The sequence below is a fragment of the Streptomyces sp. Inha503 genome, assembly GCF_047215865.1.
Lineage (GTDB): Bacteria > Actinomycetota > Actinomycetes > Streptomycetales > Streptomycetaceae > Streptomyces > Streptomyces lycopersici.
In genome coordinates, this window is the sequence record NZ_CP178360.1 from 11237751 (window position 1) to 11352620 (window position 114870).

98 protein-coding genes and 5 pseudogenes (2 of these 103 running past the window's edge) are annotated in these 114870 nt (G+C 70.9%); 52 read left to right on the forward strand and 51 right to left on the reverse strand.

The features are described from left to right. From ACJX2R_RS46485 to ACJX2R_RS46500, 4 genes are all read left to right on the forward strand, one after another. Positions 1-781: the 3' portion of an aldo/keto reductase gene (locus ACJX2R_RS46485; protein ID WP_413105046.1), read on the forward strand. The gene continues 227 nt to the left of window position 1, outside the view; only the last 781 of its 1008 coding nucleotides appear in the window; the start codon falls outside the window, past its left edge; the stop codon is at positions 779-781. Between the two features lie 149 nt (positions 782-930). Further along, positions 931-2007: a CobW family GTP-binding protein gene (locus ACJX2R_RS46490; protein ID WP_413105047.1), complete on the forward strand. Its 1077-nt coding sequence runs from the start codon at positions 931-933 to the stop codon at positions 2005-2007. Between the two features lie 96 nt (positions 2008-2103). Continuing rightward, the gene (locus ACJX2R_RS46495; protein WP_413105048.1) at positions 2104-3555 is read left to right on the forward strand and encodes an FG-GAP-like repeat-containing protein; all 1452 of its coding nucleotides are present in this window, start codon (positions 2104-2106) and stop codon (positions 3553-3555) included. Positions 3556-3632: 77 nt separating this feature from the next. Further along, positions 3633-5579 carry a cellulase family glycosylhydrolase gene (locus tag ACJX2R_RS46500; protein ID WP_413105049.1) on the forward strand — a complete coding sequence of 649 codons (1947 nt, stop codon included), beginning with the start codon at positions 3633-3635 and terminating at the stop codon, positions 5577-5579. Between the two features lie 16 nt (positions 5580-5595). Here the strand turns inward: ACJX2R_RS46500 and ACJX2R_RS46505 are convergent, their stop codons facing one another. Then, complete coding sequence (locus tag ACJX2R_RS46505; RefSeq protein ID WP_413105050.1) at positions 5596-6579, reverse strand: aldo/keto reductase; 984 nt, start codon at positions 6577-6579, stop codon at positions 5596-5598. Between the two features lie 45 nt (positions 6580-6624). After that, complete coding sequence (gene manD, locus ACJX2R_RS46510) at positions 6625-7866, reverse strand: D-mannonate dehydratase ManD (protein WP_413105051.1); 1242 nt, start codon at positions 7864-7866, stop codon at positions 6625-6627. Between the two features lie 114 nt (positions 7867-7980). On the opposite strand from manD, the gene ACJX2R_RS46515 reads away from it, so the two are divergent. From ACJX2R_RS46515 to ACJX2R_RS46525, 3 genes are all read left to right on the forward strand, one after another. Continuing rightward, on the forward strand, positions 7981-8955 hold the full coding sequence (locus ACJX2R_RS46515; protein ID WP_413105052.1) for a carbon-nitrogen hydrolase family protein: 975 nt from the start codon (positions 7981-7983) through the stop codon (positions 8953-8955). Positions 8956-9044: 89 nt separating this feature from the next. Further along, positions 9045-9284 (forward strand): hypothetical protein, encoded by a 240-nt coding sequence (locus ACJX2R_RS46520; RefSeq protein ID WP_020865818.1) that lies wholly within the window; start codon positions 9045-9047, stop codon positions 9282-9284. Positions 9285-9286: 2 nt separating this feature from the next. Continuing rightward, positions 9287-9664 carry a toxin Doc gene (locus tag ACJX2R_RS46525; protein WP_262697380.1) on the forward strand — a complete coding sequence of 126 codons (378 nt, stop codon included), beginning with the start codon at positions 9287-9289 and terminating at the stop codon, positions 9662-9664. A 115-nt stretch (positions 9665-9779) separates the two neighbouring features. Here ACJX2R_RS46525 and ACJX2R_RS46530 read toward each other — a convergent pair whose 3' ends face one another. The 3 genes from ACJX2R_RS46530 to ACJX2R_RS46540 form a co-directional block, all read right to left on the reverse strand. Beyond that, complete coding sequence (locus ACJX2R_RS46530) at positions 9780-11051, reverse strand: MFS transporter (protein ID WP_413105053.1); 1272 nt, start codon at positions 11049-11051, stop codon at positions 9780-9782. A gap of 71 nt (positions 11052-11122) precedes the next feature. Then, positions 11123-11626 carry a MarR family winged helix-turn-helix transcriptional regulator gene (locus ACJX2R_RS46535; protein WP_413105054.1) on the reverse strand — a complete coding sequence of 168 codons (504 nt, stop codon included), beginning with the start codon at positions 11624-11626 and terminating at the stop codon, positions 11123-11125. Positions 11627-11716: 90 nt separating this feature from the next. Next, on the reverse strand, positions 11717-13024 hold the full coding sequence (locus ACJX2R_RS46540) for a beta-propeller fold lactonase family protein (protein WP_413105055.1): 1308 nt from the start codon (positions 13022-13024) through the stop codon (positions 11717-11719). A 171-nt stretch (positions 13025-13195) separates the two neighbouring features. On the opposite strand from ACJX2R_RS46540, the gene ACJX2R_RS46545 reads away from it, so the two are divergent. From ACJX2R_RS46545 to ACJX2R_RS46560, 4 genes are all read left to right on the forward strand, one after another. Beyond that, positions 13196-14095 carry a Gfo/Idh/MocA family protein gene (locus tag ACJX2R_RS46545; protein WP_413105056.1) on the forward strand — a complete coding sequence of 300 codons (900 nt, stop codon included), beginning with the start codon at positions 13196-13198 and terminating at the stop codon, positions 14093-14095. Between the two features lie 94 nt (positions 14096-14189). Next, complete coding sequence (locus ACJX2R_RS46550; protein WP_413105057.1) at positions 14190-14933, forward strand: HAD family hydrolase; 744 nt, start codon at positions 14190-14192, stop codon at positions 14931-14933. Continuing rightward, positions 14930-17275 (forward strand): glycoside hydrolase family 65 protein, encoded by a 2346-nt coding sequence (locus tag ACJX2R_RS46555; RefSeq protein ID WP_413105058.1) that lies wholly within the window; start codon positions 14930-14932, stop codon positions 17273-17275. Before ACJX2R_RS46550 ends, ACJX2R_RS46555 begins: the two co-directional genes overlap by 4 nt. Before the next feature lie 79 nt (positions 17276-17354). Next, positions 17355-18401 carry a PHP domain-containing protein gene (locus ACJX2R_RS46560; protein WP_413105059.1) on the forward strand — a complete coding sequence of 349 codons (1047 nt, stop codon included), beginning with the start codon at positions 17355-17357 and terminating at the stop codon, positions 18399-18401. Between the two features lie 96 nt (positions 18402-18497). On the opposite strand, the gene ACJX2R_RS46565 is transcribed toward ACJX2R_RS46560, so the two are convergent. Next, positions 18498-20399, reverse strand: coding sequence for a glycoside hydrolase family 97 catalytic domain-containing protein (locus ACJX2R_RS46565; protein ID WP_413105060.1), 1902 nt, complete (start codon positions 20397-20399; stop codon positions 18498-18500). A 192-nt stretch (positions 20400-20591) separates the two neighbouring features. Here ACJX2R_RS46565 and ACJX2R_RS46570 point away from each other — a divergent pair, with 192 nt between their 5' ends. The 3 genes and pseudogenes from ACJX2R_RS46570 to ACJX2R_RS46580 all read left to right on the forward strand — a co-directional run bounded on the left by ACJX2R_RS46570 (position 20592) and on the right by ACJX2R_RS46580 (position 22733). Beyond that, positions 20592-20813, forward strand: coding sequence for a hypothetical protein (locus ACJX2R_RS46570; protein WP_413105061.1), 222 nt, complete (start codon positions 20592-20594; stop codon positions 20811-20813). A gap of 160 nt (positions 20814-20973) precedes the next feature. Continuing rightward, positions 20974-22261, forward strand: a pseudogene (locus ACJX2R_RS46575) (FAD-binding protein). A gap of 121 nt (positions 22262-22382) precedes the next feature. Continuing rightward, a complete protein-coding gene (locus tag ACJX2R_RS46580; RefSeq protein ID WP_413105062.1) occupies positions 22383-22733 on the forward strand; it encodes a hypothetical protein in 351 nt (116 codons plus the stop codon). Between the two features lie 43 nt (positions 22734-22776). Here ACJX2R_RS46580 and ACJX2R_RS46585 read toward each other — a convergent pair whose 3' ends face one another. The 3 genes from ACJX2R_RS46585 to ACJX2R_RS46595 are packed head-to-tail and all read right to left on the reverse strand — an operon-like array spanning position 22777 to position 25603. After that, positions 22777-23754 (reverse strand): DMT family transporter, encoded by a 978-nt coding sequence (locus ACJX2R_RS46585; RefSeq protein WP_413106123.1) that lies wholly within the window; start codon positions 23752-23754, stop codon positions 22777-22779. Between the two features lie 47 nt (positions 23755-23801). Continuing rightward, positions 23802-24407 (reverse strand): TetR/AcrR family transcriptional regulator, encoded by a 606-nt coding sequence (locus ACJX2R_RS46590; protein ID WP_413105063.1) that lies wholly within the window; start codon positions 24405-24407, stop codon positions 23802-23804. A gap of 32 nt (positions 24408-24439) precedes the next feature. Continuing rightward, the gene (locus tag ACJX2R_RS46595; protein ID WP_413105064.1) at positions 24440-25603 is read right to left on the reverse strand and encodes an MFS transporter; all 1164 of its coding nucleotides are present in this window, start codon (positions 25601-25603) and stop codon (positions 24440-24442) included. Between the two features lie 103 nt (positions 25604-25706). Between ACJX2R_RS46595 and ACJX2R_RS46600 the strand changes: the two genes are divergently transcribed. Then, on the forward strand, positions 25707-26693 hold the full coding sequence (locus ACJX2R_RS46600) for an ArsR/SmtB family transcription factor (protein ID WP_413105065.1): 987 nt from the start codon (positions 25707-25709) through the stop codon (positions 26691-26693). Between the two features lie 4 nt (positions 26694-26697). On the opposite strand, the gene ACJX2R_RS46605 is transcribed toward ACJX2R_RS46600, so the two are convergent. Continuing rightward, a complete protein-coding gene (locus ACJX2R_RS46605; protein ID WP_413105066.1) occupies positions 26698-28089 on the reverse strand; it encodes a cytochrome P450 in 1392 nt (463 codons plus the stop codon). Between the two features lie 401 nt (positions 28090-28490). On the opposite strand from ACJX2R_RS46605, the gene ACJX2R_RS46610 reads away from it, so the two are divergent. The 11 genes from ACJX2R_RS46610 (at position 28491) to ACJX2R_RS46660 (ending at position 41879) form a co-directional block, all read left to right on the forward strand. Further along, positions 28491-31250: a phosphoenolpyruvate synthase gene (locus ACJX2R_RS46610; RefSeq protein WP_413105067.1), complete on the forward strand. Its 2760-nt coding sequence runs from the start codon at positions 28491-28493 to the stop codon at positions 31248-31250. Further along, positions 31243-32964, forward strand: coding sequence for an AMP-binding protein (locus ACJX2R_RS46615; RefSeq protein WP_413105068.1), 1722 nt, complete (start codon positions 31243-31245; stop codon positions 32962-32964). Before ACJX2R_RS46610 ends, ACJX2R_RS46615 begins: the two co-directional genes overlap by 8 nt. After that, positions 32961-34616: a hypothetical protein gene (locus tag ACJX2R_RS46620; protein ID WP_413105069.1), complete on the forward strand. Its 1656-nt coding sequence runs from the start codon at positions 32961-32963 to the stop codon at positions 34614-34616. The genes ACJX2R_RS46615 and ACJX2R_RS46620 overlap by 4 nt, the downstream gene beginning before the upstream one ends. 16 nt (positions 34617-34632) lie before the next feature. Then, entirely contained in the window at positions 34633-34974 is a 342-nt protein-coding gene (locus tag ACJX2R_RS46625) for a hypothetical protein (RefSeq protein ID WP_413105070.1), read from the forward strand. Beyond that, entirely contained in the window at positions 34971-36125 is a 1155-nt protein-coding gene (locus ACJX2R_RS46630) for an SDR family oxidoreductase (protein WP_413105071.1), read from the forward strand. Before ACJX2R_RS46625 ends, ACJX2R_RS46630 begins: the two co-directional genes overlap by 4 nt. Then, the gene (locus ACJX2R_RS46635; protein ID WP_413105072.1) at positions 36122-37126 is read left to right on the forward strand and encodes a nucleoside-diphosphate kinase; all 1005 of its coding nucleotides are present in this window, start codon (positions 36122-36124) and stop codon (positions 37124-37126) included. The genes ACJX2R_RS46630 and ACJX2R_RS46635 overlap by 4 nt, the downstream gene beginning before the upstream one ends. 15 nt (positions 37127-37141) lie before the next feature. Then, the gene (locus tag ACJX2R_RS46640; RefSeq protein ID WP_413105073.1) at positions 37142-38131 is read left to right on the forward strand and encodes a ScbA/BarX family gamma-butyrolactone biosynthesis protein; all 990 of its coding nucleotides are present in this window, start codon (positions 37142-37144) and stop codon (positions 38129-38131) included. A gap of 61 nt (positions 38132-38192) precedes the next feature. Beyond that, on the forward strand, positions 38193-39092 hold the full coding sequence (locus ACJX2R_RS46645) for a UbiA family prenyltransferase (protein ID WP_413106124.1): 900 nt from the start codon (positions 38193-38195) through the stop codon (positions 39090-39092). A gap of 5 nt (positions 39093-39097) precedes the next feature. Beyond that, positions 39098-40363: an amidohydrolase family protein gene (locus ACJX2R_RS46650; RefSeq protein ID WP_413106125.1), complete on the forward strand. Its 1266-nt coding sequence runs from the start codon at positions 39098-39100 to the stop codon at positions 40361-40363. Between the two features lie 88 nt (positions 40364-40451). Continuing rightward, positions 40452-41315 carry an SAM-dependent methyltransferase gene (locus tag ACJX2R_RS46655; protein ID WP_413105074.1) on the forward strand — a complete coding sequence of 288 codons (864 nt, stop codon included), beginning with the start codon at positions 40452-40454 and terminating at the stop codon, positions 41313-41315. Between the two features lie 105 nt (positions 41316-41420). Then, a complete protein-coding gene (locus tag ACJX2R_RS46660; protein ID WP_413106126.1) occupies positions 41421-41879 on the forward strand; it encodes a MarR family winged helix-turn-helix transcriptional regulator in 459 nt (152 codons plus the stop codon). A 44-nt stretch (positions 41880-41923) separates the two neighbouring features. On the opposite strand, the gene ACJX2R_RS46665 is transcribed toward ACJX2R_RS46660, so the two are convergent. From ACJX2R_RS46665 to fae, 5 genes are all read right to left on the reverse strand, one after another. Beyond that, positions 41924-43093, reverse strand: coding sequence for an iron-containing alcohol dehydrogenase family protein (locus ACJX2R_RS46665; protein WP_413105075.1), 1170 nt, complete (start codon positions 43091-43093; stop codon positions 41924-41926). Between the two features lie 46 nt (positions 43094-43139). Next, positions 43140-44075, reverse strand: coding sequence for an NAD(P)-dependent oxidoreductase (locus tag ACJX2R_RS46670; protein WP_262703413.1), 936 nt, complete (start codon positions 44073-44075; stop codon positions 43140-43142). Positions 44076-44156: 81 nt separating this feature from the next. Beyond that, positions 44157-45677 carry an aldehyde dehydrogenase gene (locus ACJX2R_RS46675; protein WP_413105076.1) on the reverse strand — a complete coding sequence of 507 codons (1521 nt, stop codon included), beginning with the start codon at positions 45675-45677 and terminating at the stop codon, positions 44157-44159. Then, positions 45674-46786 (reverse strand): mandelate racemase/muconate lactonizing enzyme family protein, encoded by a 1113-nt coding sequence (locus ACJX2R_RS46680; RefSeq protein WP_413105077.1) that lies wholly within the window; start codon positions 46784-46786, stop codon positions 45674-45676. Before ACJX2R_RS46680 ends, ACJX2R_RS46675 begins: the two co-directional genes overlap by 4 nt. Further along, positions 46783-47322: a formaldehyde-activating enzyme gene (gene fae, locus ACJX2R_RS46685; protein ID WP_413105078.1), complete on the reverse strand. Its 540-nt coding sequence runs from the start codon at positions 47320-47322 to the stop codon at positions 46783-46785. Before fae ends, ACJX2R_RS46680 begins: the two co-directional genes overlap by 4 nt. A gap of 201 nt (positions 47323-47523) precedes the next feature. Between fae and ACJX2R_RS46690 the strand changes: the two genes are divergently transcribed. The 3 genes from ACJX2R_RS46690 to ACJX2R_RS46700 all read left to right on the forward strand — a co-directional run bounded on the left by ACJX2R_RS46690 (position 47524) and on the right by ACJX2R_RS46700 (position 51435). Further along, positions 47524-48351 (forward strand): IclR family transcriptional regulator, encoded by an 828-nt coding sequence (locus ACJX2R_RS46690; RefSeq protein ID WP_413105079.1) that lies wholly within the window; start codon positions 47524-47526, stop codon positions 48349-48351. 173 nt (positions 48352-48524) lie between these two features. Next, positions 48525-50003, forward strand: a complete 1479-nt coding sequence (locus tag ACJX2R_RS46695) for an NAD-dependent succinate-semialdehyde dehydrogenase (RefSeq protein ID WP_413105080.1) — start codon at positions 48525-48527, stop codon at positions 50001-50003. 67 nt (positions 50004-50070) lie between these two features. Then, complete coding sequence (locus tag ACJX2R_RS46700; protein ID WP_413105081.1) at positions 50071-51435, forward strand: MFS transporter; 1365 nt, start codon at positions 50071-50073, stop codon at positions 51433-51435. A gap of 80 nt (positions 51436-51515) precedes the next feature. On the opposite strand, the pseudogene ACJX2R_RS46705 reads toward ACJX2R_RS46700, so the two are convergent. The 6 genes and pseudogenes from ACJX2R_RS46705 to ACJX2R_RS46730 form a co-directional block, all read right to left on the reverse strand. Then, positions 51516-52208 (reverse strand): annotated as a pseudogene (locus ACJX2R_RS46705) (TauD/TfdA dioxygenase family protein); the annotation flags it as partial. A gap of 233 nt (positions 52209-52441) precedes the next feature. Beyond that, entirely contained in the window at positions 52442-53440 is a 999-nt protein-coding gene (gene speB, locus ACJX2R_RS46710; RefSeq protein WP_413105082.1) for an agmatinase, read from the reverse strand. 198 nt (positions 53441-53638) lie between these two features. Beyond that, on the reverse strand, positions 53639-54448 hold the full coding sequence (locus ACJX2R_RS46715) for an IclR family transcriptional regulator (protein ID WP_413105083.1): 810 nt from the start codon (positions 54446-54448) through the stop codon (positions 53639-53641). A gap of 198 nt (positions 54449-54646) precedes the next feature. Beyond that, complete coding sequence (locus tag ACJX2R_RS46720; protein WP_413105084.1) at positions 54647-55138, reverse strand: DUF5709 domain-containing protein; 492 nt, start codon at positions 55136-55138, stop codon at positions 54647-54649. A gap of 96 nt (positions 55139-55234) precedes the next feature. Continuing rightward, the gene (locus tag ACJX2R_RS46725) at positions 55235-56212 is read right to left on the reverse strand and encodes a hypothetical protein (protein ID WP_413105085.1); all 978 of its coding nucleotides are present in this window, start codon (positions 56210-56212) and stop codon (positions 55235-55237) included. Between the two features lie 87 nt (positions 56213-56299). Further along, positions 56300-56683 (reverse strand): DoxX family protein, encoded by a 384-nt coding sequence (locus ACJX2R_RS46730; RefSeq protein ID WP_413105086.1) that lies wholly within the window; start codon positions 56681-56683, stop codon positions 56300-56302. Positions 56684-56763: 80 nt separating this feature from the next. On the opposite strand from ACJX2R_RS46730, the gene ACJX2R_RS46735 reads away from it, so the two are divergent. After that, on the forward strand, positions 56764-57648 hold the full coding sequence (locus ACJX2R_RS46735; RefSeq protein WP_413105087.1) for a LysR family transcriptional regulator: 885 nt from the start codon (positions 56764-56766) through the stop codon (positions 57646-57648). On the opposite strand, the gene ACJX2R_RS46740 is transcribed toward ACJX2R_RS46735, so the two are convergent. After that, positions 57635-58036 (reverse strand): GH36 C-terminal domain-containing protein, encoded by a 402-nt coding sequence (locus ACJX2R_RS46740; RefSeq protein ID WP_413105088.1) that lies wholly within the window; start codon positions 58034-58036, stop codon positions 57635-57637. The genes ACJX2R_RS46735 and ACJX2R_RS46740 overlap by 14 nt on opposite strands. A gap of 11 nt (positions 58037-58047) precedes the next feature. Between ACJX2R_RS46740 and ACJX2R_RS46745 the strand changes: the two are divergent. Beyond that, positions 58048-59018 (forward strand): annotated as a pseudogene (locus ACJX2R_RS46745) (glycosyl hydrolase family 95 catalytic domain-containing protein); the annotation flags it as partial. Between the two features lie 111 nt (positions 59019-59129). On the opposite strand, the gene ACJX2R_RS46750 reads toward ACJX2R_RS46745, so the two are convergent. From ACJX2R_RS46750 to ACJX2R_RS46790, 9 genes are all read right to left on the reverse strand, one after another. Next, entirely contained in the window at positions 59130-60287 is a 1158-nt protein-coding gene (locus tag ACJX2R_RS46750; protein ID WP_413105089.1) for an NAD(P)/FAD-dependent oxidoreductase, read from the reverse strand. 23 nt (positions 60288-60310) lie between these two features. Then, positions 60311-61213 (reverse strand): ABC transporter permease, encoded by a 903-nt coding sequence (locus ACJX2R_RS46755; protein WP_413105090.1) that lies wholly within the window; start codon positions 61211-61213, stop codon positions 60311-60313. Next, the gene (locus tag ACJX2R_RS46760; protein WP_262703388.1) at positions 61210-62133 is read right to left on the reverse strand and encodes an ABC transporter permease; all 924 of its coding nucleotides are present in this window, start codon (positions 62131-62133) and stop codon (positions 61210-61212) included. The genes ACJX2R_RS46755 and ACJX2R_RS46760 overlap by 4 nt, the downstream gene beginning before the upstream one ends. After that, positions 62094-63287, reverse strand: coding sequence for an ABC transporter ATP-binding protein (locus tag ACJX2R_RS46765; protein ID WP_413105091.1), 1194 nt, complete (start codon positions 63285-63287; stop codon positions 62094-62096). The genes ACJX2R_RS46760 and ACJX2R_RS46765 overlap by 40 nt, the downstream gene beginning before the upstream one ends. After that, the gene (locus ACJX2R_RS46770) at positions 63284-64324 is read right to left on the reverse strand and encodes an ABC transporter substrate-binding protein (protein ID WP_413105092.1); all 1041 of its coding nucleotides are present in this window, start codon (positions 64322-64324) and stop codon (positions 63284-63286) included. Before ACJX2R_RS46770 ends, ACJX2R_RS46765 begins: the two co-directional genes overlap by 4 nt. Before the next feature lie 60 nt (positions 64325-64384). Continuing rightward, positions 64385-65110, reverse strand: coding sequence for a GntR family transcriptional regulator (locus ACJX2R_RS46775; RefSeq protein ID WP_413105093.1), 726 nt, complete (start codon positions 65108-65110; stop codon positions 64385-64387). A 73-nt stretch (positions 65111-65183) separates the two neighbouring features. After that, complete coding sequence (locus ACJX2R_RS46780) at positions 65184-66578, reverse strand: FAD-binding protein (RefSeq protein WP_413105094.1); 1395 nt, start codon at positions 66576-66578, stop codon at positions 65184-65186. A gap of 48 nt (positions 66579-66626) precedes the next feature. Beyond that, positions 66627-67094, reverse strand: coding sequence for a DUF6924 domain-containing protein (locus tag ACJX2R_RS46785; RefSeq protein WP_413105095.1), 468 nt, complete (start codon positions 67092-67094; stop codon positions 66627-66629). A 114-nt stretch (positions 67095-67208) separates the two neighbouring features. Next, entirely contained in the window at positions 67209-68612 is a 1404-nt protein-coding gene (locus ACJX2R_RS46790) for a sulfatase-like hydrolase/transferase (RefSeq protein ID WP_413105096.1), read from the reverse strand. Positions 68613-68875: 263 nt separating this feature from the next. On the opposite strand from ACJX2R_RS46790, the gene ACJX2R_RS46795 reads away from it, so the two are divergent. From ACJX2R_RS46795 to ACJX2R_RS46810, 4 genes are all read left to right on the forward strand, one after another. Continuing rightward, positions 68876-70132 carry an ROK family transcriptional regulator gene (locus ACJX2R_RS46795; RefSeq protein ID WP_413105097.1) on the forward strand — a complete coding sequence of 419 codons (1257 nt, stop codon included), beginning with the start codon at positions 68876-68878 and terminating at the stop codon, positions 70130-70132. Between the two features lie 112 nt (positions 70133-70244). Further along, entirely contained in the window at positions 70245-71807 is a 1563-nt protein-coding gene (locus ACJX2R_RS46800; RefSeq protein ID WP_413105098.1) for an ABC transporter substrate-binding protein, read from the forward strand. Between the two features lie 10 nt (positions 71808-71817). Beyond that, positions 71818-72762 carry an ABC transporter permease gene (locus tag ACJX2R_RS46805; RefSeq protein WP_413105099.1) on the forward strand — a complete coding sequence of 315 codons (945 nt, stop codon included), beginning with the start codon at positions 71818-71820 and terminating at the stop codon, positions 72760-72762. Between the two features lie 2 nt (positions 72763-72764). Further along, entirely contained in the window at positions 72765-73640 is an 876-nt protein-coding gene (locus ACJX2R_RS46810; protein ID WP_413105100.1) for an ABC transporter permease, read from the forward strand. A gap of 207 nt (positions 73641-73847) precedes the next feature. On the opposite strand, the gene ACJX2R_RS46815 is transcribed toward ACJX2R_RS46810, so the two are convergent. After that, positions 73848-75839 carry an alpha-L-arabinofuranosidase C-terminal domain-containing protein gene (locus ACJX2R_RS46815; protein ID WP_413105101.1) on the reverse strand — a complete coding sequence of 664 codons (1992 nt, stop codon included), beginning with the start codon at positions 75837-75839 and terminating at the stop codon, positions 73848-73850. 147 nt (positions 75840-75986) lie between these two features. Between ACJX2R_RS46815 and ACJX2R_RS46820 the strand changes: the two genes are divergently transcribed. Genes ACJX2R_RS46820 through ACJX2R_RS46830 form a run of 3 tightly spaced genes read left to right on the forward strand, consistent with a single transcriptional unit; the run spans position 75987 to position 78122 of the window. Further along, positions 75987-76442: a MarR family winged helix-turn-helix transcriptional regulator gene (locus ACJX2R_RS46820; RefSeq protein WP_413105102.1), complete on the forward strand. Its 456-nt coding sequence runs from the start codon at positions 75987-75989 to the stop codon at positions 76440-76442. Then, positions 76439-77293, forward strand: a complete 855-nt coding sequence (locus ACJX2R_RS46825; RefSeq protein WP_413105103.1) for an ABC transporter ATP-binding protein — start codon at positions 76439-76441, stop codon at positions 77291-77293. The genes ACJX2R_RS46820 and ACJX2R_RS46825 overlap by 4 nt, the downstream gene beginning before the upstream one ends. Continuing rightward, positions 77253-78122 carry an ABC transporter permease gene (locus ACJX2R_RS46830; RefSeq protein WP_413105104.1) on the forward strand — a complete coding sequence of 290 codons (870 nt, stop codon included), beginning with the start codon at positions 77253-77255 and terminating at the stop codon, positions 78120-78122. The genes ACJX2R_RS46825 and ACJX2R_RS46830 overlap by 41 nt, the downstream gene beginning before the upstream one ends. Before the next feature lie 104 nt (positions 78123-78226). Here ACJX2R_RS46830 and ACJX2R_RS46835 read toward each other — a convergent pair whose 3' ends face one another. From ACJX2R_RS46835 to ACJX2R_RS46850, 4 genes are all read right to left on the reverse strand, one after another. Next, positions 78227-79504 carry an MFS transporter gene (locus ACJX2R_RS46835; RefSeq protein WP_413105105.1) on the reverse strand — a complete coding sequence of 426 codons (1278 nt, stop codon included), beginning with the start codon at positions 79502-79504 and terminating at the stop codon, positions 78227-78229. Between the two features lie 98 nt (positions 79505-79602). After that, positions 79603-80004, reverse strand: a complete 402-nt coding sequence (locus tag ACJX2R_RS46840; RefSeq protein ID WP_413105106.1) for a hypothetical protein — start codon at positions 80002-80004, stop codon at positions 79603-79605. Positions 80005-80011: 7 nt separating this feature from the next. Beyond that, positions 80012-80842 carry an FAD-binding oxidoreductase gene (locus ACJX2R_RS46845; RefSeq protein ID WP_413105107.1) on the reverse strand — a complete coding sequence of 277 codons (831 nt, stop codon included), beginning with the start codon at positions 80840-80842 and terminating at the stop codon, positions 80012-80014. 46 nt (positions 80843-80888) lie between these two features. Further along, positions 80889-83966, reverse strand: a complete 3078-nt coding sequence (locus ACJX2R_RS46850) for an AfsR/SARP family transcriptional regulator (protein ID WP_413105108.1) — start codon at positions 83964-83966, stop codon at positions 80889-80891. Between the two features lie 255 nt (positions 83967-84221). Between ACJX2R_RS46850 and ACJX2R_RS46855 the strand changes: the two genes are divergently transcribed. Next, complete coding sequence (locus ACJX2R_RS46855; protein WP_413105109.1) at positions 84222-84761, forward strand: GNAT family N-acetyltransferase; 540 nt, start codon at positions 84222-84224, stop codon at positions 84759-84761. 44 nt (positions 84762-84805) lie between these two features. Here ACJX2R_RS46855 and ACJX2R_RS46860 read toward each other — a convergent pair whose 3' ends face one another. From ACJX2R_RS46860 to ACJX2R_RS46880, 5 genes are all read right to left on the reverse strand, one after another. Then, positions 84806-85216, reverse strand: coding sequence for a VOC family protein (locus ACJX2R_RS46860; protein ID WP_413105110.1), 411 nt, complete (start codon positions 85214-85216; stop codon positions 84806-84808). Between the two features lie 84 nt (positions 85217-85300). Beyond that, complete coding sequence (locus ACJX2R_RS46865) at positions 85301-85846, reverse strand: hypothetical protein (RefSeq protein WP_413105111.1); 546 nt, start codon at positions 85844-85846, stop codon at positions 85301-85303. A 251-nt stretch (positions 85847-86097) separates the two neighbouring features. Further along, entirely contained in the window at positions 86098-87621 is a 1524-nt protein-coding gene (locus ACJX2R_RS46870) for an aldehyde dehydrogenase family protein (RefSeq protein WP_413105112.1), read from the reverse strand. A gap of 24 nt (positions 87622-87645) precedes the next feature. Continuing rightward, positions 87646-89043 carry a 2-oxoadipate dioxygenase/decarboxylase family protein gene (locus tag ACJX2R_RS46875; RefSeq protein ID WP_413105113.1) on the reverse strand — a complete coding sequence of 466 codons (1398 nt, stop codon included), beginning with the start codon at positions 89041-89043 and terminating at the stop codon, positions 87646-87648. Positions 89044-89072: 29 nt separating this feature from the next. Further along, positions 89073-90245: an NAD(P)/FAD-dependent oxidoreductase gene (locus tag ACJX2R_RS46880; RefSeq protein ID WP_413105114.1), complete on the reverse strand. Its 1173-nt coding sequence runs from the start codon at positions 90243-90245 to the stop codon at positions 89073-89075. A gap of 173 nt (positions 90246-90418) precedes the next feature. Here ACJX2R_RS46880 and ACJX2R_RS46885 point away from each other — a divergent pair, with 173 nt between their 5' ends. Both ACJX2R_RS46885 and ACJX2R_RS46890 read left to right on the forward strand, forming a co-directional pair. After that, positions 90419-91444 (forward strand): LysR substrate-binding domain-containing protein, encoded by a 1026-nt coding sequence (locus tag ACJX2R_RS46885; RefSeq protein WP_413105115.1) that lies wholly within the window; start codon positions 90419-90421, stop codon positions 91442-91444. A 273-nt stretch (positions 91445-91717) separates the two neighbouring features. Next, positions 91718-93127 carry an amino acid permease gene (locus ACJX2R_RS46890; protein WP_413106127.1) on the forward strand — a complete coding sequence of 470 codons (1410 nt, stop codon included), beginning with the start codon at positions 91718-91720 and terminating at the stop codon, positions 93125-93127. On the opposite strand, the gene ACJX2R_RS46895 is transcribed toward ACJX2R_RS46890, so the two are convergent. From ACJX2R_RS46895 to ACJX2R_RS46910, 4 genes and pseudogenes are all read right to left on the reverse strand, one after another. Further along, entirely contained in the window at positions 93124-93441 is a 318-nt protein-coding gene (locus ACJX2R_RS46895; RefSeq protein WP_413105116.1) for a thioesterase II family protein, read from the reverse strand. The genes ACJX2R_RS46890 and ACJX2R_RS46895 overlap by 4 nt on opposite strands. Positions 93442-93917: 476 nt before the next feature. Continuing rightward, positions 93918-94361: pseudogene (locus tag ACJX2R_RS46900) on the reverse strand (polyketide synthase dehydratase domain-containing protein); the annotation flags it as partial. Beyond that, positions 94328-95212: pseudogene (locus ACJX2R_RS46905) on the reverse strand (polyketide synthase); the annotation flags it as partial. The pseudogenes ACJX2R_RS46900 and ACJX2R_RS46905, both read right to left, overlap by 34 nt. 52 nt (positions 95213-95264) lie before the next feature. Beyond that, on the reverse strand, positions 95265-96221 hold the full coding sequence (locus ACJX2R_RS46910; protein ID WP_413105117.1) for a LysR family transcriptional regulator: 957 nt from the start codon (positions 96219-96221) through the stop codon (positions 95265-95267). 218 nt (positions 96222-96439) lie between these two features. On the opposite strand from ACJX2R_RS46910, the gene ACJX2R_RS46915 reads away from it, so the two are divergent. Continuing rightward, positions 96440-97585, forward strand: coding sequence for a Glu/Leu/Phe/Val family dehydrogenase (locus ACJX2R_RS46915; protein WP_413105118.1), 1146 nt, complete (start codon positions 96440-96442; stop codon positions 97583-97585). Between the two features lie 25 nt (positions 97586-97610). Here the strand turns inward: ACJX2R_RS46915 and ACJX2R_RS46920 are convergent, their stop codons facing one another. After that, positions 97611-97961 (reverse strand): hypothetical protein, encoded by a 351-nt coding sequence (locus ACJX2R_RS46920; RefSeq protein ID WP_413105119.1) that lies wholly within the window; start codon positions 97959-97961, stop codon positions 97611-97613. 131 nt (positions 97962-98092) lie between these two features. On the opposite strand from ACJX2R_RS46920, the gene ACJX2R_RS46925 reads away from it, so the two are divergent. The 3 genes from ACJX2R_RS46925 to ACJX2R_RS46935 all read left to right on the forward strand — a co-directional run bounded on the left by ACJX2R_RS46925 (position 98093) and on the right by ACJX2R_RS46935 (position 100662). Further along, the gene (locus ACJX2R_RS46925; protein ID WP_413105120.1) at positions 98093-98650 is read left to right on the forward strand and encodes a TetR/AcrR family transcriptional regulator; all 558 of its coding nucleotides are present in this window, start codon (positions 98093-98095) and stop codon (positions 98648-98650) included. After that, on the forward strand, positions 98647-99540 hold the full coding sequence (locus ACJX2R_RS46930; RefSeq protein ID WP_413105121.1) for an aldo/keto reductase: 894 nt from the start codon (positions 98647-98649) through the stop codon (positions 99538-99540). Before ACJX2R_RS46925 ends, ACJX2R_RS46930 begins: the two co-directional genes overlap by 4 nt. 102 nt (positions 99541-99642) lie before the next feature. After that, complete coding sequence (locus tag ACJX2R_RS46935) at positions 99643-100662, forward strand: NADPH:quinone reductase (RefSeq protein WP_413105122.1); 1020 nt, start codon at positions 99643-99645, stop codon at positions 100660-100662. Between the two features lie 28 nt (positions 100663-100690). On the opposite strand, the gene ACJX2R_RS46940 is transcribed toward ACJX2R_RS46935, so the two are convergent. Further along, the gene (locus tag ACJX2R_RS46940; RefSeq protein ID WP_413105123.1) at positions 100691-101308 is read right to left on the reverse strand and encodes a TOPRIM nucleotidyl transferase/hydrolase domain-containing protein; all 618 of its coding nucleotides are present in this window, start codon (positions 101306-101308) and stop codon (positions 100691-100693) included. Between the two features lie 500 nt (positions 101309-101808). Between ACJX2R_RS46940 and ACJX2R_RS46945 the strand changes: the two genes are divergently transcribed. Next, positions 101809-102615 carry an IPT/TIG domain-containing protein gene (locus ACJX2R_RS46945; RefSeq protein WP_413105124.1) on the forward strand — a complete coding sequence of 269 codons (807 nt, stop codon included), beginning with the start codon at positions 101809-101811 and terminating at the stop codon, positions 102613-102615. A 19-nt stretch (positions 102616-102634) separates the two neighbouring features. On the opposite strand, the gene ACJX2R_RS46950 is transcribed toward ACJX2R_RS46945, so the two are convergent. Beyond that, entirely contained in the window at positions 102635-104455 is a 1821-nt protein-coding gene (locus ACJX2R_RS46950) for a SpoIIE family protein phosphatase (protein WP_413105125.1), read from the reverse strand. 277 nt (positions 104456-104732) lie between these two features. On the opposite strand from ACJX2R_RS46950, the gene ACJX2R_RS46955 reads away from it, so the two are divergent. The 3 genes from ACJX2R_RS46955 to ACJX2R_RS46965 are packed head-to-tail and all read left to right on the forward strand — an operon-like array spanning position 104733 to position 105464. After that, on the forward strand, positions 104733-104927 hold the full coding sequence (locus ACJX2R_RS46955; RefSeq protein WP_413105126.1) for a hypothetical protein: 195 nt from the start codon (positions 104733-104735) through the stop codon (positions 104925-104927). Positions 104928-104932: 5 nt separating this feature from the next. Next, positions 104933-105271 (forward strand): ArsR/SmtB family transcription factor, encoded by a 339-nt coding sequence (locus tag ACJX2R_RS46960; RefSeq protein WP_413105127.1) that lies wholly within the window; start codon positions 104933-104935, stop codon positions 105269-105271. 40 nt (positions 105272-105311) lie between these two features. Then, entirely contained in the window at positions 105312-105464 is a 153-nt protein-coding gene (locus ACJX2R_RS46965; protein WP_413105128.1) for a DUF6126 family protein, read from the forward strand. Between the two features lie 94 nt (positions 105465-105558). Here the strand turns inward: ACJX2R_RS46965 and ACJX2R_RS46970 are convergent, their stop codons facing one another. Both ACJX2R_RS46970 and ACJX2R_RS46975 read right to left on the reverse strand, forming a co-directional pair. Further along, on the reverse strand, positions 105559-106350 hold the full coding sequence (locus tag ACJX2R_RS46970) for a class I SAM-dependent methyltransferase (protein WP_413105129.1): 792 nt from the start codon (positions 106348-106350) through the stop codon (positions 105559-105561). A 110-nt stretch (positions 106351-106460) separates the two neighbouring features. Next, entirely contained in the window at positions 106461-107237 is a 777-nt protein-coding gene (locus ACJX2R_RS46975) for an alpha/beta fold hydrolase (RefSeq protein ID WP_413105130.1), read from the reverse strand. Positions 107238-107445: 208 nt separating this feature from the next. Between ACJX2R_RS46975 and ACJX2R_RS46980 the strand changes: the two genes are divergently transcribed. Continuing rightward, positions 107446-108717 (forward strand): cytochrome P450, encoded by a 1272-nt coding sequence (locus tag ACJX2R_RS46980; RefSeq protein WP_413105131.1) that lies wholly within the window; start codon positions 107446-107448, stop codon positions 108715-108717. Positions 108718-108724: 7 nt separating this feature from the next. Here the strand turns inward: ACJX2R_RS46980 and ACJX2R_RS46985 are convergent, their stop codons facing one another. Beyond that, positions 108725-110128 carry an MmgE/PrpD family protein gene (locus tag ACJX2R_RS46985; protein WP_413105132.1) on the reverse strand — a complete coding sequence of 468 codons (1404 nt, stop codon included), beginning with the start codon at positions 110126-110128 and terminating at the stop codon, positions 108725-108727. A gap of 241 nt (positions 110129-110369) precedes the next feature. Here ACJX2R_RS46985 and ACJX2R_RS46990 point away from each other — a divergent pair, with 241 nt between their 5' ends. Both ACJX2R_RS46990 and ACJX2R_RS46995 read left to right on the forward strand, forming a co-directional pair. After that, positions 110370-110657, forward strand: a complete 288-nt coding sequence (locus tag ACJX2R_RS46990) for an acyl carrier protein (protein WP_262703344.1) — start codon at positions 110370-110372, stop codon at positions 110655-110657. A gap of 456 nt (positions 110658-111113) precedes the next feature. Further along, on the forward strand, positions 111114-114870 hold the 5' portion of the coding sequence (locus tag ACJX2R_RS46995; protein WP_413105133.1) for an SDR family NAD(P)-dependent oxidoreductase. The gene runs 26693 nt beyond the window's last position; only the first 3757 of its 30450 coding nucleotides appear in the window; the start codon lies at positions 111114-111116; the stop codon falls past the right edge of the window.

The following is a 114870-nucleotide window of genomic DNA, read 5'->3' on the forward strand; positions in this document are numbered from 1 at the left end:
CTTCGGCTCGATCTTCGCCCAGGACTTCCGCCGGTACCGCGATGAGCTCTTCATCGCCAGCAAGGCCGGATATCTGATGTGGCCGGGGCCGTACGGCGAATGGGGCTCGCGCAAGTACGTCCTCGCCAGCCTCGATCAGTCGCTGTCCCGAATGGGGTTGGACTACGTCGATGTCTTCTACTCCCACCGTTTCGACCCGGACACTCCGCTGGAAGAGACGATGGGTGCGCTCGACAGCGCGGTGCGGCAGGGCAAGGCGCTCTACGCGGGGCTGTCCAACTACCCGCCGGAGGCGATCGCCGAGGCGGCCGCGATCCTGAAGGAGCTGCGCACCCCGTACCTGATCAACCAGCATCCGTACTCGATCCTCCAGCGCGGGGTCGAGGGCGGGGTGCTCCAGGCGTCCGCCGAGGCGGGCGCCGGGGTGATCGCCTTCTCGCCGCTGGCGCAGGGGCAGCTCACCGACCGCTATCTGCACGGGGTGCCCGCCGACTCGCGCATGGCGCTCGGCCACTTCCTCAAGCGCGAGACGCTCACCGAGGAGCGGCTGGCCCTGCTGCACGCCCTCAACAAGCTCGCGGAGGGGCGCGGCCAGACCCTCGCCCAGCTGGCGCTCGCATGGGTGCTGCGCGACCCCCGGGTGGTCTCGGTGCTGATCGGCGCGAGCAGCGTCGCCCAGCTGGAGCAGAACGTCGCGGTGCTGGACTCGCCCGGTTTCAGCGACGCCGAGCTGGCCGAGATCGACCGGCTCTCGGCCGAGGCGGGGATCGAGATCCCCTGACGGGCCCCGCCCCGGGAGCATGAAGGACCCGAGGCCTGCCGCGCCCGGCGTGGCGGGCCACGGCCATGTGCGCGACATGGTCATCGGCGGCCGGATAGCATGAGCGGTCCGCCCGAGATCACCACGGACCGCAGCACGGAGACACAGCCTTGGCCACACAACGGATTCCGGTCATTCTCGTCACGGGTTTTCTGGGCTCCGGCAAGACGACGATGCTCAACCATCTGATGCGGGACAGCGCGGACACCCGGATCGGCGTCATCGTCAATGACTTCGGATCGATCAACATCGACGCCCTGGCCGTCGCCGGGCAGGTCGATTCGATGATCCCGATCGAGAACGGCTGTCTGTGCTGTGCGGCGGACGCCTCAGAGATGGACGGGATGCTCGAGCGGCTCACCGATCCCGAGCTGCGCATCGATGTCGTGGTGATCGAGGCCAGCGGCCTCGCCGAACCGCAGAGCATGATCCGCGCGCTGCTGTCCAGCGGCAATGAGCGGATCGTCTACGGCGGCCTGGTGGAGGTCGTGGACGCCGCGGAGTTCCCGGACACCCGCGTCCGTCACCCCGAGCTCGACCGCCATGTCCGCGCCGCGGACCTCGTCGTGCTCAACAAGACCGACCGCGTCGCCGAGGACGAGCGGCGGGATCTGCTGGAGACCCTCCAGGAGATCGCCCCCGGGGTGCCGGTGGTGACCGCCGCGCACGGGCGTGTGGACCCCGCTCTCCTCTTCGACCACCGGCCGCGCGAGACCGCCGAGGAAGGCTTCCGGCAGCTCTCGTTCGCCGATGTCTGGGCCGACGACGCATCCGGCGACGGGTGCGGGGACGACGGCTGCGGCCACGGCCATGACCACGGCGACCACCTCCACGCCGCCTACGAGAGCGTGGAGTTCTCCGTCGCCGAACCGCTCCATCCGCGCCGGCTGATGGACTTCCTCGACAGCCGCCCGGTGGGCCTCTACCGCGCCAAGGGGTTCCTCCACTTCGCGGGCGCGGGCCGGGAGTCGAAGTTCGGGCTGCACGCGGTCGGCTCGTACCTCCGCTTCCAGCTCTCGCCCTGGGAGCCCGGAGAGCCCCGCACCACCCAGCTGGTGATGATCGGCACCGGGATCGACGCCGACACCCTCACCAAACGGCTGGCCGAGTGCGTGGCGGCACCCGAGGAAGAGATCGACGAGACCCATATGATGAGCGTGTTCCGCTATGTGAACGGGACGGACTGAGGAAATCCCTGGAATCGGCCGTGCAACCCTGAGGCGGTGTCACGGGTCCTGCTGGGTGTACATGAGGTAAACGCTCATCAACGAGCAGGAGGAAGTGTGCGCCCCCGTTCCCTCACCACCGTCGTGCGCTGCGCGACGGTGGCCGCACTTGTGACCACCCCCGCCTTACTCGCCGTACCCTCCGCGGGCGCCGCCGAGGCCCGCCCCGCGGCGGCCGCGGCCCCGAAGGTCGACTTCAACAAGGACGGACGCGCCGACCTCGCCGTCTCCGCCCCCGCCGGCACGGTGGGCGGCAAGGCCAAGGCGGGCTATGTCGCCGTCGTCTACGGCTCCGCCTCCGGCGCGGACACCACCCACCGCCAGGTCGTCAGCCAGGCGACCGAGGGCGTTCCCGGCGACCCCGCCGCGTCGGCGTTCTTCGGGGCCCACACCGTCGCCCGCGACCTGGACGGCGACGGCTATACCGATCTGGCGATCCAGACCGGCAAGTCCCCGGCCATCACGGTCCTGTGGGGCTCGCCGAACGGGCTGACCGGCGGCACTCAGTTGCCCGCCGGGAACGGCGACCACTGGGGCGACAGCGTCATCGCGGGCGGTGACTTCAACGGCGACGGCCAGGCCGACCTGGTCGACCTGGTCACCACCGGCGAGGGCCCGGACGACGAGAAGACCGGAGTGCGGGTCCGCCTCGGCCCGTTCACCCGCGACGGCAAGGACGCGGGCAGCTCCTTCTCCGACACCGGCCGGTTCGACGCGCCGACCAGTCTGACCGCGGGCGACATCACCGGCGACGGCAAGGACGACCTCGTCTCCACCCACGCCTTCGAGGAGATGTCCCAGTCCAGCCTGTTCTTCAAGGGCGATGACAAGGGCCTGTCGCAGAAGGCCGCCGACCTCACCGACGCCGCCTCCGCGACCATCGGCGATGTCGACAAGGACGGCCACGGCGATCTGGTCCTGCGCACCGTACCCGGTGACGTGATCGAGAACCTGCCGTACGACCACGGCACGCTCAAGGTCCTCTACGGCACCGCGTCGGGGCCGAGCACCACCCGCACCACGACCATCGACCAGAACACCGCCGGCGTCCCCGGCGTCAACGAGGACGGCGACCAGTTCGGCTACTCGCTGAGCTCGGGCGACGTCAACGGCGACGGCTACGCGGACATCGCCGTCGGCATCCCGTACGAGGGCCTGGACTCGGTCAAGGAGGCGGGCAGCGTCGTCCAGCTCTACGGCGGCCGGGGCGGGCTGTCCGGCACCGGGGCCCAGGCGTTCACCCAGGACACCGCCGGTGTCCCCGGTGTCGCGGAGGCGGGCGACCACTTCGCCATGGCGACCGGGCTCGCCGACACCGACGGTGACGGCAAGGACGACCTGGCCGTGGGCGCGCCCGACGAGGACGGTGCCCAGTCCACCAGCGGTGCGGCCTGGGCGCTGCGCGGCCAGGCGAGCGGCCTGACCACGGACGGTGTCGTCTCCTTCGGGCCGGACTCCCTCGGGGCACCGGAGGCCGGTGCGGCCCTGGGCCACGGTTTCCAGCGGTAACCACATCGCCTCGCAGCCGAACTTCTCTTCGAACGCGAAGAGTTGACGAGCCCTCAGGTTTACTGGACGGTAGGTCCATGCCGACTCATGAGACACGAGGGATACGGATCGGCCGCCCCGGACCGGGTCGCACCCGGCTGCTCGGGGTGGCCGTCCTGCTGCTGGCGGCGGCCGCGGCCCCGGGCACTCCGGCGGCCGCGGCCGAGGCGCCCTGGTTCGACGGCCGGGCGGCCGACCAGGTGACCGTGGACGGCACCCGGTTCGCCGACGGCCACGGCCGCGAGGTCGTGCTGCGCGGCTTCAACGTGTCCGGCGAGACCAAACTGGAGGAGAACGGCGGGCTCCCGTTCGCCACCACCGCCGACGCGAGGAAATCGGCCGCCGCCATGCGCCACCTGACCGGCGCCAACGCGGTGCGGTTCCTGCTCTCCTGGGCCCATGCCGAGCCCGAGCCGGGCCAGGTGGACACCGGCTACCTTGAGAACGCCACCGCACAGATGAAGGCGTTCCTCGACGCCGGAATCCGGGTCTTCCCCGACTTCCACCAGGACCTCTACTCCCGCCATCTCTTCGACAAGGACAGCTGGTACAGCGGCGACGGCGCCCCGAAATGGGTCATCGACGCGGGCGGCTACCCCAAGGAGTCCTGCGGCATCTGCGTCCACTGGGGCCAGAACATCACCCAGAACCAAGCGGTCATGAACTCCACCCGCGACTTCTGGCGCAACCGTGCCCTGACCACCGGCGCGGGCACCGTCCGCGTCCAGGACGCCTTCCTGGCCACCGCCGAGAAGACCATGACCTACCTCGCCCGGCAGCTCACCGACGACCAGTTCACCCGCGTCGTCGGCTTCGACCCGCTGAACGAGCCGTACGCGGGCGCGTACGACGACGGCCAGAACAGCCGCACCTGGGAGAAGAGCGTGCTGTGGCCGTTCTACGAGAAGTTCCGCGCCCGCATGGACGCCGCGGGCTGGCAGGACAAGCCCGCCTTCGTGGAGCCCAATATGTTCTGGAACTCCAACCTGGACTTCCAGCGCCAGGAGGGCGGACTCCTCGACGCCGGAAAACCCGGCCCCGACTACGTCTTCAACACCCACTACTACGACCAGAAGGCCATCTCCGGGATCTTCATGCCCGGCAAGGCGGCCGACGGCCAGTACGCGGGCGACTTCGGCGCCCTGCGCGACCGCTCCACCGCCCTCGACCTGCCCGCCGTCATGAGCGAGTTCGGCCATCCGCTGGCCGGTTTCACCTCCGACAAGGCCCCCACCGTCGTCAAGGGCATGTACCAGGCGCTGGACTCCCGCCTCCCCGGCGCCTCCTGGTGGACCAGGCCGGCCGCCTCCGGCGCCGTGCTCTCCTCCACCCAGTGGCAGTGGGACATCTACAACGGCCGCCACCACGAGGCCATGAACGGCAACACCGGGAAGGTCCTCACCGAGGGCGACGCCTGGAACGACGAGGATCTCTCGGCCGTGCGCCTCGACGACTCCGGCAATGCCGCCCTGCGCCAGGACGCCCGGCTGCTCGACCGGATCTATCCGCGCGCCGTCGCGGGCCGCACCCTCGCCTTCACCTTCGAGGACCGTGCGCGTGACGGCTCCACCACGCTCAGCTGGGACCGCATCCCCGGCAGCCTGCCGAACGTCGCCAAGGTCACCGGCTCCGGCCGCTACGGCATGCTGGTGTGGCGCTCGGACGGCGCCACCGACGCACCCACCGAACTCCGGCTGCCCGGTGACTTCGACCCCGCACGGACCACCGTCGTCTCCGATCTGGGCACCCTCACCGGCCCGCCCGCGTACACCGCACACGGCCACACCGCCGACCACCCCGTCGCCACCGCGGCGGAGCCCGGCGACAGCGGGGGGAACCGGCTGGTGCTCTCCGCCCCGGCCGGCGAGTCCACCGGCACCCTGCACTACGCGCTGATCGCCGACGGCACCGCCGCCCCCTCGGCGGAGCAGCGCGCCGCCGCCCAGCGCGAACTCGCGCAATGGGCGGCGGACGCCGGCTTCTGAGCCCGGTGTGCCACCGTTACCAGCGATGGTGAACCTGGGCCCGGATCCGCCGGTCGTACAGGTCGCCGACGGCCTCCAGCGTGGCGCCCGGCAGCGGGGGCAGCCCCGCCGCGGCCGCGTTCGCCCGAGCCTGCTCGGGCGAACGCGCCCCCGGGATGACCGAGGTCACGCCCGGCTGCTGGATGATCCACCGCAGCGCCGTCTGCGCCGGGGTGGCGCCCGCCGGGGCCAGCCCGGCGAACTCCACCGCCGCCTCGACGCCCTCCTCGAAGCCCACGCCGGAGAACGTCTCGCCCTGGTCGAACATCTCGCCGTGCCGGTTGAACGTGCGGTGGTCGTTCTCCGCGAAGACGGTGTCCTTGGTGTACTTCCCCGACAGCAGACCGGACGCCAGCGGAACCCGCGCGATGATCCCCACACCGGCCTCCCGCGCCGCCGGGACCACCTCCTCCAGCGGCTTGAGCCGGAACGGGTTGAGGATGATCTGCACACTCGCCGTGCCCGGACGCGCGATCGCCGCCAGCGCCTCCGCACACGTCTCGACGCTCACCCCGTACGCCGCCACCCGCTCCTCGGCCACCAGCGTGTCCAGCGCGTCGAAGACCGCGGCCGAGGAGTGCACCGAGGACGGCGGGCAGTGCAGCTGGACCAGATCCAGGGTGTCCACGCCCAGATTGGCCCGCGAACGGTCGGTCCACGCGCGGAAGTTGTCCAGCGTGTAGTTCTCCGCGAGCTGCGGCAGCCGCCGCCCCATCTTGGTGGCCACGAAGATCCCGGCGTCCGGGCGCGACCTCAGATACCGCCCGATGAACTGCTCGCTGCGCCCGTCCCCGTACACATCGGCGGTGTCGAAGAACGTCACGCCCGCTTCGACGGCCGCATCCAGCACGGTCAGGGCGTCGTTCTCGCCGACCTCGCCCCAGTCCGCGCCCAGCTGCCAGGTGCCCAGGCCCACCACCGAGACCTTCCGGCCGAGCCGGCCGAACTCACGCTGCTCCATGCTCCCTCTTCTCACTTACGGCGACGCGGCTCACCGTACCTCCGTTCACCAGTCGTGCACCGTGCCGTCCGCCAGCCGGTTCACCGGCAGATACGCGGGCTGGTACGGGAACCGCCCGGCGGCCTGCGCGTCCAGCTCGACGCCCAGGCCCGGGGCGTCGGAGGGGTGCAGCAGCCCGTCCTCGAAGCGGAAGGAGGTGCGGAATACCTCCAGCGTGTCGTCGGTGTGCGGCATGTACTCCTGTATGCCGAAGTTGTGGACGGCCAGATCCAGGTGGAGCGCCGCGGCCATGCCCACGGGGGAGATGTCGGTCGGGCCGTGCATACCGGACTTGATCCCGTAGACCGCGGCCAGGTCCAGCAGTTTGCGCATGGCGGTGACCCCGCCGGTGTGGGTCACCGCCGAACGCACGTAGTCGATCAGCCGCTCGCTCAGCAGGGTGGTGTAGTCGTGGACGTGGTTGAAGACCTCGCCGATGGCCAGGGGGGTGGTGGTGTGCTGCCGGATGAGCCGCAGCGCGGCCTGGTCCTCGCCGGGCGTGGCGTCCTCCAGCCAGAACAGGTCGTACGGCTCCAGCGCCTTGCCGAGCCGGGCCGCCTGGATCGGGGTCATCCGGTGGTGGCCGTCGTGCAGCAGCGGCAGCTCCGGGCCGAACTCCGCCCGGACGGCCTCGAACACGGTCGGCAGATGACGCAGATAGGCCCTGGTGTCCCAGCTCTCCTCGGCGGGCAGCACCCGGGGTCCCGACCCCCGGCGCGCCGGTTCGTAGTCGTAGCGCTCCCCGCCGCCCGCGCTCGAGGAGGCCACGCCGTAGACCGAGGCCAGCCCGGGGATGCCGGTCTGGACGCGGATCGCGCGATAGCCCCGCTCCAGATGGGCGCGGATGGAGTCGAGCAGTTCGGGGACGTCCCGGCCGGAGGCGTGCCCGTAGGCCAGCGCCCCGCTGCGCGACGCCCCGCCCAGCAGCTGGTACAGCGGCATCCCGGCGGCCTTGGCCTTGATGTCCCACAGCGCGGTGTCGACGGCCGCGATGGCGGCCATGGTCACCGGCCCGCGCCGCCAGTACGCCCCGCGGTACAGATACTGCCAGGTGTCCTCGATGCGCGAGGCGTCCCGGTCGAGCAGCAGTGGCACCACGTGGTCCCGCAGATACGAGGCGACGGCCAGCTCACGGCCGTTGAGCGTGGCGTCCCCCAGACCCGTGACCCCGTCCTCGGTGATGATGCGCAGGGTGGTGAAATTGCGTCCCGGACTGGTGACGACGACCTCGGCCGACTCGATCCTCACCGCATACCCCATTCCTTGTGGCCGGTCCCTTCGGCGATCACGCCGTACGGGCAGCCCTACCCGCTTCCCGCCGCCGGGATCCGGAGGCGTCGGGTACCGAAGGAGGCATCCGCCATGACCACCCTCACCGTCGCCCTGCTCCAACTCGCCCCGCCGGGGCCCGATCTGCCGGTGAACCTCGCCCTCGGCGAGGCGGCCTGCCGCCGGGCCCGGGCGCTCGGCGCCGATATCGCGCTCTTCCCCGAGATGTGGAGCAACGGCTACAGCTGCGCCGTCCCCGAAGGCTCCGCCGAGGGCGACGTCTACCGCCACCCCTCGCTGTGGGACGGCGCCCGCACTCCGGCCGGGCCGTGGCCCGAGTCCGTCTGGCTCGGCGAACCCATTACCCGTGACTCGCCCTTCGTCACCCACTTCCGCGAGCTGGCCGCCGAGTTGGAGATGGCCATCGCGCTCACCTATCTGGAGCGCTGGGACGGACCGCCGCGCAACACCCTCTCCCTCATCGACCGGCACGGCCGCCTGGTGCTGACCTACGCCAAGGTGCACACCTGCGTCTTCGACCTGCCGGAGGCCGGTCTGACGCCGGGGGAGGGGTTCGAGGTGTGCGCCCTGGACACGGCGGTGGGCGAGGTGATGACCGGGGCGATGATCTGTTACGACCGGGAGTTCCCGGAGAGTGCCCGCGCCCTGATGCTCGCCGGGGCGGAGATCGTCCTCACCCCGAACGCCTGCGAGCTGGAGATCAACCGGCTCTCCCAGTTCCGCTCCCGCGCCGTGGAGAACATGACCGGCATGGCCATGGCCAACTACGCCGGCCCCGGCTGGGGCCACTCCGTCGCCCACGACGGCATCGCCTTCGTGGACGGGCGGTCGCGGGACACCCTGGTGGTCGAGGCGGGCGAGGCCGAGGGGGTCTATCCGGCGGTCTTCGACCTCGACGCGCTGCGCGCCAACCGGCACCGGGAGACCTGGGGAGACGCCTTCCGCCGCCCCGCCGCGTACCGGAGCCTGCTGGACCGTGAGGTGCGCGAGCCGTTCGTCAGGGTCGGGCCAGACGGTGGTCCCGTCCCCGGCCGCAGCCGTCCCTGATGGCCGAAAAGGTTTGTCAAGTACCTACAAAAACATGATCTGAGCTGGGGCGATTGCTGACGGGGTACCCGGTGAGTAGGGTGTCCCGCATGTCAGCTCTCAACGTGGAATTCAGCGATCGGGAACTTGAGGACCTCCGCCAGATCGCCAAGGAGCGCGGTACCACCATGAAAGCCCTCGTCCGCGAGGCGACCGTGGCCGACATCGCGCGTCACCGCGCTCTACAGGAGGGCGCCGAGGTCTTCCGGCGGTTCTTCGCGGACAACGCCGACGCCTTCGCGGACGCGTTCCCCGACGATGAGCACCGCCAGCCCGGGCAGGCCGCCTGACCATGGCCCCGCTGCTGCATATCGACGTCCCCTGGCTGCTCCAGCGCCATGAGGAGGTCATGCCGGAACAGCCGGCCATCTCGGACTTCTCGGGCCTGGTCGCGGCCGTCGCCCGCCATCGCGTCGACCCGCCCCGCCTGGGCGTCGATCCCGACCCGGCGTGGCGGGCCGCGGCCCTGCTGCACACCATCGCGCTGCTCAGGCCGCTCCCGGCGAGCAACGCGCGGTTCGCCGCCGCGACCGCGGTCGCCTATATGCACGCTTCCGGCGAGGGCATCGACCCGCCGTACGGGGCGCTGATCGACCTGGTCCGCGACATCCTCTCCAGCAAGGCGGATGTCTTCGACGCGGCCAGCCACATCCGCTCCTGGCGGATCTGAGGCTCCCGGCGGATCCGAGGGGGACGGGCGGGGCCCGTGGGAGACCGGGGCCCTCATGGGCGGGTCCTCAGGGACGGGCCCTCATGGACGGGGCCCGCCGGGGCCCCGTCCCGCGTCAGCCCGCCGAGCCGAGCTCCTCGGCCAGCGCCTGCTTCTCCAGCGTCTCGCGCCGCTCCTCGGCCGGGGTGTGTCCGGCCGCCTCCGCCGCCTGGACGCGCTCGGCCTCGGCGAGCAGCGAGTGCCCGGTGGCCAGGACGCCGATGCCCAGCGCGACCGCCGCCGCCCCGATGTAGAAGGGCAGATGCACACCGCTGTGCTCGGCGATCTTCCCCGCCGCGTACGGGGCCAGACCGCCGCCGATGAAGCGGACGAAACCGTAGGCGGCGGAGGCGACGGGCCGTTCGACGGGGGCGACGGTCATCACCGCCTGGGTGGTGATGGTGTTGTTGATCCCGATGAAGGCGCCGGCCACGATCACCGCCACGATCAGCGTCGTCTTGGAGTCGGTGAACAGGCCGATGACGAGGATGTCGAGGGCGAACAGCGCCAGATTGAGATACAGGGAGCGGGCTATGCCGAGCCGCGCCTGGAGCCAGGGGGCGCCGAAGACCGAGAAGAGGGCGACGAGCACACCCCAGCCGGTGAAGACATAGCCGAGCTCATGGGTGCCCAGGTCCATCGGGAACGGGGCGTAGCCCAGCACCGTGAAGAAGCCCCAGTTGTAGCAGAGCGCGGTCAGCCCCATGATGAGCAGCCCGCGGTGGCGCAGCGCCTTGAGCGGGTCGGCGATCGAGGCCCGGCGCGCCGGGGTCGGGGTCGGCTGGACCAGCACGATGGTCGCGATCAGCGCGATGGCCATCAGGACCGCCACGCCGAAGAACGGCCCGCGCCAGCTGATAGCGCCGAGCTCGCCGCCCAGCAGCGGCCCGATCGCGATGCCGATGCCCAGCGCGGTCTCGTAGAGGATGATCGCGCCGGCGAAGCCACCGCTGGCCGAGCCCACGATGACGGCCAGCGAGGTGGCGATGAACAGGGCGTTGCCCAGCCCCCATCCGGCGCGGAAACCGACGATCCCGTCGATGCTGCCGGAGGCCCCGGCCGCCGCGCTGAAGAGCACGATGAGCACCAGACCGGCCACCAGGGTGCGCTTGGCGCCGATACGGCTGGAGACGAACCCGGTGACCAGCATCGCGACGGCGGTGACCACCAGATAGCTGGTGAACAGCAGCGACACCTGACTCGGCGTGGCATGCAGCTTGGCGGAGAGGGAGGGCAGGATCGGATCCACGAGGCCGATGCCCATGAAGGAGATCACACAGGCGAAGGCGACCGCCCATACGGCCTTCGGCTGCTTGAAGGGGTTGGGGGCGCTGGGATGAGCGGACAAAGGATGCTCCGTCGTTCAGGGCCCGAGCCGTGACGACATGGCGAGCCGTGGCGCGGCAGGGTGCCGGTTGATCAGGAAGCGGTGCTTCCCGGGGACTTCCGCGCCCGTGCCGCGTTCTCGACGAGCCGCTGGAAGGCGGGGGTGGCGGCGCGGACGGCGGTGGCGAGTGCCTGTTCGTCCTCGGGGGAGAGGGTGGCCAGCAGTTCGGCGAGCCGGTTCGTACGGTCGCGGCGCCGCTCGGCGAGCAGCTCCCGCCCGGCGTCGGTGATCGCCACCAGGACCACCCGGCCGTCGTGCGGATCGTCGACCCGGGTCACCAGGTCCTGCCGCTCCAGCCGCTGGATGAGCTGGGTCATCGAGGGCTGGGTGACGCCCTCGTCGGCGGCCAGGGCCGTGAGGCGGGACGGGCCCTCCCGGCTGAGCCGGCCGAGGGTCGAGGCGGCGGTGAAGCTGATGTCCCGGTTGGTCAGATGGCGCACCGCGAGGAACGCCAGCCGCTCCAGCGCCTCCGCGACCTCCTCACGGGTGGCGGGGGCGTCGGATTCCCGGGCGCCGGACTGCTGTGTGTATTCCACATCTAGTTTTATATCATGCCTCTATATAGGCAGGCTATGCAGATGGTCACAGGTCATAGGCCCCGGACCGGCCCCCGCGGGAATGCCGACTCAGCGGAAGATTCCGGTGTGGCCGAGGGAGTAGCGGCCGGGCTGGGGGTAGACCGCGAGCCCGTGCGGGCCGCCGCCGACCGGGATCCGGGCGCGCAGCCGCCCGGTGCGGGTATCGATCGCGTAGACCTCGGCGTTGTAGCGGCCCGAGAGCCACAGCACCTTGCCGTCGGTGGACACCCCGCCCATGTCGGGGCTGCCGCCGCCGGGCAGCCGCCACCGCCGCACCAGCTTGCCGCTCTTGAAGGACAGCACCGAGATGGTGCCCTCGCCGCGGTTGGAGACGTACATGGAGCGGGAGTCGCGGCTGACGTAGAGGCCGTGGGTGCCCTTTCCGGTGGGCAGCAGCCGCGGCTTGCCGAAGGTGTCGCCGTTGAGCACCCACAGGCCGTTCGCCACCATGTCGGCGATGTACCAGGTCTTGCCGTTGGGCGAGATCTTGACGTCCTGTGGCATCGCCCCGGCGATCGGCAGCCGCTGCTTGGCGATCACCTTCTTCTTCGCCGTGTCCACCTTCAGCAGCTCACCGGAGAACTCGCACGAGACGATGAAGTAGCGGCCGTCGGGCGAGAAGTCCGCGTGGTTCACGCCGTAGCAGTCCACCGGCACCGACTTGATCACCTTCATGGTGTGCGCGTCCCGGAAGACCAGCGCCCGGTCCATGGAGGCCATCACCACGGCGTACTTCCCGTCCGGGGTGAAGTAGAGGTTGTATGGGTCGTGGACGTCCACCGGGCGCCCCACCCGGCCGTTGGCGGGGTTGATGGGGGTGAGGGTGTTGCCCAGGTCGTTGTTGACCCACAGCGTTTTCAGATCCCACGAGGGCACCACGTGCTGCGGCTGGTGGCCCACCTGGATGGTGCGGACGACCTTGAACTTCTTCGGGTCGATGACGCTCACCGTGTCCGAGAGCGTGTTGGGTACGTACACCCGCGATGGATAGTCCTTCACCGTCCGGGACAGCTTCCCCGGCCCGTCGGCCGCGTAGAGGTCATGCGGGTCCAGCGGGGGCGGCATCCCCGGCAGCAGCCGGGCGAGCTCGGCCTTCTTCTCCGCCTTCTTCTTCGCCGCGGCCGACGCCTGGAGCGCGCTCTGCCGCGCCGATGCCGACGCCGCCCGGTCCGGCCGGTGCTCGCTGGAGGAGGCGCAGGCCGGAACCGCCGCCCCGCACAGCAGCAGGGCCGCCGCGGCTCGGACCGTGGCACGCCGCCGGTGTGCGCGGGAGAGGGAGCGCGACGAGCCACGGGCCACGGGTTCCTCCAGCGGTGAGGGTGGGCTTCGGCCGTCCCCCGCACCGTGGCCGGCCATGGCCTCACCCTGGCACCGCCACCGGCCACCGGCATCCGCCTACGGCCAAGCGGGGGAGCGGCGTACCGCCCTCGGCGTACCGCCTCCGCCGAAGCGGCCGGGCGGCACGGGCGTAGGATCGCGGCCGACGCCCGGGGAGACTCCGGGGCCTCGCGCGGAGGGGGACGGACAGTGCGGTTCGGAGTGCTGGGCACCGGACACTGGGCGGCCGAGACCCACGCGGCGGCGCTCGCCGCGCACCCCGTGGCCGAACTGGCCGGGATCTGGGGACGCGACCCGGCGAAGGCGAAGGCGCTGGCGGACCGCTGGGGCACCCGCGCCCACCCGGACGCCGACGCCCTGATCGCCGACGTGGACGCCGTGGCCATCGCCCTTCCGCCGGACATCCAGAGCGGCCTCGCCGAGCGGGCCGCGCTGGCCGGATGCCATCTGCTCCTGGACAAGCCGCTGGCCTTCAGCACCGAGGAAGCCGACCGGATCGTGCGGGCCGTGGACGAGCGCGGGCTGGCCTCGGTCGTGTTCTTCACCAACCGCTTCGCGGCGCCCGTCGAGACCTTCCTCCGGCAGGCCGCGGCGGACGGCGGCTGGGACGGCGGCCGGGCCACCGCCTTCGCCTCGATCTTCCAGCCCGGCGGCTACTACGGCGACTCCCACTGGCGGCGGGAGCGCGGCGGGCTGTGGGACGTCGGCCCGCATTCGCTGTCCGTCCTGCTGCCGGTCCTCGGCCCGGTGGCCGAGGTCACCGCGCTGGAGGGGCCGCGCGGCGCCGCGCATGTGCTGCTGCGCCACCACTCCGGAGCCATCGGCACCCTCGCGCTCACCCTGGACGCCCGGCCCGCCGCGCGGGGCTTCTCCTGCGACTTCTACGGCGAGCGGGGGATCGCCGTGGTGCCCGAGGCGGGGACCACCGCCTTGGACGCCTTCGCCACGGCCGTCGACCGGCTGCTGAGCGGTGCCCGCGACGGCGGCGCGGCCGACCCCTGCGACGTACGGTTCGGCCGCGAGGTCGTCGCCGTCCTGGAGGCCGCCGACCGCTCAGGCCGCGAGGGGCGCACCGTCGTGCCGCGCTGAGCCGTCCCGCGCCGAGGGCGCGCCGTGCTCCGCCGAGCGGGGGAAGGCTTCGCCTTTCCCGCATATTCCGGCGTTCCCGGGGGAACCGGGGGCCATGACCAAGCTCTGCCTGCCCGATGGCATCCGGGCCTGCCTGTTCGACCTCGACGGCGTGCTGACCCGGACCGCGGTGGTGCACGCGGCGGCGTGGAAACAGATGTTCGACGAGTATCTGCGGCGGCGCGACGGCCCCTCGTTCCGCCCCTTCGACTCGGGCCGTGACTACGACGAGTACGTGGACGGCCGTCCACGCGCCGACGGGGTGCGCACCTTCCTTGCCTCCCGGGGCATCGAGCTCCCCGACGGCGAGCCGGACGACCCGCCCGACCGGGACACCGTGCACGGCCTCGGCAACCGCAAGAACATCCTCGTCCTCGAGAAGATCCGCGAGGAGGGAGTGGAGGCGTACCCGGGCTCGGTGCGCTTCGTGGCGGCCGTGCGCGCCGAGGGCCTGCGGACCGCGGTCGTCTCCTCCAGCGCCAACTGCCGCGATGTGCTGGTCGCCGCCGGTATCGAGCACCTCTTCGAGGTACGGATCGACGGTGTGGTGGCCGCCGAGCGCAAGCTGCCCGGCAAACCGCACCCCGACACCTTCCTGGAGGCCGGAAAGGAGCTGGCCGTCGGGCCCGAGGCGGCCGCCGTCTTCGAGGACGCCCTGGCGGGCATGGAGGCCGGGCACTCCGGGCACTTCGGCTGTGTCGTCGGCGTGGACCGAGTGGGCCAGGCCGACGCGCTGCGCGCACACGGCGCCGACATCGTGGTCAAGGATCTCGCCGAGCTGCTGGAGGACGACTCGTGATCACCGATTCCTCGTACGCCGTCGACCCCTGGGTGCTGCGGGAGACCGACCTGCGGCTCGATCTGCTGCCCCAGAGCGAATCGGTCTTCGCGCTCTCCAACGGCCATGTGGGCTGGCGCGCCAACCTCGACGAGGGGGAGCCCCACGGCCTCCCCGGCTCCTACCTCAACGGGGTGTACGAACGGCGTCCCCTGCCCTACGCCGAGGCCGGATACGGCTATCCCGAGGCCGGCCAGACCATGATCAACGTCACCAATGGCAAGATCATCCGGCTGCTGGTGGACGACGAGCCCTTCGATCTGCGCTACGGACGGCTGCGCTCCCATGAGCGGGTGCTCGATCTGCGCGGCGGGCTGCTCCACCGCACCTGCGAATGGACCTCCCCCTCCGGCATCAGCGTGCGGGTCCGCTCCACCCGGCTGGTCTCCCTCACCCAGCGGGCCATCGCCGCCGTCGCCTACGAGGTGGAGGCCGTCGACGCCCAGATCCGCGTCGTCGTCCAGTCCGAACTGGTCGCCAACGAGCAGCTCCCCGAGCGCGGCGGCGACCCCCGGGTGGCCGAGGCCCTGGAGTCCCCGCTCAAGCCCGAGGAGAACGCCGCCGACGACAAGCGGCTGCGGCTGATCCACTGCACCGACGCCAGTTGTCTGCGGGTCGCGACCGCCGCCGACCACCTGATCACCGGGCCGCCGCCCACCCGCCACTCCAGCGAGAGCGCCGACGACGTCGCCCGGCTGACCGTGACCTCGGTGCTGGAGCCGGGCCAGGTGCTGCGGCTGGAGAAGCTGGTGGCCTACGGCTGGTCCGGAGCCCGTTCGCTGCCCGCCGTACGGGACCAGGTCGAGGCCGCGCTGGCCGGGGCCGCCAGCACCGGCTGGCGCGGCCTGGTGGACCAGCAGCGCGCCTGGCTGGAGGACTTCTGGTCCCGCGCCGACGTCGAGGTCGAGGGGGACGCCGAGATCCAGCAGGCCGTGCGGTTCGCCCTCTTCCACGTCCTCCAGGCCGGCGCCCGCGCCGAGGAACGGGCCATCCCCGCCAAGGGCCTCACCGGCTCCGGCTACGACGGCCACTCCTTCTGGGACACCGACACCTTCGTCCTGCCCCTGCTCACGTACACCTTCCCGGAGTCCGTGGCCGAGGCGTTGCGCTGGCGGCAGTCCATCCTGCCCGCCGCCCGGGACCGGGCCCGGCAGCTGGGCCACGAGGGCGCCGCCTTCCCCTGGCGCACCATCGACGGCTCCGAATGCTCCGCCTACTGGCCGGCCGGCACCGCGGCCTTCCACGTCAACGCCGATGTGGCGGACGCGGTGGTGCGCTATGTGGCGGCCACCGGCGACGACGAGTTCGAGCGCGAGACCGCCGTGGAACTGCTGGTGGAGACCGCCCGGCTGTGGCGCTCCCTCGGCCACCACGACCACCACGGCCGCTTCCACATCGACGGGGTGACCGGCCCGGACGAATACAGCGCCGTCGCGGACGACAACGTCTACACCAACCTCATGGCCCAGTCGAATCTGCGGGCCGCCGCGGACATCGTCGAACGCCACCCGGACAAGGGCACCGAACTGGGCGTCGACGACGAGGAGGCCGCCGCCTGGCGGGACGCCGCCGAGTCCATCTCCATCCCGTACAACAAGGCCCTGGGCGTCCATGAGCAGTCCGCGGACTTCACCAACCACCAGGAGTGGGACTTCCAGGGCACCCGCCCCGACCAGTACCCGCTGATGCTCCACTTCCCGTACTTCGACATGTACCGCAAACAGGTGGTCAAACAGGCCGACCTGGTGCTGGCGATGTATCTGCGCGGCGAGTGCTTCACCGAGGAGGAGAAGGCACGCAACTTCGACTACTACGAGCGGCTGACGGTCCGGGACTCCTCGCTCTCCGCGTGTGCCCAGGCCGTCATGGCCGCCGAGGTCGGCCATCTGCGGCTCGCCTACGACTATCTGGGCGAGGCGGCCCTGATGGACCTGAAGGACCTGGAGCACAACACCCGCGACGGTCTGCACATCGCCTCGCTCGCCGGCACCTGGATCGCCCTGGTCGCCGGGTTCGGCGGGATGCGGCACCGCGACGGCAGGCTGGAGTTCTCGCCCAAGCTGCCCGAGAAGCTGGCCCGGCTCGCCTTCACCATGCAGGTGCTGGGCCGGAGGCTGCGTGTGGAGATCACCAACCGCTCCGTCACCTACTCCCTGGCCGAGGGCGCCCCCCTGGAGATCCGGCACTACGGCCGGCCCATCACCGTCTCCGAGAAGACCCCCAGGACCTGCGACATCGACGAGCTGACGGCGCGTCCCGAACCCCATCAGCCCCCCGGCCGCCGCCCGAACCGCCGCGCCTGAGGCACCGACGCCCCACGTCACGCCGCCGCGCGGGTCACAACACCCCGCACACCACGCCACCCACAGCGAGGAGCGCTCGATGGACCCCCTGGAGGCCCTGGACCGGATCGCGTTTCTCCTGGAGCGCGCCCAGGCGCCGACCTACCGGGTGCGTGCCTTCCGCACGGCCCAGTCGGTGCTCGCCGACCTGGACCCCCAGGAGGTGGAGCGGCGGGCCGCGAACGGCACCCTCCGGTCGCTCAAGGGGCTCGGCCCCAAGACCTCGCAGGTGGTCCAGGAGGCGCTGAAGGACCAGGTGCCCGGGTATCTGGCGAAGCTGGAGAGCGAGGGCGCCGAGGCCGGGGGCGAGCCCGACGAGGACGCGGCGAAGCTGCGCGCCGCGCTGCGCGGGGACTGCCATATGCACTCGGACTGGTCCGACGGCGGTTCCCCGATCGAGCTGATGGCCCGCACGGCGGCGCGGCTGGGGCACAAGTGGGCGGTGCTCACCGACCATTCCCCGCGGCTGACGGTGGCCCGCGGCCTCTCGGCGGACCGGCTGCGCGCCCAGCTGGACGTGGTCGCGGAGCTGCGCGCGAAGCTCGCCCCGTTCCAGCTGCTCACCGGGATCGAGGTCGACATCCTCCCCGACGGCTCCCTGGACCAGGAGCCGGAGCTGCTGGACCAGTTGGACGTGGTGGTGGCCTCGGTCCACTCCAAGCTGAGGATGGACGGGCGCCCCATGACTCGCCGGATGGTCGCCGCCGTCAGCGATCCGCTGGTCGATGTGCTGGGCCACTGCACCGGACGGCTGCTCGGCGGCAAGCGCCCCGAGTCGGCCTTCGACCATGAGGAGGTCTTCGGCGCCTGCGCCGAGGCGGGCACCGCCGTGGAGATCAACTGCCGCCCGGAGCGGCTGGATCCACCGCGCAGACTGCTGCGGGAGGCCGTGCGGGCAGGGACGTTCTTCTCCATCGACACCGACGCCCACGCACCCGGCCAGCTCGACTGGCAGCCCCACGGATGCGCACGGGCCGTGGAATGCGGGGTGCCGGCGGAACGTGTCATCACCACTTGGACCGCACGGCAGTTGGTGGACTGGACCCGCACGCGCAGGCCCCCGCGCCGCAAGGGGCGCGGGGGTTGACGGCGGCGATCGGCATTTGGACGGGCGTCCCGGACGGGGTGTATGCGTGACGGGGTGTCCGCGTAACGGGTGGTCAGCGCGGGGCGTGGCGGAGGGTCAGGAGCGGTCGCAGGTGGACAGGCCGGGTCGCCAGCGGCAGGCGATGGCGGCGAACCCGCCGTCCGCCGCGACCGGCACGGACAGGGTCTGCCCGCCGCGTACCACGGTGGGCGTGCGGACCAGACCGTCCGGGCCGTCCAGGATCAGATCGACGAGCCAGCGGCCCGGCTCCAGCCGCAGCGGCACCTCGGCGGTGTGCGCGGGGCCGGTGAACGTGCCGCCGATGAACCACCGTGAGCCGCTGGCACGGGCGAGCACGGCGCTCTCACCCGGCCGTCCCGCCAGCAGCCGGGTGCGGTCCCAGGCGGCCGGGATCTGCTCCAGGAACCGGCGGGCGACCGGCCGGGCGTCGTAGGACTCCGGGGTGCCCGCCAGGTTCTGGATACCGGATTCGTAGAGCACCGACAGGCCGACTTCGCCCGCGTCCGACGCCGCGTTGGGCCGCTCGGGCCGGTGGAAGGCCCCGGGGGTGAAGTCCATCGAGCCGATGACATTGCGGGTGAAGGGCAGCGTCGCCAGGTGCTGCGGGGTGTTGGTCCGCTTCTCCTCGCCGTTCACGCCCTCCATCGACATCACCTGCGGCCAGGTGCGCTGAATGCCCTTGGGGATCGTCGAGCCATGGAAGTTGACGAGCAGATGGTGGGCCGCGGTGGCCTTGAGGATCTCGTCGTACCAGCGCAGTGTCTCCTGGGACTCGGAGTCCATGAAGTCGATCTTGACGCCCTTCACCCCCCACCGCTCCAGCGTGGGCAGCCACTGCTCGCGCTCCTCGGCGGTGTCGAGGTCACGGTGGTGGATCCAGACCTGGATGCCCACGTGCCGCTCGCGGGCGTAGTCCACGAGCTGTGGGATCCAGCTGTTCCGTTGCCAGTCGGGATCGGTGACGTCCCACTGGTCGGGGTCGAAGTACCAGCCCGCGTCCACCACCACGTACGGCCATCCGCGCTGGGCCGCGTAGTCCACGTATCCCTTCTGCATCGACAGGCTCTGCCCGGCCGGCTTGCCGCCCGCGAGCCAGGTCCACAGGGCGGGGCCGGGCCGGATCCACGAGGTGTCGGCGACGCGTGACGCCGGTGCCAGATCGTCGGTGAAGGTGGACTGGGTGACGGTCGGCAGGTCGCCCACGATGAGGGCGCGCCAGGGTGTGCTCAGCGGCCCGTCGGACTCGACCCGCTCGTCCCACAGGCCGATGCGGTAGGTGGGCAGCCCCTGCTGGTGGGTCAGCCGGGCGGCGGAGTAGCGGCCGGTGAGATCCGACTCCGCGATCAGGGCGTAGCCGCCACCCGTTTCGAAGAGCGCCTGTGCCATGTACTCACCGGTGGGCGCGGTCGCCGCGGTGTACTCCTTGAACAGGTTCTCGTTGTCCTTGCGGTAGTCGCCCAGCCACGCGGCCGCGTCCGGGGGCAGGGTGAAGGCCGAGGTCTCGCCCAGGACATCGCCGCTGCCGGACGGCAGGTCGTAGCGATAGGCGACCCCGTCGCCCGAGACCCGCACCACCAGGTCCAGCCGGGCGTTCCCGCCGCCCCGGAACCGGAAGCGGGTCTCGGTCATCCGCGCCGTGCGCGAGCGCTGCTTGCCGGCCGTCGACCGGTAGCGCTCCACGACGGTGCGGTCGTGGCGCCCCAGATAGCGCAGCCCGTGCGACAGATCCGCCCGCTCGGTGACGATGCCCACGGGCGAGGGCTCGACCACCGTACGTCCGCCCCGGGACACCTGGAGCGTCAGCGCTCCCGAGGCGCCGTCGAGCCGCAGCTGGGCGAGGGGACCGGAGTGGGGCGAGGGGCCGCGCACGGTCCAGGCGGAGTCCTTCGCCTGTGCGGGCCCGGTGACGAAGAGCGTCATGGCCAGGACGCCGCAGAGCACAAATGCCACTGCGGAGCGTCGGTAAGATCTCGGCATCGTTGCCTCCCGAGGCGGATACGTTACCGAGTCATCCGATAACTGGGGAGGGGTTGAACATTATTACGGCCCATCAAGGGTCGCGTGAGGGTGAGAGATCGGATCTATGGCTTGGCTGCTTCCGGATGCGGCGCCAGGGGTAGAGGGTCGGCCAGTGGGCCCGCGCACGGTCCGGACGAGGAGGCGTACACGATGAGCGGCACGGCTCAGCCCGGCGACCCGGGCCCGGAGGCGGCGGACCGGGAGGCGGCGGACCGCGGGAGGGTGGACCCGGAGACCGCGGGCCCGGTGCCCGCCGAGCCCGGGGGCGGGGACCCCGCCTGCTGGCTGGAGCGGGTCTGCGCCGACTGCGGCGCGATCCAGGACACGGCCCACTTCGCTCGCTGTGCGCGCTGCGGAGCCCCGAGGGAGTGAGCGGGCCAACGCCATCGCCGGGCGGTCGCTGAACGCCCGAAGTCCCCTGCCGGGTACGTGAGTTGCCCTTGCGAGCAGAACTCTGGCGGCCTCGCACCCTGTGGGCTACCGTCGGTAACACGTTGCCGGCCGGTAACACGATTCCGTCGGGGCCAACGGGATCAGCCGCCGCCGCGCCCTGACGGCGGCGGGCGGGTGTGCTCGCCGGTGCCGCGCTCGCCCAGGCGGCGGCTCCGGCCTTCGCCGCCTCCGGGGCGTCCTCGGACGCGGACGCCATCGTGGTCGGCCATGGGCTCGCAGGACTGGTGGCCACGGCGGAACTGGCCGCCGCCGGGCGCAAGGTGCTCCTCCTCGACCAGGAGCCCGAGAGCAAGCTCGGCGGTCAGGCGTTCTGGTCCTTCGGCGGCCTGTTCTTCGTCGACTCCGAGGAGCAGCGGCTGATGGGGATCAAGGACTCCCCCGAACTGGCCTGGCAGGACTGGCTCGGCACGGCCGGCTTCGACCGCGGGGTCACCGACCCCGGCGGCCAGGACTACTGGGCCCACAAGTGGGCCGAGGCGTATGTGGACTTCGCCTCCGGGGAGAAACGCTCCTGGCTGCACGGGCTCGGTGTGCGATGGTTCCCGATCGTCGGCTGGGCCGAGCGCGGCGGCGGTCTCGCGGACGGCCACGGCAACTCGGTGCCGCGTTTCCATGTCACCTGGGGCACCGGCCCGGCGGTGGTCGAGCCGTTCGAGAAGAAGGTGCGGGCCGCCGCGAGGGACGGCCGGGTGACGTTCAAGTTCCGTCACCGGGTGGACGAGCTGATCGTCACCGGTGGCGCCGTGACCGGGGTGAGCGGCTCGATCCTGGAGCCGAGCGACGCCGCCCGCGGCAAGCAGACCTCGCGCACCGCGGTGGGTGACTTCGAGCTCAACGCCCCGGTGGTGATCGTCACTTCCGGCGGTACCGGCGCCAATCACGACCTCGTACGCCGGAACTGGCCCGACCGGCACCCTGCACACCCTCGGGTCGATCACCGCCACCGGCCATGACTGCTCGTGGTTCGTCACCACCCAGACGATCTTGGCCAAGGAGTTCGCGCTCTCGGGCTCGGAGCAGCACCCGGACCTGACCAACAAGGACATCCTCCAGCTCCTCTCCCGCATCTGGCAGACCCCCGAGCCGATCCAGCGGTTCCGGGACAAGGGCGAGGACTTCGTCGTCGCCGCGTCCCTGCCCCAACTGGTCGCGGACATGAACAAGTTGACCTCCAGACCGACCTCTCCGGCCGCGTCCTGGACGCCTCCGGCCACCCGATCAGCGGCCTCTACGCGGCCGGTGAGGTGGCGGGCTTCGGCGGGGGAGGAGCGCACGGCTACCGCTCCCTGGAGGGCACCTTCCTCGGCGGCTATCTCTTCTCGGGCCGCACCGCGGGCCGCGCGGCGGCGTCCGCGACCGCGACCTGACCCGGCGGGCGCCGGCCGGACGGGCGGGCCGGCGAGCGCGGACGTGGGAGACTCGTCCCGCACTCCGCGGTCGGCCGGGAGCACTCCCGGCCGGCCACGGTGCCGTGGCGAGGAGGACCCATTGGGCGAGGACGATCCACACATCCATGTCGAGTCGAAGGTCGTCCGTGGCGTGGCCGCCGTCCGCGAGATGATGGCATCCACGTTCGGCCTGGCCGGTGATCTGCCGAGCCTCGTCGATACCGGATGCGGACTGCGGACGCCGTACGCGATGACCTCGCCGCGCCCGGAGAACGTCACCTGCCTCGCCTGCCGTGAGCACGCGCGACAGGAGCATCTGCGCTTCGCGGACGAGGTCGAACGTCTGGGAGGGATGGCCGGATCGACCATCGGCACGGCCGAGGCCAAGCTGGCCGCCGACAGGCATCGCCAGCTCGCGGAGAGGTTTTCCGGCCCGCGGCGGGCCGAATGACATCACCGCACGGCGGACGCCCTGCCGTCGGGCCGGACTCTCGCTACGGCGCCGGGTCCGACTGGGCAAGGGGGTGCTCCACCGCCGTGCGCCGCGGCAGTGTCACGCCGTCTCGCCCCTGTCGCCGCTGTCCGGGCTGTCGGCGCCGCCCGGAGACGCCCGCCGGGGCCGTGAGGACGGTCAGACAGGCGAGGACCAGTGCGATACCGCCCCAGCCCACGGCGGGGAGGCGTTCGCCGATGACCAGCACGGCGAGTACGGCAGCGACGGCCGGTTCCAGCAGGGAGAGCGTGGTGGCCGTGCTGGCGGGCACATGCGCCAGCCCCCAGCCGAACAGGACGTAACCCGCGAACATGGGCACCAGCGCCATATACGCCCCGACGGCCATGTTGGACCCGGAGTCGAGCAGCGGGGCGCCGGTGACCAGGAGGACCGGCACCAGGAGCAGTCCGCCCACGCCGAAGACCGCGCCCATCGCCGCGCGTGCGGTGACCCCCTGGGTGATCAGGCGGTGAGCCGCCCAGGAGTAGAGGGCGTAGGTCGTGGCCGCGACGAGGCCCAGCCCGACACCGAGCACCGTGGCGGCCGTGGACGTCCGCTCCGCGCCGCCGGGGGCCCCGGCGGCTTGGCCCGCGCACAGCATGAGGGTGCCCAACAGGCCCAGGGTGGCGCCGAGTTTCCAGCGGCGCGTCAGCCGTCGCCGGTCCATGACGCGTTCGATCACGGCCGAGGCCAGTGGGGCCATGCCGATGGACACCACTGTGCCCACGGCCACTCCGGCCAGGTGCATCGCGCTGTAGAACGCCAAGGGGTAGGCCGCCACCGCGACCGCGCCGAGCAGTACGGTGCCGCGCCGGACACGCAGTCGAGGGGCCTGGCGGGCGATGCGGCCGGCGGCGACCAGGGCCTGGAGCAGTCCACCCAGGCCCATGGCGACGGCGCCGATGGCGAGCGGGCCGACGTCCGGTGCGAAGGTGGCCGCCGTGCCGGTGGTGCCCCACAGTACGGACGCGGCGAGCACGCACAACGATCCGGCGCCCGCCGGGCGGGCGCCGGGTCCTGGGGCCGTCACAGCCGGTCCAGCAGGGTGGCCGCCATCGCGCGGGCGTGCCGCAGACGGCTGTCGTCCCCTTCCAGACCGGCGCGCGCCATCGCGCCCTCCAGCAGGAACGCCAGGTGCTCCGCCATCGTCCGGGCGTCGTCGGGGCGCTCGGGCAGCAGCTCCTGGAGATGACAGGAGATCAGCCGCTCGACCTCCTCCTTGTGGCGGCGTACGACGGTCCGCCCCTCGTCCCCGGCGGGCAGCTCGGCGGCCGCGTTCAGCAGGCCGCAGCCGCGAAAGCCGCGCTCGTAGGCGAACGCCGCGTGGTCGGCGTAGGCGTCGAAGACCGCGAGGACGCCGTCGCGGGGGCTTTCGGCCCGCTCCAGCCGTGACCGGTACATCGCCAGCCACTCCTCGTGGCGGGCGTCGAGGTAGGCCCTGACGAGATCGGCCTTGGAGGAGAAGTTGTTGTACAGGCTCATCTTCGCCACGCCCGCTTCGGCGGTGATCGTGTCGATCCCGGTCGCCGTCACGCCGTCGGCGTAGAAGCGGCGCGCGGCGGCCGCCAGCAGACGCTCCCGCGCCGGCCGCCGCCTCCCGGGCTCCGTCGTCCTCACACCGGTCTCACTCATCGCATGCGTCCTGACAGATTAGGTAGGTAGGTCTACCTACTATAGGGGGCCGGCAGGTGGCGGACCAGGGCGAGGACGGCGAGAACCGCGACGAGTGCGCACACGCCCCACCAGCCGGCCCGGCCCCAGGCGCGTACCCCGAGCCAGGAACCCGCGCTGCCGCCCAGATAGGCGCAGGTCATATAGGCGGTGTTGAGCCTGGAGCGGGCATCCGGGCGCAGGGCGTAGACACGGGCCTGGTTGGCCACCATGCCGGACTGCATCGCCACGTCCAGCAGCAGCGTGCCGACCGTCAGGGCGGCCAGGCCCGGCGTCCCGCCCAGGGCGCCCAGGGCGAGGACCGCGGCGGAGAGGAGCACCCCGAGCAGGCACACGAGGTTCACCGGATCGGGCCCTCGGCGGTCCACCAGGCGCCCGGCGAGCGGAGTGCACAGCATGGTCGCCCCGCCGACCAGGGCGAGCATGCCGACGGCCTGGGCGCCGAGCCCGTAGACGGGACCGGTGAGGAGCAGCGCCAGGCACGTCCAGACGGCCGAGAATCCGGCGAAGACGGTCGCCTGGTACCAGCAGGAGCGGCGCAGCTCCGGCTCGGTGCGCAGCAGACGCAGCGGTTCGGCCAGGAGCGCGGGGTAGGACTGCCGGGAGGCAGGGGCCGTGGCGGGGACGGCGAACGCCAGGACGGTGGCGAGCAGCAGGGCCAGGAGCGCGGCCACGAGATACGGGGCCCGCCAGCCCAGCCACTCGCCGAGGGTGCCGCTGAAGGTGCGGGCCAGCAGCATGCCGCCGGTCGATCCGCTCAGCAGGGTGCCGATCACCGCTCCCCGGCGGTCGGCGGCCACCAGACCGGCCGCCAGCGGGCCGACGATCTGCGCCGCCACGGTGGTCAGCCCGACGAGAGCGCTGGCGGCGACGAGGGGCGGCAGGGCCGGTGCGCACCCGGCGGCGAGCAGCGCCAGGCCGGTGAGGCCGAGCAGGACGACGAGGAACGTACGGTGCGGAATCCGGTCGCCGAGCGGCACCAGCAGGACGATTCCGGCCGTGTAGCCGACCTGGGTGGCGGTCACCACCACGGCGGCCGAGCCGGCGGACACCCGCAGCCCGTCGGCCACCAGCGGGCCGATGGCCTGCGGGAAGTAGATGTTGCCCACCGCCACCGCGCAGGTGATGGCGAGGAGCAGGACCATACGGCGGCTCATCCGGCCGTGGTCCGCACGGGCAGGGGCTCTCTCACGGGATGTGTCATGGGCCGAAGTCCATGGCACCGGAGCTCCGCTGCCAATCGATGTAGCGTATGGCTTAATGATCAGCTTTGTGCTCGATGTCGAGGACCTGGCGGACACGCGGTTCGCCGTATCGCCCTTGAACGAGACGGTGTTCAGCCTGCGGGTGCTGCACGATCCGAGCCTGTCCGCGGTGCATCTGCCGTGGCGCAGATCCGTGCTGGGCCGACTCGGCGGCCTGGACACCGACCTGCTGATGTCCTTGGTGGCGCGGCGACGCACCCTTCCGGACTTCCTGACCCCACGGCCCGCGAGCTTCGCCCCGGCCTTCGAGGACGAACTCGCCGTCGTCCGTCAGACCCCTCCCGGCCTGGTCCGCCGCGATCTGCTGGCCACACACGCGCCGGACCCGCCGCCCCCGGCGCTACGCGATGCCACCGCCGCCGACGACGCGTCCGTCGCCGCGCTCCGCGACACCATCTGCGCTCTCCTGCGCCAGTACTGGGAGATCGCCGTCAAGCCGACGTGGCCGCGGATGCGGCTCGTCGTGGAGGCGGACATGACCTACCGTGCGCGCCAACTGGCCATGGGAGGCGCCCGCTCGCTCTTCGCCGATATGCATCCCCATCTGCGCTGGCACGACGGGGTGCTGCACATCGCCAAGATGATCAGCCGGCACCGGGTCGTGGCATCCGGCCGAGGGCTGCTCCTCCTGCCCTCCGTCTTCGCGCACAAGCCCGCGCCCCCGGTGAGCCCGGAAGAACCTCCGTCGCTGGTCTACCCGAGCCGTGGCGTGGCGACGCTGTGGGCCCCGGCGCCCGGCCACGACGCGTCCGCGCTCGTGTCGCTCATCGGCGCGCCCCGGGCGAGGCTCCTCGGCCTTCTCGAGGAGCCTCTGCCCACGGTTGAGCTCGCCCGCCGCCTGAGGGTGACGCCGAGCGCGGTGTCCCAGCACCTGCGCGTCCTGCACGCCACGGGGCTGGTCACCCGGGCGCGCCACGGGCGGCAGGTGTTGTACCGGCGAAGCCCCCTCGGCGACCGACTCGCCGCCGCGCCGCGCGAGTGAGGGACTATTCGGAGGGGGCCGGGTGCACGGGGCACCTCGGCTCCTCGCTTAACCGCGCCGGGTTGAGGGGCTGTTCGCGGGCCACCGCGACGGCGCGCTTCCCCGGGACCAGGGTGACGTGCCACATGCGCTGGGCCTCCGGCGCGGGGTCGGCGGCGGTCAGCTCCACCCTCCGCAGCACCTCCCGAATGATCACCTTCATCTCCATCATGGCGAGTTGCGCGCCGACGCAGTAGCGTCGGCCGCCGCCGAACGGCAGGAAGGACTTCTGTGCCGCCTGGGCGTCCTCGCCGAGGAACCGCTCCGGCCGGAACTCCTCGGGGTCCGGATACGCCTCGCTGTCCTGGTGGATGAGCGAGAACATGGGGATGGCCACCCACCCGGCCGGGATCTCGTATCCGCCGAGCCGCAGCGGCTTGTCCAGCAGACGCCCCGAGCCGGTGATCACCGGGCGCAGCCGCAGCACCTCCTTGACGACCGCTTCGAGGTAGCTGTCGTCCTCGCCCCGCGCCAACTCCTCCCGCAGCCGCCGAGTTACGTCCGGGGAGCGCATCAACCGTTCGAAGGCCCAGGAGAGGCCGGTCGCCGTGGTCTCGAGTCCGGCCTCCAGCAGGGTGAGCAGCTCATCGCGGATCTCCTGGTCGCTCATCGAGCGGCCCTGGTCGTCCCGCGCCCGGAGCAACCGCCCCAGCACATCGGTGGCGCCGCTGTCCTCCTCGTCCCTGCGCCGGGCGATCTCGGCGAAGAGGATCTCGTCCACCGCCGCGCTGGCCTTCATGGTGCGGGTCGTGGGCAGGACCGGTACGCGCATCGCCAGCGGTGACTTCTCCGCCCATGCCCGCAGTCGCGCGGGCATCAGGAACAGCAGCGGGGAGCCACTGGCCTTGGACAGGGTGAGGAGCAGCGCCCGCAGCCGGGCCAGCTGGGTGACGTCGCGGATCCCGAAGACCAGCCGCAGGGTGACCTCCAGGGTGATGGCCTGCATATGCTCCTGGAGCGCGAACGGCCTGCCGAGCGGCCACGTCCGGATGTCCTCCGCGGCGATCTCGGCGATGAGGTCCGGGTAGCTCGCGATGGACCGGCCGTGCAGGGCCGGGCTGAGCAGCTTGCGGTGCCGCCACCACGGCTCGCCGTCATTCGTGAACAGCGAATACTCGCCGAGCCACGGCACGTATCCCGCGCGCAGCGCCCCGGCCCGGTTGCCGTCGCCGTCCGTGCCGTAGATCTCCGCGGCGAGTTCCGCGGTGGACACCACCACCTGGGGCGGGAAGCCGATCAGCTGCATGCGGAACACCGGACCGTAGCGCCGCCGAAGTGACGCGAAGTAGTGGACCGGGTCGCGCATGCGCATGGTTTGCAGAAGGGCGGGCTGCCGGGAGCCGGGAGGGAGGGACATCGGTTTTCTCCAGTTGTCCAGCGTCCGCTCAGTTCTCCGGCGTCCACGAGGCAGTGGCCACTGGTGGCCACTGTGCGGCCCACCAGGGATTCGCCACCGGCCGGGGAGAACAAAGGGCGTGGGAGCAGGAAACGGGGCGTGAGCAATGGCAGGATCCTAGCGTTACCAGCTCACTACTACCCCCGGCGAACGCCGAGCACCAGGGGTGGTTGGCCGGCAATCACCAGGGAAATGCGCAGCAACCGGCCAAGGTGTCAGGGCGTCTTGAATCAAGACGTCATGAAGTGGCCTTGTATAAAGAGGGGGATCGCAATCGCCAGACCCGTGGGGTACGGTGAAACTTCCTCGTGATCAAGCGGGGTGTGTTTCGCGACATGCGTGCCCGGAGGTCAAGGAAACCGATGCGAGCCATAGTCGACGACAGCCTCCCAGGTGAGGCTGCGAAGCTGGCGGGCGGGAAGGGGAAGAATCTCCATGAGCTCTCCAGGAACGGGCTCGCCGTCCCCCGGTGGGCAGTCGTCGGGCTCGATGTGTTCCAGGAATTCATCGCGGCACTGGACGAGGCGGGACGCATCGAGGCTCTGCTGGCCGAGGTCACCCAGGACAATGTGAGCCGAATCTCCCGGCAGTTGGCCGAAATCATCGAGTCGGGGGAGTTGAGCGACGAGGCCGCGTCGGTCGTCGAAGAAGCGTATGCGCATGTGGGGCGCCCCCGGGTCGCGGTGCGCTCTTCCGGTGTCGAGGAGGACGGCTCGGAGCTCTCCTTCGCCGGGCAGTTCGCCACCTTCCTCAATGTGTCCGGGCTCCCGGAAGTGATAGTGCACGTCAAGAAGTGCTGGGCCTCGGCGTTCTCCGAGCGGTCGCTGCACTATCGGCTGCGCCACGGGCTGCCGCCGCGCGACGCGGGCATCGCCGTCGTGGTGCAGGACATGGTGGACGCCGAGCGCAGCGGCGTCATGTTCACCGCCAACCCGGTGACCGGCAACCGGCGGCAGTATGTGATCAGTTCCGTGTACGGACTGGGCGAGGGCCTGGTCTCGGGCGCGGTGGACGCCGACACCGTCGTCCTCGACGGCGCCACGGGCGCGGTGGACGACACCGTGCTCGGCGAGAAGCAGCAGCGGTATCACCTGGATCCGGCGGGTTCCGGATATCTGGTCGCCGAAGTGGAGCGGGCCGACCGGGAGAAGCTGTCGCTGGAGCCGAAGGACATGGCGCGGCTGCACGAGGCCGGGGCACACATCGCGACGGTCTTCGACACTCCGCAGGACATCGAGTGGGCGCTCGCGGACGACGCCCTGTGGATTTTGCAGGCCCGCCCGATCACCGCGCTGCCGGATGCGATCCAGCCATCGGAGGATGAGTTAGGGCCGAGCGAAGGCGAACTCCGGATCTGGGACAACGCCAACATCATCGAGAGCTTTTCCGGAATCGTTTCACCGCTGACCTACAGCTTCGCGGCCAATGTCTACGGCAGGGTCTACGAATACTACGCCCGAGGTCTCCGGGTCCCGCCCGCCGCACTGCGCGAGATCGAGGAATGGGCTCCCCATATGCTCGGCTATTTCCATGGCCGGGTGTACTACAACCTGCTCCACTGGTACCGGATGGTACGAATCGCGCCACTGTACAAACTCAACAGGAAAGTACTGGAGGTCGCGATCGGCGTCGAGGAGCCACTCGACGACGAAATGGCCGAGACCATCTACCCGTACACCTTCTCCTCCTCCTTGCGCGGCCGGCTGTCCCGCGCGAGGACAGCGGCCGCTTTCGTACGCCGCTTCCTCACCATGAACCGCTCTGTCGAACGATTCATGGCCTACTTCTACAAGGCGTATGAGGAGTTCGACAACGTCGACTACGACGCGATGGAGGGCCAGGAGGTCTACCGGCGATTCCGCGCCCTGGAGAAGGATTTGCTGGAGAAGTGGGGTCCGATGCAGACCCTGGACGCGACGATTCTCTGGTCCATCGGCGCACTCGCCCTGCTGAACAGAGGCTGGCTGCCCGACGCCCCCGAGTGGCTCACCTGGAGCGCCGCCAGCCCCGGCTCCCGGGTGGAGTCCATCGAACCCGCCCGTGCGCTGTCGGCCCTCGCCGCCACCGTCCGTGACGACGCCGAACTGAGCCGTCTCATCCAGGAGACCCCGGCCGCGGACACCTATCAGGCGCTGCGCGACGGCGGCCACACCGCGTTCCTCGCCTCGGTGGACGAGTACGTCGCCGCGTACGGCTACCGCAGCCTCGACGAACTCAAGCTCGAAGTGCCCGATCTGCGGGAGGACCCGTCGACCCTGTTCGCCATGGTGCGTGCCGCGCTGCCCGAGGTGGACACCAACTCCGGTGAGAAGGCCGACGCCTATCTGGACGAGCATCTGCGCGGACCGCGCCGGATGCTCTACAACGTGGTGCGCCGCAAGGCGCAGACCTCCCTCTACAACCGGGAGCGGCTGAGGTTCTGCCGCACCCGCGCCTTCGGCTCGGCGAAGCGGATGCTGCGCGCCATGGGCCGCGATCTGGCCAGGATGCGGGCGATCGACCACTGGAACGATGTCTTCTTTCTGCGTCTCGAGGAGCTGCGGGGCGCCTACGAGGGCACGACGGCGCACACCGATCTGCGCGGCCTCGTGGAGCTGCGCAAGCGTCAGCGGGCCGAGGACGAGCAGCTGTCCGCGCCGTCCCGGTTCACCACCCGTGGGGCCGCCTACTGGCGGGGCAATCTGGAGCGGGCCGGCTTTGTGAAGGGCGGCGTGGCGCGCACCGGCGTCCGGGAGCTGCGCGGCACCCCGTCCTGCCCCGGCGTGGTCGAGGCCCGCGCCGTCGTCACGGACACTCCGGTGGACGTGGACGGCGGAGTCCTGGTGACCTATCGCACGGATCCGGGCTGGGTGGCGGCGCTGCCGTCCGCCTCGGCGCTCATCATCGAGCGGGGCAGCCCGCTGACGCATGTGGCGATCGTCGCCCGTGAGCTCGGCATTCCCACGGTCGTCCAGGTCAAGGGCGCGGTCAGGGAGATGGAGACCGGTATGCGGCTGAGGGTGGACGGAGGTACGGGGGCGATCACGTTCCTGGACGACGACACCCCCGCCGAAACCGGCGCCGGGTCGGGAGCGGAAGGCGAGGCCGGGGCCGGGAAGGCGAAGGACGCGAAGAGTGAGTGACGCACTGCTCTCCTGGCTGACGGATCCTCCTCGGACGGCTGCCGGAGACCTTCACGGCCGAGACCTTCACGGTCGAGGCATCCACCTCGCCGACGACCGAGGTGGCTGGGAGTTCCACGGATACCCCGAACTCGCCGCCTCCGCACGGCGGGTGGCCGGATCGCTGGCGGCCCAAGGGGTGCACCCCGGCGATGTGGTGTGTCTCCTCCTGCCCACCGGATTCCCGTGTCTGTCCTCGCTCTTCGGGGTCTGGGCCGCGGGCGCCACGGTCTGCCTCATCCCCCCGCCGTCGTTCGCCGCCGAGGCCGAGTACGTGGAGCACGCGGCCGGGATCCTGCGGCAGACCGAGGCCGCCGTCACCATCACCGCCGAGGGCCTGGCCCCCCTGGCCGACCGGGTACTGGCCGCCGCGGGCTCCGACCGGGAGCCATGGATCTGGCGCGATGACGGCGATGAGATCCAGCCCCGCGAACCCGGCGAACTCGCCCTCCTCCAGTTCACCTCGGGCTCCAGCAGCCGGCCCCGAGGGGTCCGGGTCACCTGGGCGAACCTCGAGGCCAACCTCGCGCTGATCCGGAGCACACTCGGCTGGCGCGCGGGCGACGCCGGGGCCTCCTGGCTGCCGCTCCACCACGACATGGGACTCATCGGCTGTCTGCTCACCCCCGTGAGCGTCCAAGACGATCTGTGGCTCATGCGCCCCGAACAGTTCATCCGTGATCCGGCCCGCTGGCTGCGGTGCTTCGCCGTCGCCGCGCACACCGCCGCCCCGCCCTTCGCGTTCGAGTACGCGGCCCGGCGGCTCGGTGACCGGCTCGCGGACCTGGACCTGTCCGCGTGGCGCAACGCCATCGTCGGCGCCGAACCCATCAACCCCCGTGCGCTGGAGCACTTCGCCAGGCTCGCCGCACCCGCCGGATTCTCCCCCTCCGTCTACCTGCCGTCGTACGGGCTCGCCGAGGCGACACTCGCGGTGACCGTCCGTACCTCCGACGCCCCCGCGCCGACCGTGCGCGTGGACACCGGCACGCTGCGCTTCGCAAGCCCCGTCACCATCGACGAGGAGGGCGAGTTCGCAGGCTCCGCGAAGACGCCATCCGACGTCGAGGACGGCTGGCTGATCGGCTGCGGCGGAGCGGGCGACGGGGTGGGCGCCACGGTGGTCGACGACGAGGGACGGCCCCTGCCCGACGGCCACCTCGGCGAGATCGAGGTGACCGGCCCCTCGGTGACGAGCGGCTACCACGCCGGGCGCACCGGCTCCACGCGGTTCGTCGACGGCGGTATCAGGACCGGGGACGCCGGGTTCTTCCACCGCGGCGAGCTGTTCGTGCTCGGCCGCATGGGCGACAGCCTCAAGGCGCGTGGACGCAGCGTCTACATGGAGGACTTGGAGGCGAAGGTGGTCTCCGCGACCGGGATCGCCCGGGAGAAGTGCGCGGTCGTCGGCGTCGAGGGCACCGGCGGCGCCTCGGTGACGCTGTTCGCGGAGAAGGCCGAGGGCACATGGGTGGAGGATGCCACGCTCGTCCTGCGCAGCGCACTCGGCGACGACGTCGCCATCACCGTCGTCACCGGCCGCAGCGGGCTGATCAGAAAGACGTCCAGCGGCAAGCCGAGACGTCGCCACATGTGGGAAGAGCTGCGAGCGGGCCGCCTCAAGGACGCGCGTGTCCTGGAGACGGCCCATGTCACGACCGGGAGGCCCGTGTGATCCTCAGCGAGGACTATCTTCAGAACCTGCTCGACAAGACCATTCCGCGGATCCACTCCGTCGCCAACTGCGCCGTGGTCCTGGAGGGTTCGATCGCCGAGGGCTTCGGCAATTCCTCGTCGGACATCGACTTCCTGCTCATCGCGGACAGCGAAGCCGATCTGCCCACCATGCCCTCGCTCCTGTTCCTGGACGGGCGGCGGGTCGAGGTCAGGACCCGCTCCGTGCGGCAGCTCGCCGAGCAGTTCTCCGCGATCACGACCGACGCGCGCGACCACGTGGGCGCCGTCCCCGAGGATCTGCTGAACCGCTGTCAGCGCCTGTTGCGCAGCTTCCCGCTGCGCAATCCGGACCTGGTGGCGAAGGTCAAGGGGCTGATGTCCTTCGACGACTTCCAGGACACGATGCGGGAGTGGTGGGCACACCACGCACGCCAGTCGATCCGCTACGCGCTCGCCCTGCGGGAGCTCGGCCAGGAGGAAGAGGCCGCGGCATGGACCGAAGCCGGACTGCTCCAGGCGGTGAAGTCCTGGGCGGCGGGGCGGGGAGAGACCTATCTGGAGCCGAAGTGGCTGCCCATGCAGCTGGACCGCCTCGGTGACCAGCCGCTGGGTGACCGGTACCGGACGCTCGCCGCGCTGGACGCGTCGGGCCTCGACCCCGCCGCGTACATCACCGCGGGCGTCCGGCTCACGGCCGATCTGGGGGTGGCGGGCGCCGAACCCGACGCCGAGCGGATCACCGTGGCCAGGGCCGCCGGGGTGACCACCTGGCAGACCGGCGACCGTGTGCATGTCGTACGCGACAAGCAGGATGTGTTCGTCCTCGGCGACCGCGCCGCGCGGGCCTGGCGTTCGGTCGTCTTCGGCCGGCCCCTGGGGAGCGTAGTGGCGGTGGCGGACGCGTCAGGAGCACCACAGGCGGGCCCGCAGATCGCCCAGTTCCTCCGCTTCGGCCTGGTGAAGGTGGCCTGGAAGGGCGAGGGCCCGATCGTCCCCGCCATGCCGCTGGCCGCCCCGTCCGGCCCCGTCACACCGCCACCGGGTATCGCGCGGCCCATCGTCACCGTGGGCGGGGCGGCGGTCGGCGGTGCGGAGGGCATCGATCTCGTGCCCATGCCCGCCCGCCGGTTCAGCGCCGCCGCGATGGCCCTCGTATGGTCCAACGTGCTGGTGGAGAACGCCCGCGAGGACCTCACCGGCGCCCTGGACCGCGAGCAGTGGAGCGTCGCGGAACTCAGCGCCCGGAGGATCCTGCGGGCCGCGCTGCGCGGTGTGCTCAGCGCCTACGGAGTCAACCCGCTGCCCCCGGACTCCGAGGTCGTCCGCAGACTGTCCCTCCTTCCGGCGGGGGCGGACACCGATGAGATCCGGGCGAAGGCCCGGCACCTCGCAACGCTCACGATCGCGTCCACGGCCCAGGGCGGCGCGGCGCTCACCGCACTGGACGACTTCGTCGCCCTGGTCCGGCACACGATCGGCGCGCACGGCTTCCCGTCCTCCTTCGACTCCTCGGACGGATGGCGGCAGACCCTGGAGATCGGCTACGACTGGCTGCGCCTCGGCGCCCACCTCGACGCGGACCTGCCCATCGACGAGGCGAGCGATCTGCTGTCCAGCGGTGGCGCGCAGCCGCATCTCGCCACCACCTGACGCTGAGGGAGGAACGTTGACGTCAAGCACCAGCACACCAGCGCTGAACGAGGACGAGACGCGGAGCAAGGTGTACGCGATCGTCGGCGCGATGGCGCCCGCGGGGGGCGCCACCCTGGCCGACGACACCGCGCTCGTCGCGGATCTGGCCTATGACTCGCTCCGGCTCATCGAATTGACGCTGGCGCTGGAGGAGGGCTTCGGGCTCGGGGAGCTCGCTCAGGAGAGGACCGCCACGGTCACCACGCTCGGCGACATCGTCCGCCTGGTGACCGAGGCACGGCAAGAGACCGAGGCACGGCGGGAGACCGAGACACGGCGGGAGACCGAGACACGGCAGGCGGAGGCGGGCCGATGACGGAGCGCTCGAGGATTCTGGTGACCGGCGCGGCCGGGCTGGTCGGCGCGGAGGTCACCGCCCGGCTGGTGGCGGCCGGGCACCAGGTCACCGCCCTGGTCCACAACCAGCCGGCGGTCATACGCAACGACGGCACCCCGCTGGAGCCGGACGCCGTCACCCGCCTGCCGGGCGATGTCACCAGGCCCCGGCTCGGCCTGCCCGAGGCCGCGTACCAGGCGCTGGTCGCGGACGGCCTCGACCGGATCGTGCACTGCGCCGCGATCACCGACTTCGGCCTCCCCGACGAGGTCTACCAGGCGGTGAACGTGGACGGCACCGCCCATGTCCTGGAGCTGGCCCGCGCCGGGGGCGTGCCCCTCGTACACGTGGGAACCGCCTATGTGTGCGGTGAGCGCGACGGGCTGATCCGCGAGACGGAGCTGGACGAGGGCCAGCGCCTCGCCAACGCCTACGAGGACAGCAAGTTCCGGGCCGAGACCCTGGTGCACAAGGCCCAGGCCGACGGGGTGCGGGCCGCGATCGTCCGCCCCAGCATCGTCGTCGGCGACGAGCACACCGGCGTGGTGCGCGACTACAAGAACATCTACGTCGTGCTCAAGCTGGCCACCGAGGGCAAGGTGCGCTCCATCCCCGGCCAGTACGAGGCGCGCCTCGACCTGGTGCCCGTGGACTATGTGGCGGACATCATCACCGAGGTCACTCACCGGTTCGAGGAGGCGGCGGGCCGGACCTTCCACGCGGTGGGCGCACCGCTGACGCTGCGGGACTTCTCCGATGTGATGGCCGAGTACCCGCCGTTCCACGTGCCGAGGTTCGTCCCGCCGACGAGCTTCGACGCCCAGCGGCTGCCCCGGCGGGAGCGGGCGTACTACGAGCGGGTCATGACGCTCTACGAGAGCTACTTCCGCCGCCGGATGCGCTTCGACGACTCCCACACGGCGGGCCTGGCCACCCGCAGGCCACCGGCGGACGGGCAGGACTTCCTGCGGGCGCTGATCGACCACTGCCTGGAGACGGGCTATCTGGGCGCACCGCCCGCCGATGCCACCGAGGTGCTCGCCCGGCTGAACATGACGGGCCCGGACGCGACCCCCGCGGCGAACGGGACCAGCCCGGCCGCGAGCGATGTGAACGGAGCCGGCCGATGAACGACCACACGACGAACGGCCGGCCCTTCGGCGACGACATATCCCCGGCCCTCAGCTGCGATCCGCGCAAGCGCGTCCTGTTCGGCTCGGACACCTACTTCCTGGAGAGCGTCGAACAGCTCGCCACCCTCACCGCCGACGTCGACGGCTTCCTCCACCGGCACGCCGCACTGCTGCTCAAGCCCGACGCCGTGGTCAGCAGGCAGTTGCCGACGACCGTCGACTGGCTGGCCCGGGAGGGCTTCCGGATCGTGGCCGCGGAACGAACCCGCCTCACCCCCAACACCGTGCGGGCGCTGTGGTACTTCCAGTGGAACCTGGCCACACCGGAGCGCCGCCGTCTCGCCGATCTGTTCACCGACACCTGCGACTCGGTGGTGCTCGTGGTGCGCCGGGACGCCGACGGGGCCGAGGCCCCGCCGAGCGCACCCGCGTCGGTCGTCCTGACCGAGCGGAAGGGCCCGACCGACCCGCTGGCCCGGGTTCCCGGCCAGCTCCGCTACGCGACCGGCCGCTACAGCTATCTGCTGAACCTCGTCCACACCCCCGACGAACCCGCCGACGTGGCACGAGAGTTGGGCATCCACTTCGGCGCGGCGCTCCGGCAGCGGGTCTACGCCTCCGCGCTTGCGGGTGAGGACCAGTCGGCCCGCGCGCGTGAGCTCGGCGAGCGGTTGCACGCCGAGGTGCCCGAGCGGGATCTCTCCTTCGAACCGGCCGCGGAACGGCTCAAGCGGGCCGTGGAGGAGGCGGAGGAGTCCCTGGCCCCCGGCGCCGTCCGGGACGAACTGTGCGCGGCCCGGCTCGCCGCCCAGGACCAGACGGGCCACCGGCGGCTGATCGAAGCCGTCTCGCGGGCCGGGCTGCCGCTCGACGCCTGGGACACGGTGATCGTCGGCTCCCAAGTCCTGCCCATGAAGCGCAAGGGGCTGGCCCCCGTGCTCGGTGGAGTCAGCGTGTCCGACTGGCAGCACCACCTGGCGCGGTCGGCGGTTCGGTAACACAGAGGGGTAATCATGGACACGGTGGAATTCAGCCAGACGGTGCCGCGTGAGCTCGTCCACCGGCTGAGCCTGGCCGAGGTGTTCCTGACCGGCGTGCTCGCCCGGGACGAGGACACCCTCGACATCGGGGTGCAGATACCCCGCTCACACGCCTTCTACCGGGACACGGCGGGCTGCCGCCATGTCTACGACCCGATGGTCCTGGTGGAGGCCGTCCGGCAGTCGCTCCTCATGCTGGGCCACGATCTGTTCGAGAACCCCTTCGGCACCAAGTTCATCCTGCGGGACATCGCCCTGCGCGACACGGACATCACCGCGCTCGCGGTGGGCGACGTCCCCACCGAGGTGGTGCTGCGCTGCCGCATCGTGCGCCGCTTCCGCGGCCGCGAGGGCCTGAGGGGGGCGCGGCTGTCGTACACCGCGCTGATCGGCGACCGCGTCGTGGCCACGCTGGAGGGCTCCATGTCCTGGCTGACGCCCACCCAGTGGCGAGCGACGCGTGAGGATGTGCGTGCCACGCTGGGGCTGCCACTCCAGGCCCCGTTCACGGCCGGTGAGCCGGGGGAGCGGATCGGGGAGGCGCTGGTCGACCGCAGGGACGCGGCGAACGTGGTCATCTCCCCACTGGAGCCCCAACTCGCGCCCGACGGCGCGGAGATGGCGACGGCGGGGGTGCTCGTGGACACGGGTCACCCCGTGCTGTTCGACCACCCCCTGGACCATGTCCCCGGCATGCTGACCCTCGAGGCGTTCCGGCAGCTGAGCCTCGCCACCGCCGTGGAAACCGGGGCGCTGCCGTCGGCGTCGGCCGTCCTCACGGGGCTGAAGGCGCGCTTCACCGGCTTCGGCGAGCTCGACCTGCCGATCACCTGCGAGAGCGTCCGGGTGGAGGGCGACGGGACGAGCGCCGTTCTGCGCTGTGTCATGAAGCAGGCCGGGCACACCATCGCCGATGGCGAACTGCGCCTCACCCCGGCATCCGCGGAAGCGCGGCCGATATGACCGCCGCCCCCGGCACGCCCGACCGTCCCCTGTCCGGGAGACGGTGGCGGCGTTGAGCGATGTGCTGACCGCTACCCGCGTGCCGGCCCGGCTGGGCCGTTTCGTACTGCGGATGTTCCGCCCGCAGATCTACGTCACCTACGGTGTGCTGTGGACCCTGACCCTGGAAGGCTCGGCCGAGGCACTCTCCGGGCCCTCCTCGCACTGGACACCCACCGGGGCGACCGTCGTGCGCGCGGTGAGTGTGGTGCTGGCCCTGCTGTTCGCCCGCATGGTCGATGAGCAGAAGGACCTGGAGTACGATCGTCGGCACAACCCGGACCGGCCGCTGGTGACGGGCGCCATCACGGTGGCGGAGCTGCGCGGCGCGATGGCGCTGATCACAGTGGTCGTCGTGGTGCTGAACGCATTCGTCTCGGCCCTCTCCGTGCTGCTGATCCTGCTCGCCCTCGGATACACCCTGTTCCTGGTCGCGCTGGAGCGCTGGTCGCCGCGGATCGGCGAGGCGCTCATCGCCAATCTCCTCGTCAGCTACCCGGTGCAGCTGCTGCTCTCCGGCTACCTCTACGTCTCGCTGCTGACCGGCGACGCCATCGACGGTGACGGGCGGGCCGTCCCGCTGATGGCCATGTTCGCCTGCGCCTTCCTCCAGTTCGAGTTCGCCCGGAAGACCGAGTGGCGGCGGGACCCGGAGGCACGGCTGTACTCGGAGGTGCTCGGCCCGCGCGGCAGCGCGGCGGTGTGTCTCGCCCTCGCCGTGGGCGCGGTGGCACTCGGGCTCCTGCTCTTCGGGACGCGGGGCCTGCTGCCGGCGCTGAGCGTCGTCTTCCCCGCCCTCGGTGCCTGGCGCTTCCTCGTGCGCAGAAAGCCATCCGGGCTGATGCTCCCGGCGATGGGCTTTGTGCTCTTCTTCAACCTGCTGTGTTTCTACGGCTCCACAGCGATCGCGATCGGACGGTGAGAGAGGTGCGGCCGGTGATCATCGACAAGGTGCGGATCTTCGACGGGACAGCGCTGCTGGGCCCCGGGGCGGTGGAGTTCGCCGACGGGGTCATCACACGCGTCCAGTCGGAGCCCGCGGCGGCTTCGGACGCGTCGGCGTCGGCCGATGTGATCGACGGAACGGGCCTGACGCTGCTGCCGGGGCTGATCGACGCGCATACGCATGTGTTCGGCGCCGAGAGCAATCTCGAACTGGCGCTGGCCTTCGGTGTGACGACCGAGCTGGATATGTTCATGGGCCCGCCGGAGCTCACCCAGGCCCTGTGCACGGCGGCGGGCGAGCGTGCCGACCTCGCCGATATGCGCAGCTCGGGGCTGGTGGCAAGCGCGCCCGGAGGGCACCCCGGACATGCCATGCCGCTGCTGCCGACGGTGGCCGGGCCGGATGAGGCCGACGCCTTCGTGGCCGCGCGACAGGCGGAGGGCGCGCACTTCATCAAGATCATCGTGGATGACGGCGCGAACCACGGGATGTCGCTGCCCGCCCTGGACCGTGCGACCGTGACGGCGCTCGCCGACGCGGCGCGCCGCCGTGGCCTGCTCACCGTGGCCCATGTGTCCGCCGGGTGGTCCGCGCGGCTCGCCCTGGACAGCGGGGTGGACACGCTGACGCACCTTCCGCTGGAAGCGGCGCTGGACGACGCGTTCGTCAGCCGGACCGCGGACGGGAAGCGGGCCGCCATCCCCACCCTGGCCATGCTGGAGGCGTCCGCCCCGGAGACCTCCTCCCGGCCCCGTACGGGACGATCGCTGGCGCACGACCCGCGCTTCGTCGCCTACCTCCCGGACCACGCCCGTGCCGCGATCGCGGAAGGCCACGAGGGCCTCTGCGTGGAGAAGGAGTCCTCCGAGCACCACTTCACCCACGCCCTGGCGAGCGTGGCCCGTCTGCACCGGGCGGGTGTGCCCGTACTGGCGGGGACCGACACCAACTACCGGCCGGACCGCGCCTGCCCGGTCGTCCACGGCGCCAGTCTCCACACCGAGCTGGCCCTGCTCGTGGAGGCCGGGCTGACTCCGGCGGAGGCGCTCACGGCGGCGACCTCGGCGCCCGCCACGCACTTCGGCCTCTCCGACCGCGGGGTGATCGCGCCGGGCCGGCGCGCGGATCTCGTCCTCGTCGAGGGCGATCCCACGCGGGACATCACCCGCACCCGGTCGATCGAGGCGATCTGGCGCGGTGGCATCCGCTTCGACCGCGAGGCGTACCGCGAGCGCATCGCCTCATGAGCGGGCGCGACACGCGCGTGAGCGGAAGCGGCACGCTCATGAGCGAGGGAGAAGACATGAGGGACAACCACACGAAGCGGAGGACCACGTGACCGACGGACACGAGCGTCTGGCGGGGGTCAGCAGCACCGCGCTGTTCGTGGGCATCACCCGCGCGGACGAGAGCCGGCGCCCGGACCGGCTGTTCGAGGACACCCTGGCCACGCGTTTCGTCGACGCCGCGGGTCCCGAGCAGCGGGCGGTCTGGACCGAGGGGCAGGGAAAGCCGTTCACCGAGGCCATGGGCGACTACTTCGCCCTGCGCACCCGGTACTTCGACGACTACTTCATCCAGGCGTGCGCCGCGGGCTGCCGTCAGGCGGTCCTGCTCGCGGCGGGTCTGGACACCCGTGCCTTCCGTCTGCACTGGCCGGACGGGACACGACTGTTCGAACTGGACCAGCCCGATGTGGTCGACTTCAAGGAACACGTCCTCCAGGGCGAGGAGCCGCGCTGTGAGCGCGAGGTGATCGCCACCGATCTGCGCGAGGACTGGCCCTCGCTGCTGGCGAAGCAGGGCTTCCGTGCGGACGTGCCGACGGCCTGGCTGGTCGAGGGGATACTGGTCTACCTGCCCGAGCGCGACGCGGACCATCTGCTCGACCGGATCACCGCGCTGTCCGCGCCGGGCAGCCACCTCGGGGTGGAACATGTCACCCGGTCCATGGTGAACACCGACCAGGCCCAGGAGGCGGCGTCCGCCTCACCGGAGGGCATCATGGGCATGCTGTCCTCCCTGTGGAAGAACGAGATGACGCGGCCTCCCGCCAATTGGCTCGCGGACCACGGCTGGACCGCCGTCGAGGAAGCCCTCACCGACCTGGCGGAGCGCCACGCCCGACCCGTCCCTCCGGCGTTCGACCCGGCCCTTCCGGGCACGGGCCGCGTCCGTCTGCTGACGGCCGACCGCTAGGCCGGTCGCCGCCCGCCAGATGGCCGCCTTGACTTCAACTTAGGTTGAACTTCTACGGTCGATCCCATCGTCAATCGAGTGCACACAACGACGGAGGGACCGGCCATGGAGTACTCCCACAGCGACGCCGAACTGATCAAGCAGCCGATCGGATATTGGAGTTGGGCCGCCTACAAGGCCGTGGTCAGCCGCATCCAGGCCGCCCTCGCCGGGGTCGGCGTCACCCAGCCACAGTGGTGGGTCGTCGCGCAGGTCGCACGCGCCGACACCGTCAAGACCCGCGGCGAGGTGTCCGGTCTGCTCCGCAACTATCTCGACGCCGGTGCGGAGGTCATGGAGGCGGAGATCGACCGGACCATCGCCCTCGGCTGGATCACCGAGGACGCCGAGGGACGCCTGGGCATCACGGAGGAGGGCCGGGCCCTGTACGACAAGGCCGCGGCCCTCCAGGACGAGCTGTGGGCGGAACGGCACGCGGGCATCTCCGACGAGGAGTACCTGACGACCATGAAGGTGCTCCAGCGCTTCATCCACAACACGGGCGGGCACGGCTGGCACCACTAGCGCGTACGGCTGGCACCACTAGCGCGTTCCGCGTGTGGTGGAGATCAGTACGTGGTGGTGAGGATGTCCAGGACTTGCGCCGGATCGGGCGACAGCGGATTGTTCTTCGTCACCGCGTCCGCCACCGCCCCGGCGGCGATGGAGGGCAGCATGGCGCGGTCGGCGCCGAGCGCCCTCAGGGGGCGTTTCACCTCGACGGCACCCGCGATCTCGCGTACCCCGTCGATCGCCGCCCGCGCCCAGTCCCCGTCGGCGGGCGGTGTCAGGCGCATGGCCCGCGCCACTTGTTCATAGGCGTCCCGTGCGGCGGGAGCGTTGAACTCCATCACCTCCTCGAGGACGGCGGCGAGGGCGACGCCGTGTGGCGTGCCGGTGTACGCGGTCAGCACATGGCCGATGCCGTGGACGAGCCCGAGCCCGGAGAGGGTGAGCGCCTGGCCCGCGAGATGGGCACCCAGCATCAGCTCGGCGCGGGCGTCGAGGTCCGAGCCGTTCCGGTACGCGGCCGGCAGGGCGCGGCTGACCATGGCGACGGCCTGCGTGGCGTAGGCGGTGGAGATCGGGTTCGCGCCGCATGAGGAGAGCGATTCGATGCCGTGCACGAGGGCGTCGATGCCGGTGGCGGCGGTGGCGGGCGCGGGCAGGCCCAGGGTGAGCTCCGGGTCGAGCAGCGCGACGCGCGGCTTCACCGAAGGGTGGCCGATGTACACCTTGCGGCAGGCGGCGGTGTCCTCGATGACCCCGAAGCCGTTGGTCTCGGCGCCGGTGCCGGAAGTGGTGGGGATCGCGACGAGCGGTAGCCCGTCGCCCGCCTCCCAGAGGTCGTCGGCGTCGGCGGCCGTGGCGCTCGGGTTGCCGACCAGCAGGGCGATGCCCTTCGCCGCGTCGAGTACGGAGCCACCGCCGAGGGCGACGACCGCGGCGGTGCCGAACGCACGGGCCCGTGCGGCACCCGCGTCGACGTTGGCGGTGGACGGGTTGGGCGCCACTTCGTCGTGGACGGCGTGCTCAAGACCGGCGGCTTCGAGGGCCTTGAGGACCGGCTCGAGGACACCCGCGGCGCGCAGACCGCGGTCGGTGACGACGAAGGCGCGGTCGTGGCCGGTTGCCGCGATCAGGGCGGGGAGCCGGCCGATGCGGCCGGGGCCGAACTCGATGCGGCAGGTGGGGTCGATGCTCAGCGGTGTGGGTCCGCCGGGCCCGGAAGAGGTCATGGGTGCGGCTCCTGACATCGTGGTGCGGGGTGGCGTTGGCTCGTCGTCAGCCCGCGACGGTCGCGCCCACCGGCGCGGTGGCCTGGAGGGCCAGCCGGAACTCCTGCCCGGCGAGGGCCTCGTAGAGGCGGACGGGGCTCATCTCGCCCGCGAGATCGCCGTGCTCGGTCCTGGAGCGGCGGAAGATCTGCTCGACCACCGCCGACAGCTCGGTGGGCACGCCCAGGTCGCGGCCGAGGTCGATGGCCAGACCGAGATCCTTGCAGGCGAGGACCATGGCGAAGGAGTCGTCGTAGTCGCCCTCGGTGAGGACGCGGAGGAAGTCGTGCTCCAGGAAGTAGGACGCGGCGGAGCTCTTGAGCAGGGAATCACGCAGCAGCCCGAGGTCCACGCCCGCCTTGGCGCCCATCGCGAACACCTCAGACGTGGCCACGAGCTTGCTGAACCACAACAGGTTGAGCAGCAGCTTGACCGTGTAACCGGCGCCGAGCGGGCCGACGTGCAGGATCCGCTTCGGGTCGCCCATCGCCTCCAGCGCGGGAAGCGCGGCCCGGAAGTCGTCCTCGGCGCCGCCGACGAAGATTTGCAGGGTGCCGGAGTCGGCGCCGTGCGACATCCCGCAGACGGGCGCGTCGAGCCGGCGCACCCGCCGGGCGTCCAGCACCTCGGCGGCGATCCGCTCGGCGGCCGCCGGGGTCGAGGTCGACATGTCGATCCACAGGGCTCCCGGCGCCAGGGCCGCGGCGGCGCCGCCGCGCAGCAGGACGTCCTCGACGACACGCGGCGTCGGCAGGCTGGTGATCAGGAGTTCCACGCCGTCCGCGCAGGCGGCGGGCGTGTCGGCCCATGCGGCGCCGAGCGCGAGATGCTCCGCGGCGGCCTCGGGGCGGACGTCGTGCACGGTGACCTGGTGACCCGCCTGGATCAGGTGGCGGGCCATGTGGCGACCCATGTTGCCCAGGCCGATGAAACCGATCCTCATCGTTGTCCTCGCTGTGGTGAGAAGAGAAGAGAAGGTAAAGGGAGAGGGGCGTTGTGGAGGCGGCCGGGAACCGTGCCCGGTTCAGGCCAGGTTGACCCAGGTGGTCTTCAGCGCGGTGTACGCGTCCCAAGCGTGCAGGGACTTGTCACGGCCCGCGCCGGTGGCCTTGAAGCCGCCGAACGGGGTGATGACATCGCTGGCGTCGAAGGTGTTGATCCAGACCGTCCCGGCCCGCAGCCGTTTGGCGGCGCGGTGGGCGACGGCCACGTCACGGGTCCATACGGAGGCGACGAGCCCGTAGTCGCTCTCGTTGGCCAGCCGGATCCCCTCGTCGGCGTCGCCGTCGAAGGAGACGACGGCCAGGACCGGGCCGAAGATCTCCCGCTGGGCGACGGCGGAGGTGTTCACCACCCCGTCCAGGACGGTCGGTTCGACATAGCTGCCGCCCGATTCGGTGAGGGCGCGGCCACCGCCGAACACCACGGTCGCCCCGTCCGCCACGCCACGCTCGATATGGCCGAGGACCGAGGCCAGCTGGTTCTCGTCGACCAGGGGTCCCATGACGGTGGCCGGGTCGAGCGGGTCGCCCATCCGGAAGGTGTCGTCGGTGATCCGGCGCACGGCGTCCAGGAGCCGGTCCTTGACGGAGGCGTGGACCACGACGCGGGAACCGGCGTTGCAGGTCTGCCCGGCGTTGTAGAAGATGCCCCAGGCCACGGCCGACGCGGCGGCCTCGATATCGGCGTCCGCCAGCACGAGCTGGGGCGACTTGCCACCCGCCTCGACGGCCACCTGCTTGCCGTTGGACTCGCCCGCGTACACCTGGAAGAGCCGGGCCACCTCCACCGAGCCCGTGAAGGCGATCTTGTCGACCTCGGGGTGGCGGCCCAGCGCCTGTCCGGCGACCTCGCCGCGCCCGGGGACGACGTTGAACACCCCGTCCGGCAGACCGGCCTCGGTGGCGAGCGCGGCCAGGCGCAGGGCGGCCAGGGACGTCTGCTCGGCGGGCTTGAGGACGACGCTGTTGCCGGTGGCGAGGGCCGGGCCCAGCTTCCAACTGGCGATGAGCAGCGCGTAGTTCCACGGAATGACCGCGCCGACGACGCCCAGGGGCTCCCGGGTGATCAGGGCGAGCGCGTCCCCGGGGGTCGGTGCCACCTCGTCGTAGGTCTTGTCGATGGCCTCGGCGTACCAGGCGATGGTCTCGGCGGCCTTGGCCACGTCGATCCGCAGGGACTCGGTGATGGGCTTGCCCATCTCCAGGGTGTCCAGGAGGGCCAGCTCCGCCGCGTGTCCCCGGATCAGGTCGGCCCAGCGCAGCAGGACGCCCTTGCGCACCTTGGGCGGGAGGTCACGCCAGCGTCCGTCCTCGAAGGCGCCGCGCGCGCTGCGTACGGCGCGGTCCACGTCCTCGGCGCCGGCCGCCCGCACCTTGGCGAGCACCGCGCCGTCGCGCGGCGAGTGGCTGGTGAAGGTGTCGCCGGAGAGTGCGTCGGTGAAGTGGCCGTCGATGAACGGCCTTGTCTCGAAGGTCAGTTGGTCGGCCGCGGCCAGCCACTGGCCGTGGTCGCGGGAGAGCAGGGCGTCGATGCCGTGCGTCATGTGATCCTCCACCGGTCGATCGCGTCTTCGTCCAGCTCGATGCCGAGGCCCGGCCTCGCGGGCACCTCGAGATCGCCGTCGCCGCCCACCCGCACCGGGTCGGCGAGCATGAAGTCCCGGCGCTCGGGGGTCCACCCGGGCGGGTCGTAGGGGAACTCGAAGTACGGGCCGCCGCCGACTCCCGCCGCCACATGCAGATTGGCCAGCACACCGATGCCGTTGGTCCAGCTGTGCGGGGTGAAGTGGCGGTGCTTGAGCTGTGCCAGTTCCGCCAGGGTGCGGGCGCGATGCATGCCGATCGCGAGCACCACGTCCATCTGGTAGATGTCGAGGGCGTCCTCTTCGAGATAGCGCAGCAGCTCGGTGGGGGAGTGGTGCATCTCGCCCGCGGCGATCCGCACCCCGGGGTTCTCGGCCCGCAGGCGCTTGAAGCCGGCCACGTCGCAGTAGGGCAGCGGCTCCTCGACCCAGAACACATCGAGTTCGGCCAGCCGTGCGATGGTCCTGCGGGTCCGGGCGAGGTCGGTGGCGCCCGCGGTGTCGCCCGCCATGCGCCACGACTGGTTCAGATCCACCATGATCTCGAAGTCCGCGCCCAGCTCCTCGCGCACCGCGCGGACCGCGGCGATCCCCTCGTCCACCCGGTCGCGGTCGATGCGGATCTTCATCGCGCGGAAGCCCGCCTCGCGGACCTTCAGCGCGGTGGCCACGCGCTCCTCGGGCGATTTGAGCTCACCGCAGGAGGCGTAGGCGGGCAGCGTCTTGGCCGCGTTGCCGAACAGCTCCGCCACCGGGCGGCCGTGGACCTTGCCGATGATGTCCCACAGCGCCGCCTCCAGCGGCCAGTAGTGGGCGCCGTGGAAGTTCGCGGTCTCGATGGCTTTGACATGCCGGGTGATGTCGAGCGGGTCCTCGCCGACGAACAGGTGCTTGTAGGTGTCGAAGCCGTCCATGAGGTCGCCGGAGCCGATGCCGGTGATCCCCTCGTCGGTGTGGACGCGGACGATCGTCGCGTCGAAGTGGCGCCGCGGCTCGGGGTCCCAGGCGGCCCGGAACGGCGGGTCCAGCTCAAGCCGCAGCCGGTCCAGGGTGATGTCCGTGATCTTCATCGGGCAAGCGCCTCGGGGGCGGGGGCGTAGAACGGATTGGCCGGGCCTTCCCCGGCGACCGCGAGGACATCGGCCACGGTCGGGGTGGCGTTCACCGCGGCCCGCACCGCGTCGTACGCGGCGGAGCGCTGGTTGCGGAAGGACACGTCCAGGTCGTCGACCACCGGGTTCACCCAGATCGCGGCGATGACCAGCAGGTCGTCGGCCTCCTCCGCGGGCAGCAGACCGTCCCGGACCGCGTCCGTGACGCCCTGTGCCAGACCGGCCTGGGCGGAGCCCCACGTGGCGCGCTGGTGCAGCTCACCTTCCGCGGCGGCCTTCGACACGAACAGCGTCAGCGGCTTCACCGGGACCGAGGGCCGCACGATGGTCAGGAACGGGACGTGTCCGGCGCTGGGCGTGGCCAGCGCCGTGGCCCAGGCCGTCTCGACGGGTCCGCCCTTGCGTCCGATCACGACGTTCGTGTGCGCGGCGTTGGCACCCTCCCCGACGAAGGACTCGCCGATCAGGGCGGTCGGGGCAAAAGGCGATGGCATGGGATCTCCTGGATCTCCGGGAGCGAGGAATCGGCGGACCGATGGGATGAACCTCGCATTCGCCGCAGTTCATCCGGTCCGATGCGGCGAATCTAGAACCGCCGCCACCCCCTCGCAAGGCACCCGCCGGAATCGAAATGCCGGTTGCTCTCCCGACAACCCGGCGGCTGACCTGGGGCTTCCCAGGGGCGCGCACTTAGGATGGCGCGCGTGACGAACCTCCCCCCGCGCGGCACCGACGGCCCCGGAGACACCACCGCCCCGCGCGGCCACGGGCTGCGCCGTGACATCGACCTGCTGGAGGCGCTCGCCTCCGACGAGGCCCAGAACGCCGGCGGACTCGGCGTCGTACGCCTGGCGCAGCTGGTGGGCCGGGAGAAGACCCAGGTCTCGCGGGCCCTCAAGGCCCTGGCTGCCGCCGGGATCGTGGAGCGGGACCCCGACACCCTGGAGTACCGGCTGGGCTGGCGGCTCTTCTCGCTCGTCGCGCGGACCTCGCAGAACCGGCTGGTGCGCATGGCCGAGCCGGTGATGCACGCGCTGTCGGCGGACGTGGAGGAGACCAGCCATCTGTGTGTCCTGAGCGACCGCGAGGTGCTCACCCTGCTCTCGGTCTCCGGACACTCCTTCCGCGTCCACGGCTGGGAGGGGCGCGGAGTGCCCGCGTGGCAGACCTCGGCCGGGCGGGTGCTGCTGGCCGATGCCACGCCGGATGAGCTGTACGTCCGCTTCGGCACCACCTCCACCCCGCCGATTCCCGAACTGTGGGCGCTGATCCAGAAGGCGTCGCGCCAGGGCTACGCGAGGGTCAGCGAGGAGTTCGAGGCCGGTCTGGTCGGAGTCTCGGCGCCCGTGCGCGACTTCCGGGGACGGGTCGTGGCGGCGATCAACATCTCGGCGCCCAAGTCCCGGCTCGGCGACCGCCTGGATCAGGCGGGCCGCACCACCGCCAAGGCGGCGGCACGCGTCTCCGCGCTGCTGGGCTGGGAGCCGCGGCACACCCCGTTCCCGCGGGCAGGGCTCACCTGAGGGCGCCCGCGCCGGGCGGCTCCGCCCCGTCCCCTCCCTGTCGTATGCGGTGAGTTGCCCTGACAGCAACCACCATTGCGATCCGAGAAGCGGCCTTGTCGGCCGTATGACGCGCTCGTAAATTCACCGCGAACCGGACCAGCCCTCGTTCGGAACGGAGAAAAGAGCAGCTCATGAACCTCCCCGGCATAGAAACCCTCGTCAAGGCGCCGTTCGCCGAAGGCGATGTGTTCATCGCCGGCCGCTGGTGCGCGGCCGGGGACGGACGGACGTTTCCCGTGCACGACCCGGCCACCGCGGAGCTGATCCGCGAGGTGTCCGCGGCGGGCCCGGACGACGCCGCGGCGGCGGTCGACGCGGCCCAGGACGCCGCCGCCGGATGGCGGGCGACGCCACCGCGCCGTCGCTCGGAGGTGCTGCACACCGCCTTCGCCCTGATGCGCGAGCACACCGACAGCCTCGCCCGCCTCATCGTCCTGGAAAACGGCAAGGCGTACCGGGACGCGGTGGCCGAGGTCGGTTACGCGGCGGAGTTCTTCCGCTGGTTCGCCGAGGAGGCGGTGCGGATCGGCTCCTCGTTCGGCGACGCGCCCGGTGGCGGCTTCCGCCACGTCGTACGCAGGCATCCGGTGGGCGTCACCGCCTTCGTCACCCCCTGGAACTTCCCGGCCGCGATGGCCACCCGGAAGATCGCCCCGGCGCTCGCCGCCGGCTGCCCGGTGCTCCTCAAACCGGCCCCGGACACCCCGCTCACCGCCCTCGCGATCGCCGCCCTGCTGAGCGAGGCGGGCCTGCCCGACGGGCTGCTGAACGTACTGCCCACCGACCGCGCGCCCGAGGTGGTATCGGTCTGGCTCCATGACGAGCGGGTCCGCAAGTTCTCCTTCACCGGCTCCACCGCCACCGGCCGGAAACTCCTGGAGCAGGCGGCGGCGAACGTCGTCAACGTGACCATGGAACTGGGCGGCAACGCCCCCTTCATCGTTCTTGAGGACGCCGACGTCGACGCCGCGGTGCGCGGTGCGATGGACGCCAAGATGCGGGGCGGTGGCGAGGTCTGCGTCGCCGCCAACCGGTTCTACGTCCATCGGTCGGTGGCCGTCGAGTTCACCGGGAAGTTCGCGGCGGCCATGACCGCGGTACGCGCCGGAGCGGGTCTGGAGGAGGGCGTCACCCTCGGCCCGATGATCAACCGGACCGCCGTGGAGTCCATCCGATCCCTGGTGGACGACGCCGTCGGGCGTGGCGCGAAGGTCGCCGCGCGGGGCAGCGTGCCCGAGGGCCCCGGCTGCTACCATCCGGCGACCGTTCTGGTGGACGTCCCCGAGGACGCCCGGATCATGAACGAGGAGGTCTTCGGGCCGGTCGCGCCCCTCGCCACCTTCGCGGACGAGGACGAGCTGGTGGCCCGCGCCAACGCGACGGTGCACGGTCTCGCCTCGTACATCTACTCGCGCGACGTGGCCCGGGCCCTGCGCATCGCCGAACGCCTGGAGAGCGGCATGGTCGGCCTCAACCGTGGCCTGCTCTCCGACCCGGCGGCGCCCTTCGGCGGCGTCAAGCAGTCGGGTCTGGGCCGGGAGGGCGGCCGCGAGGGCATCGAGGCGTTCCTGGAGACGCAGTACATCGCCCTCGACTGGCCGACCGGCTGACGCGCTCTCCCCCTCCCCCTCCCCCCGCCACCGCTTCCCCTTTCCCGCCCCCAGTAAGGACCCGCGCATGGCAACGACGCCTGTGACCGAGCACAACGAGCCCAGCACACCGCCGGGCGCACCCGCCACCGAACGCGAACGGAAGCGGCTGCACACCAAGCTGAAGCTGGCCACGCAGATCGGCCAGGGGATCGACGGCTACATCATCGGTGGCATCGGCCTGGCGATGGGCGCGATCACCGACGACCTCCATCTGACCTCCGTGGAACAGGGGCTGGTCGGTGCCGCACCGCTGATCGGCATCTTCGTCGGAGGGCCGCTCTTCGGCCGGCTGGCCGACCGGTTCGGACGCCGGCCGGTGTTCCTCATCGACATGTTGATCTTCCTGGTCGGCTCGGTGCTCCAGTTCTTCGTCGTGGACGGCCCACAGCTCTTCCTGATCCGGCTGGTGATGGGCGTGGCGATCGGCGGTGAGTACGCGATCGGCGCGCCGCTGCTGTCGGAGTACGCGGGCCGACGGGGCCGCGGGCGGCTGCTGGCGAGCCTGGAGATCAGCTGGTACCTGGGGTACGCGCTGGCCACGGTCGTGGGGGCGCTGTTCACCTCCGTCGACGGCGGCTGGCGCTGGTCCCTGGCGAGCAGCGCGGTGATCGCGCTGGTGTGTGTGGCCCTGCGCGGTGGCATCCCGGAGTCCGCGCGCTGGCTGCTGAGCCAGGGGCGCCGGAACGAGGCGGAGGCGCTGATCGAGAAGTACGGCATCGAGGTGGACGTGGCCGCGGAGCTCGACGAGCGCGATGAGGTGCGGCAGGACGGGTTCCGGGCGCTCTTCGGCCGGCAGCACATCCGTTCCACGGTGTTCGCCAGCGTCTTCTGGGCCGCCCTCGTGCTGCCGTACTTCGCCATCGGCACCTTCTGGACGGACGTCTTCGAGGCTCTGCACATGGGGGACAACGCGGTGGCGGCGCTGCTCGTCTACTCCTTCACCGCCGTGGCCGGTGTCACCGCGGGGTGCCTGGTCGTGGAGCGGATCGGCCGCCGCAAGCTGCTGATCCCGCCGTTCTGGATCACGGCCGCGTGTCTGGCCCTGGTGGCGGTGTGGCCGTCCTCCACCCCCGTCATCGTCGTCGGCTTCCTGTTCTTCATCTTCCTCAACGCCGCCTCCTCCGCGCTGACCGCGGTCTATCCGCTGGAGGTGTTCCCCACGTCCCTGCGCACCACGGGCGTCGGCTTCGCCACGGCCATGAGCCGGGTGGGCGCCGCGATCGGCACGTTCCTGCTGCCGATGGGGCTCGACCACTTCGGAGCGGAGTTCGTGCTGCTGGTCGGCGCCGGAGTGCTGGTGGTCGGCGCCGTCGTGTCACAGTTCCTGGCGCCGGAGACCACCGACCTGGACCTGGCCCGCGCGGCGCGCACGGCCCGCGAAGGGGCGTAGCGGCACACCCCGGGCCCGCCCGGTGTGCGGATTCGCGCACCCCGGGCGGGCACCGTCATGGCGTGGGAGGACGGTGGTCCTCATACGGCGGCCGGGGTGTAGTGGCCGGTCTCGTCCCCTTCGAGGACATGGCTGCGCTCGCCGTCCACACCGACCGGGGCATCGCCCGCCACGGTCACCCGGTGCAGCAGACGCGGCAGATCGCCGTAGTCGTCCGGCGCGTAGTGCTGGGTGATGCGTTTCCGACGAGACTCTGGGCGAAACCACCGATGAACGGACCGCGTTCGCCGCTCTCGGGGTGGACGCGCACGACCGGGTGGGCGGTGCGGTGCTTCCGGGAGACGAACCGCCTGCGGTGTTCGGCCGCCTTCTCGTTCCTCGGCGGCGCGGCGTAGTCGTAGTCGATGGTGTGCACGGCCAACAGCGTGTCGGCCAGCTCGCGCAGCGGCCGGGGCGGGTCCCGGTAGGCGGCGCCCGTGTTGGCGATGAGCGTGTTGCCGCCGTGGGGCGGGACCACGATGCCGCGCAGGGTGGACAGCTTCGGGGGCGTACGGACGAAGGTGACGTCCGTGTGCCAGCGGTTGGCGCGGGCCCTCGGCGTCGACCGGCAGGATGCTGGGCTGACCCTCGACGGACGGCACCGTGGGGTGTGCGGCGGTCAGCTCCCCGAAGAGGGAGGCGAAACGGAGCTGGGCGGCGTCGTCCAGGCGCTGGTCGCGGAAGACGAGCGCCTTGTGCTCCAGGAGCGCGGAGTTGAGGTCGGAGACGAGCGCGGGGCCGATGGCGGGTGGAGGTGGACCCTCCGCCTCGGGAGGAGCGACGGCGGGATGGTGCCGGAGGGGCACCGGCCCCCGCACCGGTGGGGAGCCGGACGGCAGATATATGCAATGTTTGTCGCTCGGAACGGATTCTTCCGCGCTGATCCGTGCCACACTGAACGTAGGCCCTCGCCGTTCCCCCGTCGGTGAGGGCCGTTTTGCTGGCGACTGCGAGGGACCGAACGGGTCTACGACGGCTTGTTCTCCTCCACCCAGCGGAAGAAGGCGATCTGCCGGGACATGAGGGTGATCAGCTCATACGCGATATGCGAGGCGGCCACGGCGGTGATCTCGGCGTGGTCGTACGCCGGGGCGACCTCGACCAGGTCGGCGGAGACCACATAGCAATCGACCAGCCCGCGCACGATCTCCAGCAGTTCCCGCGAGGTGAGGCCGCCCGCCTCGGGGGTGCCGGTGCCCGGGGCGTGTGCGGGATCCAGTACATCGATGTCCACGGAGATGTACAGCGGCCGTTTGCCGATGCGCTCCTTGAGCTGCTGGACCACCTCGTCCACCCCGCGTCGCATCACATCGGCCGCGGTGACGATCCCGAAGCCCAGCTTGGTGTCCTCGTCCAGGTCTTCCTTGCTGTACAGCGAGCCGCGGGTGCCGACGTGGGAGAGCGCGGAGGTGTCGAGGATGCCCTCCTCGACCGCGCGGCGGAACGGAGTCCCGTGGGTGTACTGGGCGCCGAAGTGGGAGTCCCAGGTGTCCAGGTGCGCGTCGAAGTGCAGCAGTGCCACCGGGCCGTGGCGGCGGGCCACCGAGCGCAGGAGCGGAAGCGCGATGGTGTGGTCGCCGCCCAGTGTCATCAGCTGCGCGCCCGTGGACAGCAGCGCGTCCGCGCCCGCCTCGACGCTCTCGACGGCCTGGTCGATGTCGTGGGGATTGGCGGTGATGTCACCGGCGTCGGCGACCTGGGCGTAGTGGAACGGATAGACGTCCAGGGCCGGGTTGTAGGGGCGCAGTTGGCGCGATGCCTCCCGGACGGCGTTCGCCCCGAAGCGGGCCCCGGGCCGGTAGGAGACACCGGCGTCGAACGGCACCCCGACCACGGCGATGTCCGCGGTGCCGACCTGGTCCAGGCGGGGGACGCGGCCGAAGGTGGCTGGGCCCGTGAAGTGCAGGGTGGCGTCGGTCTCCTGGGGCGGGACGGGGCTGGTTGCGTCGGGACAGTTCGCGGTCATGGTCGGCGCTGGATCCTTCATCTGTGGGGGGAGTGCGGCTGTGGGGGGGAGTGCCGGCCGGTGGGAGGCCGTGGTGCCTTGGCGATCAAGGGAGTTCCGTGCCCATGACACGCGGCGCATACGCCGGGAGCCAGCCATGTGGTCGGGGTTTCTCGGATCCGAGAAGCCCGTTCCGTGAACGCCTTGGTCAGTGGCCCTTCATCGGGCGTGGGGAGCGTGGCCGGCCACCGCCGCCGTCAGCCTCGCCGCGCCCTGTTGCAGGATGTCCCGCACATGATCCGCTTCATGCCGGTGGTGGTGGCGCCGCCATGTGCTGCTGACGGCCGCTATGGGCCGCTCGTTGTGGTCGAACGCCGGTACCCCTATCGACCGCAGCCCCTCGGAGACCAGCTCGACCTCCTCCGACCAGCCGCGCTCACGGTCCCGCGCCAGCAGGTTCCGCAGCTCCGCCAGCGACCGGGGACCTCTGCCGGTACGGGTGCAGAGATCCCCCGGCCGGGGGAAGACCGCCCGGAGGTGCGCCTCGGTGGAGTGGGCCAGGATCGCACGGCCGTTGGCCGTGAGATGGGCCGGCAGCCGGACGCCGACATCGGTGACGGGGGTGGCGTCGGTGTACCGCGAATGGCCCCTTGGCGGCCGCTCCTTGAGCAGGTAGACCGTCTCGGCGCCGTAGAGGATGCCCAGGTGTACCGATTGGCCGAGCCGGTTCGACAGGTTGCGCAGAATGGGGCGGGCGAGTCGCTTCAGGGGCTCGTGCCGCAAGTAGGCGGAGCCGATCTCGAAGGACGCGACCCCCAGACCGTATGCCTGCTCCTCCGGGATGTAGGTGACAAACCCGCGATCAACCAGGACCGCGAGGATGTGGTAGAGCGATGAGCGGGGCATCTCCAGGTCTCTGGCCAGTGCCGATGCTCGAACCGGCCCCGAGCGGCAGGCGAGGTGCAGCAGGACATCCAGCGCCCGCCCCACGGCCGGTGAGGCACTTGATGCCGTCCGGCGTTCACTCACGTCTCACATCCTTGTGGTCCCCCGCCGCCACAGGCGGCCGCCCTTCCGCGTGGCACGACGCAGCCGGCCGGGCAACCGCTGGCCCGTGCACGTACCTTGGTCGTGTCCGATCGTAGAACCGGGTGCCGCGGCCCTCCCACCCGGCCTCCGGGCACCGCTCAGGCCGGGCAACGGGCCTGGTCGGACGGGTGATCCGGGTCATTCCGGATCCGCGTCGCCCTCCTCTTCCAGTCGTTCATCCGGGACGGTGTGCACGGCGGCTTCCTCGGCGCCGGCGGCGCCCGCGTCGATGCCTTCGTCCCTGGCGATGGTTTCCTTGGTGGTGTCGGTGTGCGCTCCCTCGTCGGGGGCGACGAGTCGGCCCGTGCGGTCCGTTCCCGCCTCGGGGTCGACCGGTTCGCCCTCGCCCTCCGGCACGTCTCCCACTTCGTCGCCCGCCGGGGCTTCGACATCGGGGGTCTCTTCGGCCAGCCGCTCGTCGAGCGTCTCGCGCTCGCGCTGTTCGGCCGCCGTCGTGCCGTGCTTGGTGACGCCCAGTGGCTTCTCCGGCGGCGAGTAGCCCTCGTCGAGCATCTCGTCGTAGTCGCGCTCGTCCAGGGAGTCCTGGGCGTCCAGGGGGGCCGCGTCCTCCTGCTCCTCGTTGGTGCCGGTCGGCTGATAGACGTCGTCTGCCCTGTCGTCGCTCATCATCGCTGCCTCCCTCGCATGGTGCCTTGTTCGGCCTTCGACCGGTCCGGGCCGTCCAGCGCGAACTCATGTGGCCGGGTTTCCTGTCCTGCCTGTTCCTCACACCGTCGGCGGATCTCCTTGATCGGCGAGTTGTTCCGCTTGTGCTGCCGCGTCCGTGGCCCGCCGCCTCGCCTCATGGACCGCCCGCTCCGCCTTCCGCACCCGCGTGCGGGCATCCCGGACGGCGTCATCGGCCTCCCGCTGCTCGTCCTCGGCCTCCTTCAGCCGCTTTCTCAGATCCACCAGACGTTGCTGCGCTCGGTGTTTTCGCTGGTCGGTCCGGCCTTGCTCATCCTCGGCCGCGGTGAGCTCCGCCTCGCGGGCGCGCAGTCGGCGCTCGGCGTCATCGGCCTCCTGTTGTGCACGGGCCCGCCGCTCTCGCTGTTCGCGGCGCTTCTCCTGTTCCGCGCGGCGCCGCTCCCGCTCTTCTTGACGGCGCCGCTCCTGCTCTTCTCGTTCGCGGCGCCGCGAACGAGCGGCCTCCAGATCGGCCACCCGGCCGCCGGAGGCCCGCTCGCCGCGTCGCGAGGCGGGTGGCGCGGACCGGGCGGCGCCGGTGACGAGCGCGAATCCGGTCGGTGCCGTGAGCGGCTTGGTCAGCCGCCCCCGCACCCATTCCTGTCCCGCGTCCGCGTCGGCCAGCACAGCTCGTAGTGTCTCCTCCACCTCGCGCTGGGCGCCCTCGCCGATCGGTTGCCCGGCCCGCGTGGTCAGATCCCTCGCCTGGCGGGCGAGCGCCGCGATGACCTGGCGCTGCTGCGTGGACAGCTTGCGCAGTTGCCCGCCGTCCAGATCCTGGTGTGCTTGCCGCAGGGCCGCTCCGAGCCGAAGGACCTGCTCGGCCTCGTCCGGCTGCCGCCGTACCAGCAGGTTGCTCGCCCACGCCGCCTTGGTGGGGCGGCGCAAACGGCGGATCCGCTCGGCCAGCTCCCGGTCTCCCGCGGTGCGGGCGTCCTTGGCGCGCTCATCGCGGGCGGCGGTGAAGTCCGCGGGTGGCAGGGCGTACAGCTCATCGGCGACGGCGTCCAGATCCACCAGCCCTCCTGCCCGGCGTGGATCAACCTCCTGGGACTATTTTGTCACCTTTTGGCTGGATGGGCCCGCGAGTGACCCCGCCCGATGTCACAGCCATGTCGTGGCCGGCCAGATGGTCACGGCCGCGGCGAGAAGGAGCGTGATGTTGAGCGCCACCTGGCGGTCTCCCCGGCGCAGGTGCACCCTGGTGGCGCCGATCTGTAGGACCACGAACCCAACGGCCGCGGCCAGGGCCAGCCAGGGCGCGATACCGGTCAGCGGCGGGAGGATCAGCCCGGTCGCGCCGAGCACTTCGATCACGCCGATGGCCCTGACAGCCGCCATCGGCGTGGTGTCCACCCAGGCCATCATCGGCCGCAGCCGCTCACGGCTCCGGACCACCTTCACCCCGCCCCCGTAGAGGTAGAAGAGGGCGAGCAGACCAGCGACGATCCAATACACCAGGACACTGGCTTCCGGTTCTTCAGTCACACCGCGATTCCACCGCCGGGCCGCCATGACCGTCCAAGACTTCTTCTGTGGTGTCGATACCGGATGGGTATCGTCGCACCATGGAGCTACGCATGCTGCGCTATTTCGTGGCGGTCGCCGAGGAACTCCACTTCGGCCGGGCCGCCGTCCGGCTGCATATGAGCCAGCCCCCGCTGAGCCGGGCGATCAAGCAGCTGGAGACCGAGCTGGGCGCCGCGCTGTTCCGCCGATCGTCCGCCGGTGTCACGCTCACTCCGGTGGGGGCCGTGCTGCTCGATGAGGCGCGCGCCCTGCTCGACCACGCGGACCGGGTACGCGTACGCGTGGCCGCGGCGGCCGGCACCGCGAGCCTCACCGTGGGCATCCTGGGGGACAGCACCGACCCGGACGCCACCCGGCTGGCCGGCGCCTACCACCGGCGGCACCCGGGCGTCGAGGTCCACATCCGCGAGACCGACCTGACCGATCCCACCTGCGGGTTGCGCGCCGGGCTGGTGGACATCGCCCTGACCCGCGGGCCGTTCGACGAGACCGGACTGACCGTGCACGAGCTGCGCGCCGACCCGGTGGGCGCGCTGCTGCGGGCCGACGATCCGCTGGCCCGCCGCGACAGCGTGAAAGTGGCCGATCTGGCGGACCGCCGCTGGTTCCTGTTCCCGGAGGGCACCGACCCCGGCTGGCAGTCGTACTGGAGCGGCGGGGAACCTCGCGAGGGCCCGGTGGTGCGTGGCGTCCAGGAATGCCGCCAAGCCGTGCTGTGGAACGGCACGGTCGGCATGACGCTCGTGGACCACGAGCCGCCGGACGGGCTCACCGTGGTACCGCTGATCGACATGGAGCCGAGCCGCGTGGTGGTGGCGTGGAACGAGGCCGACACGAACCCGCTGATCCGCTCGTTCGCCGAAATCGCCACCGCCGCCTACCGTGGCGGTGGCGGTGTCACCTCTCGTCCTACGCCATCCTGACCAGGTGTACGGCCGTGCTCGCCCAGTCACCGGACGGGAGGTCGGGGCGGAACCCGTACTCGGCCAGCACGGTGGCATGGTGCACCTCACCGGTGCGGGTGTCGCGGTAGCGGGCACCGGGGGTGAGCCCGCGCAGCCGTACCGGCAGCCGCGGGACTCCGTGGCGCGGGCCGCGCCGCCAGGCCAGCACCAGGGTCTCGGCGCCGTCCTCGGCGGCGTACTGCACCACGGTCGGCACCTCGCCGTGCGGCCCGGACAGCCGGTACAGGGCGCCGTGCTGGACGACGTGGCGCACCCGCTTGTACTCGGCGACCAGGTCGGCGGCCTCGGCGAGTTCCGCCTCGGACCAGCGGGCGAGATCCCCGCCGATGCCCAGCAGCCCGCACATCGCCACATGGAATGGCCGACCGCGCGGGCCTGTCCTCGTGCTTCGACGCCTTCGCCGACTACTGCCTGGCCCAGCTCCCGTCCTGGGCCAAGCTCACCCGCGACCTCTTCAACGACCCGCGCAACCGCTACCGCAACTCCACAGGGAAGGTCGCCGGCTGGACCGTCGCGTTCTCCACCAACATCCACGGCGGAAGCGGCTGGTGGTGGCATCCCGCGAGCAACGCCTGGCTGAGCAACAGCCTGTACGAGCACTACGAGTACACCCAGTCGCGGGCGTATCTGGCGAAGATCTACCCGCTGCTCAAGGGCGCCTGCGAGTTCTGGGAGGTGAGCCCGAAGACTGGGTGGCTCCAGGAGCGGATGTCCCCCGACAACCTCGGGGAGACCACCCACCGCCATCTGTCCCCGCTGATCGGCCTGTTCCCCGGCGACCGCATCCGCCCGACGGCTCCACTCCCCAGGAGCTCGTGGCCGGGGCCACCGCGCTGCTCACCGCGCGCGGCATGGACAGTTTCGGCTGGGCCAACGCCTGGCGGGCCGCGTGCTGGGCGCGGCTGAAGGACGCCGACACGGCATACCAGCTCGTGGCCAACAACCTCCGCCCCTCCACCGACGGCAGCAACGGCACCGCGTTCAACCTCTTCGACATCTACGAGGTGGAGAAGGGCAGGGGCATCTTCCAGATCGACGCCAACTTCGGCACCCCGGCGGCGATGAGCGAGATGCTGCTGTACTCCCGCCCCGGCCACCTGGAACTGCTCCCCGCCCTGCCCGACGCCTGGGCAGCGTCCGGCTCGGTCACGGGACTGGCCGCGCGGGGCGGCTTCGTCCTCGATCTGCGCTGGGAGCACGGGCTACCGACATCGGCCACGATCCGCAGCGTCGGCGGCCGGACGACGACGGTGGCCCATGGCTCCACCTCCCGCACGGTCCGCCTGGAGCCCGGCGCGTCCGTCACGCTGAAGGGGTTCGCCCGATGACGGCTCGCCGTGCCGCCATCGGCGGCCTGGGTGTCGTACTCACGGCACCCGACCGCGCCAACGGCCCCTGAGACCCGTTCGACCCGCCGGTTCCGGTGCGCCGCGCCCGTCTCACTGTTCGCCCGGGCGGCGGGCCGGAGGTGGTGGGGGCAGGACCGCGCCCGAGGTGAAGCGGGCGGGCCGGAAGTCCCTCAGCAGGGGGGACTCAACGCCGTGGAGCTCGTCCGCGACCAGGCGGCCGAGCAGCGGGGCCAGGGTGATGCCGCTGTGGGTCGCCACCACATAGAACGGAACGCCGGTGGCGGGGAAGCCCGCCACCGTGAAGCCGTCGCCCGGCATGGCGCGCCGGCCGACCCGGACCTTCTCCACCACGGTGCCCTCCGTGCCGTTCAGCGCCTCGGGCAGGCGGGCCAGCATGGCAGTGGCGATCTCGCCGTCGGGCGGGTACGGCTTGGCCGGGTCCGCCGTCGCGTCCAGGTCCAGGGCCTGGAGCAGCAGCCGACCGCCGCCGTCCGGGCGGACGTTCAGCCGTGGGCCGGTCAGCACGCGGGACAGCCGCGTGGCCGCCGGTGCGGTGGTGGCGAGGAAGCCCACCGTGGCCGAGCCCGCGAGATCGGGATCCGCCATGGGGACATGGGCACCGGCCAGCCCGGCCACTTCCTGTGTCCACCGGCCCGCGCAGCTCACCACCGTCTCCGCCGGGTGGCGGCCACCGTCGGCGCAGATCACCGTGGCTCCGGTCGGGCCGTGTTCGATCGCGGTCACCCTGGCGCCGCCGACCACCGTCGCGCCACGGTCCCTGGCGGCACCCAGCAGCCGGGACAGCAGCAGCACGGGCAGGGTGTACGCCTCCTCGGGGAAGAAGGCGAACACGGCGTGGGACGGTGCCGGCGCGAGGTCCGGCTCCAGCTCCCGGGCCTGTTCCGCGGTGATCCACTCCACCGGGTAGTCCCTGGCCCTCAGCCGCTCCACCCGCCCGGCCAGCACCTCCTTGTGCCGGTCCGTCACCGCCCACTCCAGGTTTCCGGCGGGGAAGAACCACGGCGCCCCGTCCCCGGCCAACTCGTAGTGTGCGCGGATACCGGCGTGGTTGAGCGCGAAGTACGGCTCCGGCTCCTTGTTCGCGCTGTTGATCCAGGCGAACGAGTTCGCGGTGGTGCCCGCTCCGGGGTGATCGGCCTCCAGCACGGTGACCCGGGCGCCACGCCCGGCCAGCTCCGCCGCCACGGCCGCGCCCACCACTCCGGCTCCGATGACCACAACTCGCACGGGAATCCTCCTTGGCACGAAGGTCAGTTCTCGGGGTCGGCCCCGAAGAGATGCGCGACGCCGACGACGCGCTCGATGATGACGACGGCCACCGCGGCGAAGAGCACCATCACGGTGCCAACGGCGGTCACGGTCGGGTCGTAGTTGTACTGGAGGTAGTTGAAGATCCGCACCGGCAGGGTCTGCATGTCCGTGGTCACCACGAACAACGCGATCGTCAGGTCGTCGAAGGAGGTGATCAGGGCGAAGAACGCCCCCGCGATCAGCGGCCCGCGCACGGCGGGCAGCGTCACATGCCAGAACACCTGTGGCGCCTTCGCACCCAGCCCGGCGGCGGCCAGCTCCGCCGACCGGTCGAGCCCGGCGAGCCCGGCCAGCACCAGGCGCACGGTGTACGGGACGGTCAGTACCAGATGCGCCAGCAGCAGGGTGAGCGGGCTGGAGGCCATGCCGAGCTGGGCGTACCACTGGAGCAGCCCGATGCCGAGCACGATCGTCGGCACGGCGAACGCACTCGAGAACAGCCTGTCCAGCACCGACTTCCCCGGGAACGGATAGCGGTGGATGGCCAGCCCCGCCGCGAGCCCCAGCGCCGTGGACACCACGGCCGCTCCCGCCGCCACCCCGATGCTGAGCAGGAACGAGTCCAGGAACTCGGGGCGGTTCAGCAGCTCCGCGTACCAGTGCAGGGTCAGCCCCTCGGGCGGGAAGGTCACGTAGCTGGTCGTGGTGAGCGAGGAGGCGATGGTCACCAGCACGGGCGCCAGCAGGAACAGGCCGACGAGCGCGGCGAACGCGGCGCCGAGCAGACGCCTCGCGCGCCCGCCCGCGCCCGCCGCGATCGGCTTGCCCGCGGCCTTGCCCGCGGCCTTGCTCGTTGCCGTCGCCGTTTCCGTTGGCGTTTCAGTTTCCGCTGCCGTGGTCACGCGAACACCTCCTTGCCGCCACGCCCGCGCAGCAGCCGGGCGTACACGGCCGTCAGAATCGTCGTCACCACGATCAGGACGAAGCCGATCGCCGCCGCATACGGCCAGTTCAGATTGGACGTCGCCTCGGTGTAGACGAAGTACGGCATCAGCTTCACCGTGGGCCCGCCCAGGATCGCCGGCGTGACGAAGCTGGAGACGGTCAGGCTGAACACGATCAGCGAACCGGCCAGCATCCCCGGCAGGGACAGTGGGACGGTGATCCGCCAGAAGCACGTCCAGCCGCTCGCCCCCAGGCCCTTGGCCGCGGGCGTGAGGGCCGGGTCGATCCGGTCCAGGCTGCCCATCAGCGGCAGCACCATGTACGCGAGCATCACATGCACCATGCCGACCACGACCGCGGTGTCGTTGTACAGCATCTTCGGCGCGTCCAGGCCCAGGGCGTGGAACCCGTCCGCGATCGGCCCCTTCGGACCGAGCAGCACCAGCCATCCGTACGCCCTGGTCACCATCGAGATGAGCAGCGGCGACAGCAGTACGAGGGAGAGGTAGTTGCGCGCCCTGGGGGAGCGGCCGCGCAGATAGACGGCGAACGGGTAGCCCACCACGAGGCAGCCGAGCGTGGTCAGCGCGCCGATCCACAAGGTGTGCCACAGCACGTCCCGGTAGAAGGAGTCCCCCAGGAACCGCGTGTAGTTGTGCAGCGTGGGGTCGCCCGCCTGGGTGCGGAAACTGTTGTACACCAGCATGAACAGCGGTGCGATGAAGAGCAGGGCGAGCACCGCGATGGCGGGGGAGGCCAGCAGCAGACCGGTGCGCCACGGGCCGCGCTTCCCGCCCGGCTTGGGAACCCCCGGCCTCGGCGCCGAGCCGTCGGGCCTCAGAGGCGTGCCGTCAGCGACGCGTGCCGTGGCTGCCATGCGCAGATCACCTCCTCGCCCAGTCCGGGCACCTCGGAACCGAACGGCAGCGTGGCCTCGACGCGTCCCGCGGCCGTGGCCACGACGCAGCGGACACGGGTGCCGAGGAAGCGGGTGGCCTCGACGGTGCCGGGAAGCCCCGGCTCCGCCGCCGTATGGTCAGATGTGCTCGCCGAGCGGCCCTTCCCGGACCCGGCTTCGGGTATGGCCAGCACCCGTACGGCCTCCGGCCGCACATAGAGCCGTACCGCCTCGCCGTCGTCCGGCGCGGTGCCCACCGGTGTCGCCGTGACGAGGTGGGTGTCACCGATCCGGCAGCGGTGCCCTTCGGCGGCCGCCCCCGCCGCGATCCCGTCGAGCACATTGACCTCACCGACGAACTGCGCCACGAACTCCGTGGCCGGGCGCAGATACACGGTTTCGGGGACGTCCAGCTGATGGATCGCCCCCTCGGCCATCACCGCGATCCGGTCCGACACCGCGAGCGCCTCGTCCTGATCGTGGGTGACCAGGATCGTGGTGGTGCCCACCCGGCGCTGGAGGGCGGCGACCTCCTCGCGCAGACGCACCCTGAGCTGGGCGTCGAGGTTGGAGAACGGCTCGTCGAGCAGCAGCAGATCGGGCTCCACGATCAGCGCCCTGGCCAGGGCCGTGCGCTGGCGCTGCCCGCCGGAGAGCTGGCGCGGATAGCGCTCGCCCATGCCGTCGAGCCCCACCAGCTCCAGGGCCTCGGCCGCCCTGCGCCTGCGCCGGGCCGCGCCGACCTTGCGCATCCGCAGGCCGAACGCGATGTTCTCCGCCACCGTCATATGGGGGAAGAGGGCGTAGGACTGGAACACCATGCCCATGGCCCGCCGGTTCGCCGGGAGCCGGGTGATGTCGCGGCCGTCCACCTCCACCACGCCGGAGTCGGGCAGCAGATGTCCCGCCACCATGTTCAGCGTGGTGCTCTTGCCGCATCCCGACGGACCGAGCAGGGTGAGGAACTCCCCGGGCTCCATCGTCAGGTCGATGCCACGGACGACCTCCTTGCCGCCGAGGGCCTTGTGGATCCCCTTGAGGACCAGCCGCCCGCGGGCGCTGCCTGCCCGTGTGGCGGTGTCCGTCCCGACCGGCGCGCTCTCCTTGCCCACGGTGTCCGTCCCCGCGGTCACTTGCTCTCCACCTGCTTGTTCCACTTGTCGGTCCAGGCGGAGCGGTTCTTGTTGATGGTCTTCCAGTCGAGCTTCAGCAGGGAGTCCACCTTGTCGGTGCTGACGACCTTGTTCTTCAGGGCGGGGTCCTCCTTGACGCCCTCGACCACCGATCCGTCGTAGGTCGCCCTGGCCAGCGCCCGCTGGACGGACGGCTCCAGCAGATGCGCCACGAACTTCTGGGCCAGCTCCTCATGCGGTGCCTTCTTGACCACGTTCGCCGTGGTCACCAGGCCGATCGCACCGTCCTTGGGGTAGACGAACTCGATCGGGAAGTCCTTCTCCGCCAGCGTCGAGGTGCGCGACACCCCCCACACCGAGGCGGCGGCCTGGCCCTGGAGGAAGTAGTTGGACACATCGGCGGTGGTGTCGAACGTCGCCGCGTTCCTGGCGATCCTCTTGACCGCCGTGAGGCCGGGGTCGACATCCCTCTCCGAGCCGCCGTTCGCCTTGGCGGCGCCGACCAGCAGCCCCACCCCATAGGTGTTGGTGATCGAGGGGAGGACCACCTTGTCCTTCAGCTTGGGATTGGCCAGATCCTCCCAGGTGGTGGGCTTGGGGATGCCATGATCCGCGAACCACTCGGGGTTGTAGGCGATGCCCGTGGCCGTCAGCCCGAACCCCACCCCCGAGTCGTTCTCCATCCGGGCGATCTTCACCACGTCGTCCACCGGCACCACCTTGGTGTCGATCGACGCGAGCAGCCCGGCCTCCAGCGCCTGCGCCTGGGGACCGTCGTCCACCAGCGCCACGTCGATCTGCGGATTGGCGCGCTGCGCCTTGAGCTTGGCGACGGTGTCGGTGGAGGAGCCGGGGATGTAGGTGACCTTGCAGCCGCAGCTCTTCTCGAACGCGGGCAGGACCGAGTCGCGGAACGCCGTCTCGAACGAGCCGCCGTAACCGGCCACCACCAGGGCGCCTCCCTTGCCACCACCGGCGGAGGGTTTGGGGGCGCCGCAGCCGGTGACGGCGACGGTGAGCGTGAGGGCACTGGTCACGGCACACAAGGCGGGCAGGGCTGATCGGGGCGATGGCATGGCTACCTCCTGCGATGAGGGTCAGCGGCCTTGGAGAGAGGTCTCCACGTAGAAGCGGGATGTGTCGGTCGGCAGGATCATTTCGAGGTGTTCGACCACCTCGTCGTTCTCCGCCCAGGTAGTGCGCAGCCAGCGGAAGACCGCGGTACCCGGCTCCAGGCCGAAGAGCTCGGCGTGCTCCTCGTCCAGGTTGTACGGCTCCACATAGAGCCGCGAGCGTTGCAGTGGCACGCCGCGGTCGCGGAGATACATATGGCTCGTGATGGTGACCAGATCCTGGTCGAGCAGGTCGGGGGCGAATCGGAAGGGCAGGACGGCGAGCTCCGTGCCGGTCACCCGGCTGCCGTCGGGGCTCAGCTTGTGGCGATCGAGCTGTACGACGGCGTCGTTGCCGTCCAGGCCGGGCAGCCGCAGGGCCGCGCCGGCCGCGGGCAGGACCTTGGCGCTGATCACCCGGTGGTCGCCGTGGGCCTCGGGCCCGCTGGTCAGCACGCCCGCGGAGCGGAGCAGATTCTCCTCATCGGTGGTCTGCGCCACGAATGTGCCGTGCCTGCGGTACCGGACGACCAGCCCGGCGTCCACGAGCTCGCGCAGCGCGCGCTGCACGGTGATCCGCGAGACACCGAACCGTTCTCCGAGCTCGGCCTCGGTGGGCACCCGGGTCCCGGGCTGCCACCGGCCGTCCCGGATGTTGCCCTCCAGCTCCCGGCGGATCTGCTCGTACAGCGGGAGGTCACGTTCGGCCATGCGAAGAGAGTGATCTCACCCAATTGATATGTCAATACGTTGGATGGATATGCCACACGGCTGTGGTCCTACGTCACCTGTGGCTCAGCGCGCGGGGCGTCGCCTTCGGGAGGGGAGTGCCCTGGAACACTCCGTCCGGATCGACGGTCTCCTTGATCGCGAGCAGCCGGGCGGTGTTGCCGCCGTAGACGTAGGGGATCTGGTCAGTGGCCTCGGGTCCCAGCAGGTTCGGGTAACCGCCGGCGAAGGCGTGCGGCTCCAGCGCCGCCGAGGCGGCATCGGCCCAGGCGGCGTGCCGGCCGCTGTCCCTCTCGGGTGTCCACACGGCGATGACCTCGGCCATCGTATGCGGTTTGCGCAACGCGAAGGCCGTGTCCGACCACATGACGCGGGCGGCCGCTCCATGGAAGTGGTGCAGGCAGAAGGCCGACAGGGGCGACGTCATCGCCTTGGCCCCCTGCACCAGGGCGTCCACCACCTCGGGGGTGCGGCGGGGAAGGGAGCGCGTACGGATGGTGACGTAGCGCCCGTCCGGGAACATCGAGTCCCGCGCCGCTGTCGCGGCCGCGAACGAACCGGTGTCGAACTCGGCCAGCGCGGCGGTGCCCAGGCGCGTCAGCCGCCGTACCGGACCGGCCGGATCCGTGCCGACGACCGGCTCGCCGGACCAGGTCGGCCACAGCATGGCCATGGGCTTCCCCTGAGGACCGTTGATGACCCCGGTCTGGACCGTCAACGCGTCCGGGCAGTCCGACAGGACGTCCTCCAGCCGGGCGAAGACCTTCGGGGCCTGCCGCAGCGAGTACGACACCCTCCCCGTGACCACGGTGGGCACCGCGTGCAGCCGGATCTCCATGGAGGTCACCACGCCGAAGTTGCCGCCTCCGCCGCGCAGCGCCCAGAACAGGTCCGGCTCGTGCTCGGCGTCGGTCCAGACGGCGGATCCGTCCGCCAGCACCACCTCGGCACCCGTCAAGTTGTCGGCGGCCAGGCCGAATCGGCCGCCCAACGGGCCGTATCCACCGCCCAGGGTCAGCCCGGCCATGCCCATGGTGCCGATGGTGCCGGTGGCGGCGACCAATCCGTACCGCTCGGCGGCGGCGAGTACATGGTTCGCCCTGGCCCCGCCTGCGACGGTTGCCCGACGGGCCCCCACATCGATGTGCACCGAGCACATCGGGGTCAGATCCAGCGTCAGCCCATCGTCGCGGAGCGCACGCCCCGCCCAGTCATGGCCTCCGCTCCGCACCGACAGCGGCAGACCGAACTCACGAGCCGTCCGGACTCCTGCCCGCACCTCGGCGGTCGATGTGCAGCGCAGCAGAATCGCGGGCCTGGCGGCCACCGCGCCGTTCCACAGCGCGGTGGCCGCCGCGTATTCGGGACCCCCGGTGATGACCCGATCGGCAGGCAGGAGCCTCTTGAGTTCCGCTACCGCCCGCTGCCGAGTCTGTGAGTCGACTGTCATGCCTTGCTCCATTGGTACATGTGGTGCAGGTGGTACTTCGATACGCGATCACATGCGGAGGATGCCGTCCGCGGTGAGTGACGCGTGATATGCGAATTCCCAGAAGTCCATATGCCCGATGGCCAGGTTCACGTGCATCAGATTGACTTCCGGGGGCAACAGACGGAACTCGCGGGCGAGTTCCATGTCTCCGTCCTCCAACTCCTGGCTCGTGGTCGACACCGCGAGCAGGGTGTGCTCGCCCGTCATGGTGGCGGCATCGGCCAGGAACACGACCTCGAGCGCTGGTTCGGCGGCGGCAGCGGACAGCACGTCATCCGGACTCGCCCCGGTGAACGCAGGGTTGTCGACCAGATAGGTGCGCACCTCGAATCCATTGCGGTCGGGCCGATTGAGCAGGTCGACGACGGCCCGCCATGCTTCGTCGTCCGAATGGTCCGTGCGTACGACAAGGGCTTCGGATTCGAAATCGTGACGCGTGAAATCGATGGCCGGGAGCATGGAGGGGTTCTGCATGGAAATCCTCTGCTTACTTTCTGGTGGGAAGCGCAGGTCGGTCCGCCTCGGCGTCTCCGCCGATAGGAACTTAAAAGATGTCTTTGTGGGATTCTTGTGAGACGCGCGCCGGGCCTAGACGGTGTCCTCGGACACGGCCCTCGGGGCGGGCTCATGCGCGGTGACCGTGGGGCGTGGCTCACCGGAGTCCACGATGCGCCGCACCAGTCGCCGCCTCAGCTCCTCCAGGACGTCCTCATAGGCCGGGTCGGCCACGAGGTTCATCAACTCGTCGGGGTCGGAGCGCAGGTCATAGAGGTACGCGTCCTGATACCGCTCGGCGCGCGGGTCGTTCCAGGCGTCGGCGCCCGGCGCGGTCGCGGCGTACTTCCAGCGGTCGGTCCGCAGCCCTCGTCCGACCTCCGATTCGCTGATCTGGAAGAGCACTTCTTGAGGCCACTCGGTGCTCGCGCCGTCCCCGCCGTGCAGCAACGGCAGTAGGGAACGTCCCTGCATCTCCGGTGGCACGGGCACCCCGGCCGCCCGCAACAGCGTGGGCGGCAGGTCGACATGGCTGACCAGCTCCGGCAGCCGCACACCGCCCCACAGCCCCGGCCCCCGCAGCACGGTGGGCACGCGGAGGGAGGCGTCGTGCACACTGCGCTTGTACTCGTCGTTGCGGGTCTTGAAGTGGCAGCCGTGGTCGGAGGTGAAGAGGATGACGGTCTCGTCCAACTCCCCACGCCGCTCCAGCGCGGAGACGATACGCCCGAGCACCTCGTCCAGCCGGCGCACCATTCCGTAGTAACCGGGCAGGTGCTCCGCCCAGTTGCCGCCACCGAGGGCGGCGAGGTCGGATGGCACCCAGGGAGTGGCGTAGCGGTCGCGGTAGCCCGTCGGGGCGGGGTAGTCGTCGCGGGAGTTCTGGTGGTGGGGTTCCAGGAAGGACAGGAAGAGGAAGAACGGCCGGTCGCGGTTCCGGTCCGGGCCGCGGTCCCGGTCGATGAAGTCGATCGCGGCGGTGCCGAGCGCGTCGGCGCGGTAGCCCTCGAACCGATGCGGGGCGCCGCTGCCGTCGTACAGCGTGGTCTCGTAGGCGTCCGAGGTGAATTCCAGCAGGTTGGCGGCGAGCCAGTGGTCGTATCCGGCCCGGTCCTCCTCCGGCACCGGACCGGAGGTGTGGTCGCCCGCGAGGTGCCACTTGCCGATGTAGCCGGTGGCGTAGCCCGCGTCCCGGAAGGAGCGGGCCAGGGACGGGGTGTCCCGGGGGAGGGGAAGACCGTTGCGGAAGACACCGGTGGTGGTCGGGTACTGCCCGGTCTGGAGGCTGGCGCGGGAGGGCGCGCACACGGGCTGGCAGGTGAAGGAGCGGTCCACGCTCACACCCTCCGCGGCGAGGCGGTCGAGGACCGGGGTGAGCCCCAGGGGGTTCCCGTGCACCCCGGTGGTGTCCCAGCGCTGTTGATCGGTGAAGAAGACGAGGACGTTCGGGCGCCGCGTGGGCGTGGCGGGGCCGGAGGGAGAAGCGCTGGGGGTCATGGGTGCGTGGCCCTCCTGTCGATGGCGGGGTGGCCGACCGCTCTGCCGCGGTGGGCCGTCCTGAGGCGGCCGGGTTCACCGGATGCGCCGTATGGGTTGAGCTCCTGCCTCTGAGCTGCTGTATCGTTTTTATGAAAGCATTTTATTTAAGGCGTGCGCTAGACTCCCAGGCCGCGCGCGCCGAGGTCAAGATCCCGTACTCGTCAAGACATCCCGTGTTCGTCAAGGTCTCAGCGCGCAGCGGGAGAGGAGCGCCGCAGCAGATGCCGGGGGACATCGCCACATCCGCCCTGGCCCGGAGGGTCAACGCCGCCCGCATCCTGGCGAAGCTGCGGGAACGCCCCCAGGAGCGGGCGGAGATGTCCTCCGGAGACCTGGTGGACGCCACGGGCATGTCGCGGCCCACCGTGCACGCCGCCGCGCACCACCTCGTCGAGCTCGGCTGGGTCCGGGAGACCACCGATCGCGTCGACGGACGTCTCTCCGGACGCGGTCGGCCATCGCGAGTCTTCTCCTTCGTGGCGAACGCCGGCCATGTCCTGGGCATCGACATCGGCGCACACAGCGTCCGCGTCGCCGTGGCCGATCTGCGTGGTGTCTTCGTCGCCGAGGCGCGGATCGCGTTCGGCGACCCCTCGGTCGGCCCGGAGCGGCGCATCGCACAGGTGCGGAAGCTCGCCGTCGAGGTGGTGCGGACGGCCGGTCTGCGCGCTGAGCAGATCCTGGCGGTCTGCGTCGGTACCAGCGGTCCCGTCGACGCCGACGGCGTCGTACAGCAGCGCACCGGGATCCCCGGGTTCCTCGGGGTGGATCTGCGCGCCGCGCTGGCCCGGGACTTCTCCGCGCAGGTGTGCGTGGAGAACGACTGCAACCTGGCCCTCATCGGCGAGCGCTGGCGGGGCCGTGCGGGCGCCTTCCAGGACGTCGTCTGCCTGCTGGCGGGGGAGAGGCTGGGGGTGGGCATGTGCACCGGCGGCACCCTCGTACGCGGCCGGGCGAACAGCGCCCGGGACCTCGGTTTCCTGTCCCTGATGGGTGACTACTCCCGCGACGACGGCATCGCGAGGACGGTCCGCCGGCGAGGGGCGTCGCTGCTCGCCGAGGCGGCGGCCCGTGACACACCACCGCCCCCCGGCACACCGGGCGCCGAGCTCCGCGCGCTGACCGACGGCGACCCGTGCCGCGTGAGCGCGAGCGACGTCTTCGAGGCCGTCCGCCGGGGCGACCTCGGCGCCGCCGGGGCCCTGGAGGCGGGGCTGGAGGCGGCCGCCCGCGCGATCGCCACGCTGACCATGCTGCTCGCCCCCGAACTGGTGGTGATCACCGGCGCCGTCGCGGCGGCGGGAGACGTTCTGCTTCCGCCGCTGCGACGCCGGCTGACCGAGCTCGTCCCGCGCGTGCCCCGCGTCGAAGCCTCGCCCCTGCGCGAACAAGCCGTGGTCACCGGTGCCGTACGCCTCGCCCTCGACACCGCCGAGACGGACTTCCTCGACCCACTCGCGCCCGCCCCTACGGCCTGACTCCCTCCGCGCCTCCTGACCCTTGACCTTCCGGAGGTTTCGGTTGCAAGGTCGGCCCAGCACAGTTAAATAAACTACTCTGATTTAAATGGGCAACCGGGTAGGAGCCAGCGTGACCGGACAACGTGGTCAGCCAGCACGCCGCACGGTCCTCGCCGCGGGACTCTCACTCGGGGCGGGCCCGCTGAACACCGCCTGCCGCAGTGCCGTCGCGGAACAGCAAGGATCCGGGGGCGGGCCACGGCACGGGGGCACCCTCCACCTGGTCCAGGGCACGGACATCCTGCCCGCGTTCCTGCTGTCACAGATCAACCCCAACTTCTCGGTGAGCCGCACCGTCTTCAACACACTGACCGAGTTGGACCACAGGACTCTGCGGCCCAGGCCGTCGCTGGCGAAGAGCTGGCGGGTGTCGGACGGCGGACGGACCTATGTGTTCCGGCTGCGCGACGACGTGACGTTCCACTCGGGCCGCCCCTTCGGGCCGGACGACGTCGTGTTCGTCCTGGACTACCTGACGAAGGACACCACCAGCTCCCAGGTCAAGGCCGTGGCCCAGCAGGTGACTTCGGCCGAGCGGACCGGCGATCACGAGGTCACGGTGGGTTTCGGCAAGGCCGTCAGCAATGTGTGGGACATGTTCGAGATGATGGTCCTGATCGACCGGGAGTCGGTGACCGACCTCGCCTCGGGACGGGAGATCATCGGCACCGGGCCGTTCACCGTCGAGTCCTACAAGCCGGGCTCGTCCATCTCGCTGAAACGCAACCGCCACTACTGGAAGCCCGGCCGTCCCTACCTCGATGGCATGGAGATCGCGATCGCCGCGCAGTCGTCGTCCGCCGTGGCCTCCCTGCGCTCCGGGCAGACACATCTGGCCCTCGACCTCTCGCCACTCGACGCCGCCGGTATCCGCGACCGGCCGGGGTTCCGCCTTGTGCGGTCCGACGCCCACGACCTCACCTATTACATCGGGGCCAATGTCGAGGTCCCCCCGCTGGACAAGGTCGAGGTACGGCAGGCAGTGGCGTGGGCGATCGACCGGGAGCGGGTCCTCGCCCAGGCGCTGGGCGGGATCGGCCGCCCGAGCAGCCTGCCGTGGTCACCGGGAACGGCCGCATGGGACCCCGATCGGGCAGCGGCCTACACGCTCGACCCGGACAAGGCGAAACGTCTGCTGCGACGGTCCGGCGCGGCCGACGCCAAGGTTGACCTGTACTACAGCAACACACTGGCGACGAACGCCGCGATCGCCCAGATCGTGCAGGCGAACCTCGAGGACGTCGGCCTCACCTGCCGACTGGAGCCCAAGCAGGACGCCGAGTACCAGAAGATGTTCGTCAGCGGGAAGATCCCCGGCCTGTTCGTCAACGGCCACGGCTTCGGGCAGCTGACTCCGTCGACGCTCGTCAAAGGCTCCTGGCCGTTCAACGCCCAGCAGAACGCGTCCAACTTCCACGATGCCGAGTACAGCCGCCTGGCCGATGAGATCTGGACCGGCAAGGGCGACGCCCTCACCACGGCCTACCGGGAGCTCAACCAGCTCTTCCTCGAGCAGCAGTTCGTCATCGACCTGATCAACAGCACCCATACGTATGCCATTCAGGCGTCGCTCAAAGGTCTGGCCTGGACCATGTATGACGGCATCGACCTCGACCATGCCTATCTGGCATGAGGAGGACCCCATGCTCCGCTACGCACTCCGGCGTGTCCCCTCGGCCCTCGCGGTGCTCGCCATCGCATCGGTCGTGGTCTTCAGCGTGCTGCACCTGGCGCCCGGCGACCCCGCCGTACTCGCCGCGGGCCCGGACGCCTCCGCCAGGACCGTGTCCGCCGTCCGGCACCAGCTGGGGCTGGACGCCCCGTTGCCCCAGCAGTACCTCACCTGGCTCGGCGGGGTGCTGACGGGCGACCTCGGCGACTCCTACGTACGTGGCGTGCCGGTCGCCACCCTGATCGGCAACGGTCTCGGCAACACCCTCGAACTCACCCTCGGCGCCATCGTCCTGGCGGTCCTGCTCGGTGGCCTGGCCGGGCTCGTCCTCGGCGTGGCCAAGGGCCGCCTCGTCCGCGGCGCGACCTCCGCGGCCACCGCACTGGCCTTCGCGATACCGCCGTACGTCAGCGGAGTGCTCCTGGTGATGGTGTTCGCCATCACCCATCGGATCCTCCCCGCGGGCGGCCATGTCTCGCTGCTCGCGGACCCGGAGATCGGGGTGCAGTACCTGATCATGCCGGCCCTCGCCCTGGCGCTCCCCGCCGCCGCCGTACTCGCCCGCTTCCTGTCGACGTCGATCCGGCGGGTCTTCGGCGAGGACTACATCCGCATCGGCACGGCGAAGGGCCTGCGGCGGCGACGGATCGTGCTGTGCCACGCGCTTCCGAACGCCCTGCCACCGGTGCTGACCGTCCTCGGCATCCAGATCGGTCAGATGCTCGGCGGGGCGATCGTGGTGGAGGCCATCTTCGCCTGGCCGGGGGTGGGCCAGCTCATCATCGACTCCCTCAAGAGCAGCGACTACTTCGTCGTTCAGAACCTGCTGCTCATCACGGTCACGGTGTTCGTCGTCCTCCAGACCGTGACCGATCTGCTGCACGCGGCCGTCGACCCCCGACTCAGGATGGAGTGAGCATGACCACCACCACCGAGACACCGCCGACGGCCGCCGCCAACACCGCCGCCGTCGTCGTCCGTGGCGGAGGCTGGTCGCGGCTGCTGCGCCGGCCGGTGCTGAGCATGGGCCTCGGGCTCGTCCTGGTGCTCGTTCTGGCCGGTGTGCTGGCCCCGCTGCTGGCACCCGCCTCGCCGACACAGCAAGGACCGCTCGCCCTCGCCCATCCATCGGCCGCGCATCCGCTCGGCACCGACGAATACGGCCGCGACCTGTTCTCCCGGGTGCTGTACGGGCTGCGCCAGGACGTGTTCGCCACCGTGATCGCCGTACCGCTCGGCGCGATCGCCGGCATCCTCATCGGCCTCGCGAGCGGGCTGGCCCGGTGGCTCGACACTGTCATACAGAGGCTGTTCGATGTGATGCTGTCGTTCACCGCGCTCATCGCGGGTGTCACCGTCGCCATGATCATCGGCTCCGGGGGCACCGCGGTCATGGTGACCATCGCCCTGGTCAATGTGCCGCTGTTCGGCCGGCTCATCAGGTCCTCGGTCGTCGGCGAACGCCAGCGCGACTACGTCGTCGCGGCCACGGCCATCGGCTCGGGCCGGGTGCGGATACTGGTGCGCCACATCCTGCCCAACGGCCTCGACCCGCTGATCGTCCAGTTCGCCCTGTCCATGTCGACCGCCGTCTTCATCGAGGGCGGGATGAGTTACGTCGGCCTGGGCATCCGGCCACCGTCCCCCTCCCTGGGCTCGCTCCTTCAGGGAAGCATGAACTTCCTCGCGCAGAACCCCTGGTACGCGATAGGTCCGATGGCCGCCGTCACCCTGCTGGTGCTGGGATTCCAGCTCGTGGCCGATGGCCTCACCGCGAGCCTGCTGCGCCGCTGAACCGAATCTTCCGCGGCGGACGGCTAGGGGTGTCCGGCGGATCTTTCCCCTACCCGCCCCTTCCCGCAGCATCGATATGCGGCTCCGCCGCGTGGCAGGGGCTTCGCCCCTCGACCCCGGGGTGTGGGGCGAAGCCCCCCACGCGGCGGAGCCGCATATCGTCAGGTGCCGGGAAGGGGCGGGTAGGGGAGCGGCTCGCCGCAGGCGTCAAGATCCGCCGGACACCCCGTAGTGGGACGTGGGCGGTGGGAACCGCAGGAGCGTGACCGAGTGTGCCGCGAATGTCCAGTTCAGGGAGTCGCCCTTCGCCGTGGCGTGGGACTTTTCGATCGTGACGCCGTCGGGGTGTTCGTCGTTGTTGAAGTCGTCATAGCTCCTGCCCGCCACCACGGACACGTCGACCGTACCGGCGTGCCGGAAACTCCCCAGATCGACCCGGGACTTGATGTCCTTGTCCGGTGAGCGGTTGACGACGAGGACGCTGAGGGCTCCGTCCTTGTCGACGGCGGCGGTGGTGACCAGCGCTTCGTAGGACGAGCCCAGCGGTGTCTCCCGGGTGGAGACCTTCTGGTTCTCCTTCACTTCGCTGTCCACGACGTGTCCGCCGCCGTGGAAGAAGCCGCTGAGCTGCTCGCGCACGATCGCGTCGGGGGTGCGTACGAAGCTGGGCGCGCCGCCGAAGAGTGTCCGTGACAGTCCTGGCTTCGCCCCGATCAGATCGTTGCTCGCGGTCCAGCGGACGCCGAGGCCGGCGAACCGGGCCCACTGGGATGCCATGTAGAGCGCGTGCGACATGGCGAAGGAGAACTGGGGATAGGCGTCGGCGTCGCGTTCTCCTCCGAAGAACAGGGCGCCGCACTCGGACACCGCGACGTAAGCCTCGTCCTTGCCGTGTTCGTGTATCTGCGCGGTGAGGTCGGAGACCATCTTGGCGGCGGCCGCGTCCCCGAGCATCTGGTAGTCGTGTCCGGCCCGTTTGTCCGGGAAGCGCGTGGTCTTCAGATCCCGCGAGAAGTTGGTGTACGGGTGGATGGCCATGCCGTCGTACTTGTCGGCGTGGCCGTGCTCGGCGAGGAGTTCGGGGAAGCTCTTTCCGCCCGCGAGCTTTCCGGCCTCGATGGGCGCCCAGACGGCGAGCACGTCGATCGTGGGATCGACGGCCTTCATCTTGGTGTAGTAGTCGACGAATCCGGCGTGGGGACCGGAGTCGTAGTCGGCGGTGAGCTTCAAGCCCTTCTGGGGGACCTTCCCGTGTCGGCCGTCGCCGAAGTGGATCGTGCCGCCGCGCGGGTCGAAGGTGTAGACGCGGTCGTCGGCTCCCGCTGAGGTGAGGCTGGCGACCTCGCGCCATGTGGTGTCACCGACGCGGATGGTCTGGCTTTTGGGGACGACGGGTGGGTACCAGACGGTGAAGGTCTGGTTCGGTTGGCCGTTGCTGACCGAGGCGGAGGGGCGGTGGTCGGTGGGTGTTCCGACGCGCTGGCGCTTCTGCCGCTGGGTGCCGCCGAAGGCGTACTGCCGCATGGCCTTGTCGTCGTCGGCGCTCATCCAGTAGCGCTGGTGCTTGCCGAACAGTTCGTTGCCGATTTCCCAGTAGCGCACGCCGTAGGGCTCGGGGTGGCCGTTCCGCGCTCGCAGATCGCCCCACTTCGTGCCTTGCGGGGCGTTCATGTAGGCGACCCAGTCGGCGATCTCCTCCGGGGTCGAGTTGGCGAACGGCGCCATGATCTCCGGAGTTGCGCCGACCTCGCGGATGAAGGCCATGTACTCGTCCGGCCCGAACCGGCTGTCGACCGACTCGCCCTTGTGCCCCTCGACCTGGCGGGTCCGGTCCGCTTGCGGACCGATGGCCCCCTTCCAGTTGAAGAGGTTGGAGGAGGTGCCGCCGGGATAGCGGATCATCCCGATCCCGGACTTCTCGATCTTTGCGACGATGCCCGGGGCGGGGCGGTTGTTCTTCGAGTCCCACATTCCATAGGCGTCGTCGTACCACTTGGCCCCGTTCACCCCGGTCATGTACGGGCTCACCTTGAACGAACGCCGCTCGGTGTCGATGGCGACGACCGGCTCACCACCCGAGCCGCTTGTCCCCTGCGCGTCCTCGGGGGTGCAACCGGTGCCCATGGCGCCGGCCGCCACCGCGGCCACCCCGTACAGGAAGTGGCGTCGGCCTATCCCGTGCCGACGTGTCTCGCTCATATCGGTCCCTCTGCTCCCTGGAGGATCTTCGCTTCCGTGGGCACGGGACGGTAGGGGATGGCCTTGTGCGGTTCTTGTGAGGTGATCTGCCGGACCTCGACTCCGGCCGCTTGAAAATTACCTCTCACTGAGAGGTAAAGTGGGGACATGACCGCAGAGGAGTTCCCCGATTCGTTCGCCGACGTACTGGGCGGCGTCCAGCGGCTGATCCGGCGGCGGCTGCGGGCCGAGATGACGGAGCCGCGGCTGCGCGGTGCCCAGGTGGAGCTGTTGCGGCTGGTCATGGCCCACCCCGGGATCCGGGTGTCGGCCGCGGCCAAGGAGCTCTACCTCGCGGGCAACTCGGTCTCCACCCTGGTCAATCAGCTGGTGAAGGCGGGCTATCTGCACCGCGAGACCGACCCCGGGGACCGGCGCTCCGCCCGGCTGACGACCACCCCCGCCGCCGAGGCCCGGCTGCGGGAGTGGCAGGCACGGCGCGGCGCGCTGGTCCGCGAGCAGGTGGCGAAGCTCTCCGAGAGCGAGCGGGCGGCGCTGGCCGCGGCCGTTCCGGCGCTGCGCAAACTGGCCGAGAACCTTCATGAGGAGGTGGAAGGGATATGACCGACGCCCCGGAGAGCACCGATCGCGTCGCGCTCGTCTGCGAGGGCCTGCGATACGCGTTCGGGGAGACCAAGGCGGTCGACGACCTGGAGCTGACGGTCCGGGCGGGCGAGGTCTTCGGTCTGCTCGGCCCCAACGGAGCGGGCAAGACCACCGCGATCCGCTGTATCACCACCCTGCTCCCGGTCCCCGCCGGCATGGTGCGGGTGTTCGGGCACGACGCGGCGAAGGAGCGGATGGCGGTCCGCAGGCTGCTGGGCTACGTGCCGCAGCAGTTGTCCGCCGACGCCGGGCTCACCGGCCGGGAGAACGTGGAGCTGTTCGCCCGCGTCTTCGACATCACCCGGCGGGAGCGGGCCGACCGCGTGGCGCGGGTGCTGGAGGCGGTCGATCTCACCGCGGCGGCCGACCGGCTCGCCAAGACGTACTCCGGCGGCATGATCCGCCGCCTCGAACTGGCCCAGGCGCTGGTCAGCGCGCCCCGGCTGCTGATGCTGGACGAGCCGACGATCGGCCTGGACCCGATCGCCCGGACCAGCGTGTGGGAGCACATCAACGCGGTACGGGCGGCCACCGGGATGACCGTCCTCGTCACCACGCACTACATGGACGAGGCCGACCAGTACTGCGACCGGGTCGCGCTGATGCACCGCGGCCGCGTCCACGCCCTTGGAACGCCCCATGAACTCCGCTCCGAGCTGGCCGAACGCCGCCGGGCGGAGGGCGAGGCCGATCCCAGGCCGACCCTGGAGGACGTCTTCCGCGACATCGCCGGCAGCGGCCTCGACGAGCAGGGAGGAGAATTCCGCGATGTCCGAAGCACCCGTCGCACCGCGTCCCGGGTCGGCTGACGCCGCCGGGACCGGGCCGGACGGCCGCCCCGATCCACTGCTGACCCCGCCGCGCGCCCGCACCGGCTGGCGGATGGTGCCCGCGCGGGTCGTCGCGATGTGCGTGGTCGAGCTCCAGAAGCTGCGGCACGACCGCACCGAGCTCTACACCCGGGCCGTCCAGCCCGCCCTATGGCTGCTGATCTTCGGTGAGACCTTCACCCGGCTCAAGGCCATACCGACCGGTGGTACGCCGTACATCGACTATCTCGCGCCCGGCATCATCGCCCAGTCCGCGATGTTCATCGCCATCTTCTACGGGATCCAGATCATCTGGGAGCGGGACGCCGGGATCCTCACCAAACTGCTGGTCACCCCGACCCCGCGAGCCGCCCTGATCACCGGCAAGGCATTCGCCTCCGGGGTCAAGGCGCTGATCCAGGCGGTCGTGGTGATCGCCATCGCGGCCGCGCTCGGGGTGGCGCTGACCTGGAATCCGCTGCGGCTCCTCGGGGTGGCCGCCGCGGTGGTCCTCGGCTCGGCCTTCTTCTCCTGCCTGTCCATGACCATCGCGGGGATCGTGCTGACCCGCGACCGGCTGATGGGCATCGGGCAGGCCATCACCATGCCGCTGTTCTTCGGCTCCAACGCGCTGTATCCGGTGGCGCTGATGCCCGGCTGGCTCCAGGCCGTCAGCAAGGCCAATCCACTGAGCTACCAGGTCGACGCGTTGCGTGGACTGCTGCTTGGCACCCCGCACCACCTCGCACTCGACTACGCGGTCCTGGTGCTGGCCGCGGCGGCCGGCATCACGGCGGCCTCCTCGCTGCTGGGACGGCTGGCGCGCTGACCCGCACGGTGTGCGGAGCTCGCCACACCGTACGGTCGCTGCCTCGGCTCCACCCGGACGTCCCGGCCGACACTCGCCCGTCGGGGTCTCTCGCCCGTCGGCGTCTACCCGCGGCTGTCGGCTTCGGCGGGGGCCGGGTGGTTGACGCGTCGCCGCATCGCGGGGAGGTGGCTGGTGAGCAGGGCGATGCCGAGCATGTTGACTGTGGCGAGGGCTGCCAACGGGATCCAGGCGGCGGCCGGTCCATGGGCGAGAAGTGTGGTCATGAGGGCGGGTGTGACGACATCGCCGATGCTGAAGGCCATTTGGGAGAGCGAGTTGTATCGGCCGCGACTCGCCGCCGTGGCACAGTCGTTGACGATGGGGGACACGATCAGGCTCTGGATGAGTTCGCCGAGGGTCACCAGGACGACCGCGACGAGGGCGAGGCAGACGCCGAATGCCGACGGCACGTACGCGCAGCAGAGCACTGCCAGGAACGCACAGCCGACGATGGCCTGCGAGGCCATGAGGCTGCCGCTTCGGCCACGTCCCGTGATGGCGGCGCCGACGGGCGTGGCGCCCGCCGCGCCGAGTACGGCATTGACCGCGAGGACGGTGCCGGGTATCCACGGCGGCAGGTGCACCGTCTCGACCAGGAAGACGGGAACGCCGAGGCCGAAGGCGAGTGAGAGCAGGGCGAGGCCGAAGTTGAGCACGACGAAGCCGAGGAAGGGCCGGTCGCGGAGGGAGCTCGCCCAGCCGCTCGTGGGTGCGTGTGCTGAGGGGACGTCGCGTTCTGGCGTGGCGGTGACGGACACGGTGTGAGTGGCGCCTGAGGTGTCGAGCCGGGTCAGGACCGCCGCGACGGTGAACGACAGGGCGTTGACGGCGACGATCGCGATGTATCCGTTCGTCCCGCCGATCGCGACAGCGAGACTCGCGCCGAGGGCCCCGACGCCGAGTCCCGCATGGCGCAGCGAGGTGATCAGGGCGAACCAGGACTCCTGCCGCTTGCCCTCGGCGACGTCATGCACCAGCGCCGGATAGGCCACCCAGAAAGCCGAGTTGCCGGTCTGCACGACGATCGCGGCGATGAGCAGATGGCCGAAGGAGTCCACGAAGAGGTAGTTGAAGAACCCGACCGCCTGGGTGAGGTTGGAGACCACCACCGTGTTCCGCGCGCCGAACCGGTCGCAGAACATCCCGGCACCAGGCGTCGCCGGAATGCGCACCAACGCCGCGATGGACAGGGCCAGTCCGACCCTGCCGAGGGCCAGGTCGGTCGTCGCGGTGAAGTAGAGGATGGAGAACGGCAGGAAGAGGCCGGTGCCCAGGGCGTCGATGGACAGCGCGGAGAACAGGCGGCGGTGGCCACGAGCGTCGGGGAGCCATGCGCGCACCGCGGAACCCTTCGGGACGTCCCAGCCGCACCACGGTTCATGCGACCCCGCCCCGAAAAGGGCAAGATGAGCAACGTATGAAGGGCCCCGATCGGCTGTCAAGCCCCGTGAGAGGTCAGGTGCCGATGGGTCGGATCCGGGAAGTTCTGGTAGGAGTGCGGAGGAGGCGTGCCGTCGAAAATGGCGTGGTAGAACTCGGGGAGCCACTGAAGATTCGCCGTGGCGACGCGGGGCGGGTCGTCGTCCGCCCACGAGGTCTCGGCGGCGAGGATGAACACGGCGTGGCGGTGGACGAACGCGGTGGCGTCCGGCGGCACTTGGTTGATCTCGCCACCGAGGGCGAACCCGGCGAACCCGGCTCCGTCCTCATTGTCGCTGCCGGGCCACTCCAGCAGTTGTTCGGCGGCGGCGACCTGGTCATCGGTCAGGAGCGTCCGGGAGGTCAGCACCGCGGACTTGGCGGCGAACTGCTGCACCGGAGTCGTGGCGCTCAGCAGCACACTCGCCTCACCCGGGGTGACCTCGCGGACCGAGGCGGCGTTGGCGGCCCGAGTCCAGGCTCCAGCTCAGCCGGTAGAAGCCCACGTCGCCCTGGAACCGCTCGTACTGGAACGTAAAGGAGGTGTTGACGCCGAATTTGTTCCCCGCGCCGCCGCGGCAGCCCCAGAACAGGTCGGAGTGCGCGTTCCCACTGGCCTCCACCACATCGCCGTCGGCCAGCACCACGGTTGTCGAGAGCAGCCGGTCGCAGGTCAGGCCGAACATCTTGTCGCTGAAGCCGATCCCGCCGCCGAGCACGAGCCCGGCCACCCCGACCGTGGGGCAGCGGCCGGTCGGCACGAACATGCCGCGGTCCTCCAGCATCGGGTGCAGATCGCCGTTGGTGACCCCCGCCCCGACGGTGACGGTGCCCGCGTCGTGAACGACCTTGATCCGCCCGTACGTCCGGGTCCGGGAGCGTGGACCCGGCACCGGCGTGGAGTCGATGCTGTTCATACGGGCCATATTGAGCAGCAGACCGGTGGTGGCGGAGTACCCGGCGTAGTTGTGGCCCAGCCCGGAGCGGGGTACGGCGGGCAGCCCCACCGTACGGGCCCAGCGGACCGCCGTACTGACATCCCTGGTGCTGTCGCACGTCACGATTCCGGCCGGCCGGATCCCGGCGTACCGGTGGTTGAACGGGAGCGCCAGCGGCGGGTAGCCGGAATCGCCCGGCCGGTAGAGCGTGGAACGCGACGACAGCGCCCGGGCCAGCAGCTCCCAGTCCCGGCGGCCGACCCGCTCCGCCACATCGGGTGGTGGCGTGGCGGCGGCGGGCGGCGACTGCGAAGCCACCATCTCCGTGCCCAGAACACCGACCGTGCCCGCCCGGCCCGGCGCGTGATCAGGGGCTCCACCAGACCCAGGACATCTCGGCCTTGCGGCGGCACGCGCGGGCCCTGTCCGGCTGCCCCAGTTGCTCCAACGCCTGGCCGAGCACGCTCAGGATCGATCCGCGGCGCCACTTGTTGCCGATGGAGCCGAGCGCCAGTGCCTGCTCGGCATGTGTGGCCGCCTCGGCCGGGTGGTTCGACGCGAGGTACACCTCGGCCAGCCGGGCGTGGGTGGATCCCTCCCAGAGCCGTTGCCGGTGGTCGCGGAAGGTGCTGAGCGCCTCCAGCAGTTCGCTCACCGCCGCGGCATGCCGTCCTGCCCGGTGCAGGGCGATTCCCAGGGCGAGTTGGCCGTTGGCGATGCGCCAGGTGCTGCCCAGGCTCCGCCGCAGGTCGACTCCCCGCGTGGCGAGGTCGACGGCGCTGTCGGCCCGGCCCGTGGCGGCGTGCACACGGGAGAGGTTGGACAACACACCGGCCACGCAGGCGAGGTTGTCGTCGGCCCGGAAGCCACGCAGTGCCTCGCGGAGGTGTGCTTCCGCGTCCTCGTAGCGCTGCTGGTAGATCGCCACGACGCCACGTACGTTCAACGCGTGGCAGACGGTGGTCAGATCCCCCGCGGCAGTCGCGAGCAGGCCCGCGCGGCGGGCGTCGTCGTCGGCCTGCTGCTGGCCCCTGGTGACGGGGAACATCCCCGCCAGCGCCAGGCGGGCCCGGCCCTCCGCGGCCGTGTCCCCGGCGATGTGGGCGGCGTTGCCCACCGAACGGGCCGCCGCCTCGTACTGGAGATAGTGCGTACCGGACTCGACCAGGTCCCGGGTGACCAGCAGGAGGTCCGCCGCGCGGCGGACGGCGCCTCGCTCCGGGGACTTGGCGCCCTGCTGGGCGCAGATGAGGAGGCAGTCCGCTTCGCCGAGGAGCCAGTCCAGCGCGGAGCGGGCGTCGGGGAAGTCCTGCCCGGGGTGGTCGGTGGACATCAGGTGGTCGACGAGCCGGTCCCCCGGCCGTCCCATGGCGTACACGCGGGCCGCCGAGGCCACGTAGAAGTCCCGCATGCGCGACATCGCGGCCGCTCGGCCCGCCGCCGGTTCATCCCGCTCGGCGCGGTCGCGCGCGTAGATGCGCACGAGGTCGTGGTAGCGGTAGCGGCCGGGCTCGGGCGAACGCAGCAGGCTGGAGTCGACGAGTGACTCGAGTAATCGCTCGGCCTCTCGCGCGGTGACGCCGAGGACGGCGGTGGCCGCGGCCAGGGAGATGTCCGGTCCATAGCTGAGTGCGAGCAGCCGGAAGGCCCGTGCCTGCGAGGGCCCCAACTGCGTGTATCCGAACTCGAAGCTCGTCTTGACGGCCAGGTCCCCGGCCCGCAGTTCGTGGAGGCGGCGGTGGGTGTCGGCCAGGCGGTCGGCCAGGTTGCCCACGGTCCAGGCGGGGCGGGTGGTCAGCCGGGCGGCGGCGATCCTGATGGCCAGGGGCAGACAGCCGCAGGCGGCGACGGCCTTGCGGCAGGCGTGGGGCTCGGCCGCGGCCCGCTCGTCGCCGATGATGCGGGTGAACAGGGCCAGCGCCTCGGGCCGGTCCATGATGCTGAGGTCGACCACATGGGCGCCGTCGAGCCCGGTCATCGGGGTGCGGCTGGTGATCAGCGCGGCACAGCTCGGGGAGCCGGGCAGCAGCGGGCGCACCTGCGCCGTGTCGTGGGCGTTGTCCAGCAGGACCAGCACCCGGCGGTCGGCCAGGACCGAGCGGTACAGCGCCGCCCGCTCGGGCAGCCCCTCCGGGATCTCCGCGGGCGGGGTGCCCAGCGCACGGAGGAAGGTGCCCAGTACGGCCGCGGGGTCGGCGGGCTGGGCGTGGTGGCCGATGAGATCGACGAACAGCTGCCCGTCGGGGAACCGCTCCCGGACCGCCTGCGCGACGCATACGGCCAGGGCCGTCTTGCCCACCCCGCCGAGCCCCTGCACCACGGAGATGGTCATCACCGTCCCCTGCGCGAGCCGCAGTCGCTTCCGCAGGGTGTCCATGACGGCGGCGCGTCCGGTGAAGTCCGCGAGCTTCGCGGGGAGTTGTGCCGGACGTGGCGCGGGTGTGGCGGTGGCTGCGGCTCTGGTCCCGGCCGGGAGCCTCCGTGGCCCGGCGAGCGTGGGGTCGGCGCGCAGGATGCGCTGATGGAGCCGGGCGAGTTCCGCGCTGGGCGCCACGCCGAGTTCCTCGGACAGGAGGCGGCGGGTGTCGGTGTACACCCCCAGCGCCTCCGCCTGCCGGCCGCTCCGGTAGAGCGCCGTCATCAGCAGTGTGCGCAACCGCTCCCGCAGCGGGTGCTCCGCGGTCAGCGCGGTCAGCTCCGAGACCGCGTCGGTGTGCAGGCCCAGTTCCAGGTCGAGCTCGAGGCGCGCCTCCAGCAGGGACATCCGCCACTGCTCCAGACGGGCGCGCTGGGCCTCGGCGTACGGACCGGGAACTCCGGCCAGCGGCCGCCCCTCCCACAGCTCCACCGCCATGTGCAGCAGCTTCCGCGCACCGGTCAATTCCCCTTCCGACCGGGCACGTTCGGCTCGTTCCCCGTAGTCCTCGCACACCGCGAGGTCCAGTGCTCCGGGCCGTATCCGCAGCGCGTACCCTCCCGCCTCCGACACCAGTACACCGGGCCCCAGCGCTCGGCGAAGGCGGAAGGCGTGGGTGCGTAAGCTGGCGATCGCCCGAGGTGGCGGGGTGTCTCCCCACACCCCGTCGACCAGCTCGGTCGCGGTGGCGGTGCGTCCGCGCAGCAGGAGCACACACAACACGGCGCGCTCCAGCGGCCTGAGGACCGGGAGCCCCCGCTCACCACGCCAGACGCGAACGGGCCCCAGCACGGTGAACCGCAACGCCGGGCCCGCGTCACCGGATGCCGATGTGCCGCGGTGCCGCTGGGGGAGGGGGAAACCGAGGTGTTCCAGCGGTGCGCCGAACATGTCCTCCAGCACGCGCTCGCTCGATGGCCCCGGGTACGGTGGATCGGGCTCACGCCATCGGTGGAATTGCCGGTCCGTCACCTGCTCCGGCTCTCCCAGACGGGCGGCGACATTGGCGTAGACCGCGAGAAACACCACGGGATGACTCCACTGACGCTCCTCGCACAGTCGCCAGAATACGGTTTGCCCCAATGCCGCCACGCCCCGGTGCCGCCGATTTCGTTCTGCCGGACCCTCGAAAACACCGTAGTCCCAGGCCGAACCACTCGCAGCACACAACCGGCCGAAAGTCTGATGCGAAACTCCGGGCCCATCCGGGGAATTTCGCAATCCGTTTGAACGCCCATTCGATCGGCCGAGGGTTTCGTGCGTTTTTCTGTCTAGACTTCCGCCGTGAACGACACCACGCACACCATACGGATCAGACCGGGCGATCCGGCCGACGCGCCGGCGGTGCTGGACATGCTCGACGCCGCGGTGGTCTGGATGAACGATCGCGGCAACACCGAGCAGTGGGGCACGATGCCGTACTCGCGGCGGCCCGGAGGGGTGGCGCGGGTGGAGCGGTATCTGACCGAGAACGCCCCGTTCATCGCGGAGTTGGCGGAGTTGGGCGGAGCGCCCGTCGGAGCCCTGGTGCTGGACTCCGGGCCCAGCTCGCAGATGCCGATCGCCCCGGCCGACGAACCCGAGCGATACGTCCGGCTGCTGGTCTCCGACCGGCGGCACGCCGGCCGGGGCATCGGGGCGGCGCTGCTGGCCCATGCCGTGGAGGAGACCCGGCGGGCCGGGGTGGAGCTGCTGCGGGTGGATTGCTGGGCGGGGGGCGGGGGCGAACTGGTCGCGTTCTACGAGCGCAACGGTTTCATCCCCACCGAGCGTTTCCTGTCCGGGGAGTGGCCGGGGCAGGTGCTGGCGCGGCGGGTCGACTGACGTGTGCGGGGCGCCGCCCGATGCGGTCGGCGCCCCGCGCTCCGTTACGCGTCGTCGGTTTCGGCGGCCGGGCGGGGGCCGCCGAAGCCGTGGGCGGAGAGGTCGAACCAGTTGCCCTCCGGGTCGATGGCCCGGTACTCGGCGAACGGGCGGTTGGTGAAGCGCTCGGCGGGCTCATCGGCGCCCGAGGCGACCAGGGCGGCGGATATCTCGGATGTGTCGGCTACGTGGAAACCGAAGTGGTTCATGCCCAACGGGGTTTCGCCGTCGAGCCGATGCTTGATCAGTGCGAGGGTGAGATAGCCGTCGGAGAGGAAGCAACTGCCATCGGGATCCCGGTGGAAGAGCTCCATCTCGAAGATTCCGCTGTAGAACTCGGCCAGCTTCTCGGGGTCACGGGCGACAATGGCCAGATGCCGCAGTTTGGGCCGGTCCGGGGTGGACGCGTCGGACATGGGCAATTCCTCCAGCGGTCGGAAACCGGCGGGGTGGCCGGTCGGGGGTGGGAATCATGGTGTGGAATGCGGTGATCACCGACCTCACACCCCGACCACGGCCCGGGTCCGTATCCGCAGCGGGAGTTCGGAACACGGAAGGTGAGGGCTCTCGGGCGGGGGCGGCGCCCAGGCGGCGAGGGCGTGGTACATGACGTCGCCGCGACGCTCCAGGTAGCAGATGAGATTGACGGGCCAGCCGGTGTTGCCGAAGACGTGCTGGTCCATCGGGGTCGGGCGCTCGCTGAGGATGAGCTGCCGCTCCTCCGGTGGCCCGATGCGATGCCAGTCGGGGTGCATATGCACGGACCCCAGGATCTCCAGACCGTCGGCTTCGGCCTCGCGCGAGGCCCGCAGCAGGTCGTGGGAGTCGATCCACCAGCCACGTGTCTCGTTCTCGTACGCCGGGCCGAAGAGCGGCACGATCGACTCGGTGAACTCACGGCGCGCGGCCGGGTCGGTGGTACGGGCATTGCGGCCGAACGCGACGCGCTCGACGGTCAAGGTCGCCTGGTCCGCCGAACCCACGAGGAGAGCGAAGCACGGCAGCGGTGTCTCGGAGGTGATGCGCCGGTACTCACCGACGGCCACTTCGAGAAATTCATCGAGCGCCTGATCCTCTACCAGGACCGTACAACATTCGCCTAAGTGCGACGCGCGCATGTCAAACCACCTATGGGGGTGTGGATGCCGAATGCGGTGGGGGAGCGGAGCCGTCGTACTGTACCCCGGTATTCTTTTGGACTCAAACGGCATCCATGGGCTTCTGCCTGGCGTGGGTCGGCAGGCTCGGTGCCGCAGGTCGGGCGGCGCGGTCCGGCCCGCGCCGCCCTCACCGCTGATCAGAGGAAGCTGACACCCTGGGCGAGGGAGAGCTCGCTGGAGTAGTTGATGGTGTTGGTGGCCGAGCGCATATACGCCTTCCAGGCGTCGGAGCCGGACTCCCGGCCGCCGCCGGTGTCCTTCTCGCCGCCGAAGGCACCGCCGATCTCGGCTCCCGAGGTGCCGATGTTGACGTTGGCGATGCCGCAGTCGGAACCCGCGGCGGACAGGAAGACCTCGGCTTCCCGCTGGTCGCGGGTGAAGATGCTGGACGACAGGCCCTGGGGGACGTCGTTGTGCAGCGCGATCGCCTCCTCGAGGGTGTCGTACGTGAGGACGTACAGGATCGGGGCGAAGGTCTCCTCCCGTACGACGTCCGTCTGCGCGTCGACGCGGACGAGGACCGGCTCCACATAGGCGGCCGCGGGGGCGGCCTCGGCCAGGCGCCGGTTCCCGCCCGCGAGGATCTTGCCGCCCTGGGCCCGGACGCGGGTGAGGGCGGCGTTCATGGTGTCGAGGGCCGCGGCGGAGATGAGCGGGCCGACCAGCGTGGTGTCCTCGAACGGATCGCCGATGGGGAGCTTGCCGTAGGCGGCGGTCAGCCGCTCGACGAGGGTGTCCGCGATGTCCCGGTGGACGATGAGGCGGCGCAGCGTCGTACAGCGCTGGCCCGCGGTGCCGGCCGCGGCGAAGACGATGCCCTGGACGGCGAGGTCGAGATCGGCGGACGGGGTGACGATCGCCGCGTTGTTGCCGCCGAGTTCCAGCAGGCTGCGGCCGAAGCGGGCGGCGACGCGGGGGCCGACCTCGCGGCCCATGCGGGTGGAGCCGGTGGCGCTGACGAGGGCGACGCGCGGATCGTCGACGAGCTTCTCACCGACCGCGCGGTCACCGAGCAGGAGACGGTGTACGTCGCGGGGCGCGCCGACCTCCTCGGCGGCCCGGCCGAGCAGGTGGTCGCAGGCCAGGGAGATCAGCGGGGTGAGCTCCGAGGGCTTCCAGACCACGGTGTCGCCGCAGACGAGGGCGACGGCGGTGTTCCACGACCACACGGCGGCGGGGAAGTTGAAGGCCGAGATGACACCGACCACGCCGAGCGGGTGCCAGGTCTCGGCCAGCCGGTGGCCGGGACGCTCGGAGGCGATCGTACGGCCGTACAGCTGCCGGGACAGGCCGACCGCGAAGTCACAGATGTCGATCATCTCCTGAATCTCGCCGAGCGCCTCGGAGCGGATCTTGCCCGCCTCGATGGTGACGAGGTCGGCCAGGTCGCTCTTGTGCTCGCGCAGCAACTCACCGAGGCGGCGCACGAGTTCACCGCGGCGCGGCGCGGGCGTGGTGCGCCAGGTGAGGAAGGCCGTACGGGACGCCGCGATGGTGGCGTCGGCGTCGGTGGCGGCGGTGAGACCGAAGAGTTCTTCGCCGGTGAGCGGTGTGCGGGCGGGGAGGCCGCCGCCCTCGGCCACGTCGACGCCGATGTTGTCGAGGGCGGTACGGGCGCGGGCGCGCAGGTCGTCCGTGGTGGGCAGTGCGGTGCTGGTCATGGCGGTCCTCCGGGGAGTGAGGGGTCAGCTGAGGGTGCCGGTGAGGCCCAGCTCATGGGCGATGTGTGCGAGGGAGGCGTTCTGCTGCCGCGCGTAGAGGGCGAAGGGGTCCAGGACGTCGCGGCCGATGGCGCCGGAGAGCCAGTCGGCGTCGTACGCCGTGCCCTGCTGGTCGCCGTGGCGGGTGCCCTCGCCGCTGAGGTTGGACTGGAAGATCCCGGCGGCGGAGCGGGGCAGGAAGTCCTCGTAGACGATGGGTTCGGCGCGCACCCAGCCCTGCCGCAGCAGCTCGCCGACGCCGGTGGGCGGCCCGCCGCCGTCGCGGGGCCGGTCGGGGTGGAGGTGGTAGGTGAAGTAGGCCAGCCCCTCGGCGGCGAGTTCCCGTTCGCTGCCGGGCAGATGCCGCTCCCACACGCCGCGGGCGATCTCCTCGCGGGGGACCGAGGGGTTCTGGGAGGCCTGCTCGTCCACGCGGCCGAGGAGTTCGTCGTAGCGGGCGCGACCCTCGCGGGTGAGGGCGATGCCGCGGGCCTCGACCTCACCGAAGCGGACTCTGAGCGCGCCACTGATGACACCGCCGTCCGGGGTCCGCATCGCGCGGGGTTCGGCCAGGGCCCGGAAGGAGGTCTGCCGCAGCAGCACATCGGGGCCCTTCCAGGCCGGTGGGCCCTGGATGGTGTCGATCATCTCGATACCGCGGTAGGTCATCCGCCGGTACAGCTCGTCGATGTCGAGGACGCGCGGGGTGAGGTGGTTGACGTGGGTGCTGCGCACACCGCCGATGTCCGCGGCCACGGCGGAGATCCGCTCCAGGGTCTCGTACCAGCTCTTGTCGACCGGCTCGGCGGACAGCTCGAATGCCCGCACGGCGAGGTGCAGGAAGCGCTCGGCCTCCTCCTGGGGCAGCTCCCCCTCGGCGGCGGCCCGGTCGGCCAGCGCCAGCAGCTCGGGCGGAAAGAGCTCGCGGTCCGCGAGGAAGGCTTCCAGGCGCGAGCGCAGCTCGGTGTCGAAGAAACGGGGGTCGGCCGGGGTGAGCATGGAGGTGAACACCCGGAAGGGATTGCGCGCCAGTTCCTCGCCGTCCACCGGCCGGAAGGCGGTGGATACGACGGGGACGGCGCTGGCCGCGGCCTCCCGCAGGTCGTAGAAGCCCACCGGGTGCATACCGAGGGCGCCGAAGATCCGGGCCACTTGCCCCAACTCCCGTGGCGTGCCGACACGGATGGCCCCGTGGCGCTCGGCCGTCACCCGGCTGATGGACCCGAGACGTGTCGCATCGGCTCCTCGCATGCGCAGGACGTCCTCGTTGACCTCGCGCGAGACGTCCACGAGCGTGGTGTAGGCGGGCACCTCCCGCCCGTACATCTCCGACAGCCGCGCCGCGAACGCGGCCCTCAGCTGCCACTGGCTGAGCGTTGACATGGTTCGGCCTTTCGATCGGGGTTCACGGTTCACACCACGTGTGCTTCGGGGCGGGTCTCAGCGCCGTGGTGGAACCGGTCGGCGCTGAGCGGGGAGACGTCGGTGAACGGCACACGCTCCAGGTACAGATCGCGCACGACCTCGCCGACCGCGGGTGCCTGAAGGAAGCCGTGGCCGGAGAACCCGGCCGCGTAGAGGAAGTTGGGCAGCTCCGCGGAGCGGCCGATCAGCGCGTTGTGGTCCGGTGTGACCTCGTACAGACCGGCCCATCCGCCCACGGTCTCCATACCGGCCAGGGCCGGGGCGCGGTGGCGGGCGACGGTGCGGAACAGCTCCAGCCACTCCGGGGTCCAGGTGGTGTCGAAGCCGTCCTCCTGGTCGGGGTCGGCCAGCCCGAGCAGCAGACCGTCGTCGCTGTTGTGGAAGTAGGCGGTCGAGGAGAAGTCGATGGTGAACGGGATGCGCGGGGCGGGCGGCGTGATCGGCGCGGTGAACGCCAGCTGCCGCTTCACCGGCCGGACCGGGAGGTTGACGCCGGCCATCTCCCCGATCCGCTCCGACCAGGCCCCCGCCGTGCAGATCACGGTGGAGCACGCGATGCGGCCGTGGCTGGTGTGCACACCGACGACCCGGTCCCCGGCCGTGTCGAGGCCGGACACCGCGGTGTGGGTGGCGATGGTGACACCCGCCCGGGCCGCCGCCCGTGCGTACCCCTGGACGACCAGCCCGGGGCGGGCGTGTCCGTCGGCGGGGGAGTACGCGGCGGCCACGAGGCCGTCGGTGCTGAGATAGGGACACAGGCGCTGGGCCTCTTCGGGGGCGATCATGCGGCTCGGCACGCCCAGGCTGTTCTGGAGCTGGACCCCGGCCTCGAAGTCACTCGCCTGCTCCGGGCTATCGAGCAGGAAGAGGTAGCCGACGGTGTCGAGCCGGATGTCGGCGCCGGGCCGGTGGCGGAACTCCTGGTAGGCACGCAGGCTGCGGCTGCCCAGCTCGATATTGAGCGGATCGGAGAACTGGGCGCGTACGCCGCCGATCGGCTTGCCCGAACTGCCGCGGCCGAGGTCGTCGCGCTCGACGACGACGATGTTCGTCACCCCGGCCTCGGCGAGGTGAAACGCGGTGCTCGCACCCATCACGCCGGCACCGATGATCACGACATCGGCGGAGGCGGGAACGGTGCGGAAGGCGGAGGAGGACAACGGGCCACTCCCTTCCAGAGACCACCTCGCCGGACGGGGTCGGGTCCACGCCCGGGGGCGGCGGGGCTGTCAGGACAGAGCGATGCCGATCAGCTATCTCTGCGTCATCGTGCAGCACACCAAACGTTGACGTCCATCAACGGTCCATGCTTCCGATCTTTTAGGATCCCTATATGGACTGGACGAGTGCGCAGCTGCGTTCGCTGGTGGAACTGACCAGACGCGGCACCATCACCGCCGTCGCGGAGGCCCTGGGATACACGCCCGGCGGGGTATCGCAGCAGATCACCGCGCTGGAGAAGGCCACCGGCATGCAACTGCTGCGGCGGGTGGGACGCCGGGTGGAGCTCACCGACGCCGGGGCGACCCTGGCCCTGCACGCCGAGCGCATCCTCACCACGGAGGCCGAGGCCGTCGAAGCGCTGGAGCGCACCCGGAACGAGATCTCCGGGACGCTGCGGGTAGGACTCTTCGCCACGGCCGCCGCCGAGATCCTGCCGCCCGCCCTGCGGCAGGTGCGCGAGACCCATCCCGGAGTGACCGTGCGCAGCCGGGACATGGACGTGGACGAGGTGTACGACGCGGTGGCCGGCGGAAGCGTGGACCTGGCGCTGGGGCTGGACTACCCGGACGTGCCCATCCCACGGGATCCTTCCCTGCGGGTGCGGGAGCTGTCCAGGGAGCGCTTCTCGCTCGCGGTACCCACCGGGGCCATGTCCGGGAGGTCCGGCAGGTCCGGTCGATTGGGCCAGCCCGGCAGATCCGGTCAGTCCGGCAGACCCGGCCAGTCCGGCAGGTCGGGACGGCAGAAGGTCTCGCTCGCCGACACCAGGGACCTGGGATGGATCCTGCCGTCCGTCGGCAGCTACTACGGCCGCGCCGTGCTCACCGCCTGCCGCCGTGCCGGATTCGAACCACAGGTGCTGCACGAAGTGACGGACACCGCCGCCACCCTGGCCCTGGTCGAGGCCGGAGTCGGGGTCAGCGTGGTGACGGATCTGATGCTCCGGCTGCGCCCGTCCAACCTCGACGTCCTGGAGCTGAACGAGACGATGGAACGCCACATCGTGGTGGTGTGCCGCTCCTTCGCCGAGCACCGGCCGACGGTGGCCGCGCTGGTGGATGTATTGCGCGCCTCGGCGGGCCGGCGGCCACCCGGAGGACAGCAGCAAAGCGGGAACACGCTCCTCACCCGCTGACGAGACCGCGAAGGGGCCCAGTTTTCCTTGGTCTCAGGGGCGCAAGTTGTCGCGCTGCTGAGGCTTTCGGGCGCGGCAGACCCTGGGTGATGGTTTCAGGCCAGTGGTGACCCACACCACGTCGGTGGCCCGTCGCGCCGCCGCTTGTCTGCCATGGAGCCAGCCATGTCCCCCAACCACACCCCCAAGCCCGGGCTCCCCGCCCTCCTGGGCAGAGGCCCCCAGGGGATCTTCCGGCGCACACTCCCCTCCGAACAGCCCGCGGGCGAGCGCATGGTGCGCACCCTCGGGCTGACCCAGCTGACGATGATCGGCGTCGGCGCGATCATCGGGGCCGGTATCTTCAGCCTGGCGGCGGCCGTCGCCAGGGACGTCGCCGGTCCCGCCGTACTGATCTCGTTCCTGGTCGCCGGAGCCGCGTCGCTGTGCGCGGCCTTCGCGTACGCGGAGTTCGCCGGCATGGTGCCGAAAGCGGGCTCCTCCTACACCTACTGCGCCGCGGTCCTCGGTGAGGTCGTGGGGTGGATCGTGGGGTGGGACCTCCTCCTGGAGTACACCGCCATCGTCGCGGTCGTCGCGATCGGCATGTCCGGCTACCTCGGCTTCCTCCTGGACGCCGTCGGGATCCACCTGCCCACCTGGGCACTCGGCGCGCCCGGCACCGGCGCCGGCCACCGGATCGACCTGCTGGCCGTGGCGATCTGCCTGGCCGTCGCCTGGCTGCTGACCCGTGGCACCCGCACCTCCGCCCGCGTCGAGACCGTGCTGACCATCGTCAAGATCGCCATCGTTCTCGTGGTGATCGCGGTGGGCTTCACCAAGGTCGACAGCGGGAATCTCACGCCGTTCGCGCCCTTCGGACTCGGCGGGGCCTTCACCGGCGCCGCCACCGTCTTCTTCGCCGTCTTCGGCTATGACGCGCTGAGCACCGCCGCCGAGGAGTCGGTGGAGGCCCGCGACAAGCTGCCCAAGGCCATGATGCTGTCGCTGGGCATCTCCATGGCCCTGTACGTGCTGGTGTGCGTCGTGCTCACCGGCATCCAGCACTACAGCGAGCTCAACCCGAACAGCGGCATCTCCAGCGCCTTCGCCAGCGTGGGCCTGAACGGACTGGCCAACGTCATCGCCGTCGGAGCGGTCATCGGCATCGTCACCGTGACGTTCTCCTTCATGATGGGCGCCTCGCGCCTGTGGTACGCGCTCAGCCGGGACGGACTCATGCCGGCGTGGTTCGGCGCCATCCACCCCAAGCGCAAGGTGCCGCACCGCGCCACCTGGATCATCGGCATCGTCTCCGCCGTACTCGCGGGCGCGCTGCCCATCAACGCGGTGGCGGAGCTGACCAACATAGGAGTCCTGCTGGCCTTCATGGTGGTCTGCGCGTCCGTGCTGATCCTGCGCTACCGGAAGCCGCACCTCAAGCGCGCGTTCCGATGCCCCGGGATGCCGGTGGTGCCCCTCCTCGGCATGGTCTTCTCCGGCTGGCTGATGTCGTTCCTGCAATGGGAGACCTGGGTGCGGCTGGGGGCCTGGCTCGTTGCCGGGCTGATCATCTACGGCGCCTACGGCTACCGCCGCACCCGCCAGGTGATGCCCGGAGGCTCCGTGGACCTCGACACCCTCGACACCCTGGACGACCTGGCCGACACCGGGGATCCCGAGCCGCGCACCCTGGGGGCCTAGCCGGATGCCGGACTCCGGTACGCGGCCAGCAGGTCGTCCGTCAGCCGGCCGACCACCTCCGCCACTTGGGTGCGCAGATAGTGGTGGCCACCGGGAAACCGGTGGACCCGGGCGTCGGCCGTCGTACCCGCGCCCCACTCGTGCAGCGTCTCGGGGTCGACCATCGGGTCGTCGAGTCCGCCGAAGACGCTCAGCCGCGCGCCCAGCGGCGGCCACGCCCGCCGGGTATGTTGCAGCAGCGCCACCGCGTCCGCGAGGAACGGGGTGTAGACGGTCCGCGTGAGCGCGTCGTCGGTCGGCTGCTCCCAGCCCATGATCTCGGTGATGACGGCGATCCCGGCGCCGAGGTGAGATGTCCGTATACGTGTATGTGGTGCGGTCGGCGGGCAGCCGGGGCAGCAGCCAGGCGGTGGTGGACCCGGTGCCCGCGCCGAGGCGCTCGGTGTCCGAGAACAGCAACCCCACCGGATCCATGTCCCCGGTGAGCACCCCGGCCAGTCGCGGGCCGCAGCGCGCGTACAGGAGCAGCTCCGGGGCCATGGCGGGGAAGTCCCGCAGCAACTCGGTGAGAAGCCGGTCCGGTTCGGGGGTCCGGTCGAGCACACCCTCCCGTTCGGCGAGTGCGCGCAGATTCTCGTACAGCCTCCGGTCGGCCGGCCGCGCGCCCTTCGCCACCTCGGTGGCCCGCGAGGCGGCGAGCGCGGTGGCCGTCGGCAGTCCGGCCGGGCCGGCGGTCCCGGGCAGCGGTGCGGCACGGAGCGTGCTGACGATGCGGTCGATGCCGCTCGCCGCTCCCTTGTTGCGACGTACTGACCCGTTCCAGTTCGGCGGGCAGGAACTGGTGGACGTGCCCGTTCTCGGCGTGGGGGAGCAGCGCCGCGATGGATTGCAGCGTGGCGTCGATCAGGGCCGGGTGGGCGTGGAACCCCTGCGCCCCGGAGGGGTTGGCATAGTCGGCGAGCACCGTGTCGTCGGCCACGGTGAGCCGTTGCACGCCGCGGAACGCCTCCCCGTACGCCAGCTCGACCTGCCGCATCCGCGCGTAGTGCCGTTCCCCGGAGATCTCGGTGCGGGCGTCGGTGCGGAGGGGCGCCAGGTCCAGGGGAGCGGGAGGCCCACTGGGCAGGCGCAGCCCGGCCATGCCCGCCCCAGATGGCCGAGGTTCGACTTCACCGAGCCGATGGGCAGCGGAGTGTCCCGGCCCGCGCCGAGCGCATCGCCCAGCGCCCGGCATTCGACCGGGTCGCCCGCCCGCGTACCGGTGCCGTGCGCCTCCACATAGGACACGTCCTCGGGCCGCACCCCGGCGCGGCGGTGCACCTGGCGCATCAGCCGCTCCTGGGCCTCCGCGCTGGGCAGGGACAGCCCGGGGGTGCGGCCGTCCGCGCCCGCTCCGGTGCCGAGGACCACGGCGTGCACGGTGTCCCCGTCCGCCTTGGCGTCGGCGAGGCGCTTGAGCACCACCACCGCGCCGCCCTCGGCGCGCACATAGCCGTCCGCGTCCGCGGAGAAGGAGCGGCAACGGCCGCTGCGCAGTTGGGCACATGCCTGGTGCAGGGCGACCAGGGAGGAGGAACAGGCGGTGTCCACCGCCATGGACGGCCCCCGCAGATCGAACAGGTGCGAGATCCGGTTGGCGGTGTTGCACAGCGCCGCACCCGCCATCGTGTACGCCGTGATCGCCTCCGGGCGGGCGTACTGGAGCTGACCGTAGTTGGCGTTGCTCACCCCCACATGGACCCCGGAGTCCGAACCCGCGAGGGTCCCCGGATCGATACCGGCGTCGTCGAGGGCCTGCCTGGCCATCCCCAGCAGCAGCCGCTGCTGCGGGTCCATCCGGCTCGCCTCGCGGGGCGACAGCCCGAAGAACGCGGCGTCGAATCCGGTGATGTCCGCCAGGAATCCGCCCGCGGTCGTGTACGCCTTCCCGGGGCGCCGAGGATCGGGGTCCACGAACCGGCGCGCGTCGAACCGGTCCGCGGGTAACTCACCGACCAGATCGCGGCCGGCCGCGAGCGCGGCCCACAGCTCCTCGGGCGCCGTGATGCCACCGGGCAGCCGACAGCTGAGCCCGACGATGGCGATGTCGCCGGGCTCAACGAGATCCCCTGGTCAACCGCTTGTGGCGGGGAAGGCCCTAGTCCGGCTGATCGTCCAGCGGAGCGTGCACATACGGTTCGTCCGCCGGTACCGCGCCGCGCAGCGAGCGGACCATCGTGTCCAGCAGCGGGTTGCTGTTCTCGTGGCGGTGCAGGGCCATCACGCGGCGGAACGCCGAGCGCTGCGCCAGCCGAGTCGCCTCCACCGAGTCGCCGGGCGAGTGACCGAGCCCCGGCACGACGGCCACGCCGAGACCCGCGGACACCAGCTCCCGTACGACGCCGTAGTTGTTGCTGCGAAAGGTGACCGCGGCCTCGAAACCGGCCGCCGCGCACAGCCGGGCGAGCGAGAGCGCACCGGCCGTGCCCTCCCTGCTGGTGATCCAGCGGGCCTGAGAGAGCCCGGCCAGGCGTGGGCTCAGACCGCTGCCACGGGCCCTGAGCAGCACGAGATCCTCGCGTACGAGCTGGTGGCAGACCAGGCCGTCCGACCACTGGCGGGGGCTCAGCCCGTACTCGTACACCAGCGCCACATCCAGATCCCCGGCGTTCAGCGCGGCGACGAGCTCCTCCGGCTCGCCCTCTTCGAGCTGCACCTGCGCCCGCGGGTGGGCCGACGTCAGGGCCGACAGCGCCGGTGGCACGAGCCGGACACTGGCGGTGGGGAAACTCCCCAGCCGAAGCCGAGCCGTGGCACCGGTGGCGAGCTGGTGCACCTGATGGCCGAGGTCGTCCATGGCCGCCAGCACCGGGACACTGAGATCGACCAGCCGGTGAGCCGCCGCGGTCGCCCGGACACCGTGCGCCTCCCGCTCGAACAGCACCAGCCCCGTCTCCTTCTCCAGGGCGGAGACCTGCTGGGAGATCGCCGAGGCGGTGTACCCGAGCTCGCGGGCCGCGATGACGAACGAGCCGGTGCGTACGACGGCCCTCAGGGTGAGCAGATGCCGCGGTTTGAGCAACGCGTACCTCCCGCCGGACTCCGGAACGGGCACACAGCATAAGCATCACTGTGGCTCAAAGGTCAAGACTTTCGTGCTGCTGGGTCTTGTGGGGTGGGCCGGGGCCCCGGATCGTGGCTGTGACGAGGCCGAACCTGGCCGGTGGACAGAGGCCGAACCTGGCCGATGGACGCGGGCACCCGCCTCGCCGAACTCGTCGCCCGTGCTTTGCGCCATCAGCCCTTCTCCTCAGCAGACAAGGAACCCGCACCGTGACTGACGCACTGTCACTCATCGACGACTGGGGACCCGAGAAGATCGTCGTCGTCTCCCACCGGCGCACCGGCATGAAGGGCGTCCTGGTCATCGACAACACCGCCCGTGGTATGGGCAAGGGCGGCACCCGGATGAGCCCGACCGTCTCCGTCGGTGAAGTCGCCCGGCTGGCCCGCGTCATGACGTGGAAGTGGGCCGGCGTCGACCTCTTCTACGGTGGCGCGAAAGCGGGAATCGTCGCCGACCCGGCCTCCCCCGACAAGGAAGCGATCCTGCGCGCCTTCGCCCGCGCCCTGTCCAACGAGGTTCCCCGCGAATACGTCATGGGCCTCGACATGGGGCTGACCGAGAACGACGCGGCCATCGTCCAGGACGAACTCGGCGACCGCGGCGCGGCCGTCGGCACCCCGGGCCACCTCGGGGGAGTGGCCTACGACGAACTCGGCGTCACCGGCTACGGAGTGGCCGAGGCCGCCGACGCGGCCGCTCAGCACCTCCGGCTGTCCCTCGGTGGCGCCCGGGTCGCCATCCAGGGATTCGGAGCCGTCGGCCACGCCGCCGCCGTGCGGTTCGCCGAACTCGGCGCCACCGTCGTCGCCGTCTCCACCGCCAAGGGAGCCCTCCACGATCCCGCCGGACTGGACGTGCCCGCCCTGCGGACCGCGCGGGAAGAGCACGGCGACGACTTCGTCACCCGCCACCACCAGGGCATCGCCGTACCACCCGGACAGGAACTCACCGTCGACTGCGACATCCTCGTCCCGGCCGCCTTGCAGGACGTCATCGACGGGACAACCGCCCACCAGATCAAGGCCAAGCTGGTCGTGGAAGGCGCCAATCTGCCCACCTCGCCGCAGGCACAGTCCATCCTCGCGGAACGTGGCATCTCCCTCCTGCCCGACTTCGTGGCCAACGCCGGCGGCGTCGTCGCCGCCGCCTTCGCCATGGACGCCCGCTACTCCGGATTCCGGCCCGAGACCTCCACCATCTTCGAGACGATCTCCAAGCGGCTGCGCACCAACGCCGTCACGGTCCTCGAAGAGGCCCAGCGCCGCGCCACCACCCCGCATATCGCCGGGCGCGGGCTCGCCGAGGAGCGCGTCCGCGCCGCCATGCGCAGCAAGGGCCGTATCGACCCCTGACCGTTGTGTTACCTCGTGTGAGTGGTCAGTCTCCCTGGGACCAAGCGGCACTCGGCAGGGACAGGTAGACGCCGAAGTCGACGAGCCCGGTTGCGGCGCGGATGTCCGCGTGGAGCTCATCCACGCGCTCTTGGCGGTTGGCTTCCCTGCTGGGGGACCACTTCGACTTGATCTCGATCACCACCGTCAGGCCGCTACGGTCCAGCGGGCTCAGCGGCCGGAAGCGGATCTCGACATCCCCGGGCCGTAGCTCGCCGTCGTACGGCTCCTCGGGGCACTCCACGGCCAGGGACACCAGATGCGGTAGCGCCGAGCCGAGTTCGCGTAGCTGGGGCTCGGGCACCGTGGGCGCATAGGTCACTTCGACAAGCGGCATTCTCGACACCCTAGACGGAGACCTTCCCCGCAAGGGCAAGCGGAGGCTGTTGCCGAACCGCAAAAGGAACAGCGATTCTGTTAGCGTTCTCGCAGCAAGCAGAATCAGTATTCTTTTTGTGGAGGTGTGTGGTGCCGCGGCTCACTGACGCGCGCAAGGAACTCCGGCGTGCCCAGATCGCCGAGGCCGCCGTGCGCTGCTTCGGCCGCAACGGTCTGGAGCGGACCTCGATCGCCGACATCACGGCCGAGTCCGGCCTCTCGGCCGGCTCGATCTATGCGCACTACCGCAACAAGGCCGACCTGGTCCAGGCCGCCGCCCGCGAGGTGCTCGCCCAGCGCGCCGAGGTCCTCGGCGAGTACGCCACGAGCGACACTCCGCCCGGCCCCGATGAACTGCTCACCCGCCTGATCGCCGCGGTCGACCCGGCCGAGGCCCGGGTCGGCGTGCAGACCTGGGGGGAGGCGACCACCGACCCGGCGATTCGCGACATCGTCGTCGACATGACGGACCGGATGCGGGCGATGCTGCACGACTGCGTCACGGCGTGGCTGGTCAAGGCCGAGCATCACGAGCCGGTCGGGGCCCGGGAACGCGCCGCCCCGATCGCTCACCGGGTGATGGCGCTCTACCAGGCCGAACTGCTCTACACCGCCTTGCGATCACCGACCGAGGAGACAGCGTCATGACCACCCCGACCGCTTCGTTCGCGGGCCGCGCGGTTACCCGGATCGGCTACGGCGCGTTGCAGCTCGAGCGCCTGCACGACCGCCGCGGCGAGGCCGTCGCGCTGCTGCGCCGCGCGATCGAACTGGGCGTCGACCATGTGGACACCGCCGAGTTCTACGGTTTCGGTTTCGCCAACGACGTGATCCGCGAGGCGCTGCGCCCCGAGGACGACGTCCTGGTCGTCACGAAGGTCGGCGCCGACCCCGACCCGGGCGGGCAGCTGCCGTTGCGTCTGGCACAACGGCCCGAGCAACTGCGCGCCAGTGTCGAGGACAACCTGCGTAGCCTCGGCGTCGACCGGCTCCCGGTGGTCAACCTCCGCCGCCTGGACACCGGCCCCGGGCTGCGCCCCGAGGGCGACCAGGTCGTCGACCTCGATGACCAGCTCGCGACGATGACCGCCCTGCGCGACGAGGGCAAGATCGGCGCGATCGGCCTGAGCAGCGTCACCCTCGACGGCCTGCGCCGCGCCCTGCCGGCCGGCATCGCCTGCGTGCAGAACGCGTACGGTCTCGCCTCCCGCGACGACGAGGACATGCTCGAACTGTGCGCGGCCGAGGACATCGCCTGGGTGCCGTTCTTCCCGCTCGGCGGGGCCTTCCCGGGCCTGCCCAAGGTCACCGGGGAACCGGCCGTTCAGGCCGTGGCCGAGTCCCTGGGCGTCACGCCCTCCCAGGTCGGCCTCGCCTGGCTGCTGCACCACGCCCCGAACGTGCTGCTCATCCCCGGCACCGCCGACGCCGTCCACCTCGAGGCCAACATGGCGGTCGGCGAGATCACCTTCGACGCCGCGACCCTCGCCACCCTCGATGCCATCGAGTCCCGCTCCAACGAGGCCCCCCTCGGCTGACCGGACCAAACGCGACCAAGGTCGCGACCATACGCCGGACGCCCTGACGGAACGCCGGGCCGCGCCGGTAAACCCCGCTCCACCAGGCTCTGAGGACGGATCATGAAGGCCATCATCTACCGCGACAACGGTGACCCCGACGTTCTTCGGCTCGTCGACCGCGACCTGCCCGCGCCCGGCCCCGGCGAGGTTCGCGTCCGGATCGCCGTGTCCGGGATCAACCCGACCGACTGGAAGGCCCGCTCCGGCGCCGCAGGCCCCAAGCGCTTCCCCGAGGTCACCCCGCACCTCGATGGCGCCGGCACGATCGACGCCGTGGGTGAGGGGGTCGACCGGAGCCGGGTCGGCCAGCGGGTCTGGCTGTTCCTGGCCGCAGCCGGGCGGCCCACCGGTACCGCCGCCGAGTTCACCGTCGTGCCCGCCGAGCGGGCCGTGCCGCTGCCCGACGAGGCCGGTTTCGACGTCGGCGCCTCACTCGGCGTCCCCGCGCTCACCGCGCACCGTGCGCTCACCGTCGCCGAGGACGGGCCGCGCCGTCTGCGGCCCGGGGCGCTCGACGGGAAGGTGGTGCTCGCCGCGGGCGGGGCCGGGGCGGTCGGGCACGCGGTGATCCAGCTCGCCCGCTGGGCCGGCGCCACCGTGATCGCCACGATCAGCGGCCCGGAGAAGGCCCGGCTGGCCACCGCCGCCGGGGCCCACCACGTGATCAACTATCGCGAGGGCGACCCGGCCGCCGAGATCCGCGAGATCGCCCCGGACGGCGTCGACATCGTCGCCGAGGTGGCGCTGGGCGCCAACCTCGCACTGGACATGGCCGTGCTGCGGACCCGCGGCACGATCTCGACCTACGGCAACGACGGTGGCCGGCCGGTCGAGCTGGACGTGATGCGGAACATGGTGCTGAACACACGCTTCCAGTTCGTGGTCCTCTACACGGTCGGTTCAGAGCCGCTCGCCGCGGCCGTTGAGGACGTCGCCGCCGCGGTGCGCGCCGGCGCGCTGCCGGTCGGCGAGGAGCACGGCCTGCCGCTGGTCCGCTTTCCGCTCGACCGCACCGCCGACGCACACCGGGCGGTGGAGAGCGGCGCGATCGGCAAGGTCCTGGTGGACGTGGCGTCGTGACGTCCGGTCGGCCACGGCTTCCCGAGGGTCAGAGGCTGGTGAGCAGGGCGTCGAGTGGCGCGGGTACGCGGCCGCCGTCGAGCGCCTCGACGAGGACGCGGCCGTAGTGGATCTTCCGCCCCTTCTTCGTACCCAGGAAGCGCCGCAACTGCTGCTGTGAGGTGCGGCCCCGCTGTGCGGGCTGGCACAGGAAGGTCTGGAGGGCGCGCAGGTCGCCCTCCGCCCGGACGAGCTCCGCCACCTGTGTCACGCCCAGGGCGCGGATGAGCTCGTCCTCCAGATCCGCCGCACAGACGAAGAACTCCTGCCGCGCCGCGCCGGCCCGCTCCAGCCCGCGGGCGTAGAAGCGGCGCTCCGCCTCGTCGCACAGTCCGGTGAGGCGGAGGCCCAGACCGGGCGGCCCGAGGAGACGGGCGAAGCGTCCGACGCTCATCGCGCCGCCCATCGGCAGGACGCAGACTCCCTCGGCCGCCAGGTCCCGGCCGTGGCGGGCGGCCAGCGCGCTGACCGCCGCGGCGTCGCTCGGCCCTTCGAGCAGGACGACCACCCGGACGGGCAGCCGCGCGGCCAGCTCGCGCGCGGGCTCGTCGGGGCCACCGGCCGCCCACGCGGTGACCGCTTCCCGGAACGCCCCCATGTCGGCCATGAGACGAGTCTCCGGCCCTTCCGGCCGCCACGCCAGGGAATTTCTCCTACCCCGATTCCTTCGCGGAGCACGCGGTACGTCACAGCTGCGCCATCTACTCTGTGAACGAGTGGCGCACTCCGGAGTACGGGACATCCTTACGGGATATTGCATATAGTCATGTGAGCTCCAAGCGACCCTTCACCGCGCCTATCGCGCTTATCGCGTTTTGGGTTCACTCGCATCGAGTGAGATTTTCGGCACCGGAGTGACCCCGGCGCCCATCCAACCCGTTCTGTGCACGACTCGCCCTCCCACGGCACCGTCGCCCAAGCGAGCCTCGTCCCATGTCGTCACACCAGTCATGTGGTGCCCGCTGAGGGGCCTGCGGCCCTGGACCGCAACGGTCCATCAGCCCGTCTCGCGATGTCACCGCTTTCCCTCTATGTCGACGGGATCCGGTCCGGCCCGCCCCGGCGCCCGCTCCGCAGGGCAACACCCCTCAAAAGGAGAACGCTGTCATGGCAACCATCACGTCGCTGGTGGATACGGCGACCAGCACCAACCAGGGCAAGACCGGCGACACCGTCAACATCAACGGCTCCGCGTTGGGCACGACCGTCTCGGTGAACTTCGCCGGTGCCGTGGTCTCTCCGACGTCCGTCTCCAACTCCCTGGTCACCTTCGTGATTCCCGCTACCGTCCCGTGCTTGGGCCAGATCCAGGTCAGCACCAACCTGTCGAACGGGGCCAAGAGCAACGCGCTGCCGTTTTTCATGATTGCCGCGCCGACCACCACCTCGTCGAGCCCGGCGTGCCTGCCTTCCGGCGGTGGCTCGCTCACGGTCTTCGGCACCGGCTTCGCGGCCGGGGGCATCGTGCAGGTGGGCAGCCTCACCCCGGTCGCGTTCGCCGCGGGCGGCAACAACACCCAGGTCACCGTCACCGCTCCGGCCCACACCCCGGCCGGCTGCACGGACACCCAGCAGATCACGGTCGCCACCCCCGGTGGGACCGGCACCGCGGGCGCCACCCAGATCGACTACTACAACCCACCGGTGCTGACCGGCACCACGCTGACCCCCGATACGGGCACGGCGGGGACTCAGACCACCATCACCGGTGGCTCCTGCCTCGTCGGCATCACCGACGTGACGTTCACCGACTCGGCAACCGCCGTCTTCCCGGGCCTGTCTTTCACCTCCATCGACGCCACCTCCTTCGTCACCACGGTGCCCGTCGCGGCGGCCACGGGCGCCGGAACCTTCACGGTCACCACATGCGGTGGCACCTCCGGTCCCTCCTCCGCCTTCACCGTCACTCCCTGAGCCACCGTAGTGACCAGCGTCAGTCCCGCTCACGGCAATCCGGCGGGAGGGCCTTGTCCGGCCAGAGCGGGCTCCGGCCGGCAGTCCCTCGGGCAGCGTGCGTGGGCAGGCTGTGTTCGAACCAGACGGTCCTTCCCGCGGGTGTGGGGGTGCAGCCCCATCGGGTCGCGAGTTTGTGGATGAGGGTGACGCCTCGCTCGGATGCGTCCGTGTCCGTGTCCGTGTCCGTGTCCGTGCCCGCGGGGTGCGGGAGTGCGGGCGCCACCTGGCTGTCGTCGGTGACTTCGCACAGAAGTGTGTCGGTGTGCACCAGGCGTAGCCCGATCGGATTCGAGGTGTGGCGGGCCGCGTTGGTGAGGAGTTCACCGGCCAGGAGTTGGGTGGTGTCACAGATGTCGCGCAGGCCCCATGCCGTGAGGGTGTCGCGAACGAGCCCGCGGGCGACGCGTACCTGCTCCGGCCGCGGCGGGAAGCGCCAGGTGGCGATTCTGTCGTGGGGAATGCCATGGAGGCGGGCCATGAGGACGCTGGCGTCGTCGTGGCGCTGTCGCCGTAGGAGGGCGTCGCATGCTTCCTCCAGCGAAAGATGGGGTGTGGTGAGGCTGCGGCGCACGGCGAAGAGCCCCTCCTCGATGTCCTGCTCCCGGGTCTCCACCAGGCCGTCGGTGCACATGACGAGGAGGCTGCCGGAGTCGATGGGCAGCTCCAAAGTGTCGAAGGCGGTACTCCCCACACCGATCGGTGCGCTGACGGGCACCTCGAGCAGTTCGTCCTTGCCGTCAGGGCTCACCAGAATGGGCGGAAGGTGCCCGGCGCTGGCGAAGGTGACCCGGCGGGGGAGGGGGTCATAGATGCCGTACAGGCAGGTGGCCAGGGTGGTGTGGCTGAGTCCTTGGGCGAATTGATCAAGGCGGAGCAGCAACTGTGCCGGGGGAAGGTCCAAGGTGGCGAGGGTTCTGACGGCGGTGCGCAGCTGGCCCATGGCCACGGCCGCGTGCAGTCCGTGACCTTCCACGTCGCCGATGACCAGGCCGACCCGGTGGCCGGGCAGCGGGATGGCGTCCAGCCAGTCGCCGCCCACCTGGGTTGCGTGGCTGTACGGGTGGTAGCGGTAGGCGATTTCCACGCCTGGGAGGCGGGGCGGCAGTATGGGCTGGAGGCTGCGCCGCAGCACGGCTGAGGTTCTGGCCTGGTGGCGGTAGAGGCAGGCGTTGTGCAGGGACAGGGCCGCCCGCTGGGCCATCTGCTGGCAGGCGGCCAGGTCGGCCGGGATGAATGGGGGGCGCTCGGGTTTGCGTCCGAAGATCAGGAAACCGAGGACCGAGTCCCGTGCCGTCAGCGGTACCAGCATGACGGAGGAGCCCGTGAGCACCGACCGGGCGGATGGGCTGTCGAGCTCGGCCGGCAGCTTGAGCAGGACGTCCTGGTCGACCCGGGGGATGAGGACGGGCTCGATGAGTGTGAGAAACCTGGCCATGGCGGTGCCGGACGGGTAGACGAAGGTCTGTTCCGCCTGGAGTTCCGCCCCGTGGCCGAGGCCGTCATCGTGGACTGCGGCCACGCGGTGCATCACTGGGGAGGCGTGCGGACTCCGTGTGGTGGAGTCGTCTTCTGATGTGGTGACGTGGTCGTGGAGATGGACCGAAGCGAAGTCGGCGAACCCGGGGACGGCCGAGGCGGCCAGTACGCGGGCCGCGTGGCCGACGTTCAACGTCGTGCCGATGTCGCTGATCGCCCTGTGGAGGAAGGCCAGCCTGGCCGTCTCGCCTTCCATGTGTGCGTCGGCCGTATCGTGCCAGCCGGGGGCGGTGCCGTTCGGAGCACTTTGTGGCGCCTGCAACTAGGCCCCCTTGACGTGGTGTCGGGCAGCGGTGGCGCCCATATGACGACGAGGAGAACGGCGACCGGTGCGCCATCTGTATAAGGCCCTTATCGCCGCGAAGACTGTATCTCCTGAATCGCTCCGAGGCGGCCACTCACAGGAGTGATTTCACGGGGCTGGAGATGACGCACATCACCGTGGTGGATCGCGTAGCCCGCGCGGCCATGGACTACTCTTGAAGAGTTCTTCAATTTACTAACTTCGGTGGAGCGCGGCCATCGGGGAGGAGGCCCGGATGGGCAGACCCGTATTCGCCGAGGCGCTGCTGGAGCGGGTGCGCCAGGCGCGAGGGGCTCTGGAGGCGGCGCTGGAGTCCGAGGACGTCTATGCGGTGGCGGTGGCCCAGGACGAGCTGGACGACGCGGTGCGGGTGGCGCGGCAGCTCGGGGTCGACGTCGACGAAGACGAGACGGAAGCGGAAGAGGGGTGATCCGGATGTCTGCGCCCCTTTATGAGACGAAGGCCGAGTTCTTCCGGATGCTGGGCCACCCGGTACGTATCCGGGTTCTGGAGCTGCTCCAGGACGGACCGAAGCCGGTGCGGGACCTGCTGGCGGCGATCGAGGTCGAGCCGTCGAACCTGTCGCAGCAGCTGGCCGTGTTGCGCCGCTCTGGGATCGTGACCGCGACGCGTACCGGTTCGACGGTGGTCTACGCGCTGGCGGGCGGCGATGTGGCGGAGCTGCTCGCCGCCGCGCGGCGGATCCTGGCCGTGTTGCTGGCGGGCCGACAGGACTTGCTGGACGAACTGCGGGCGGCGGAGACACCACAGTGACCGGCACTGGCGGTTCCACACACAGCAGGGAGTTGACACGGTGAGCAAGACTGAGAACGGCGCGGGCCCGGACGACGAGAGCTGGAAGGAACGCGGCATCAGGCTGCGCGTCTTCATCTACGTCTTCGCCACCCACATCATCGCGGGGTTCGTGATGCTCTTGTTCTACCTGGGCGAGCACGCCGAGAAGTAGAAGGCGCCGGCCCGTCTACGACGGCCGTCTTCCCTGGCCCTGTGCGGCCCGCAGGCCGGCCAGCAACTCGCTGAACCATGCACGGGAATCATCCTCAGGCGCGGGTGGCAGCGACGGCCAGGGTCGCGTACCGCATGGGGAAACTGCCGCCGTGGGTGTCGACCGCGTCGCCCATGGCGGCCAGAAGTTCGTCGCGTTTGCCGGATGGGAGCCGGGTGTAGGCGCTCAGCGTGGGGAGGACATCGAGCCATTCGTCGCGGGTGTAGGTGCGCTCCCAGTCGAAGCGCAGGAAGTCCGGTTCGGCGAAGCCACCCGCTTCCCGGATGTTGTTGCCCGCTTTGGTCACGCTCCTGGTACAGGACTCGAACGTCGAGGTGGAGTTCTTGAGGAGCGTCGTGTTTTCGGGGAACATGCGCCGGTTGATCTCGAGGAACGCCTGGGCGAGCTCCCTTGGGGTTTCGCTGGCGTTCCAGAAGATGGTGAGTCGGCCACCGGGGCGCAGGGCGGTCGCCGCCTTGGCCGCCCCGGCCAGCGGGTCAATCCAGTGCCAGGTCCGGCCCGCCACGACGGCGTCGAACAAGCGGCCGGCGGGGTCCCAGTCCTCGAAGGTGGACACCTCGACGTCGAGCCCGCGCGAGCGGGCGTATGCGGCCGAGCGCTCGTCGGGTTCGACGCCGAGGACCTGGCAGCCGGTCTCCTGCAAAAGGCGGGCGACGACGCCGGTACCGCAGCCGACGTCGACCGCGGTGGCCGGAGCGGAGCTGGTGATGGCCTCGATCAGGGCCGGGGGAAAGCTTGTGCGGGCGCGGTCATAGCGCTCGGCGTCGGCCCCGTAGGACTCGGCCATCTCGCGGTGCTGGTGGAACATGCCGCTCGAAGTGGACATGCGCACACGCTAAGGGCCGCATGCCCACCGGTCAACGCCGACGATCTCGTTCTGCCCGCCGGTACCGTCCAACCAGGGCAGCGGCACAGGGACGAGGCCGCAGGCGGGGTTCACTTGAGGAAATCGGCCGCCCGCTGGCCCCATGTGCGGAGGTCGGCGCGGGTCTCGGACACGTGCAGGGTCGAGCCGGGGATCGCGGCGGCGAGCGTCTCCGACAGGGACACCGGGTGGCCCGGGTCGCCTGCCCAGGCGAGGATCAGCGTCGGCTGGGTGATCCGCGCGATGACGTCCTGCGGCGGCAGGTCGCTGAGGCCCGCCCCGAGCAGGACGGCCGGAAGCAATTCCGCCGTGACGTCCGGGGTGGGCGGAAAGCCCTCCACCTCCGCGAATATGGGCGGCACCGGGGCCTTCGCCAGGACCTTGGCCAGGGCCTCCACCCCTTTCTGCTCTGCGTAGTCCGCGAGTTGCCGGTACACATCGCCCTGCGCGGCTCGTGCCTCCCAGGCCGTCGGAGACGCGGTGAGCACGAGCCGGTCGAAGCGCTCCGGATCGGTCGTCACGGCGTGCAGCAGCGCTCCGGTGCCCATCGAGCAGCCGATCGCCGACACGGGCGCCGCCGGGGAGAAGTGCCGGGCGAGCTCCATCATGTCCTCGCCCTGCGACTTCCACGAGTAGTCGGCCGGTTCGCCGGTCCCTTCGGACTCGCCGTGGCCACGGGCGTCGTAGGAGATGAGGCGGCGGCCGGCGGAGGTCACCACGGAGTAGTCGGTCAGGTTCGCCCGCCGTTCGGAGGCCCGGCTGCCGCACAGCCCATGGGCGTTGAGGACGATCGGGCCGGAGCCCTCGTCGGAGTAGGCGAAGCGGATTCCCCGCAGACTTACCGTCACTGTTCTGCCTTTCGAGTGTCGGCCACCCCCGTCGAGGACGATCTTAGAGCGCGGTGGGAAAGGCGCCGATGCCGGAGAACGACCGGGCGTCCGCGGCCGGGTGACAGGACACTCCCGGCGTCGGACTTGCGTCATGCAAGCAGCGTATACAGTGCAGTTGCGACAGATGTGATCATCATCGGCCAGGTAGCAAGGAGGCTCATCCCCCGTGAAAGCCACCCCGCGGAACACCAACCCGCAGCGGCCGATCCCGCCGGAGATATTCGAGCGCAACGGCTGCCCCTTCGACCCGCCCGCCGCCATGATGGCCTTGCACGACCGCGGCCCGGTGACCCGGATCGACCTGCTCAACGGTGCCCACGCCTGGATCGTCTCCGGCTACGAGGAGGTGCGCGCCGTACTCGGCGACGCCCGCTTCAGCTCCGACCGCCTCCGCTACCCGAGCACATTGAGCATGTCACCCGAGGAAGTGGCCAACCGCCAGGCCCAGCCGGGCGGGCAGTGTCCCGTCGCCCCGCAGGAGCGCAAGGACGGCATGTTCATCTTCATGGACGCGCCCCAACACCCGCGGCTGCGGCGGCTGCTGTCCGGTCAGTTCACCGTCAAGCGCATGAAACACCTGGAAGACCATGTCCGTGACTTAGCGGTGCGGCTCATCGACGCGATGCGGGCCGACGGCACACAGGCCGACCTGGTCAAGGCCTTCGCGCTGCCGCTCCCGTCGCTGGTGATCTGTGAACTGCTCGGCGTCGACTACGCCGACCGCACCGAGTTCCACCACCGCACCGCGATCGCCCTGGACCTGTCACGCCCCAGCGAAGAACGCCGGCGGGCCAGCGGCGAGCTGCGCCAGTTCATGGCCAAGCTGGTGGGCGCCAAACGCAAGCAGCCGGGCGACGACATCATCTCCGGGCTGATCCACGACGACTACGACCCGCCGCTGACCGACCGGCAGTTGGTCGACATGGCCACCACCCTGCTCAGCGCCGGCCACGAGACCACCGCCAACATGCTCGCCCTGAGCGCCTTCGCGCTGCTGGAAAACCCCGACCAACTCAGCCGCGTACGCGACGACCCGGCCGTGCTGGACAACGGGGTCGAAGAACTACTGCGCTACCTGTCGGTCTTCCACAATGGCCCGACACGGTTCGCCACCGAGGACCTGACCGTCGGCGGCGTCACCATCCCGGCCGGCGACACCGTCGTCATGGCCGTACCGGTCGCCAACCGCGACGAGCAGCGCTGGCCCGAGCCCGACCGCCTCGACCTCACCCGCCCCCGAACGTCCCACCTCGCCTTCGGCCACGGCGCCCACCTGTGCCTGGGCCAGCAACTCGCCCGGGTCGAGCTGCGCACGGGCCTCGCGGAGCTGATCACCCGCCTGCCTGGGCTCCGGCTCACGACCCCGGCGAGCGAGATCCCACTGCGCGAGCAAATGGTCGTCTACGGCGTTCACTCGCTGCCCGTCGCCTGGAACTGACGGCACCTCAACGCTTGGTCGAGGTTCGGTCGGTGAGTTCGCGGATTGATTCGAGCGTCTCGATGCGCCGCACCAGGCCGATGATTTCGCGGGCGCGGTCGGCGCCGAGGATGGGGCTGACGAGGCCGACGAACTTGGCTTTCAGGGTCTCCCACTGGCGAGGCAGCTCATTGTCGGGCTTGACGGCCAGCGCGTTGACGCGCGCCTTCAGCTCCTCGCCGTCTCGCAGCCGTACCCGGACCTCGGTCGGCATGGTTATATTGCGGACACGCGTGACCGGCGTGACCCGGACGCGACCGCGGAGGGCGGCCATGGTGGGGTCCTGGATCCTCTCCTCGGTCAGCGCGGAGGGTCCCGTCGCGCTTCCCGCGAGGGCCAGCGCCGCGGCGTAGCGGATACTGAACATCCCTTCGACGCTGGTCCGGGGTTCCACGATGTCGCACACCTCCAGGTGCTGGGCGGAGACGAACACCTCGGCTTCGTCGACATCGTCGGCGGAGAACGCGTGCCGCTCCCTCAGGAACTGGAAGCCCTCGATCGCGGAGTGCGTGGCGCCGCACAGCGCGTGTGGCTTGAACACGAGCCACTCGACGGCCAGCCGTTGGCGCAGCGACGTTCCCGGGCCCGTCGGCTTGAAGTCGGCGGGCCCGTTGTTGTGCGTGGCGGCGAATCCCTGCGGCGCCTCGAGAATGGTGGTGTCCCCGGTGTAACCCGCTTCCGCCAGCCGGGCCGACAGGATTCCGACCGCTGCCGCGTTCCCGATGTTCAGGTGCTTCGACATCGTCCCGAAGCTCGCCCGTAAGCCCGACGCCTGGGTTCCGGCGATCCCCAGCGCGTGCCGCAGCCGCGTCGTATCCAGTTCGAGAAGGCGGCCCGCGCCCATCGCCGCGCCGAACGCGCCGAAGGTGCTGCTGCCATGGTAGCCGCGGTCGTACGAGGCGTTGCCGCACGCGACGGCGACCATCTTTCTGGCCTCATGGCCGAAGAGCATCGCCTGGATGGTCGTCGGTCCGTCCTTGTCCAGCTCCTCGGCCAGGGCGAACACGGCGGGAAGGATGACGGCCGACGGGTGGCCGCCGATGCTCATGTCGTCGTAGTCCAGCGCGTGAGCGGCGATGCCGCCCGCCAGCGCCGTCTGTCGCGCCGTCAGCCGGTGTGGAGTGCCGATCACTTGGGCCGCGGGGCTGCCGCCCTCGGCCGTCAGGAGCTGTTGGATCGCGCGGGCTGAGGGCTCCTGCGCCCCGGCGATGCTGACCCCGAGCCAGTCGAGCACGGCGTGCCGCGCTCGCTCGATCACCCGCTCGGTCAGCTCCCGCGATGAGATCTTGCTGACCTCGGACACCAGGTGCTCGGTGTAACCGGTCTCGGCCGCCGAGGGGGCGGAGGCCGTGGTCACTGTCCGGCCGGTCATCGCTTCCACCCTCTGTCGCTCCGCTCTGCCCGGTGGGCTCGTGCCACGTCGGCCACCCGCCGTGGCGGAGACACCAACATCCGTATACGGCATGCCATTTAAGCATGTGATACGATCATGCCGCCCGACTGGCGGTGTATTCCGCGCGGCTCGACACGAAGCCGTGTTACGGAGTCCGGGGGCGCCGCGCATCCACGACGTACCGATCGACAAGCGTCTGCGTAATACCGAAGGGGCCGGAATGGAAGCGCGTACCGCTACCCTCACCGAAATCCGCGACTGGCTGACGGATTACCTCGCGGCGAAGCTGGAGCGCTCGCCCGAGGAGATGGACACTACCGAGAACCTCATGCATTCCGGAGTGGACTCGCTGACAATGGTCGCGCTCGGTCTGAGTATCGAGGAGACGTTCGAGTTCGAGATCGAGCCGGACTTCTTCAGCCGTTTTTCCACCATCGACGAGGTGGCCAAGGCGTTGCACGACCGGGTGCACTCCAGCGCTCAGGAGGCGGGCGGCGACGCCGTCTGACCGTCGCCGGTATGTCCTAAATCGCGCGATTGTGCGCCGTCCCGAACCCGAAGATCACCAGTGTTAGATGGACCACATTGATTGTCCATCAACCGGTCGATACGGTGCGTTCATGGTCCAGTTAAGTGAGGATTTGGATGGTTGCCAAGTCGCGCTGTCCACTTCGTTGAACCGGGTACGCGGCGGGGTGCGGGCGAGGCTGCTCGACCCCGGATGGATTCCTCCGCGTCAACGCCCGCAGCAGATCGGCATATACATTCTCGGATCCTGATTTCGAGCGCCGATTCCACTGCGGCATGCTCAGATCCCCGGTTCGTGGCGACGTCCTGGGTGAACTGTTCGATGCCGACCGTAGATACGGCGATCGTCTTGGCGGTCCCGCCAACGCTCTGACACACAGGACAAGGTCGCGCTATGTCTTCCGAGCATCATGGTCGTCATGACAACGTTGTAGCGGTGGTGGGCGTCGCCTGCCGGCTGCCCGGCGCGGACGGCCCGACGGAGTTCTGGGACCTTCTGCGGCACGGCGTGGAGGCGGTTGGAGCGGCCCCCGGCGATCGTCTTCCCACCGATCCGGCGGCGTCGGCACAGGGCGGCTTCCTCGCCCGGATCGACGAGTTCGACGCCGGCTTCTTCGGGGTCCCGCCCGCCGAGGCCCACGCCATGGATCCTCAGCAGCGCCTCGTCCTGGAGTTGGCCTGGGAGGCGCTTGAAGAGGCGGGCATCGTCCCGGCCTCACTGCACGGCACCACGACCGGCGTCTACCTCGGTGTGATGGGCGACGACTACGCCCGGCTGACCTTCGGCGACCCGGACGGCCCGAGCGCGTACAGCGCCACCGGCGTCTACCGCAGCATCATCGCCAACCGGGTCTCGCACTTCCTCGGTGTGCACGGCCCCAGCCTGACCATCGACGCCGGACAGTCCTCGTCGCTGGTCGCCGTCCACTTGGCCGTCGAGAGCCTACGGCGCGGCGAGTGTGACACGGCGCTGGTCGGCGGCGTCAGCCTCATCGCCGACCCCGACGGCGGCCGACTCACCGCCCGGTTGGGCGCGATGTCACCCGACGGCCGCTGTTACGCCTTCGACGAGCGGGCCAATGGATTCGTCCGGGGCGAGGGCGCCGGTCTGGTCGTCCTGAAACGGCTGAGCGCGGCGATCGCCGACGGCGACCGGGTGCTCTGCGTCATCCGGGGCAGCGCCATCAACAACGACGGCGACGCCGAGCGGCTGACCGACCCGAGCGCGGCGGCCCAAGAGGCGCTGCTGACCAGCGCTTACCAGCGGGCCGGGGTCACGGTCGGCGACGTCCAGTACGTGGAGGCGCACGGCACCGGCACCCGGGTCGGCGATCCGGTCGAGGCGGTCGCGCTCGGTGCCGCGCTGGCCCGGCAACGGCCGGCGGACGCCCCGCTGCGGATAGGCTCGGTGAAGACGAACATCGGCCACCTCGAGGGCGCGGCCGGCATTGCCGGACTGATCAAGACAGTGCTCTGCATCGCCCACCGGGAACTGGTGCCCAGCCTCAACTTCGAACGGCCGAACCCGGCGATCGCGTTCGACGAACTCGGTCTGGGAGTCCAGCGGGAAGCGTCGCCCTGGCCCCGTCCGCGGGACGAACTGATCGCGGGGGTCAGCTCATTCGGCATCGGCGGCACGAACTGCCACGTCGTGCTGGGCGAGTGGACCGCGCCGGCGCCCGCCGCGCCGGACCGTCCCGAGCTCGGTGTCCTTCCGCTGGTCGTCTCCGGAGCGACCGACGCGGCCCTGTCCGCCCAGGCCGCGCGCCTCGCCACGCACCTCGATCGGCCGGAGCCGCCCGCGGCGGACCTGCCGGAGCTGGCGCACGCCCTGGCCACCACGCGCACCGCGTTCGCGCACCGCGCCGTCGTGATCGCCCCCGACCGCGAGGGATTAGCCACCGGTCTGGCCGCCATCGCGGACAACCGCGCTCACCGAGGCGTCGTCCGTGGCACGGCCGGCGCCGCCGGCACCGCGTTCCTCTTCTCCGGGCAGGGCAGCCAGCACGTTGGGATGGGCCTCGAACTCGCCGCCGCGCACGAGGCGTACGCCCGCGCCCTGGCCGAGGTCGAGAGGGCCATGGATCCGCACCTCGACCACTCCCTGGCCGAGATCCTGCGGGACCCCGACCTGATCAACGAGACCGCCTACAGCCAGCCCGCCCTGTTCGCCGTCGAGGTCGCGCTGTTCCGCCTCTACGAGAGCTGGGGCATCGCCCCGGACCTGCTGGGCGGGCACTCCATCGGTGAGCTCGCGGCCGCGCACGTGGCCGGCATCCTGAGCCTGGACGACGCTTGCACACTGGTCGCCGAGCGCGGCAGGCTCATGCAGGACCTCCCGGACGGCGCCATGCTGTCGCTGCGCGGCGAGGAGCAGGAAGTACGCACGTTCCTCGAGTCGGCGGCGACGGACGTCTCGATCGCCGCGGTCAACGGCCCGGTCAGCACCACCGTTGCCGGAAACCGCGACGAGCTCACCGACCTGGCCGAGCGCTGGCGCGCCGACGGTGGCAAATGCCAGTGGCTGGAGGTGAACCGGGCCTTCCACTCTTCGCACACCGACCGGATTCTCGACGAGTTCCGTCAGGTCGCGGAGCGTCTCAGCTACGCCCGCCCGCGCATTCCGGTCGTGTCCAACGTAACCGGGCGCGTCGTCACCGGTGACGAGATGAGCTCGGCCGACTACTGGGTCCGGCACGTCCGGCAGACCGTACGGTTCCTCGACGGCATCCGGGCCCTCGACGAGGCCGGCGTCACCACGTTCGTCGAGCTCGGCCCGGACACGGCGCTGTCCGCCATGGGCCGGTCCTGTCTGCCCGGCCGTGACGCCGTGTTCGTCAGCGTGCTTCGGGCCCGGCAGCCGGAGACGCGGTCCGTGATCGCCGCCCTGGCCGAAATGCACGTCCGCGGCGTACCGATTGACTGGAACGCCGTGTTCGGCGCGCCCCCGGCCGCCCATGTGCCCCTGCCGACATACGCGTTCCAGCGCTCCCGCTACTGGCTCGGCTCGGCGGCCGCGCCGGAACCGGACGCGACTGGCTCCGCCCTCGACCGGCGGATGGCCGGACTGGCACCGAGCGAACGTACGCTGGTCATGCTCGACTTGGTGCGCGAGCACACCGCCGCCGTGCTCGGCCACGACGATCCGGGTGCGGTCGCCCCGACGCTCACCTTCCACGACCTGGGTTTCACCTCGTTCACCGGGGTCGATCTGGGTACCCGCCTGGCCCGAGCGGCCGGAGTCGAGCTGTCGCCGACCGCGGTCTTCGACTTCCCGACGCCGCAGGCGCTGGCCGAGCAACTGGTGCGGTTGGGGTCGGGTGCGAAAACGACTGCCGGTGAGGTGGCTCGGCCGCGGTCGGTGGGTGAGCCGATCGCGATCGTATCGACGGCGTGCCGGTTCCCGGGCGGAGTCTCCTCGCCGGAGGACTTGTGGCGGCTGGTGTCCGAGGGCGTGGACGCGGTCGGTGGTTTCCCGGCCGATCGCGGCTGGGATACGGAGTCGGCCGGGTATGCGCGGGTGGGTGGTTTCCTGTCCGGCGCGGCCGACTTCGACGCGGAGTTCTTCGGGGTGTCCCCGCGTGAGGCGGTGGCGATGGACCCGCAGCAGCGGCTGCTGCTCGAAGTGTCCTGGGAAGCGCTGGAACGCGCGGGCCTGGACCCGGCCGGGATGAAGGGCACGGACACCGGGGTCTTCGCGGGGCTGTACTCGCAGGATTACGGCTCGCGGCTGCCGGAGGGCGATGCGGGCGGCTTCCGGCTGACGGGCAACACGTCGAGCGTGGCGTCCGGCCGGGTGGCGTACACATTCGGTCTTGAGGGGCCGGCGGTCACCGTGGACACGGCGTGTTCGTCGTCCCTGGTGGCGATGCACCTGGCCGCGCAGGCGCTGCGCAACGGGGAGTGCTCGCTGGCGCTGGCCGGTGGTGTGACGGTGATGGCCACCCCGGGGATGTTCGCCGAGTTCGCGGTGCAGGGCGGGCTGGCGGCTGACGGGCGGGTCAAGGCGTTCTCAGCGGGGGCCGACGGCACCAACTGGGCCGAGGGTGTCGGGGTGGTGGTGCTGGAGCGGCTGTCCGAGGCGCGGCGGCTCGGGCATCCGGTACTGGCGGTCCTGCGGGGCAGCGCGGTGAACCAGGACGGCGCGAGCAACGGCCTGACCGCCCCGAACGGTCCTTCGCAGGAGCGGGTGA

Coding starts and splice junctions, on each gene's coding strand:
- ACJX2R_RS46815 (WP_413105101.1), bottom strand. CDS start 75,839: ATGAGCGAGACACGTCGGCACGGGATAGGCCGACGCCACTTCCTGTAC.
- ACJX2R_RS46515 (WP_413105052.1), top strand. CDS start 7,981: ATGACCACCCTCACCGTCGCCCTGCTCCAACTCGCCCCGCCGGGGCCC.
- ACJX2R_RS46500 (WP_413105049.1), top strand. CDS start 3,633: ATGCCGACTCATGAGACACGAGGGATACGGATCGGCCGCCCCGGACCG.
- ACJX2R_RS46885 (WP_413105115.1), top strand. CDS start 90,419: ATGGACTGGACGAGTGCGCAGCTGCGTTCGCTGGTGGAACTGACCAGA.
- speB (WP_413105082.1), bottom strand. CDS start 53,440: ATGACCGCGAACTGTCCCGACGCAACCAGCCCCGTCCCGCCCCAGGAG.
- ACJX2R_RS46640 (WP_413105073.1), top strand. CDS start 37,142: ATGGACACGGTGGAATTCAGCCAGACGGTGCCGCGTGAGCTCGTCCAC.
- ACJX2R_RS46600 (WP_413105065.1), top strand. CDS start 25,707: ATGATCAGCTTTGTGCTCGATGTCGAGGACCTGGCGGACACGCGGTTC.
- fae (WP_413105078.1), bottom strand. CDS start 47,322: ATGCCATCGCCTTTTGCCCCGACCGCCCTGATCGGCGAGTCCTTCGTC.
- ACJX2R_RS46935 (WP_413105122.1), top strand. CDS start 99,643: ATGAAGGCCATCATCTACCGCGACAACGGTGACCCCGACGTTCTTCGG.
- ACJX2R_RS46690 (WP_413105079.1), top strand. CDS start 47,524: ATGGCGCGCGTGACGAACCTCCCCCCGCGCGGCACCGACGGCCCCGGA.
- ACJX2R_RS46700 (WP_413105081.1), top strand. CDS start 50,071: ATGGCAACGACGCCTGTGACCGAGCACAACGAGCCCAGCACACCGCCG.
- ACJX2R_RS46875 (WP_413105113.1), bottom strand. CDS start 89,043: ATGTCAACGCTCAGCCAGTGGCAGCTGAGGGCCGCGTTCGCGGCGCGG.
- ACJX2R_RS46790 (WP_413105096.1), bottom strand. CDS start 68,612: ATGACCCCCAGCGCTTCTCCCTCCGGCCCCGCCACGCCCACGCGGCGC.
- ACJX2R_RS46795 (WP_413105097.1), top strand. CDS start 68,876: ATGCCGGGGGACATCGCCACATCCGCCCTGGCCCGGAGGGTCAACGCC.
- ACJX2R_RS46810 (WP_413105100.1), top strand. CDS start 72,765: ATGACCACCACCACCGAGACACCGCCGACGGCCGCCGCCAACACCGCC.
- ACJX2R_RS46920 (WP_413105119.1), bottom strand. CDS start 97,961: ATGCCGCTTGTCGAAGTGACCTATGCGCCCACGGTGCCCGAGCCCCAG.
- ACJX2R_RS46590 (WP_413105063.1), bottom strand. CDS start 24,407: ATGAGTGAGACCGGTGTGAGGACGACGGAGCCCGGGAGGCGGCGGCCG.
- ACJX2R_RS46985 (WP_413105132.1), bottom strand. CDS start 110,128: ATGACCGGCCGGACAGTGACCACGGCCTCCGCCCCCTCGGCGGCCGAG.
- ACJX2R_RS46955 (WP_413105126.1), top strand. CDS start 104,733: ATGGGCAGACCCGTATTCGCCGAGGCGCTGCTGGAGCGGGTGCGCCAG.
- ACJX2R_RS46930 (WP_413105121.1), top strand. CDS start 98,647: ATGACCACCCCGACCGCTTCGTTCGCGGGCCGCGCGGTTACCCGGATC.
- ACJX2R_RS46630 (WP_413105071.1), top strand. CDS start 34,971: ATGACGGAGCGCTCGAGGATTCTGGTGACCGGCGCGGCCGGGCTGGTC.
- ACJX2R_RS46970 (WP_413105129.1), bottom strand. CDS start 106,350: ATGTCCACTTCGAGCGGCATGTTCCACCAGCACCGCGAGATGGCCGAG.
- ACJX2R_RS46775 (WP_413105093.1), bottom strand. CDS start 65,110: ATGGCCGAACGTGACCTCCCGCTGTACGAGCAGATCCGCCGGGAGCTG.
- ACJX2R_RS46505 (WP_413105050.1), bottom strand. CDS start 6,579: ATGGAGCAGCGTGAGTTCGGCCGGCTCGGCCGGAAGGTCTCGGTGGTG.
- ACJX2R_RS46635 (WP_413105072.1), top strand. CDS start 36,122: ATGAACGACCACACGACGAACGGCCGGCCCTTCGGCGACGACATATCC.
- ACJX2R_RS46720 (WP_413105084.1), bottom strand. CDS start 55,138: ATGATGAGCGACGACAGGGCAGACGACGTCTATCAGCCGACCGGCACC.
- ACJX2R_RS46870 (WP_413105112.1), bottom strand. CDS start 87,621: ATGACCAGCACCGCACTGCCCACCACGGACGACCTGCGCGCCCGCGCC.
- ACJX2R_RS46610 (WP_413105067.1), top strand. CDS start 28,491: ATGCGAGCCATAGTCGACGACAGCCTCCCAGGTGAGGCTGCGAAGCTG.
- ACJX2R_RS46560 (WP_413105059.1), top strand. CDS start 17,355: ATGGACCCCCTGGAGGCCCTGGACCGGATCGCGTTTCTCCTGGAGCGC.
- ACJX2R_RS46805 (WP_413105099.1), top strand. CDS start 71,818: ATGCTCCGCTACGCACTCCGGCGTGTCCCCTCGGCCCTCGCGGTGCTC.
- ACJX2R_RS46735 (WP_413105087.1), top strand. CDS start 56,764: ATGGAGCTACGCATGCTGCGCTATTTCGTGGCGGTCGCCGAGGAACTC.
- ACJX2R_RS46780 (WP_413105094.1), bottom strand. CDS start 66,578: ATGACAGTCGACTCACAGACTCGGCAGCGGGCGGTAGCGGAACTCAAG.
- ACJX2R_RS46550 (WP_413105057.1), top strand. CDS start 14,190: ATGACCAAGCTCTGCCTGCCCGATGGCATCCGGGCCTGCCTGTTCGAC.
- ACJX2R_RS46860 (WP_413105110.1), bottom strand. CDS start 85,216: ATGTCCGACGCGTCCACCCCGGACCGGCCCAAACTGCGGCATCTGGCC.
- ACJX2R_RS46680 (WP_413105077.1), bottom strand. CDS start 46,786: ATGAAGATCACGGACATCACCCTGGACCGGCTGCGGCTTGAGCTGGAC.
- ACJX2R_RS46595 (WP_413105064.1), bottom strand. CDS start 25,603: ATGAGCCGCCGTATGGTCCTGCTCCTCGCCATCACCTGCGCGGTGGCG.
- ACJX2R_RS46660 (WP_413106126.1), top strand. CDS start 41,421: ATGGAGTACTCCCACAGCGACGCCGAACTGATCAAGCAGCCGATCGGA.
- ACJX2R_RS46525 (WP_262697380.1), top strand. CDS start 9,287: ATGGCCCCGCTGCTGCATATCGACGTCCCCTGGCTGCTCCAGCGCCAT.
- ACJX2R_RS46830 (WP_413105104.1), top strand. CDS start 77,253: ATGTCCGAAGCACCCGTCGCACCGCGTCCCGGGTCGGCTGACGCCGCC.
- ACJX2R_RS46895 (WP_413105116.1), bottom strand. CDS start 93,441: ATGGGCTGGGAGCAGCCGACCGACGACGCGCTCACGCGGACCGTCTAC.
- ACJX2R_RS46675 (WP_413105076.1), bottom strand. CDS start 45,677: ATGACGCACGGCATCGACGCCCTGCTCTCCCGCGACCACGGCCAGTGG.
- ACJX2R_RS46520 (WP_020865818.1), top strand. CDS start 9,045: ATGTCAGCTCTCAACGTGGAATTCAGCGATCGGGAACTTGAGGACCTC.
- ACJX2R_RS46945 (WP_413105124.1), top strand. CDS start 101,809: ATGGCAACCATCACGTCGCTGGTGGATACGGCGACCAGCACCAACCAG.
- ACJX2R_RS46570 (WP_413105061.1), top strand. CDS start 20,592: ATGAGCGGCACGGCTCAGCCCGGCGACCCGGGCCCGGAGGCGGCGGAC.
- ACJX2R_RS46940 (WP_413105123.1), bottom strand. CDS start 101,308: ATGGCCGACATGGGGGCGTTCCGGGAAGCGGTCACCGCGTGGGCGGCC.
- ACJX2R_RS46785 (WP_413105095.1), bottom strand. CDS start 67,094: ATGCAGAACCCCTCCATGCTCCCGGCCATCGATTTCACGCGTCACGAT.
- ACJX2R_RS46605 (WP_413105066.1), bottom strand. CDS start 28,089: ATGTCCCTCCCTCCCGGCTCCCGGCAGCCCGCCCTTCTGCAAACCATG.
- ACJX2R_RS46665 (WP_413105075.1), bottom strand. CDS start 43,093: ATGACCTCTTCCGGGCCCGGCGGACCCACACCGCTGAGCATCGACCCC.
- ACJX2R_RS46565 (WP_413105060.1), bottom strand. CDS start 20,399: ATGCCGAGATCTTACCGACGCTCCGCAGTGGCATTTGTGCTCTGCGGC.
- ACJX2R_RS46825 (WP_413105103.1), top strand. CDS start 76,439: ATGACCGACGCCCCGGAGAGCACCGATCGCGTCGCGCTCGTCTGCGAG.
- ACJX2R_RS46990 (WP_262703344.1), top strand. CDS start 110,370: ATGGAAGCGCGTACCGCTACCCTCACCGAAATCCGCGACTGGCTGACG.
- ACJX2R_RS46740 (WP_413105088.1), bottom strand. CDS start 58,036: ATGTGCGGGCTGCTGGGCATCGGCGGGGATCTCGCCCGCTGGTCCGAG.
- ACJX2R_RS46760 (WP_262703388.1), bottom strand. CDS start 62,133: ATGGCAGCCACGGCACGCGTCGCTGACGGCACGCCTCTGAGGCCCGAC.
- ACJX2R_RS46890 (WP_413106127.1), top strand. CDS start 91,718: ATGGTGCGCACCCTCGGGCTGACCCAGCTGACGATGATCGGCGTCGGC.
- ACJX2R_RS46695 (WP_413105080.1), top strand. CDS start 48,525: ATGAACCTCCCCGGCATAGAAACCCTCGTCAAGGCGCCGTTCGCCGAA.
- ACJX2R_RS46845 (WP_413105107.1), bottom strand. CDS start 80,842: ATGGTGGCTTCGCAGTCGCCGCCCGCCGCCGCCACGCCACCACCCGAT.
- ACJX2R_RS46820 (WP_413105102.1), top strand. CDS start 75,987: ATGACCGCAGAGGAGTTCCCCGATTCGTTCGCCGACGTACTGGGCGGC.
- ACJX2R_RS46540 (WP_413105055.1), bottom strand. CDS start 13,024: ATGGCCGGCCACGGTGCGGGGGACGGCCGAAGCCCACCCTCACCGCTG.
- ACJX2R_RS46670 (WP_262703413.1), bottom strand. CDS start 44,075: ATGAGGATCGGTTTCATCGGCCTGGGCAACATGGGTCGCCACATGGCC.
- ACJX2R_RS46960 (WP_413105127.1), top strand. CDS start 104,933: ATGTCTGCGCCCCTTTATGAGACGAAGGCCGAGTTCTTCCGGATGCTG.